This window comes from Acidovorax sp. YS12, from assembly GCA_021496925.1.
In the GTDB taxonomy this organism is placed as follows: Bacteria; Pseudomonadota; Gammaproteobacteria; order Burkholderiales; family Burkholderiaceae_C; genus Paenacidovorax.
Genome location: CP053915.1, coordinates 397427 through 507780 on the forward strand (window position 1 = coordinate 397427; position 110354 = coordinate 507780).

The 110354-nt window shown below is 67.5% G+C and carries 116 protein-coding genes and 1 pseudogene (2 of these 117 running past the window's edge); 76 read left to right on the forward strand and 41 right to left on the reverse strand.

The genetic code is table 11. The features are described 5' to 3' along the window. The 12 genes in view from YS110_01855 to YS110_01910 are tightly spaced (at most 22 nt apart) and all read right to left on the reverse strand, a layout consistent with a single transcriptional unit that may run on beyond the window. Positions 1-193, reverse strand: the 5' portion of a protein-coding gene (locus YS110_01855) for a hypothetical protein (protein ID UJB63586.1). The gene continues 86 nt to the left of window position 1, outside the view; 193 of the gene's 279 nt are visible here — the first part of the coding sequence; the start codon lies at positions 191-193; its stop codon lies off the left edge, out of view. Further along, positions 190-576 carry a hypothetical protein gene (locus tag YS110_01860; protein UJB63587.1) on the reverse strand — a complete coding sequence of 129 codons (387 nt, stop codon included), beginning with the start codon at positions 574-576 and terminating at the stop codon, positions 190-192. The genes YS110_01855 and YS110_01860 overlap by 4 nt, the downstream gene beginning before the upstream one ends. After that, the gene (locus tag YS110_01865) at positions 573-1001 is read right to left on the reverse strand and encodes a hypothetical protein (protein UJB63588.1); all 429 of its coding nucleotides are present in this window, start codon (positions 999-1001) and stop codon (positions 573-575) included. Before YS110_01865 ends, YS110_01860 begins: the two co-directional genes overlap by 4 nt. After that, on the reverse strand, positions 998-1219 hold the full coding sequence (locus tag YS110_01870) for a hypothetical protein (GenBank protein UJB63589.1): 222 nt from the start codon (positions 1217-1219) through the stop codon (positions 998-1000). Before YS110_01870 ends, YS110_01865 begins: the two co-directional genes overlap by 4 nt. Positions 1220-1221: 2 nt before the next feature. Beyond that, entirely contained in the window at positions 1222-1770 is a 549-nt protein-coding gene (locus YS110_01875; protein UJB63590.1) for a hypothetical protein, read from the reverse strand. Positions 1771-1784: 14 nt separating this feature from the next. Next, complete coding sequence (locus YS110_01880) at positions 1785-2015, reverse strand: hypothetical protein (GenBank protein ID UJB63591.1); 231 nt, start codon at positions 2013-2015, stop codon at positions 1785-1787. Continuing rightward, positions 2012-2620, reverse strand: a complete 609-nt coding sequence (locus YS110_01885; protein UJB63592.1) for a hypothetical protein — start codon at positions 2618-2620, stop codon at positions 2012-2014. Before YS110_01885 ends, YS110_01880 begins: the two co-directional genes overlap by 4 nt. Further along, positions 2617-2769 carry a hypothetical protein gene (locus YS110_01890; GenBank protein ID UJB63593.1) on the reverse strand — a complete coding sequence of 51 codons (153 nt, stop codon included), beginning with the start codon at positions 2767-2769 and terminating at the stop codon, positions 2617-2619. The genes YS110_01885 and YS110_01890 overlap by 4 nt, the downstream gene beginning before the upstream one ends. Next, a complete protein-coding gene (locus tag YS110_01895) occupies positions 2766-2921 on the reverse strand; it encodes a hypothetical protein (protein ID UJB63594.1) in 156 nt (51 codons plus the stop codon). Before YS110_01895 ends, YS110_01890 begins: the two co-directional genes overlap by 4 nt. Positions 2922-2924: 3 nt before the next feature. Beyond that, positions 2925-4160 carry an AAA family ATPase gene (locus tag YS110_01900; GenBank protein ID UJB63595.1) on the reverse strand — a complete coding sequence of 412 codons (1236 nt, stop codon included), beginning with the start codon at positions 4158-4160 and terminating at the stop codon, positions 2925-2927. After that, positions 4160-5962: a DDE-type integrase/transposase/recombinase gene (locus YS110_01905; GenBank protein UJB63596.1), complete on the reverse strand. Its 1803-nt coding sequence runs from the start codon at positions 5960-5962 to the stop codon at positions 4160-4162. Before YS110_01905 ends, YS110_01900 begins: the two co-directional genes overlap by 1 nt. A 22-nt stretch (positions 5963-5984) precedes the next feature. Then, positions 5985-6596, reverse strand: a complete 612-nt coding sequence (locus YS110_01910; protein ID UJB63597.1) for a hypothetical protein — start codon at positions 6594-6596, stop codon at positions 5985-5987. Positions 6597-6656: 60 nt separating this feature from the next. Between YS110_01910 and YS110_01915 the strand changes: the two genes are divergently transcribed. Beyond that, positions 6657-7055, forward strand: coding sequence for a hypothetical protein (locus tag YS110_01915; GenBank protein UJB63598.1), 399 nt, complete (start codon positions 6657-6659; stop codon positions 7053-7055). A 32-nt stretch (positions 7056-7087) separates the two neighbouring features. Here the strand turns inward: YS110_01915 and YS110_01920 are convergent, their stop codons facing one another. Continuing rightward, on the reverse strand, positions 7088-7423 hold the full coding sequence (locus tag YS110_01920; protein ID UJB63599.1) for an IclR family transcriptional regulator: 336 nt from the start codon (positions 7421-7423) through the stop codon (positions 7088-7090). A 59-nt stretch (positions 7424-7482) separates the two neighbouring features. Here YS110_01920 and YS110_01925 point away from each other — a divergent pair, with 59 nt between their 5' ends. Further along, the gene (locus YS110_01925) at positions 7483-7797 is read left to right on the forward strand and encodes a hypothetical protein (GenBank protein UJB63600.1); all 315 of its coding nucleotides are present in this window, start codon (positions 7483-7485) and stop codon (positions 7795-7797) included. 125 nt (positions 7798-7922) lie between these two features. On the opposite strand, the gene YS110_01930 is transcribed toward YS110_01925, so the two are convergent. Together YS110_01930 and YS110_01935 are read right to left on the reverse strand one after the other, a co-directional pair. Further along, positions 7923-8159 carry a hypothetical protein gene (locus tag YS110_01930; GenBank protein ID UJB63601.1) on the reverse strand — a complete coding sequence of 79 codons (237 nt, stop codon included), beginning with the start codon at positions 8157-8159 and terminating at the stop codon, positions 7923-7925. Beyond that, complete coding sequence (locus YS110_01935; GenBank protein UJB63602.1) at positions 8156-8383, reverse strand: helix-turn-helix domain-containing protein; 228 nt, start codon at positions 8381-8383, stop codon at positions 8156-8158. Before YS110_01935 ends, YS110_01930 begins: the two co-directional genes overlap by 4 nt. Positions 8384-8490: 107 nt before the next feature. On the opposite strand from YS110_01935, the gene YS110_01940 reads away from it, so the two are divergent. The 18 genes from YS110_01940 to YS110_02025 all read left to right on the forward strand — a co-directional run bounded on the left by YS110_01940 (position 8491) and on the right by YS110_02025 (position 19389). Further along, on the forward strand, positions 8491-8844 hold the full coding sequence (locus YS110_01940; protein ID UJB63603.1) for a helix-turn-helix domain-containing protein: 354 nt from the start codon (positions 8491-8493) through the stop codon (positions 8842-8844). A gap of 34 nt (positions 8845-8878) precedes the next feature. Further along, positions 8879-9457: a hypothetical protein gene (locus YS110_01945; GenBank protein UJB63604.1), complete on the forward strand. Its 579-nt coding sequence runs from the start codon at positions 8879-8881 to the stop codon at positions 9455-9457. A 10-nt stretch (positions 9458-9467) separates the two neighbouring features. Continuing rightward, positions 9468-10064, forward strand: a complete 597-nt coding sequence (locus tag YS110_01950; protein ID UJB63605.1) for a hypothetical protein — start codon at positions 9468-9470, stop codon at positions 10062-10064. Between the two features lie 18 nt (positions 10065-10082). Continuing rightward, positions 10083-10610 (forward strand): hypothetical protein, encoded by a 528-nt coding sequence (locus YS110_01955; protein UJB63606.1) that lies wholly within the window; start codon positions 10083-10085, stop codon positions 10608-10610. Between the two features lie 121 nt (positions 10611-10731). Next, on the forward strand, positions 10732-11079 hold the full coding sequence (locus YS110_01960) for a hypothetical protein (protein UJB67319.1): 348 nt from the start codon (positions 10732-10734) through the stop codon (positions 11077-11079). Beyond that, a complete protein-coding gene (locus YS110_01965; protein UJB63607.1) occupies positions 11079-11699 on the forward strand; it encodes a transglycosylase SLT domain-containing protein in 621 nt (206 codons plus the stop codon). The genes YS110_01960 and YS110_01965 overlap by 1 nt, the downstream gene beginning before the upstream one ends. Next, positions 11696-12205 (forward strand): hypothetical protein, encoded by a 510-nt coding sequence (locus tag YS110_01970; protein UJB63608.1) that lies wholly within the window; start codon positions 11696-11698, stop codon positions 12203-12205. The genes YS110_01965 and YS110_01970 overlap by 4 nt, the downstream gene beginning before the upstream one ends. Beyond that, positions 12195-12434, forward strand: a complete 240-nt coding sequence (locus YS110_01975) for a TraR/DksA C4-type zinc finger protein (protein ID UJB63609.1) — start codon at positions 12195-12197, stop codon at positions 12432-12434. The genes YS110_01970 and YS110_01975 overlap by 11 nt, the downstream gene beginning before the upstream one ends. Then, positions 12431-12733, forward strand: a complete 303-nt coding sequence (locus YS110_01980) for a DUF2730 family protein (protein UJB63610.1) — start codon at positions 12431-12433, stop codon at positions 12731-12733. The genes YS110_01975 and YS110_01980 overlap by 4 nt, the downstream gene beginning before the upstream one ends. Beyond that, positions 12730-13023 carry an ArsR family transcriptional regulator gene (locus YS110_01985; protein ID UJB63611.1) on the forward strand — a complete coding sequence of 98 codons (294 nt, stop codon included), beginning with the start codon at positions 12730-12732 and terminating at the stop codon, positions 13021-13023. The genes YS110_01980 and YS110_01985 overlap by 4 nt, the downstream gene beginning before the upstream one ends. A gap of 2 nt (positions 13024-13025) precedes the next feature. Then, positions 13026-13571 (forward strand): DUF3486 family protein, encoded by a 546-nt coding sequence (locus tag YS110_01990; GenBank protein ID UJB63612.1) that lies wholly within the window; start codon positions 13026-13028, stop codon positions 13569-13571. Next, positions 13571-15265, forward strand: coding sequence for a hypothetical protein (locus YS110_01995; GenBank protein ID UJB63613.1), 1695 nt, complete (start codon positions 13571-13573; stop codon positions 15263-15265). The genes YS110_01990 and YS110_01995 overlap by 1 nt, the downstream gene beginning before the upstream one ends. 6 nt (positions 15266-15271) lie before the next feature. Next, positions 15272-16879 carry a DUF935 domain-containing protein gene (locus YS110_02000; protein UJB63614.1) on the forward strand — a complete coding sequence of 536 codons (1608 nt, stop codon included), beginning with the start codon at positions 15272-15274 and terminating at the stop codon, positions 16877-16879. Then, positions 16872-17570: a hypothetical protein gene (locus YS110_02005; GenBank protein UJB63615.1), complete on the forward strand. Its 699-nt coding sequence runs from the start codon at positions 16872-16874 to the stop codon at positions 17568-17570. The genes YS110_02000 and YS110_02005 overlap by 8 nt, the downstream gene beginning before the upstream one ends. Then, the gene (locus tag YS110_02010; protein ID UJB63616.1) at positions 17570-18058 is read left to right on the forward strand and encodes a phage virion morphogenesis protein; all 489 of its coding nucleotides are present in this window, start codon (positions 17570-17572) and stop codon (positions 18056-18058) included. Before YS110_02005 ends, YS110_02010 begins: the two co-directional genes overlap by 1 nt. Before the next feature lie 112 nt (positions 18059-18170). Then, a complete protein-coding gene (locus tag YS110_02015; protein ID UJB63617.1) occupies positions 18171-18332 on the forward strand; it encodes a hypothetical protein in 162 nt (53 codons plus the stop codon). Beyond that, positions 18329-18769 (forward strand): hypothetical protein, encoded by a 441-nt coding sequence (locus YS110_02020; GenBank protein UJB63618.1) that lies wholly within the window; start codon positions 18329-18331, stop codon positions 18767-18769. Before YS110_02015 ends, YS110_02020 begins: the two co-directional genes overlap by 4 nt. Further along, positions 18769-19389, forward strand: coding sequence for a hypothetical protein (locus YS110_02025; GenBank protein ID UJB63619.1), 621 nt, complete (start codon positions 18769-18771; stop codon positions 19387-19389). Before YS110_02020 ends, YS110_02025 begins: the two co-directional genes overlap by 1 nt. Positions 19390-19726: 337 nt before the next feature. Here YS110_02025 and YS110_02030 read toward each other — a convergent pair. The 5 genes and pseudogenes from YS110_02030 to YS110_02050 form a co-directional block, all read right to left on the reverse strand. Further along, positions 19727-19984, reverse strand: a pseudogene (locus YS110_02030) (TonB-dependent siderophore receptor). A gap of 184 nt (positions 19985-20168) precedes the next feature. Beyond that, on the reverse strand, positions 20169-21167 hold the full coding sequence (locus YS110_02035) for a FecR domain-containing protein (protein UJB63620.1): 999 nt from the start codon (positions 21165-21167) through the stop codon (positions 20169-20171). Then, positions 21164-21730 carry an RNA polymerase sigma factor gene (locus tag YS110_02040; protein UJB63621.1) on the reverse strand — a complete coding sequence of 189 codons (567 nt, stop codon included), beginning with the start codon at positions 21728-21730 and terminating at the stop codon, positions 21164-21166. Before YS110_02040 ends, YS110_02035 begins: the two co-directional genes overlap by 4 nt. A gap of 171 nt (positions 21731-21901) precedes the next feature. After that, a complete protein-coding gene (locus tag YS110_02045) occupies positions 21902-24196 on the reverse strand; it encodes a DUF1631 family protein (protein UJB67320.1) in 2295 nt (764 codons plus the stop codon). Positions 24197-24329: 133 nt separating this feature from the next. Then, positions 24330-26405: a sodium-translocating pyrophosphatase gene (locus YS110_02050; GenBank protein UJB63622.1), complete on the reverse strand. Its 2076-nt coding sequence runs from the start codon at positions 26403-26405 to the stop codon at positions 24330-24332. A gap of 260 nt (positions 26406-26665) precedes the next feature. On the opposite strand from YS110_02050, the gene ppa reads away from it, so the two are divergent. Next, entirely contained in the window at positions 26666-27202 is a 537-nt protein-coding gene (gene ppa, locus YS110_02055; protein UJB63623.1) for an inorganic diphosphatase, read from the forward strand. A 46-nt stretch (positions 27203-27248) separates the two neighbouring features. On the opposite strand, the gene YS110_02060 is transcribed toward ppa, so the two are convergent. After that, positions 27249-27443, reverse strand: a complete 195-nt coding sequence (locus YS110_02060; GenBank protein UJB63624.1) for a hypothetical protein — start codon at positions 27441-27443, stop codon at positions 27249-27251. Between YS110_02060 and YS110_02065 the strand changes: the two genes are divergently transcribed. Continuing rightward, on the forward strand, positions 27442-27948 hold the full coding sequence (locus YS110_02065) for a chemotaxis protein CheW (GenBank protein UJB63625.1): 507 nt from the start codon (positions 27442-27444) through the stop codon (positions 27946-27948). The two genes, YS110_02060 and YS110_02065, sit on opposite strands and share 2 nt — an antisense overlap. 69 nt (positions 27949-28017) lie before the next feature. Further along, complete coding sequence (locus tag YS110_02070; protein UJB63626.1) at positions 28018-29790, forward strand: MCP four helix bundle domain-containing protein; 1773 nt, start codon at positions 28018-28020, stop codon at positions 29788-29790. A gap of 206 nt (positions 29791-29996) precedes the next feature. On the opposite strand, the gene YS110_02075 is transcribed toward YS110_02070, so the two are convergent. Then, the gene (locus tag YS110_02075) at positions 29997-31031 is read right to left on the reverse strand and encodes a porin (GenBank protein ID UJB63627.1); all 1035 of its coding nucleotides are present in this window, start codon (positions 31029-31031) and stop codon (positions 29997-29999) included. 313 nt (positions 31032-31344) lie between these two features. Further along, positions 31345-32163 carry a hypothetical protein gene (locus YS110_02080; protein ID UJB63628.1) on the reverse strand — a complete coding sequence of 273 codons (819 nt, stop codon included), beginning with the start codon at positions 32161-32163 and terminating at the stop codon, positions 31345-31347. 219 nt (positions 32164-32382) lie between these two features. Between YS110_02080 and YS110_02085 the strand changes: the two genes are divergently transcribed. From YS110_02085 to YS110_02095, 3 genes are all read left to right on the forward strand, one after another. Then, positions 32383-33165, forward strand: coding sequence for a hypothetical protein (locus tag YS110_02085; protein ID UJB63629.1), 783 nt, complete (start codon positions 32383-32385; stop codon positions 33163-33165). Positions 33166-33205: 40 nt separating this feature from the next. Next, the gene (locus YS110_02090; protein UJB63630.1) at positions 33206-34585 is read left to right on the forward strand and encodes a hypothetical protein; all 1380 of its coding nucleotides are present in this window, start codon (positions 33206-33208) and stop codon (positions 34583-34585) included. Positions 34586-34677: 92 nt separating this feature from the next. After that, positions 34678-35823, forward strand: a complete 1146-nt coding sequence (locus YS110_02095) for a hypothetical protein (GenBank protein UJB63631.1) — start codon at positions 34678-34680, stop codon at positions 35821-35823. 109 nt (positions 35824-35932) lie between these two features. Here YS110_02095 and YS110_02100 read toward each other — a convergent pair whose 3' ends face one another. Beyond that, the gene (locus YS110_02100) at positions 35933-38140 is read right to left on the reverse strand and encodes an EAL domain-containing protein (GenBank protein ID UJB63632.1); all 2208 of its coding nucleotides are present in this window, start codon (positions 38138-38140) and stop codon (positions 35933-35935) included. Positions 38141-38274: 134 nt separating this feature from the next. On the opposite strand from YS110_02100, the gene YS110_02105 reads away from it, so the two are divergent. From YS110_02105 to phaR, 4 genes are all read left to right on the forward strand, one after another. Beyond that, positions 38275-39096, forward strand: a complete 822-nt coding sequence (locus tag YS110_02105) for a GNAT family N-acetyltransferase (protein UJB63633.1) — start codon at positions 38275-38277, stop codon at positions 39094-39096. A gap of 119 nt (positions 39097-39215) precedes the next feature. Continuing rightward, positions 39216-41378: a polyphosphate kinase 1 gene (gene ppk1, locus YS110_02110; protein ID UJB63634.1), complete on the forward strand. Its 2163-nt coding sequence runs from the start codon at positions 39216-39218 to the stop codon at positions 41376-41378. Next, positions 41375-41839: a histidine phosphatase family protein gene (locus YS110_02115; GenBank protein UJB63635.1), complete on the forward strand. Its 465-nt coding sequence runs from the start codon at positions 41375-41377 to the stop codon at positions 41837-41839. Before ppk1 ends, YS110_02115 begins: the two co-directional genes overlap by 4 nt. 150 nt (positions 41840-41989) lie before the next feature. Further along, positions 41990-42505, forward strand: a complete 516-nt coding sequence (gene phaR, locus YS110_02120; GenBank protein UJB63636.1) for a polyhydroxyalkanoate synthesis repressor PhaR — start codon at positions 41990-41992, stop codon at positions 42503-42505. 19 nt (positions 42506-42524) lie between these two features. Here the strand turns inward: phaR and YS110_02125 are convergent, their stop codons facing one another. Further along, positions 42525-43427: a LysR family transcriptional regulator gene (locus YS110_02125; protein ID UJB63637.1), complete on the reverse strand. Its 903-nt coding sequence runs from the start codon at positions 43425-43427 to the stop codon at positions 42525-42527. Positions 43428-43543: 116 nt separating this feature from the next. Here YS110_02125 and YS110_02130 point away from each other — a divergent pair, with 116 nt between their 5' ends. Further along, positions 43544-44491, forward strand: coding sequence for an NAD-dependent epimerase/dehydratase family protein (locus YS110_02130; protein UJB63638.1), 948 nt, complete (start codon positions 43544-43546; stop codon positions 44489-44491). Between the two features lie 9 nt (positions 44492-44500). Here the strand turns inward: YS110_02130 and YS110_02135 are convergent, their stop codons facing one another. Both YS110_02135 and YS110_02140 read right to left on the reverse strand, forming a co-directional pair. Continuing rightward, positions 44501-46018: an NAD(P)H-hydrate dehydratase gene (locus YS110_02135; protein UJB63639.1), complete on the reverse strand. Its 1518-nt coding sequence runs from the start codon at positions 46016-46018 to the stop codon at positions 44501-44503. Positions 46019-46041: 23 nt separating this feature from the next. After that, positions 46042-47292: an FAD-dependent oxidoreductase gene (locus tag YS110_02140; GenBank protein ID UJB63640.1), complete on the reverse strand. Its 1251-nt coding sequence runs from the start codon at positions 47290-47292 to the stop codon at positions 46042-46044. Positions 47293-47670: 378 nt separating this feature from the next. Here YS110_02140 and rpsB point away from each other — a divergent pair, with 378 nt between their 5' ends. From rpsB to YS110_02245, 21 genes are all read left to right on the forward strand, one after another. Continuing rightward, positions 47671-48423 (forward strand): 30S ribosomal protein S2, encoded by a 753-nt coding sequence (gene rpsB / locus YS110_02145; GenBank protein ID UJB63641.1) that lies wholly within the window; start codon positions 47671-47673, stop codon positions 48421-48423. 101 nt (positions 48424-48524) lie between these two features. Continuing rightward, positions 48525-49454 (forward strand): elongation factor Ts, encoded by a 930-nt coding sequence (locus YS110_02150; protein ID UJB63642.1) that lies wholly within the window; start codon positions 48525-48527, stop codon positions 49452-49454. A gap of 60 nt (positions 49455-49514) precedes the next feature. Beyond that, positions 49515-50237 (forward strand): UMP kinase, encoded by a 723-nt coding sequence (locus tag YS110_02155; GenBank protein UJB63643.1) that lies wholly within the window; start codon positions 49515-49517, stop codon positions 50235-50237. Between the two features lie 34 nt (positions 50238-50271). Next, positions 50272-50832 (forward strand): ribosome recycling factor, encoded by a 561-nt coding sequence (gene frr, locus YS110_02160; protein UJB63644.1) that lies wholly within the window; start codon positions 50272-50274, stop codon positions 50830-50832. Between the two features lie 33 nt (positions 50833-50865). Further along, positions 50866-51585: a di-trans,poly-cis-decaprenylcistransferase gene (gene uppS, locus YS110_02165; GenBank protein ID UJB63645.1), complete on the forward strand. Its 720-nt coding sequence runs from the start codon at positions 50866-50868 to the stop codon at positions 51583-51585. Between the two features lie 10 nt (positions 51586-51595). Next, entirely contained in the window at positions 51596-52450 is an 855-nt protein-coding gene (locus YS110_02170) for a phosphatidate cytidylyltransferase (GenBank protein ID UJB63646.1), read from the forward strand. Beyond that, positions 52447-53625 carry a 1-deoxy-D-xylulose-5-phosphate reductoisomerase gene (locus YS110_02175; GenBank protein ID UJB63647.1) on the forward strand — a complete coding sequence of 393 codons (1179 nt, stop codon included), beginning with the start codon at positions 52447-52449 and terminating at the stop codon, positions 53623-53625. Before YS110_02170 ends, YS110_02175 begins: the two co-directional genes overlap by 4 nt. Positions 53626-53638: 13 nt before the next feature. After that, positions 53639-55006: an RIP metalloprotease RseP gene (rseP, locus tag YS110_02180; protein ID UJB63648.1), complete on the forward strand. Its 1368-nt coding sequence runs from the start codon at positions 53639-53641 to the stop codon at positions 55004-55006. Between the two features lie 43 nt (positions 55007-55049). Beyond that, a complete protein-coding gene (gene bamA / locus YS110_02185) occupies positions 55050-57347 on the forward strand; it encodes an outer membrane protein assembly factor BamA (GenBank protein ID UJB63649.1) in 2298 nt (765 codons plus the stop codon). Continuing rightward, entirely contained in the window at positions 57347-57868 is a 522-nt protein-coding gene (locus YS110_02190) for an OmpH family outer membrane protein (protein ID UJB63650.1), read from the forward strand. Before bamA ends, YS110_02190 begins: the two co-directional genes overlap by 1 nt. A 22-nt stretch (positions 57869-57890) precedes the next feature. Next, entirely contained in the window at positions 57891-58871 is a 981-nt protein-coding gene (gene lpxD, locus YS110_02195) for a UDP-3-O-(3-hydroxymyristoyl)glucosamine N-acyltransferase (GenBank protein UJB63651.1), read from the forward strand. Between the two features lie 16 nt (positions 58872-58887). Further along, positions 58888-59328, forward strand: a complete 441-nt coding sequence (gene fabZ, locus YS110_02200) for a 3-hydroxyacyl-ACP dehydratase FabZ (protein ID UJB63652.1) — start codon at positions 58888-58890, stop codon at positions 59326-59328. A gap of 26 nt (positions 59329-59354) precedes the next feature. Beyond that, the gene (gene lpxA / locus YS110_02205; protein ID UJB63653.1) at positions 59355-60143 is read left to right on the forward strand and encodes an acyl-ACP--UDP-N-acetylglucosamine O-acyltransferase; all 789 of its coding nucleotides are present in this window, start codon (positions 59355-59357) and stop codon (positions 60141-60143) included. Between the two features lie 5 nt (positions 60144-60148). Continuing rightward, positions 60149-61312, forward strand: a complete 1164-nt coding sequence (gene lpxB, locus YS110_02210; protein ID UJB63654.1) for a lipid-A-disaccharide synthase — start codon at positions 60149-60151, stop codon at positions 61310-61312. Then, positions 61284-61904, forward strand: a complete 621-nt coding sequence (gene rnhB / locus YS110_02215) for a ribonuclease HII (GenBank protein ID UJB63655.1) — start codon at positions 61284-61286, stop codon at positions 61902-61904. Before lpxB ends, rnhB begins: the two co-directional genes overlap by 29 nt. An 8-nt stretch (positions 61905-61912) precedes the next feature. Next, the gene (locus YS110_02220; protein ID UJB63656.1) at positions 61913-62689 is read left to right on the forward strand and encodes an RNA methyltransferase; all 777 of its coding nucleotides are present in this window, start codon (positions 61913-61915) and stop codon (positions 62687-62689) included. Between the two features lie 237 nt (positions 62690-62926). Then, the gene (gene carA / locus YS110_02225) at positions 62927-64090 is read left to right on the forward strand and encodes a glutamine-hydrolyzing carbamoyl-phosphate synthase small subunit (GenBank protein UJB63657.1); all 1164 of its coding nucleotides are present in this window, start codon (positions 62927-62929) and stop codon (positions 64088-64090) included. Further along, on the forward strand, positions 64090-67335 hold the full coding sequence (gene carB, locus YS110_02230; GenBank protein UJB63658.1) for a carbamoyl-phosphate synthase large subunit: 3246 nt from the start codon (positions 64090-64092) through the stop codon (positions 67333-67335). Before carA ends, carB begins: the two co-directional genes overlap by 1 nt. A gap of 129 nt (positions 67336-67464) precedes the next feature. Continuing rightward, on the forward strand, positions 67465-67941 hold the full coding sequence (gene greA, locus YS110_02235) for a transcription elongation factor GreA (protein UJB63659.1): 477 nt from the start codon (positions 67465-67467) through the stop codon (positions 67939-67941). Between the two features lie 3 nt (positions 67942-67944). Continuing rightward, positions 67945-68361: a DUF4149 domain-containing protein gene (locus YS110_02240; GenBank protein ID UJB63660.1), complete on the forward strand. Its 417-nt coding sequence runs from the start codon at positions 67945-67947 to the stop codon at positions 68359-68361. A 193-nt stretch (positions 68362-68554) separates the two neighbouring features. Next, positions 68555-69427: a Kdo hydroxylase family protein gene (locus YS110_02245; protein ID UJB63661.1), complete on the forward strand. Its 873-nt coding sequence runs from the start codon at positions 68555-68557 to the stop codon at positions 69425-69427. 7 nt (positions 69428-69434) lie between these two features. Here the strand turns inward: YS110_02245 and YS110_02250 are convergent, their stop codons facing one another. Together YS110_02250 and YS110_02255 are read right to left on the reverse strand one after the other, a co-directional pair. Continuing rightward, positions 69435-70196 (reverse strand): glycosyltransferase, encoded by a 762-nt coding sequence (locus tag YS110_02250; GenBank protein UJB63662.1) that lies wholly within the window; start codon positions 70194-70196, stop codon positions 69435-69437. Then, positions 70196-70669 (reverse strand): YhbY family RNA-binding protein, encoded by a 474-nt coding sequence (locus YS110_02255; GenBank protein ID UJB63663.1) that lies wholly within the window; start codon positions 70667-70669, stop codon positions 70196-70198. The genes YS110_02250 and YS110_02255 overlap by 1 nt, the downstream gene beginning before the upstream one ends. A 31-nt stretch (positions 70670-70700) precedes the next feature. On the opposite strand from YS110_02255, the gene YS110_02260 reads away from it, so the two are divergent. The 5 genes from YS110_02260 to YS110_02280 all read left to right on the forward strand — a co-directional run bounded on the left by YS110_02260 (position 70701) and on the right by YS110_02280 (position 76160). Beyond that, entirely contained in the window at positions 70701-71354 is a 654-nt protein-coding gene (locus tag YS110_02260) for an RlmE family RNA methyltransferase (GenBank protein UJB63664.1), read from the forward strand. Between the two features lie 122 nt (positions 71355-71476). Continuing rightward, positions 71477-73399, forward strand: a complete 1923-nt coding sequence (locus tag YS110_02265) for an ATP-dependent metallopeptidase FtsH/Yme1/Tma family protein (protein UJB63665.1) — start codon at positions 71477-71479, stop codon at positions 73397-73399. A 72-nt stretch (positions 73400-73471) separates the two neighbouring features. Beyond that, entirely contained in the window at positions 73472-74323 is an 852-nt protein-coding gene (gene folP / locus YS110_02270) for a dihydropteroate synthase (protein UJB63666.1), read from the forward strand. Beyond that, the gene (gene glmM, locus YS110_02275) at positions 74320-75654 is read left to right on the forward strand and encodes a phosphoglucosamine mutase (protein ID UJB63667.1); all 1335 of its coding nucleotides are present in this window, start codon (positions 74320-74322) and stop codon (positions 75652-75654) included. The genes folP and glmM overlap by 4 nt, the downstream gene beginning before the upstream one ends. A 5-nt stretch (positions 75655-75659) precedes the next feature. After that, complete coding sequence (locus YS110_02280; protein UJB63668.1) at positions 75660-76160, forward strand: GNAT family N-acetyltransferase; 501 nt, start codon at positions 75660-75662, stop codon at positions 76158-76160. A 22-nt stretch (positions 76161-76182) separates the two neighbouring features. Here the strand turns inward: YS110_02280 and YS110_02285 are convergent, their stop codons facing one another. Then, positions 76183-77244: an AI-2E family transporter gene (locus YS110_02285; GenBank protein ID UJB63669.1), complete on the reverse strand. Its 1062-nt coding sequence runs from the start codon at positions 77242-77244 to the stop codon at positions 76183-76185. Between the two features lie 207 nt (positions 77245-77451). On the opposite strand from YS110_02285, the gene YS110_02290 reads away from it, so the two are divergent. The 5 genes from YS110_02290 (at position 77452) to YS110_02310 (ending at position 85243) form a co-directional block, all read left to right on the forward strand. Continuing rightward, positions 77452-80328 carry a 2-oxoglutarate dehydrogenase E1 component gene (locus YS110_02290; protein UJB63670.1) on the forward strand — a complete coding sequence of 959 codons (2877 nt, stop codon included), beginning with the start codon at positions 77452-77454 and terminating at the stop codon, positions 80326-80328. Positions 80329-80380: 52 nt separating this feature from the next. Next, complete coding sequence (odhB, locus tag YS110_02295; GenBank protein ID UJB63671.1) at positions 80381-81643, forward strand: 2-oxoglutarate dehydrogenase complex dihydrolipoyllysine-residue succinyltransferase; 1263 nt, start codon at positions 80381-80383, stop codon at positions 81641-81643. Between the two features lie 85 nt (positions 81644-81728). Beyond that, positions 81729-83156 carry a dihydrolipoyl dehydrogenase gene (lpdA, locus tag YS110_02300; protein ID UJB63672.1) on the forward strand — a complete coding sequence of 476 codons (1428 nt, stop codon included), beginning with the start codon at positions 81729-81731 and terminating at the stop codon, positions 83154-83156. A 258-nt stretch (positions 83157-83414) separates the two neighbouring features. Continuing rightward, complete coding sequence (locus YS110_02305) at positions 83415-84512, forward strand: cell division protein ZapE (protein UJB63673.1); 1098 nt, start codon at positions 83415-83417, stop codon at positions 84510-84512. Positions 84513-84556: 44 nt separating this feature from the next. Further along, positions 84557-85243, forward strand: coding sequence for a hypothetical protein (locus YS110_02310; protein ID UJB63674.1), 687 nt, complete (start codon positions 84557-84559; stop codon positions 85241-85243). Positions 85244-85252: 9 nt separating this feature from the next. Here YS110_02310 and YS110_02315 read toward each other — a convergent pair whose 3' ends face one another. Beyond that, complete coding sequence (locus tag YS110_02315; GenBank protein UJB63675.1) at positions 85253-86050, reverse strand: serine/threonine-protein phosphatase; 798 nt, start codon at positions 86048-86050, stop codon at positions 85253-85255. A 111-nt stretch (positions 86051-86161) separates the two neighbouring features. Between YS110_02315 and YS110_02320 the strand changes: the two genes are divergently transcribed. From YS110_02320 to YS110_02340, 5 genes are all read left to right on the forward strand, one after another. Then, positions 86162-88141 carry an ATP-dependent DNA helicase gene (locus tag YS110_02320; protein UJB63676.1) on the forward strand — a complete coding sequence of 660 codons (1980 nt, stop codon included), beginning with the start codon at positions 86162-86164 and terminating at the stop codon, positions 88139-88141. Between the two features lie 188 nt (positions 88142-88329). Further along, the gene (locus YS110_02325) at positions 88330-88836 is read left to right on the forward strand and encodes a sigma-70 family RNA polymerase sigma factor (protein ID UJB63677.1); all 507 of its coding nucleotides are present in this window, start codon (positions 88330-88332) and stop codon (positions 88834-88836) included. 3 nt (positions 88837-88839) lie between these two features. Next, complete coding sequence (locus YS110_02330; GenBank protein ID UJB63678.1) at positions 88840-89796, forward strand: FecR domain-containing protein; 957 nt, start codon at positions 88840-88842, stop codon at positions 89794-89796. A gap of 212 nt (positions 89797-90008) precedes the next feature. Further along, positions 90009-92471: a TonB-dependent siderophore receptor gene (locus YS110_02335; GenBank protein ID UJB63679.1), complete on the forward strand. Its 2463-nt coding sequence runs from the start codon at positions 90009-90011 to the stop codon at positions 92469-92471. 115 nt (positions 92472-92586) lie between these two features. Beyond that, the gene (locus YS110_02340; protein ID UJB63680.1) at positions 92587-94134 is read left to right on the forward strand and encodes a PepSY domain-containing protein; all 1548 of its coding nucleotides are present in this window, start codon (positions 92587-92589) and stop codon (positions 94132-94134) included. A gap of 2 nt (positions 94135-94136) precedes the next feature. Here the strand turns inward: YS110_02340 and YS110_02345 are convergent, their stop codons facing one another. Together YS110_02345 and YS110_02350 are read right to left on the reverse strand one after the other, a co-directional pair. Next, positions 94137-94538: a type II toxin-antitoxin system VapC family toxin gene (locus YS110_02345; protein ID UJB63681.1), complete on the reverse strand. Its 402-nt coding sequence runs from the start codon at positions 94536-94538 to the stop codon at positions 94137-94139. A gap of 9 nt (positions 94539-94547) precedes the next feature. Then, positions 94548-94781, reverse strand: coding sequence for a type II toxin-antitoxin system prevent-host-death family antitoxin (locus tag YS110_02350; GenBank protein ID UJB63682.1), 234 nt, complete (start codon positions 94779-94781; stop codon positions 94548-94550). Between the two features lie 62 nt (positions 94782-94843). Here YS110_02350 and YS110_02355 point away from each other — a divergent pair, with 62 nt between their 5' ends. From YS110_02355 to YS110_02365, 3 genes are read left to right on the forward strand one after another with little or no spacing between them, the layout of a single operon-like run. Beyond that, the gene (locus YS110_02355) at positions 94844-95164 is read left to right on the forward strand and encodes an iron transporter (protein UJB63683.1); all 321 of its coding nucleotides are present in this window, start codon (positions 94844-94846) and stop codon (positions 95162-95164) included. Next, entirely contained in the window at positions 95161-95994 is an 834-nt protein-coding gene (locus YS110_02360; protein ID UJB63684.1) for a DUF3325 domain-containing protein, read from the forward strand. Before YS110_02355 ends, YS110_02360 begins: the two co-directional genes overlap by 4 nt. Further along, positions 95991-96323: a hypothetical protein gene (locus YS110_02365; protein UJB63685.1), complete on the forward strand. Its 333-nt coding sequence runs from the start codon at positions 95991-95993 to the stop codon at positions 96321-96323. The genes YS110_02360 and YS110_02365 overlap by 4 nt, the downstream gene beginning before the upstream one ends. Positions 96324-96375: 52 nt before the next feature. Here the strand turns inward: YS110_02365 and YS110_02370 are convergent, their stop codons facing one another. From YS110_02370 to YS110_02390, 5 genes are all read right to left on the reverse strand, one after another. Continuing rightward, entirely contained in the window at positions 96376-96786 is a 411-nt protein-coding gene (locus tag YS110_02370; GenBank protein UJB63686.1) for a type II toxin-antitoxin system VapC family toxin, read from the reverse strand. 22 nt (positions 96787-96808) lie between these two features. After that, entirely contained in the window at positions 96809-97063 is a 255-nt protein-coding gene (locus YS110_02375; GenBank protein ID UJB63687.1) for a hypothetical protein, read from the reverse strand. Between the two features lie 181 nt (positions 97064-97244). Then, the gene (locus YS110_02380; GenBank protein UJB63688.1) at positions 97245-98981 is read right to left on the reverse strand and encodes a Na/Pi cotransporter family protein; all 1737 of its coding nucleotides are present in this window, start codon (positions 98979-98981) and stop codon (positions 97245-97247) included. A 24-nt stretch (positions 98982-99005) separates the two neighbouring features. Further along, on the reverse strand, positions 99006-99635 hold the full coding sequence (upp, locus tag YS110_02385; GenBank protein UJB63689.1) for a uracil phosphoribosyltransferase: 630 nt from the start codon (positions 99633-99635) through the stop codon (positions 99006-99008). A 35-nt stretch (positions 99636-99670) separates the two neighbouring features. Then, positions 99671-100645 carry a threo-3-hydroxy-L-aspartate ammonia-lyase gene (locus YS110_02390; GenBank protein UJB63690.1) on the reverse strand — a complete coding sequence of 325 codons (975 nt, stop codon included), beginning with the start codon at positions 100643-100645 and terminating at the stop codon, positions 99671-99673. Between the two features lie 274 nt (positions 100646-100919). Between YS110_02390 and YS110_02395 the strand changes: the two genes are divergently transcribed. Then, complete coding sequence (locus YS110_02395; protein ID UJB63691.1) at positions 100920-102296, forward strand: metallophosphoesterase; 1377 nt, start codon at positions 100920-100922, stop codon at positions 102294-102296. A gap of 150 nt (positions 102297-102446) precedes the next feature. Here YS110_02395 and YS110_02400 read toward each other — a convergent pair whose 3' ends face one another. The 3 genes from YS110_02400 to YS110_02410 form a co-directional block, all read right to left on the reverse strand. Continuing rightward, positions 102447-103733 carry a sensor histidine kinase gene (locus tag YS110_02400; protein UJB63692.1) on the reverse strand — a complete coding sequence of 429 codons (1287 nt, stop codon included), beginning with the start codon at positions 103731-103733 and terminating at the stop codon, positions 102447-102449. After that, a complete protein-coding gene (locus YS110_02405; GenBank protein UJB63693.1) occupies positions 103730-104479 on the reverse strand; it encodes a response regulator transcription factor in 750 nt (249 codons plus the stop codon). The genes YS110_02400 and YS110_02405 overlap by 4 nt, the downstream gene beginning before the upstream one ends. Positions 104480-104548: 69 nt before the next feature. After that, complete coding sequence (locus YS110_02410; GenBank protein UJB63694.1) at positions 104549-106066, reverse strand: DUF853 family protein; 1518 nt, start codon at positions 106064-106066, stop codon at positions 104549-104551. A 242-nt stretch (positions 106067-106308) separates the two neighbouring features. Here YS110_02410 and YS110_02415 point away from each other — a divergent pair, with 242 nt between their 5' ends. The 5 genes from YS110_02415 to rlmH all read left to right on the forward strand — a co-directional run. After that, positions 106309-107028, forward strand: a complete 720-nt coding sequence (locus YS110_02415) for a YebC/PmpR family DNA-binding transcriptional regulator (protein UJB63695.1) — start codon at positions 106309-106311, stop codon at positions 107026-107028. Between the two features lie 19 nt (positions 107029-107047). Further along, positions 107048-108328, forward strand: coding sequence for a phosphoribosylamine--glycine ligase (purD, locus tag YS110_02420; protein UJB63696.1), 1281 nt, complete (start codon positions 107048-107050; stop codon positions 108326-108328). Next, positions 108328-109272, forward strand: a complete 945-nt coding sequence (hemF, locus tag YS110_02425) for an oxygen-dependent coproporphyrinogen oxidase (protein UJB63697.1) — start codon at positions 108328-108330, stop codon at positions 109270-109272. Before purD ends, hemF begins: the two co-directional genes overlap by 1 nt. A 180-nt stretch (positions 109273-109452) precedes the next feature. Continuing rightward, positions 109453-110199 carry a ribosome silencing factor gene (gene rsfS / locus YS110_02430; protein ID UJB63698.1) on the forward strand — a complete coding sequence of 249 codons (747 nt, stop codon included), beginning with the start codon at positions 109453-109455 and terminating at the stop codon, positions 110197-110199. Between the two features lie 17 nt (positions 110200-110216). Then, a protein-coding gene (rlmH, locus tag YS110_02435; protein ID UJB63699.1) for a 23S rRNA (pseudouridine(1915)-N(3))-methyltransferase RlmH crosses the window boundary here: on the forward strand, positions 110217-110354 show its 5' portion. The gene runs 330 nt beyond the window's last position; the window shows 138 of its 468 coding nt (coding positions 1-138); the start codon lies at positions 110217-110219; its stop codon lies off the right edge, out of view.

Sequence of the window (110354 nt, forward strand, 5' to 3'; positions counted from 1 at the left end):
GCGGCTGCAGCGGCACGATGCGCTTGCCGGTGCGGTCCATGACCAGCGGGCCGGTAGGAGACAGGGACGGGGTGCCGGGCAGCTTGGGCGGCGCTTTGCCGCGATCACGCCACGACTGCGGTTGCGGCGCGGCACCGATGGCGGCCGTGCCCTTGGGGCGCACGGATTCAAATGCGGAGAGGACGCGGGTCATGCAACCACCTTTCGCTGCTGCCCCAGCGGCATGCCGCAACGGCGCGTGCTGGCGATGCCCACTCGGATGACGGTCTTGCAGCTCTTGGGCTGGGTCTTCTGGATGATTTCGACCTGGCCGCAATTGGGGCAATGGGCACGCCATTTCACTGGGCTCGTGTCACACCGCCTTTCATGCGCCCCCTTGGGGGCGTGAATCGTGATGTCGCGCTGCTCTCCGCCGTCGATCTTGATTTCCTTGTTGGTGTCTTCGCCCTTGTGGGCGATGTACCCGACAACCAGGGAAACAAAGATAGTTGTGGCGATCGACATGGCGTCGGCAATGCCGACTTGGTCGAGGAGGCGGTCAAACGCTGCCGCGAAGTCGTCGTGTGCTTTGCTCATGCTGCACCGCCCTTCATCCGCACCACATCCTGCAGGGGATAGCGAATGCCGCCGCCCGAGGTGGACTCGCCACTGGAGTGGTAGTGCACGATGTCACCAGGGCGCAGGCCCTCATGACCAATCACGCGCTTACCCTTCCAGACGAACCCCTGAAACGGCTCGCAGCCAATCACAAGGCCCTTGGCGTCCAGCTCCCAGCGCAGGAAGTCCTGGCCGTGATCCTCGAAGTGCAGGACGGTGGCGACCTTGTCGAAGTAGCGCAGGCGCCGCCGCGCCGCCTGCTCGACGGTCTTCTGCAGGCCGGGCAGCTTGAGCGCAGCCTCGCACTGCGCGCGGTCGAAACGCTCAATGGATCGAACGCGATCATCGGCCGTGCCGTAATAGGTCTGCACGCCGTTATGCACGGCGGCCTTGAACGGGTTCATGCTGCACCGCCTTTCTTCGGCACCTTGGGCTGGTGCTGGTCGCAGATGGCCTGCACCGTGGTGGCGAAGCCGTAGCGGCGGCACTCCCAGCCCAGCTTGTCGTAGGGCGGCGCGCGGTCGGCGAAGACCTCGGTGACGTGCTTGCAGTTGCCGCAGGTGGGCCGCTGGCCCGCCGTCTTGTAGCCGATGGCGGCCTTTGTGGATTGAATGCTGCCCATGGTCATGCCCCCTCGGCCTGGGCCTCTTTGATGGCCGCGTTGATGACGGACGTGACGGCCTTCTCGATCTGGCTGTCCACGCTCTTGATAAGCGGTTGGTCGCCGTCACCCTCCAGGCGCACGCCAAGGCGGCGGCGCAGCTCGGGCGAGAGCTGGCGCAGGGCGGAGGCCACGGGCTTCTTGGTGATCGCCACGAGCAAATCCACCTGCTCGCCCGGGATCTCGCCCGCACTGGCGAGAGCGAAGATGCGCTCGCACACCTTGTCGTCGTCGGCCCACGTCAGCGAGCCTTGCGACACCTGCATGCCGAACTTGATGCCCTCGACAACCTGGGTGCGGGGCTTCTGGAACAGCTCAGGGTTGGCCTTGATGAGTGCCAAGAGCTCGTTGTGTTCCTTGGCGACCTTGCGCGCCACGCGCTTGATCTCGGGCATGGCGCCGTTCTTGACGGTATCCAGGCCGCTTTGCAGCGTGAGGAACAGGGTGGACAGGATGTCGCGGCACTCGCTCAGTGCGGTGGCGCGTTGCTGGATTTCTTGAAGTGTTGCCATGGTGGTGGCTCCTTTCAGTGAACGTGTGCCGCGCCCTGGGCGGCGGTGTGGGGGGCGATGGTTTCGGCGGCATCGCGCAGGGCGTGCGCGGCTTTGGCCGTGCAGCACGGGTGTGCGATGGCGATGGCCGCGTAGGCGAGCAGCAGCCCGTCCAGCGCGATGCCGTGCGACGGCTGGGCGGCGGCGATTTCGGTCAACCGCTCGGCCAAGGTCATGGCGGCGGCACTCTTTTCTTTCGGGGTCATGGCTGGCCTTTCTTGATTTGCTGCATGCGCTCGCGCAGGTGCGCGGGGATGGGTGCGGCGTTGAGTTCGCTCTGTTCGATGGCGGCCAGGGCCGGGTCTTTGCCGCCGTACACAACGTCCAGCGCGGCGCCGATCTCAAGCGCCTGGCCACGCACCTGCACGGTGTCGCGGCGCGGGCGCAGGCGGGCGTCTTCCTCGCGCTTTGCTTCCTGGGCGGCTTCGTGCTTGTCGGCCATGCCTGCCAGGACGGCGTAGAGGTAGCCGTGGCCTTTCATGGGCAGCTCCAGGCGCTGCGCGTCGCGCGCGGCGAGCATCTGGTCGATGGCCTGTGCCCAGGCGTCCAGCGGCGCGGGCCAGTCCCGGCCCTTGTGCGTGATGGCCTTGCGCTCCATGTCGGGCAGGAGCTGCTGCAGCAGCTTGAGCTTCTTGGCGCTGGTCAGGCGCTGCTTGGGCGGCTGGAACAAGGTCACGTAGTGCAGCACGCGCGCGCCCAGCGGGATGCTCACGGCAGCCAGGCGCGCGAACGCCTGGCGTTCTTCCTCGCAGGCCAGGGCGACGCCAAGATCGAACTCGGCGCCGCAGGAGGGGCAGGAGATGGTTTTCAAAGCGCGCCCCCCCACACGATGGCCGCGACAACGCCCAGGGCGATGGCGGCGAACCAGAGGGCGACGGCCAGCGTCACGCGCAGGCGCTGGGCGCGCGTGGGCATCTGCTGCAGCGTGCCGGGTGCGAAATGGTGGCGAGGGGTTTTCATGCGCCACCCCGCTGGCAGATGGCGGACACGCTGGCCGCGTCGGGGAAGTGGGACAAGACCGTGCGCACCGCCGCGCAGGCCGTGGCGAAAAGGCCGGTGCAGCGGCCCCAACTTCCGTCCTGCATGGTGATACGGATGCGGAAGATGAACATGGCCTACACCCCCTGCGGCATGACATCCGGCTGCGCCACGCGCACCACGTCGCGGTCGATGCGCGGGGCACCGAGGGAGGCGGCGGTGTTCAGGCACAGCGTCATCCAGTTGTTGACGTTGAGCGGGTACAGCATGGACAGCGGGGCGGTGTTCTGCCCGCGCTGCACCGTCAGGCGCGTGCGCAGCTCGTCGATGCCCTCGGGCGTGATGAACTCCTCCAGCGCCCGGCCTGCCGCCTTGGCGCGGTGCTGCAGGTAAGCGCCCAGGTGCGCGCCCAGGGGATTGAGCCGCACGATGCTGGTGCGCTGCATGCTCTCGCGCACGTCATGGCGGGTCAGCTTCTTCTCAAGCTCGGGGTGGCCCATGAGCAGCACGCCCAGCATGTAGCGGCGGCCCAGGCGCATTTCTTCGTTCAGGCGCTTGAGCTGGTTCAGCGTGGTGGTGGGGGTGGCGTGCGCTTCTTCGATGATGAGCAGGTGGCGGCGCTCCTGCTTCGTGCTTTCCTCCAGCAGCTCGCGCACGAACTGGCTGCGGCGCTGCGCGTTCTGCGGCACGCGGGCCTTCTTGTCCAGGGCGTAGGCGATGGCGATGTACAGATCGGCCGTGCGCAGGGGCGTACCCCGGCTCTCGCTGTCTTCCATGGCGGCCACGCTGGGGCGGATGCACACCACGGGAAGGTGCTCGCGCACGATCTTCTCGCGCATGGCGTCAAGCATGGTGGTCTTGCCCGCGCCGCTTTGGCCGACCACGGCCACAACGCCGCCGCCGATGGCGGCCTGCCAGGCGGCCTGATGGATGTAGCCAATCTCGCCGCTGGTGAACATATCGGCGTCCTGCAGGACTTCGCCATGGAAAGGGTTTCGCAGGTGCAGCTTGAACTGCTCCACTGCGGGCGGGATCAGGATGGGCTCAGGGATTAACATCGGTTCCTCCTTTGGGGTTTCGGTTGGTTGCTGGGCTTCAAGGGCGACCTCGCCGGGGTGCAACTCGGCGGGGTCAACTTGTTTCAGGGCCTGGGCAGGCACGCCGCGTGCCTTGAGCCAGTCCAGGGCGCGGCGGCGCACGTCGCCGGGGCGGCGCGCGGGCAGCAGGCCGTGCTTGACCAGGCGGCAGGCTGCGGCGGTGGACAGGCCCATGCCGCGCGCGAACTCGGCTTGGGTGATCTCGTGCTGCTGCAGCACCGGGGCCAGGGGCGGCATGCAGGGGATGGCGGCCGAGGCCGAGGCGGCGGCGGGCATCACAGGTCACTCCCGACGACCCGCAGGCCCACGGGCTGGCCGCTGGGTGCGGCGCTGGCCTGCAGCGCCTGGCGGCGGGCATCAATCAGGCGCTGCACAACGTCCCGGGGCACGCCCTCGCTGTAGCGCTCCGACAGCCATGCATAGGTGCCGGTGTCGTAGTCGCCACCCAGCTCCTGGCGCATGAGCTGGCAGGCGGCGGCAATGGACATGCGCTCGGGCTCCACGCTGGTGGCGGCCACCTCATGCGGCGTGCCGGGGCGCTGCAGGAAGTGCGGCAGGCTGGCGGCCTTGGCCTTGAGGTCGGCGAAGGGGTCGAACTGGCCCTGGTAGGGCGTGGCGCCTGCCTTTTCTGCAGCCTGGGCCTGGGTGGCGGTGGCGGGCGTGCCGCCCTGGGCATACGCCTGGGCACGGATGCGCGCGCGGCGCTCGTCGGCGGGCGTGGCGGGCATGGCCTTGTATTCGTCCTTGCCCAGCACGGGTGCGCTGGTGTCGTAGCCCGCAAAGCCCTCTTGCACGGGGCGCACGTCGTGCCAAATGATTTCGCCGGTGTCGCGGTCGGTGACGCCCACGCGCACGGCGGGCGCGGCCAGCGGGTTGACGCACACAAGTACCTTGTCGCGCGGGCTCACACCGGGCACGTAGCGCACGCTGTAGGGCGTGCCTTGGTAGCTGACCTGCATGTCGGCGCTGACGGTGCGGGCTTCGCTCAGGCTGCTGGGCAGCTCGCGCATGATTTCCATGGGCGGGGCCAGGCGCAGGTGTTCGCTGGCGATGGTGCTCCAGAGGGCGTAGCGCGTCATGCCGTGGCGGCCGTGCTTGCGGGTGCCGTTGTAGGCATGCATCCAGGTCTCGGCCAGGGCGTTGAGGATGGGCACGCTCAGGCTGGCGCGGTCGATGTAGCGCAGGCGGCTCTCCAGCCCGCGCTCGACGATGTTCTGCGCGACCTCGACGCTGCCCGTGGCGCGGCTGTTACCGGGGGCATGCCACTGCTGGCGAATGCCCATGGCGCTGCAAAAGCTGCGCACGGGGCCGCTCTTGAACATGCCGCCCTGGTCGCTGTAGAGCATGTACGGCACGCCGTGGAAGGGCGCGGGCACGCCCTTTGCATCGTGGCGCTGGGTCATAACCCACATCAGGAAGTCCAGCAAGTTGGCGGTGGTTTCGCCGCCCACGTAGAAGCGCACGGCGATGCAGCCGCTGGCGTGCTCCACCGCCACGAAGCGGGTGAGCAGCTTGTCGAGCACGGGCACCAGGTTGTGCGGCTTGTTTTTGTAGTGAACGCCGCCTTCGACAATCAAGCGCAGTTCACCGCTGGGAGCGCGGTAGAGCACGCACACCGATGCATCGGCCGCCAGCACGGCATTGACGTGTTCGGTGCGCATGCGCACGTGGGCCGAGGGCGTTGTGAGGCTGTCCAGGTCCAGCCCATGTTGGCGCAGCAGCCGGGCGACGTGGCTGGCGGACAGGCGGGCGCTGATGGTGCCCGCCTGGTAGAGCATGTTGATGGTTTCCTCCAGCGGAATCATGCGCTTGCCGTTGCGCATGTCCTTCCAGCGCGCGCCAGCGATGGCGTCCAAGTCGGCACTCGGGATGGCGCTTTCGCCCGCGTCGGCGCGCTTCTTGCGCGGCGCGGCCAGGCCCAGGTCGCGCGCCGCCTTGGCCACCAGGGCGTGGGTGCGCCCGGGCGACAGGTTGAGTACGCGGGCGGCGCGGTTGATGATGGCGCCGCTCTCGCCATGCGCGGCGGCAGCGCATTCATGCGCGGCGGCGATCAGGGTTTCCATGCGTAGCGTCTCCATGGTGTTCCAGGGGCGGCGGGCATTAGTGGGTGGGCCGGTGCGCGGCCTCGTCCTCAGCAGCGTTCTTGGCGGCAAGCGCTACCAGCGCGGCTTCGTCCTCGGCGGTCCAGGGCGGCTCGATGCGCTCGTCCAGGTCGATGGCGATGTCGAATTCGCGCGCGATGTCGGCGAACTGCTGCGCCAGGTACTGCACGGCGGCGCGCGCAGCCTGCTGGATGGCCTCGGGCGCATTGCCGCCGCTGTCGCTCAGGGCGCCATTCACCGCAGCGAACAGGGCGCGCATGCGGCCATTAACGCGCAGGCTTTGCGTGAACACCTCTTTGAGCAGCACCGCCTCGGCCTTGGTGCGCGCCACGCTGCCAGGCGCGGGGGTGAATTTCTCGCTGCGCGCTAGCTCCAGGGCCTGGGCCTGTTCGTTGATCTTGGCGGCGTTGTCGGCCAGCACGCGGTCTTTTGCGCTGAGCTGCTCACGCGAGGCTTTGAGCGCGGCGCGCAGTTCGTTGCGCGTCATACCCGCGATGTCGTCGGTATCCAGGCCGCGCACTTCGCCACCTGCGGCCAGCTCTTGCACCTCATCGGCGTCAAGCACCAGCAGCTCGAACAGTTTGGATTGGGTGCCTATGGCTTTGGTCAAATGTGCCGCTGGCGGCACATTTGAGAACTTTGCAGCAGCAAGCGCGAATCGCGCTGCGACGTGCCGATCCATACCCAAGACACCCAAGCGAGCAATGAACTCCCCGTGCTCGCAGGCTTCTTTGAGTACGGCCAGCCCGCGCCCCACTTCCAGGCAAGCCTCGACGCTGCGGCGCATGTTGGCGGCAATGTCGCGCTGGATGAGGTCGGCATCTACGCCATCGCCGGGCAGTTGGTAGCCCATTTGCAGGGCGACGGCGCGCACGCGGCTGGCGCGTTCATCGAGCAGGGCCACGGCCTGGTTGGCGCTGGTGAGGGCGGCTTCAATAGCTTGCGTTTCGCGGGGGGTGGCGGCAGCCAGGGGTTTGCGCCCGCGTTTTTCTGTGGCATCCAGAATGTCTTGGGTGGCGTGGTCGGTGTGGTCTTTCATGGCGTTCTTTGCAGTGTTTTGGGGCTGTAGGGCACGCGCAGCAAGCGCGGGCAGCTATGGGTTTAGTAGTGGTCGGGGGCCATGCCTGGCGGGGTGCCGTAGCGGCGCTGGGTGCCTTGCAGGTGCTGGGCGCCCATTTGCAGTCCGGCGGCGTAGCGCAGGCTGATTTGGATGGCGTGGGGCGCGAGGCGCCAGGTTTTGCCCGCTGGGTGCAGCTCGGCCCAGCCTGCGGTGCGCAGGTTGTCGAGGTCGCGCGTCACCTGCGGCGCGGCACTGCCCAATGCACGGCCGATTTCGGTCGGGGTCAGGCCCTGCAGCTCGTGCCCGGCCAGCAGGTCGATGAGCTGCAAGATGCGCTGCTGGGCGGCGTTGGTGTAGCTGGTGGTGCGGGTGCTCATGCTGCGGCCCCTTGGCCAGAGCGGCTGCTACAGTGCCGCGCCAAGGAGGCGTGGCAGCAATGGATGGCATAGAGCGGTTTGGCCGTGACTTCATGAAGGCCCAGCAGTGGGGAGACTTTGCGCGGCTCGATGCCGATGCACTGCGGCGCTACAGCGATGCCGAGCTGGCTGCATGGCAAAGCGAGCACCCCAGCGACAGCCCCCAGTGGCTGCTGGCCGAGCAGCAGTGGAAGCTGCGCCTGCTGGAGCGCCAGGCCCAGGCCGCTGCCCGCCAAGCGAACAAGGCGGCCATCATCAGCGGCGCGGTAGGCGGCATCATGGGTATTGCCGGCGCATTGCTGGGTGCTTGGCTGTCGTGGCTTTTGGCCAAGTGAGTGCAGTGCCAGCCCGTTGATTGCCCCGGCGCACAGCCCGCCAGCAAAGATGGCGACGAATAGACGCCATGAGGGCAGCAGCGAGCGCAGTGTGGGGGCGGCGCTGGTGGTGTTGGTCGCGCGGGTCATACACGCACCCCTGCCGCCAGATCGTGCCGGGCCTGTTCGTAGCCGTAGACGGCCCCGGCGCGGCGCGCATCGTCCTGGCACGTGCCGCTGGGGTAGGGATTGGGGCTAGGCACCAGGCCATGGGCCTTCCAGCAACCGGCGCGGGCACCCGCCTTCCATTCAGGGCTGCGCGGGCAATCCGCGATGTTGGCCTCGTACCAGGCCAGGGCGGCGGCGATGGTGGCGGCGCTCATGCTGCCGCTCCTTGCGCTACGCGACGCAGGCGCTTGGGCGCAGCCCACAGGGCCGTCGCGGGCTTGCCGATGGCCTGGGCCACACGCTGCTCCACGCGCTCCGAACGGGCGTGACCGTGGATGACGTGCGTGACCATCGACCGCGACAGTCCCAGCTCTTGCGCCAGCGCCGTGAGCGTGATGCCCTTGATGCGCAGCGCCGCTTTGATTTCCTCTGGATGCATCTGCTACCCTTTCACTCAACTTGTTTAGGTGTCGGCAGTTCTTGCCGTGTTGAGTGGATTATGGGTAAAAAATTACCCAATTACAACGAGTGTTTGGGAAATTTTTTATGCACATGGGCGAGCGCATCAAAGAAGAACGCGAACGGCTTGGCTTCAATCAGTCGGATTTCGCCGCCCTGGCTACAGCTACGCGCAAGACGCTTTTCAACTGGGAAAGTGGGGCAGCAGCGCCAAACGCAACCGTCCTTGCCACTTGGGCGGCTCATGGTCTGGATGTGTTGTATGTGGTGACAGGCCAGCGCACTCAGCCCGCCGCACCCCAGGTCACCTTGTCACCGCGCAAGGCGGCGCTGCTGGATCACTACGACCACTCGGACGAATCCGGCAAGAAGATCATCGAAGCTGCAGCCTTTGCGGCAGCGAAACCGACCACTGCTGCGCGCAAATCGAAGGCCGCCTGAGGCGGCCAATGACGACTGATTCAGAGAGGGGACTATGCTCAAGCATTGCCTGAAATGCGGCCACGCCAACCCGGATGCAGCAGGCGCCGAGTTCGATGCCTGCCCGGATTGCGGGGCGATTTATAGCCGCGTGGAGGCGGCGATGGCAGCCAAAGCGGCTGCAGCCAGAGCGCAGAAGGCGGGGCCGACAATCGAAGCGGCATCAACACCAGACCCGGTATCCAGCACCACTCCTGAAAAAGTCACCAAAGGCCCCACGACCATCAAGACCGTACCGGGACTCATCATCATTGTGCTGGTGTCCAGCCTGGGGATGTGGGTCATGAGCGAAGAGACGACCCCGAAGAAAAAAATCAATGACGCATCTGCATATGTGCAGTGCAAGAACTTTGTGAGGGAGCGCTTGCGGTCGCCCGCTACAGCGGACTTTCCATTTATGGAGTACACGTCCTGGGATATGGGAAATGACACCTGGGTTGTCAAATCGCATGTGGATTCGCAAAACGGCCTTGGAGCAATGCTCCGCTCCAATTGGCACTGCAAGGTGCAGTACGTTGGCGGCAATACGTCCGATCAACGCTCGTGGCGCCCACTCTCCATCGACATTCAGTGAGGCGGTGACCATGGGCCACGACGAATCCCACCTGTGCGAACAATTAGGAGCGATGATGGGAAATCAGTTTTATGAGCCAGACCTCAACAGCACATCAGGCCCAGCATTTGATTGGGTAGCGCGGGAATTGGAGCTACCTGATGATGCAACCCGGCAGGCACTGCGCGCTGCGTTCGTGCTGCATCGGCATGATGGTTTCGATAAGCTGCATCGCGCGCTTGTCAAAGCGTGGACTCCAGGGGCACGCTGGCCTAGTGGAGAAGACTATCTGCGTTCGCAAGGCTGGCGGCCCGATGACGAGGGCGGCAGTGACGATGCCTATGAAGGCGAAGATCCTGTCGAACTGCTCGCACACCGGCTTTCGCGGGTGGCCCACCGCATATTCCGCGATGCTCAAGTGCGCTCGCTTATCCACCCGGATTCGCCGAAGAAATTGGAACGCTACACGCAGGTGTGCATCAATGGGCATCATTTTGACGATGAACCCAGCGCGTGTGGCATACAGCCGGGTTCGCTGCTCTCGATTGCGGCTGGACTGGTTTTTTTGCGGCAGCCTGCGCACAAGCACCCTGCGTGTGATTGCACGGCAGACCCTCATCCAAGTTGATCCCGAGGCCTGATAGATATGAGCGAAGACGGCAATCTCCCTGCCAATGTACTGGCGTACATCCTGCGCGAGCTTATCGAGATCAAGGCGAACATGGCAGCGCTGGAGGCCACGGTGGAAGCGCAGGGGCAAGCCATCGACACGCTGTTCGTCGCGTTGCCGGTCAGCAAGAGACCGGATGCATTGGCGTTGCTGCGGTCTCAACAGCAAGGGCTACAGGCCGAAGGTGAGGCTGGTGCGGCTTCGATCCTGGGGGCGCTTGTAGACCACATGGAATCCATGATCGGCGAGGGCATGGACGGCACGCTGCAACAGGCAACGGCTACGGTAAGCCTGAATGCCGCGCTGCTGCAGAACGCGCCTCCAGGCAAGGAAGAAGCGATGCGATCTTGGCTAGGTTTTGCGACCGAAGGCGAGATTGCTCAAGAGATGCTTGCATTGCCTCCTGAGAAGCTAGACGCACTTTTGCGTCTAAATACGCCTGCAAAGCCTGCGCGGCGCGGCGGCGCTTCCAAGGGAAAGAAGAAGCCGAAGAAAGGCGATTGATGGGCATGGGTTTCATGCGGCCATGGTGGCGTTTGGCTGCGCCCATCAATAACTAAAACGCTTTACTCACGCCATCTTGCACCTGCGCGGCATCCTGCCGTGCATGCAGATCAAACCTCACATCCCCCTGTGGCTGCGCGCCCCGCGCAGCAGCCTGTTCCTCGTCCTCGCGGTGCTGCTGCTGGCATGCATCGCCGTGGTGTCTCCGGTGCAGTTGCCGGTGGCGCTGTACAAGCTGACGCTGATTGCGCTGGCGGCCGTGATCGGCTACTGGCTCGACCGCGCGCTGTTCCCCTACGCCCGCCCCGACAGCTACCTTGAGCGGGACTGGCGGCGCGGCACGACCGAGCCCGAGGGGGAGGCCGACTATCGCGTCGTCAGCGGCTACGAGCCGGTGTTCATGGCGGCGATGCTGCGCCGTGCTGTCGTTGTCGGCTGCGTCGTCATCGGCGTGGCCATGGGGCTGTGATGCGGCAGGCGCTCAAGGATTTGGCCGCCGCCGTGGGCCTGGTGCTGGCGTGCGCGCTGCTGTCTTTCGTACTGCCCGCGCGTGCCCAGGTGCCTCAGGCAGCGCAGCAGCACCGCGCGCTGCTGGTGCGCACGGCCCATGCCGCCTGGGGGCTTGATGCGCCCGTGGCCGTGTTCGCGGCCCAGGTGCATCAAGAGAGCGCCTGGCGCCCTGATGCGGTCTCGCGCGTGGGCGCCCAGGGTCTGGCGCAGTTCATGCCCGCCACCTCGCGTTGGATCGCGGGCATTGATCCGGCACTGGCCGCGCAGCAGCCCTTTAGCCCGGCCTGGGCGCTGCGCGCACTGGTCACCTACGACCGCTGGCTCTACGACCGCACCCCCGCGCGCTACACGCCGCGCGAGCGCATGCACGTTGCGCTGCGGGCCTACAACGGCGGGCTGGGCCACTGGCAGGCGGAGGCGGCGGCTACCGGGGCCGTGCGGCCCACGCTGGGCCAAGTGGATGCGGCATGCGGCAAGGCCCGGCGCGCGGCCGTGCACTGCGCGGAAAACCTGGGCTACCCCCACCGCATCCTCGTTTTGATCCAGCCGCGCTATGCGGCCTGGGGGCCCGGGTTATGAACGGCCGCGCCCTTGCCATCGCGGCCGCCATGCTTGGCGCCATCGCGGGCGTGAAGCTGTGGGAGTCCCACCTCATCGCCAAGGGCGATGCCCAGGGCGCAGCGCGCGTGCAAGCCGCCTGGGATGCGCAAGAGGACGCCCGCAGCCAGGCCACCGCCCGCGACAACGCCATCAAATTTCGTAACGCCGAAAGGACCGCCCATGAAGACGCCAAGCGCGAGGCTGCGCGGGCTACTCGTGACGCTGCTGCTGCCGCTACTGTGCGCGGCCTGCGCGCCGAGATTGCCCGCCTCAACGCCCGCCCCGATCCCTACCCGGCAGGAGATGCCGGACTTGCCGCCTGCGCTGGCGAAGCCGCCACCGCCCGAGAGCTACACGGAGAGAGCAGCGGCGCATATCAGCAACTGGCAGCAGAGGCTGACGGGCTCCGCGACCAGGTGATCGGCCTGCAGCAGTTCGCCCGCGACGTATGCCGTGCGGGCACGGGAGGCGCCATTGACCGATGACATCGACCGCGCCCAGGCGCGCGAAGCCGAGCTACTCGCCGATGCCCTGCGCGACCACGCGCGCCGCGCTGGCCTGGCGGGCAAGACGGTGGCCGACTCGGCCGAGTTTTGCCAGGCCTGTGCAGAGGACATCCCCGATGCGCGGCGCCGTGCCGTGCCGGGCGTTCAGTTCTGTGTGGCGTGCCAAGCCCGTATCGAGAAAACCCAAAAGGGAGCGAAAGCCCGATGAGCTTCACCGACATGACATTCAGTTTCGAGGCCGTGCGCTGGCTGCTGCTATCCGCCATTGGCGTGTATGCGTGGTTCATCGGCCGTCAATCCGCCAGTGCTGCCGAGCTGCTGGAGCTGCGCACGCGCCTGACCACGCTGGAGGCGCAAATGGCCCAGGTGCCCAGCCAGGCGCAGTTGCATGAGCTGGTTGCCACGGTGGCGAGCCTGCGCGGCTCCATCGAAACGGTGGCCGCCCGCATTGAGCCGGTCGCGCGCAGCGTTGACCGCGTCGAAAACTATTTACTGAACCAGAAATGACCAACTTCGCTGCATTCGTGGCGGAAGACCGCCGCCTTGTCATCCTGCGCGTGCTGGCCGAAATGCCCGCGTACCGTTCCAACTCGTTCTTGCTCCACACGCTGCTGGCGAAATGGGGCCATGAGCCCAGCACCGAGCAGGTGAAAGACGACCTGGCCCGGCTGCAGGAGCTGGAACTCGTCAAGGTGGAGGTTGTGGAAAGCGTCCACATCGCCACACTCACCACGCGCGGCGCCGACGTGGCCGCAGGCCGGGCCACCGCGCCCGGCGTCAAGCGCCCGGGGGCCTGACGATGGGCCGCAAGTCCTCTGTCTCGCGCATGGAGCCCGCAGCGCGCAAGCTGCTGGAGAAGCTGCTGCGCGAGGACCGCCATACCGGCGATGAAATCCGCGAGCTGGTCCTCGCGCAGTTCCCCGACACGAAGGTCAGCCGCAGCGGCATCTATCGCTACAAGGCCGGATTCGATGAAATGGTCGGCCGCATGCGCGAGATCGAGACGGCGGCGGGCGCGCTGGTGGACGAGCTGGGCGACGGCGTGGGCGACAGGGCCGGTGCGCTGCTGGCCCAGGCGGTGACCACGCTGGCAACCAACGCCGCGCTCAACGCCCACGAGTCGGAGAAGGTCAGCATCAAGGAAGTCTCCGAGCTGGCCCGCGCTGCCCGCGCGGCCATGCAGGCCCGCACCATGAGCATGAAGGAACGCGAGGCCATCGAAGAACACGCGCGCCGCAAGCTGCTCGCCGAGCAGCAGGCCAACCTGCAGAAGATCGCCAAGAGCCAGGGCATGAGCCAGGATCAGCTCGATTTCTGGATCAAGGACTTCCTCGGGGTGCGTTGATGGCAGCGATCATCCAGCCCTTGGGGAGCACGCTGCGCATCGTCGAGTGGGACGAACTGCCGCCGCGCGCCCGCGCCATCCCGGCCAACTTCAACCCCGTGGCCGAGGGCGTGCTGATGCTGCATCAGCGCCAGGTGGTGAAGTTGCACCACTCCATCGTGTCTATCCCGAAAGGCCGCCGCACCGGCATCACGTTTGCGGTCATGCTGCGCAAGACGCTGGTGGCCGCCGCCAGCAGGGAGGCGGGCGGTGACAACGTCTACTACGTGGGCGACACCAAGGAAAAGGGCCTGGAGGCCATCGGCTACTGCGCCAAGTTCGCGCGCACCATCGCCAAGGCCCAGGGCGAGGTGTCGGGCATCGAAGAATTCCTGTTTGAGGACCAGGACCCGGAAACCGGCAAGACGCGCCATATCACGGCCTACCGCATTCGCTTCGCCAGCGGGTTCCAGGTCTGCGCCTTGTCCAGCCGCCCGGCCAACATCCGGGGTCTGCAGGGCCATGTGGTGATTGATGAAGCCGCGTTCCATGGCGACGTGCAGGGCGTGCTGGATGCCGCTACCGCGCTGTTGATCTGGGGCGGCCAGATCACGGTCATCAGCTCGCACAACGGCAAGAGCAATCCGTTCGCGCAGTTCTGCCGCGACATTGAGGCGGGCCGCTATGGCGAAGACGCCGCCGTGTTCACGGTCACCTTTGACGACGCGGTGGCAAACGGCCTGTACGAGCGGGTGTGCTGGATGAAGGGCGAGACGCCCACCGTTGAGGGCAAGGCGAAGTGGTACGCCAAGATTCGCAACGCCTACGGCGTGCGCAAGGCGGCGATGCGCGAGGAGCTGGATGCCATCCCGCGCGATGGCAATGGCGTATGCCTGCCCGGCGTATGGATTGAGCAGGCCATGACGCTGCCGCCCGAGCGTGTATTGCGTCTGGCGCTGGATGATGACTTCGCGTGCAAGTCTCCAGCAGAGCGCGAAGCATGGGTGGCGGATTGGATTGAGCGCAACCTTGCACCTGCACTTGCGCAGCTTGATCCGCATGAGCGCCATGTGTTCACGCACGACTACGCGCGGCACCGGGACTTTTCGAGCTGGGGGGCTATCTCGATAGGCGATGGCATGCGCCGCCGCCTGCCCCTTGTTATCGACATGCACAAGGTGCCCTATGCCCAGCAGCGGCAGATCACCTGGTACGCCATCGAGCGCCTGCCGCGCCGCTGCGGCGGCGCGATAGATGCCACCGGATCGGGCGAGACGATGGCCGAAGAAACGGCGGACAAGTTCGGGCACAGCCACGTTCACCAGGTCAAGCTGACCCGCGCCTGGTATGGCACTTGGATGCCCAAGCTTGTGCAGGCCTTCGCGGACGGGATGATCGAAATCCCGGCCGATCCCAATCTAGCGCAGGACTTGCGCGCCATCGAAGAGGTGGACGGCATCGCCATGGTGGTCAAAGCCCGCCGCAAGGATGTCAAAGACCCCGACCTGTTCCGGCACGGCGACGGCGCCGTGATGCTATGCCTGGGCTGGTTCGCCACGCTCAACCTGAGCGCCCCTATCGACTTCATTCCCGCTCCCGCGCTCCCGCGCGGCTTCGACAACCTCGGCGCGGCCGATGACCACGACGCGGAAGACGCCCTCAGCCCGTTCGCAGAGGACTACATCCGCCTGGTCGAATCGCACGCCACCTGGTAGCACGCCATGGCAACTTCACGCATCCTCGGCCCGGACGGCCAGCCCATCAAAATGCCCGACCTGCAGGAGCCTCAGACCGCCAGACTGGCACACCTGCAGCGCGAGTTGCAGACACACCCGACGCGCGGCCTCACGCCCTCGCGCTTGGCGAAGATTCTGGACGCCGCCGAGACCGGCGAACTGACCGCGCAATTCGAGCTGTTTGAGGATATGGAGGAAAAGGACGGCCACATTGCCGCCGAGATGGGCAAGCGCCGCCGCGCCTGCGTGCTCGAATGGGACGTGGTGCCGCCCGAGGGAGCCGACGCTGCCGAGAAGAAGCTCGCCGCCCAGCTCGGCGAGTTGCTCATGGAGATTCCCGATTTCGAGGACATGGTCTTCGATCTGACGGATGCCATCGGCAAGGGCTATGCCTGCCTTGAGATTGAGTGGCACCAGGTGGAGGGCTACTGGGTGCCCAAGACCATCACGCACCGTCCGCAGTCGTGGTTCACACTGCACCGAGGCTACCGGCAGGAGCTGCGCTTGCGCAGCAACAACACGGTGGATGGCGTCATGGGCGACCCGCTACGGCCCTTCAACTGGATCACTCACATCCATAAGGCCAAGAGCGGCTACCTTGAGCGCGCGGCGCTGTTTCGCCAACTCGTATGGACGTACCTGTTCAAGAACTACTCGGTCGGCGACCTGGCTGAGTTTCTGGAGATTTACGGCATCCCTGTACGCCTAGGCAAGTACCCGGCGAACGCCTCCGAAAAGGAGAAAGCCACGCTGCTGCGTGCCCTGGCATCCATCGGGCACAACGCGGCGGGCATCATCCCGGACGGCATGCTGCTGGAGTTCAAGGACGCCGCCTCGGGTGACCCGAAGGCTTTTGAGCTGATGATTTCGTGGTGCGAGCGCAACCAGTCCAAGGTGATCCTGGGCGGCACCCTCACAAGTGGGGCCGATGGCAAGGCGAGCACGAACGCCCTTGGCAACGTGCACAACGAAGTGAGAAAGGATCTGCGCGACGGCGACATTCGCCAGGCAAACACCACGCTCACGCGCGATCTTGTGTTCGCCGTGGCTTCGGTCAACGGCCTGGCGCTGGGCGGCCTGCGCCGCTTGCCCCAGTTCCGGCTCAAGACCCAGGAACGCGAAGACCTGACGGCTTTTAGCCAAGGCCTGCCGCCGCTGGTCAACATGGGGCTGCGCCCCCCACTGTGGTGGGTGAACGAGCGCTTGGGTGTCCCGACAGCAAAGGATGGCGAGCCCGTGCTCATGCCAGTGCAGCATGTGCCTGTCATCCCGCCGATGGCGGCGGCTACCGCATGGCATCAAGGCTTTGCAGCCGCCACAGCACAGCCCTCGCAGGCGGCAGCGGTGCCACCGCAGGCGGCCATGGCGCCCCAGCTCGCCTCTGCTGCGCGCGCGCCTGCTGCGGCATGGGTGGAGCAGATTCGCGCGCTGGTGGGGCGGGCGGCCAGCCTGGAGGACATCCGCGACGGCCTGGCGGCGTTGTCCCCTGACATGACGCTTGACCAGTACGCGGCGGCGATGGCCGAGGCCCTGTCCGCCGCGCAGCTCGCGGGCCGCTACGAGGTGCTGCAGGAGGCGGCGGGCAATGGCTGATGTGGCTTACGGCAGCTTGCCGTTTCGGGAAATGATCGAGTTCTTCCGGCGCAAGCTCAACATGCCCACGCAGGCCTGGACGGATGTCTACGCAGCGGAGCACGAATGGGCGTTTATGGTGGCCGGAGCGAACCGCGACGCCATCGTGCGTGACTTCCGGGAGGCCGTCGATAAGGCCATTTCCGAGGGCACGACGCTGGAGGAATTCCGCCGCGACTTCGACGCCATCGTGGCGCGCTACGGCTGGGACTACAACGGCGGCCGGGACTGGCGCACGCGCGTAATTTACGAGACCAACCTCAACACCAGCTATGCGGCGGGACGCTGGGAGCAGTTGCAGGCTGCGCCTTTCTGGATGTACGAGCATAGCGACTGGGTGGAAAACCCACGGCACCAGCACAAGGCCTGGGACGGCATGGTGCTGGCGCGTGATGATCCCTGGTGGCAGACGCATTACCCGCCGAACGGCTGGGGATGCCAGTGCAAGGTGATTGGCCTGTGGCCGCGCGACCTGGCACGCATGGGCAAGAGCGGGCCGGATCGTGCGCCCGAGGTGACCTGGGTGGAGCGCGTGATCGGCAAGTACAGCCCAGGCGGGCCCCGCGTGGTCAGCGTGCCTTCGGGCATCGATCCCGGGTTTGAGTACGCGCCCGGCCGGGATCGGTGGCGCAAGTACCGCGAGGAGGCGTGATGGCTGGCGCACGATTTGACGGCACGGCCGCGATAGAGCATTTGTCCGGCCTGGTGGACGCCATCAACGATCCATCGCCATTGCTCGCCGAGCTGGGGGAGTACGGTCTGCGCTCGACACGGGCACGATTCAAGACCCAAACGGCCCCCGATGGCACCGCCTGGGCCGCGTTGCAGCCCTGGTATCAGCGGGAGAAGCGCCGCAACAAGAACCGCATCCTGACTCTGAACGGATACCTGCGCGGTCAGATGACATGGCAGCTTGTCGGTGACCGAACGGTCGAGATCGGTAGCAACCTGCCCTATGCGGCCGTCCACCAGTTCGGGGCTACTATCAAGCCCCGGGCGGCCAAGGTGCTGATGTTCCGGGGGCACGTTGCGAAATCCGTGACGATCCCGGCCCGGCCTTATCTCGGCCTATCCGATGATGATCGGAGCGAGATCGTGGAGCGCGCGCTGGAGTGGCTGTCACATGCGGGCCGCAAATAATTTACAGCGGCGGTTGCAATGCACTCATTTTGAGGTCACAATACGAACCATGGTGATCGAGACTGATTGCCACCGCCCCGGCGGAACCGGGCATCCTGATAGGAGCAACATCATGAACGTCATCAAGACCATCCGCGAAGCAGACAAGATCGCTGCCAATCTCGGCCTGGTGCGCGGCGCGGGCACGTACAACGGCGAGGCCTTCTGGGTTAGCCCTGGCAACCCCGCAATCATCACCCGCGCACGTCTGGCCGAACTCGCCGGTCTCGTGTGACCGAATCCATCATTCACCTGCGCGTCCAGGCCGCCGTCAAGGCGCGCTGGGTGCGCGAAAGCCGCGCCGCCGGTATGAAGCTGACGGACTGGATCATCTCGCGCGTGGAGCATCGAATGAACATCACCGAAATCGTTGCAGAGGTCGCCGTCCTGGCCGAGCAAGCGACAGACCTCCCGATCTACTTTAAAAGCCCCCAGGCCGCCGATGGCGTGGAAGCAATGCTGCAAGCCGCCCAGGCGTTCCAAGCTGCGTCCGACAGCCCCGCCCGTCTGGATGCCGCGCTGTGGCTGGGCGAGGCTTACATGCTGTTCTCGCGCGCATTGCCGGACACGGGCCGTACTGAGCAATCGACCGGCTGGGTTACCGCCCGGCAGATAGCGCAGTTGCTGGGCGGCCCAGATGTGTGGGAAAACCGCGTGCGGGCGGAGTTGTAATGGCGGGCAGGCCGCAATTCGACTGGACGTCCGAAAGCATCGCATTGCTAGGCACGATGCCAGACAGGCAGATAGCGCGGAAGCTAGGGATCACGCCGGTAATGGTTGCCTATCAGCGCAAACTCTTGGGGATTGAAAAGTTCACCCCTCAGAGCGCTTGGGCGCCGGAAAACGATCACTTGCTTGGAACCGTAACAGACGCCGCACTGGCGGAGAAGCTGGGCGTGGCGAAGCACACCGTGCTAAATCGTCGTCGCGAGTTGGGAGTGCCCGCTTTTGGGCCTAGGGGTTGGCCAGCCTGGCCGGAGGATCAGCTCGACATACTCGGCACGATCCCTGATACGGAAATTGCGCAGCAAGTCGGCCGCTCTGTGTCTGCCGTCCGCCAGCAGCGTATGGCCTTGGGAATCAAGGCCTTCCACGAGCATCGGGGAGTAATCAAGATCACTCCTGATCTGCGCGCAAAGCTGGAAGAGCTTGAGCCCGTGCTGCTGCAGAGATACCGTGATGCAGGCCTGCCAATTGATCGGCTGGAGCCATGGCAGATTGTGGAGATCGCGCTGAGCGAATTGTTGGCGAGCGCTCGCAAGGCGCCGTCGATAGCGAGGAGTCAGTTATGACTCCCGGAGCCCTCCGCGCCTGGCAGGCGCACATGGGCATAAGCGCTCGCGAGGCGGCGCGTCTCCTCGGAGTTGCGTCAGCGACTTATCAAGACTGGGTAACCGGCAAGAGTCGCACGAGCGGCAAGTCCGTGGCGCCGTCTCATACAGTAGCTCTAGCTTGCGCTGCACTGGCTGCGGGTCTAGAGCCATGGGGTAGCGCCACCGAATAGAGGACGGTTTTATTTTTGTGGTGTGCAAGACACTTGCAAAACCGCCATCCCACTATTCCCCGGTACGGCCCCCAAAATCCCATTTATCGCGCCGCCCACTCTTTCTTTATCTCACCTCCGGTCACGCTGCCGGCCAGCAGGCGGTGCAGCGCCTCGGCTGTCTCCAGCCGCCCGCGCAGGGCAGGGGCGGTTTTGCCAGCGAGCAGTGCGCTGTCGGCGGCGATGCTGGCGCCGGTAGCCCGCGCCAGCGCCTTGATGGCTTCGGGCAGGGGCTGGGCGGGCAGGTCGATATCCACGGGCGCGGCCTGGGCCAGCGCGGCCGCCAGGGTGGCGGCGCAGGCGAGGGCGATCAGGCGCGGGGTGGCGGGAATGGGACGATGCATGGCGGGGGGCCTCCGAGGGTTGGAACAGTGGATTGCTGTTCCCCTTGACGGAGAAGGGCACCGGATCCCTGATGTCCCTCATATGGATTTGCCTTCAACCGTCTAACGTCGTTGGTTCGCCTTGCCGTGCTACAGCACTGTCTGCGCCTTCCCGCCTAGTTATACGGTTGAATGCAAACCCGTATCAGTGATTTTTTTCGCTGGAGGAGCGCTGCGCCAGCCACAGGGCCCCGCCGCGTTCGTACACCCGCACGGCGGCGATGCGCGGCAGCGACTGGATGAAGCCCTCCACGTCGCGCGCCTGCACGGCGGCGGTGATGCGCGGGCCGCCGCCGGCCGGGCCTTCGGCCTGCACGGGCTGGCGGCGCCAGCGCGAGAGGGTGGCGGCGATTTCGGGCAGGCTGGCCTGGTCGAAGACGATGAAGCCATGCTCGGCGGCGGCGAAGGCGTCCTGCGCGTCGCGTTGCACGCGGCGCGGCAGGTGGGCGGCGCTGGCGATCTCGTCCACCTCGCCCACCTCGCCCGCGTTCAGCCGCAGGGGGCTGGCGGCGCCTCCTTGCGCGGCCAGTTCCACGGTGCCGTGCGCCACGCTCACGCGCACCAGGCCCGGCAGTAGGCTGACGGCGAAGCGCGTGCCGAGCACGGTGATGCGGGCGCTGCCCGCGTCGATGACGAAGGGGCGGGCGGCGTCGCGCGCCACGTCGAACACGGCTTCGCCGCGCTCCAGCACCACGGCGCGCTGGCGGCGGCTGTAGCGCAGCGCGGCGCCGCTGGCCGGGCCCAGGGTGAGGCGGCTGCCGTCGGGCAGGTGCAGCGCGACGCGCTCGCCGGTGCTGGTGGCGCGGCTTTGCGCGTAGAGGGTGCTGTCCTGCCAGGCATTCCAGCCGTGGCGGCCCAGCAGGCCGGCCAGGCCGAGACTGGCCAGCCCCAGCGTGCCGCGCACCAGTGTGCGGCGGCGGGTGCGGCTGCGCTGGCCGCTCAGCCGCTGCGCCGCGTCGGCCAGCGCCTGGGTGCCCGCGGTGGAGTCGAAGTCGCGCCACAGCGCTTCGAAGGCGGTGTATTCGCGGGCGTGTTCGGGGCTGGCGTGCATCCAGGCGCGCCAGGCGGCCGCATCGGGGGCGCTGGCGCCGCCGTGCAGGCGGACGAACCAGCGCGCGGCTTCCTCGCGCACGCGGGCGCTCATGCGAGCAGTTCGCGCGCGGCGCGCAGGTCGAGCAGGGCGCGGATCATGTGGCGCTCGACCATGTTCAGGCTGATGTTCAGGCGCTGGGCGATCTCGGGCTGGGTATGGCCTTCGACGCGGCACAGCCAGAACACTTCGCGGCAGCGCGGCGGCAACCCTTCGATGGCGCGCTGCACGGCGGCCAGGCGCTGCTGCAGTTCGGCCAGGGCTTCGGCGGAGGGGGTGTGGTAGGTGGCGTACTCCAGTCCGGCCAGGGGGGCCGGGCCGCCGCCGCGCCGGTCGCCGTGGCTTTCGCCGTCCAGGTCGGGCAGGGGGACGAAGCGGCGCTCCTGCGCCAGATGGTCCGCCAGCACGGAGCGCGCCACCACGCGCAGGTAGGCGTGCGGCTGGGCGATGGCTTCGTGCTTGCCGCTGAGCGCGTAGCGCACGAAGGCGTCGTGCAGCACGTCCTGGGCGCGCTGGATGCAGCGCGTGCTGCGCCAGATCGCGGGCAGCAGGCTTTCATAGGCCCAGCGCAGGTCCAGGCCCAGCCAGACGGCGGGAGGGGCGGGGCGGCTTGGCATGGCGGGGTATGGGCTGGGGCGGCGCTGGTATGGAGGATGGTATTTTAAATGAGATTGATTTTCAGTATTGCATTGCCTGAGCACCTTGCATGAATCGGCATGAAATACGGCTCCAGCGCTTATCCATCAAGCGCTGGAAGCTATCAAAAAAGGAGTTCGGTGCGGGCGCGCCTACAGCGTGCTGTCCACGCTGTTGCGCATGGCGGTTTGCGCCACGGCGTCGAGGGCGCCGTCCACCACCTTCTGCTGCGTCAGCACGTGCATGGTGCCTTGTTCGATGAGGCGGTTGAGCAGCCGCAGGGTCATCGACTGCGTGCGGCCGGAGGCGCTGGTGAAGAGGAAGAGCGTGTCGTGCGGGCCGATCCAGGACAGCTGCGTGCGCTCCCACTGGCCGTTGACCCGCAGGTTCACCCAGGTGCCGATCACCAGGGGCGGGGCCTTCGGCGGGGCGCTGGCGTCGCTGGCGGCGGGCGGTTCCTGGGCGTCCGGCAACACGTCCATGAAGCCGGACTCCTTGGCTTCGGACGGCGCGATCCAGGGTTCGTCGTCGGGCGGCAGCACCGGCCGGGGGGGCACCACGGCTTCGGCCGGCGGCTGGGGCGGGCGGGGCGCCGCTGCGGGCGCGGGCCGGAACGCTTCCTGGTGCAGCTGCATGAGCAGGTCGAAGAAGGCGTGCGTCTGGGCGGGCGGGTAGTCGATGGACGCCAGGCCTTCGCGCAGCTTGGACAGCAGCTTGGGTACCAGGCGGGCGAGCTGGCCGGCGTTCGCGCGGGTCAGCTCGGGCTGGGCGCTCCAGAGCAGGGCGTCCACGGTCTCGCGGTAGCGGCCGGGGTCGGTGCTGCCCGTCTGGTCGGTCAGGCGCGCCTGGGCCATGACCTTGACCCAGGGGCCGAGCAGGAAGCGCGAGATTTCGCCGGGAACCTTGTCCATCTGCGGCAGCAGCCAGATTTCGCGCGACATCTGCGCGGCCAGCAGGTGGCGCTGCTCGGCATGCTGCAGGGCTTCGATGGCGCGCTGGCGCTCGCGTTCGCGTGCCTGCTCGCCTTCGGCCCAGGCGGCCTGCAACTGCTCCAGGATCTGCGCGAAGGGCTCCTGGCCTTCAATGTCGGCGGTGGCCAGGCCACCGGCGATCTGGAGCAGCGACTGCATGAAACCGTCGAACCCCGGGGCCTTGGTGTGGGGAAAGGCCAGGCTGCGGTCGGTGATTTCCTGCAGCAGGCGGCGGGCGGGGTGTTCCTTGTGGCTGAAGAACCGGGGGTCGGCCAGGGCCAGCTGCAGCAAGGCGGGTTCGAGCGTCCTGACGAATTGCTGCACGGGCCAGAGCAGCCGCTCGTCGCGCGCGATGTTGTCCACCATCAGCGCCACCACCTCCATGCTCAGGGCCTGCCCGAGCCCGCCCGGGTGCTGGCGCAGGGCGGCGTATTCGGCGCCGCCGCCGGGCTGGGCGCGCTGCTGGCCCAGGCGTTCCATCATGTGGTCGACCTGGTTCATCTCCTGCAGCGCCTCGAAGGCGGCGGGTACGGTGGCGGCGAAGTCGGTGCTGGGCGGCTCCAGCGCGGGGAAGGCGCCGGGGCCCTCGAACTCGCGCGAGAAGCGTTCGGCGAAGTCTTCCTGCGAGGCCGGGGCTGGTGCTGGCGCTTGGGTGAGTTCGCCCAGCAGCAGGCGGCGCAGGCGGTCGAGCGTGAGCCGCGAGTCGGCCTGGCTGGCCTGCGCCGGCTCTTCCTCTTTTTCGGGGCCGAAGCCTGGCGCATGGTGGCCTTCGGTGGGGGCGAGGTAGACGTACTGTCCGTTGGACTGGCGCATGGCGAAGCCCACGGGCCGGACGTCGCCCTGCCGCAGCCTGTCGATGAGCGTGAGGTAGAGCTTGCGCAGTTCGCCGCCCAGGGCCTGGGCCAGGTGGCCGATCCAGTCGTGCCGCACCTGGTTGGTGGTCTGCATCTGCGCCACCACGCTTTGCAGCGCCTGCAGGAAGATTTCCGGGCGCAGCGGGTTGTGTTCGGGCCGGACGGTGGACAGGCCCTGGGCTGCGCTCATGAGGGCGTCGAAATCGGCCAGCGGCCCTTCCACCGCCGAGGCCAGCATCTGCTGCGCGCGGGCGCGCTCGACGCTCTCGCTGATCTGCGTTTCGTCCATCAGTTCGAGGTCGTCGAAGTGGATGCTGGACAGCGCGCGCGTGGATTTCTGCTTTTGCGCGATTTCCTGGTTGAGCGCGCTGCGCAGCGCGTCGGGGTAGCGCTCGCACATCACGGGGGCCAGTTGCGACAGGCGCTGGCGCGCTTCGAGCATGGCCTGGTGTTCGCCCGCCGTGCGCGCCTGGTCTTCGCGCGCGCGCAGGGACAGGCGCGCAGCCTCGGCGATGTGCTCCATGAAATGCCTGGAGTCGGCCAGCACGTCATGGATGAGGCGCTGGTGCAGTGCGGTGCCTTGGTCTGCGGAGGTGGAGGGGGTGACGTGTTTCGCGTCCATCATCTTCTGGAGAAATGCCGGCGTGCGCCATCGTATGCCGCCTGCTGCCATCGGATGCGCAAGCGCGGCTGCGAAGGGCGCAGGGTAACACTCCTGCCGCCTGGTTCTTCGCCGCCGCTGCGTTCAGACCGCTTCAGCCTGCATGGAATTTGACCACCAGCGGCACGATGAGCAGCGCCACGATGTTGATGATCTTGATGAGCGGATTTACCGCCGGGCCGGCCGTGTCCTTGTACGGGTCGCCCACGGTGTCGCCGGTGACGGCAGCCTTGTGCGCCTCGCTGCCCTTGCCGCCGTGGTGGCCGTCCTCGATGTACTTCTTGGCGTTGTCCCAGGCGCCGCCGCCAGTGCACATGGAAATCGCCACGAACAGGCCGGTGACGATGGTGCCCATGAGCAGGCCCCCGAGCGCCTTCGGCCCCAGCAGCAGGCCCACCACGATGGGCACGGCCACGGGCAGCAGGCTGGGTACGATCATTTCCTTGATGGCGGCGCTGGTCAGCATGTCCACGGCCCTGCCGTACTCGGGCTTGGCCGTGCCTTCCATGATGCCCTTGATCTCGGCGAACTGGCGGCGCACCTCCACCACCACGCTGCCCGCGGCGCGGCCCACGGCCTCCATGGCCATGGCGCCGAACAGGTAGGGAATCAGCCCGCCGATGAACAGCCCGACGATGACCATGGGGTCGGACAGGTCGAAGCGCACCGCCATGCCATAGCTTTCCAGCTTGTGCGTGTAGTCGGCGAACAGCACCAGCGCCGCCAGGCCCGCCGAGCCGATGGCGTAGCCCTTGGTCACGGCCTTGGTGGTGTTGCCCACGGCGTCCAGCGGGTCGGTGATGTCGCGCACGCTGCTGGGCAGCTCGGCCATTTCGGCGATGCCGCCGGCGTTGTCGGTGATCGGGCCGTAGGCGTCCAGCGCCACCACGATGCCCGCCATGGACAGCATGGACATGGCTGCCACCGCCACGCCGTAGAGCCCGGCCAGCGCGTACGACACCACGATGGCGATGCACACGAACAGCACCGGCCATGCCGTGGAACGCATCGACACGCCCAGCCCTGCGATGATGTTGGTGCCGTGGCCCGTGGTCGATGCCTGGGCGATGTGGCGCACGGGCGAATACTGCGTGCCGGTGTAGAACTCGGTGATCCACACCAGCGCGGCCGTCAGCACCAGGCCCGTGGCGCAGGCGCCGAACAGCCGTGCCTGCGCGCCCGTGGCGCCCAGCGCGTTGTCCGGCACCACCCAGGCGGTGACGAACCAGAACGCGACCAGCGAGAGCACGCCCGCGATGGCCAGGCCCTTGTACAGCGCGGGCATCACGTTCTTCATGCCCGGGCTGGCCTTGACGAAGAAGCAGCCGATGATGGAGGCCACGATGGACACCGCGCCCAGCGCCAGCGGGTAGGCCACGGCCGCCGTGGGGGCCGCGCCCACCAGCAGCGCGCCCAGCACCATGGTGGCGATGAGCGTGACGGCATAGGTCTCGAACAGGTCGGCGGCCATGCCGGCGCAGTCGCCCACGTTGTCGCCCACGTTGTCGGCGATGACGGCGGGGTTGCGCGGGTCGTCCTCGGGAATGCCGGCCTCCACCTTGCCCACCAGGTCGGCGCCCACGTCGGCGCCCTTGGTGAAGATACCGCCGCCCAGGCGCGCGAAGATGGAGATGAGCGAGGAGCCGAAGGCGAAGCCGATCAGCGGGTTGAGCGTGCTGGCCAGCGAGGCATCTGCCCCGGCGCGGCCCAGCAGGAACCAGGCGAAGCCAGTGACGCCCAGCAGCCCCAGCCCCACCACCAGCATGCCGGTGATGGCGCCGCCGCGGAATGCCACGTCGAGCGCCGGCCCCATGCCCTGGGTGGCGGCCTGGGCCGTGCGCACGTTGGCGCGCACGGAGACGTTCATGCCGATGAAGCCGCAGGCCCCGGAGAGCACGGCGCCCACCACGAAGCCGATGGCCGTGGTGGCGTCGAGGAAGATGCCGATCAAAAGCGCCAGCACCACGCCGACGATGGCGATGGTCTTGTACTGGCGCGCCAGGTAGGCCGCAGCGCCCGCCTGGATGGCGGCGGCGATTTCCTGCATGCGCGGGTTGCCCGGGTCCTTGGCCAGGATCCAGCCCCGGGCCCACAGCCCGTAGGCTACCGCGAGCAATCCGCAAACCAGGGCCAGTATCAGAGGGGAAGTCAATGCCGTCGATGCCGCCATACTCGGTCTCCAAAAAAGGGTACACGGGTGGAAGCAACGCCGGTGGAAATTGCTTCCGCTGCGTTGCTTCCTCGCGTCCCGCCGAAGGGGAGACATGGGGGGAGACGATTGGCCAACGCAGCCATTTAACGCCAAAGCAGCCGCTGCAAGCAAGGTGCAAGGCGCGAGCGCCTAAAATCCGTGGCCGTTTCGCACCATGGCCGCAGCGTGGCAGCCCTGGCGCGATGCGCTTCACATCCTTACTCAGACCCCCCAAACCCATGTCGCTGAACAACGTCAAGCCCGGCAAGAACCTTCCTGAAACCTTCAACGTGGTGATCGAGATCCCGGCGGAGTCCGATCCCGTCAAGTACGAGGTGGACAAGGAGTCGGGCGCCGTCTTCGTGGACCGTTTCCTGACCACGGCCATGTACTACCCCTGCAACTACGGCTACGTGCCCCAGACCCTCTCGGGCGACGGCGACCCGGTGGACGTGCTGGTCATCACCCCGTACCCGCTGCACCCCGGCGTGGTCGTGCCCTGCCGCGCGCTGGGCATCCTGAAGATGGAAGACGAAGCCGGCATCGACGGCAAGGTGCTGGCCGTGCCCACCACCAAGATCCTGAAGATGTACGAGCCCTGGAAGACCGTGGACGACGTGAACCCCATGCGTCTGAAGGCCATCAGCCACTTCTTCGAGCACTACAAGGACCTGGAAGAAGGCAAGTGGGTCAAGGTGCTGGGCTGGGAAGGCATCGAGGCCGCACACAAGGAAGTGCTCGACGGCGTGGAAAACTACCTGAAGGCCCAGGCCTGATGGCATGAAAAATGGCCTCTAGCGCTTATCTGCAAAGCGCTGGAAGCTATGAAAAGAAGAGCATGCGCGCCGCGTTGCACGCATGCTCTTTCTTTTTGGGGCCCGTTGGCAGCAGGTGTTCTACGGGTTCGCAACAGGGCGGCAGGCGCTGGAAAATCGGCCAGAATGTTGCAAATCGTGCCGTGCCGCCCTTGCGGCGCGGCCCATCGCAGTTTTTGTGCATCCTGAAGGACATCGACATGGCTACATCCTCCCCGTCTTCCACGCAACGCACGGGGGCTGCCGCCGGCAGCGCCTCGGAGTACCTCACGTTCCGGCTCGGCACGGAAGAGTACGGCATCGACATCCTGCGCGTGCAGGAGATCCGCTCGTACGAGCAGCCCACGCGCATGGCCCATGCGCCGGATTTCATCAAGGGCGTGATCGACCTGCGCGGCGTGATCGTGCCCATCGTCGACTTGCGCCTCAAGCTCCACTGCGCTACGGCCGACTACACCGACTTCACCGTGGTCATCATCCTGAACGTGGCGGGCACGGTGCTGGGCGCGGTGGTCGATGCCGTGGCCGACGTGGTTGCGCTCACGGCCGACTCGATCAAGCCCGCCCCCCAGTTCCAGAGCCAGGTGGACTCGGCCTTCGTGCGCGGCATCGCCTCGGTGGGCGAGCGCATGCTGATCGTGGTGGACATCGAGTCGCTGCTGAGCAGCAGCGAAATGGGCCTGGTCAAGGCAGTGGCCACGGCGTGAGTCTCTGAGCCGGAGCCAGGCCGCGTTTTTTGTCTTCCGTAGGCCCTGTAGGAAATGTGAGGCGCCAAAATGGGATTCTCCAATCTGCGCATCGGTATGAAACTGGGCCTGGCTTTCATCGCCATGGTTCTGCTCAGCCTGCTGGTGGGTGTGCTGTCGCTGGTACAGCTCAGCGATGTCCATGACGACACGCGCGACATCGCCACCAACTGGCTGCCCAGCGTGCATGTGCTCGGGGAGATGCGGGCCACCGCCAACCGTCTGCGCGCCAGCGAAGTCGGCATGGCCCTGTCGGAGTCGGCCGATGAGAAGGCGCGGCTGGCGCAGGATGTGCAGGCGGTTGACAAGATCCTTGCGGACCAGGAGAAGGTGTATGCCCCCCTGGTCACTCCGCAGGAGGCCAAGGCCTACGAGGAGTTCAAGCAGTTCCGCGAGGCCTACCTGAAGGTGCAGGCGCAGCTCCTGGCGCTGGCCAAGGAGGGTGGGGCCGGCCAGGCCGAGACGGTGAAGCTGCTGTACGGCGACTCGCAGAAAGCCTTCATCGCCATGGCCGAAACCATCGGCCGGCTCGCCAAGATCAATACCGACGGCGCGGAGCAGGCCTACAAGGCGTCGCAAGGGTCCTACGATGCGGCGCGCGCCATGGTCGGCGCTGGGCTGGCGCTGGCCGTGGCCGTGGCCGTGGTGCTGGGATGGTGGATCACCCGCCTGATCACCGTGCCGGTCGATGAGGCCGTGCGGGCCACGCGCGAAATCGCCGATGGCAACCTGGCCGTGTCGCTCAGCGTGCGCTCGCGCGATGAGATCGGCCAACTGCTGCAGGGGCTGATCGACATGCGCGACAAGCTGGCGGCGGTGGTCTCGGAGGTGCGCGGCAGTGCCGAGGGCGTGGCCACGGCCAGCGCCGAGATCGCCCAGGGCAACCGCGACCTGTCCGGGCGCACCGAGAGCCAGGCCAGCGCGCTGGAAGAGACGGCCGCGTCCATGGAGCAACTGGGCTCCACCGTGCGCCAGAATGCCGACAACGCGCGCCAGGCCAACCAGCTGGCCTTGAATGCCTCCACCGTCGCAGCCCATGGTGGCGAGGTGGTGGCGCAGGTGGTGGACACCATGCGCGGCATCAACGACAGCTCGCGCCGCATCGCCGACATCATCGGCGTGATCGACGGCATCGCCTTCCAGACCAATATCCTGGCGCTGAATGCCGCCGTCGAGGCCGCCCGTGCGGGCGAGCAGGGCCGGGGCTTCGCCGTGGTGGCGGGCGAGGTGCGGTCCCTGGCGCAGCGCAGCGCCGATGCGGCCAAGGAGATCAAATCCTTGATCACCGCCAGCGTGGAGCGCGTGGAGCAGGGTTCACAGCTCGTGGACCAGGCAGGCACGACCATGGAAGAGGTGGTGACGGCCATCCGCCGCGTGACCGACATCATGGGCGAGATCAGCGCTGCCAGCAACGAGCAGGCCAGCGGCGTGGCCCAGGTGGGCGAGGCCGTGACCCAGATGGACCATGCCACGCAGCAGAACGCCGCCCTGGTGGAACAGAGCGCGGCGGCCGCGGCCAGCCTGAACCAGCAGGCGCAGGATCTGGTGGGCGCCGTGGCGGTGTTCCGCCTGTCGCAGCAGCATGCGGGGGCATCGCATGCGCCCACGCCTGCGCCGCGGCGCATGGCCGCGCCCGTGGCGCATGCGGCCGCCTCCGCGAAAAAGGTGGCCATGCCCGCCAGGAAGGCTGCCGCGCCCAAGCCCCCCATGCCCGCGCCCAAGGCGGCCGCGCCGCTGGCGGCACCGGCGCCCAAACCCAAGCCCGCCAGCACGGCGAACGATGGCGACTGGGAGAGTTTCTAGCCAAAAACCGCTCCAGCGCTTTTCCATCAAGCGCTGGAAGCTATCGAAAAGAGAGCGGCCAAAGCAAAAAAGCGCGAGACCACGAAGGGCCTCGCGCTTTTTTTATTGCCGCCGGGCCGCCCCAAGCCAACAGCGCCCCCTCTGGGGGACTGCGGCCACACGCAGTGGGCAAGCGTGGGGGGCGTTTTTTACCGCTGTGCAGGGAATCAGAAGCGATGGCGGATGCCCACCACCAGGCTCGTGCCGGACGACAGGTCGGTGACCTTGTCGTGCATGCCCACGGCGTACACGTCGGTGCGCTTGGACAGGAAGTGGTCATAGCCCAGGCTGGCGGTGGTGCGCGTGGCTTCGCCAGGGCCCGTGGTGGCCTTGGTACGGGCCACGGCGGCCTTGATGGCGCCGGCCTTGTTCAGCACGGGCACTTCGGCGCCGAGCGAGAAGGTCTTGCCGGTGAAGTCGGTGGCGTCCACCTTGGCCTGGCCGTAGGTCAGGTAGGCCTTGGCCATGCCGAAGTCGTACGTGCCGCCGAGCATCCAGTCGCTCTTGCGGTTCATCAGGCTGTTGGGGGGCACGGGGTTGCTGATGTCGGCGCGTTCGTAGAAGCCCATCAGGGTCAGCGGGCCGCCGAAATACATGACGTTCAGGCCGATGTTGCTCTTGCCCGAGTTGCCGGCCTGCTCGCCGAACTGGTAGTGCAGGTTGGCCTTGAGGCCGCCGAAGCTGGGCGTGGTGTAGGTGATCTGGTTGCTCCAGCCGGTATCGGCCGGGGTGGTCAGGTTGCCCGCGGGCCAGCCGGCGGTGGACATGTTGGCGTGCAGCACCAGGGGCGACACGGTGAACGAATCGCCAAACGGGTTCAGCAGGATGGTGGGCAGGAAGTTGGGGGCCATGCCGCGGCCCAGGGCCACGGAGCCGAAGCCGCCGGACAGGCTCACGCTGGCGTCGCGCGAGAAGAAGGGGTCGGGGTTGAAGCGGCCGGGGCTGCCGGTATCGACGCGCAGGAACGAGGTCAGCAGGAAGCCGGCCTTCAGGCCGCCGCCCAGGTCCTCGGTGCCCTTGAAGCCGAACCACGAGGTGGTCAGGCCGCCCGAGCCAACCACGCTGGTGCGGTCGGCATCGCCCGCCATGCGCACGGAGCCGGCGTAGGCATCCATCAGGCCCATGAGCTGCACCGAGCTTTCGGCGTGGGCGGTGCCGAAACAGGCCAGGGCGGCGCCCATGGCAATCAACGACTTCTTCATGAAAAAACTCCCGTTCAAGAAAAAAAATTACGACGAAATTATTGCAGTAGATCGGCGTATGGAAAGCAAATGTTGCTTTCTTGCCATCAAAAGTACACATTGGTGCGCTATGCCCCAAGGTGGGGCGGGTGCACGATGGTGGTGTTGCCTGCGGAGCGTGGATGAAACAAAGTTACGGATTGGGGCGCCTGCGGAGATCGGGGTCGCCGTTGTCCTGGCGCATCGTGTGCTCTTGAAACAGGAGCTGCCAGCGCTTGTCACGCAAGCGTTGGAGGCATTTTCTCACTCAAGATTCAGGCGACGGCACGGGGCATCAGTCCGCCGGCGCGCAGGCGGGCAAGGCGTGCCCTGTCTCCAGCATGGCGATGATGCGGTCGATCTGCCCGCGCAGGTTCTTGGCCTTGTTGTATTCGCGCTGGTGGTGCGCCAGCTCCACCAGGGACTTGCCGTCCCACGCCTGCGCCATCGCATCCGCGCCGCGCGCCAGCAGGGCCGCCACCGCCAGGTCGCTGCCGGACACCACCGCCATCCACAGGGGCGTGCGCAGGGGGGACCCGGCCTCGGGCGCATGCACGTCGCGCGACAGGCCGATCAGCGCGGGCACATAGCGGTTGTTGCCCTGGCAGATCCTGTGCAGCACGCGCGAGGTGTCGTCCCAAGGCGCGTCCACGTCCACGCCGGCATCGAGGATGCGGGCGAACAGGGCGTCCGAGCGCGCGTCCAGCTCGCGCTCGTGCAGCTCCGTCAGGCGCAGCACCGGCATGTGGTCATAAACGGTCGAATGGATCGCGGCGCCCAGGTCCAGCGCCGCCATCACCGCCTCGTGGCACCCGGGGCGCCACAGGGCCGCCACCGTCAGCGGCTCGACGGCGCCATAGGTCTTCTGCGCCGCCAGGGTGTTGTGGTACAGCGGCATGCCGCCCTCGGCCAGCAGGCGCACCATGTCCACGTCGTTGGCTTCCACGGCCAGGACCATGGGGTAGCAGTCGTCAAAGCGCTCGCCCTGCCATAGGGCCTTGGCGTCGCCTCCGTCGGCCAGCCAGCGGCGCACGGCGGCGTGGTCGCGCGCCGCCACGGCGGCCTGCAGCGCGCGCTGGGAGGTGAGCAGTGCCAGACGTTCGTTTCTTTTCATGGTGCCCTTGTGTTTGCGTGGTGGATGCGGCCGCCACGCATCGTAAGGCCCGGCGGGCCGCCTTTTCCCCGCCATGTCGTCAGCTGCCAAGGAGGTCGGTGGTGGACAACTTGTCCATCGGCAGGCCCTGTGCGCACCGTATATTCCAGGCCGCATGGCGCGGCTTGGCCAGAGGCTGCGCCCGTCCAACTGCCGAATCCAGGTTGAAGGGAGCTTTTCTTGACACAAACCTTGACCCGAGAGCAACTGTGGCGCCGCCTGGAGGCGGTCGATTACTTTGACTGGTGCGAAGAAGCGGAGCGCGCCGCGCTGCGCGCGCTGCTCTTCGACGGGGTGCTGTGGCCGGCAGGGCCGGTGCCCACCTGGATGGCACGCCGCGAGCTGTTCTGGCACCCCGAGCAGACGCCCGCGCAATGGGCGTGCACCGTGGACCTGCGGTCGCGCTATGTCGACGATGAAGACGTCATGCACACCTCGCCCCGGCTGGGCGATGAATACCGCGCCGAGGCCCTGTGCATGCTGCTGGCTTTCGACCACCAGTACAGCGGCATGGGCATCCCCGAGCAACTTGCCTTGCTGGACTGGTTGGGCTGGATGGACGCGCGCCCGTCGGCCGCTGCGCTGGATGCGTGGATGTACGGCATCAACGGCTGGCTCGATGCCAAGCCGCGCGAGCCCAAACTGCTGGCCGAGACCGACGACAGCCGCCATGCGCACACCTTGCCGTGGCTGTACCACACGCTTGGCGCGGCGCCGCTGGTGATGCAGGGCCGCTGGATGGCCACCACACAGGAGGGCTGGTGTTATGAGCGCTTTCCGCGCAGCTTCCTCGGCTCCCTGCAGGCGCTGATGCGCATGGCCGAGAAAGGCAAAGTACCGCACCGGCCGGGCACGAACCCCGCGCTGCGGCAGGATTTTTTGCGCCAGCTGCGCGACGACCTAGTGGCTGGCGCGGTGCCTGAGCTGCTGCAGCAGATCTGGGCGTTGACCCGCAAGCCTTGACGGCCATGGAACGAATGACTCCACCGCAAGGACAACCATCATGCTGATCAACATCGTTGGCAACTTCACTTTCGAGCAGCGGGGGGATGCATTGTTCATCGGCACCGAAGAGTCAGCGGCGCTGGTTTGCAGCGGCCAAGCCCGGCTGGCTCCTGCGGAGCCGACCTTCCCGCGCTTCAGCGCGCCGGGCGTCACCGCCCGCGTGCACTATGCCGATGGCCCGCCGACCATCGTCCGGCATGGCGACAAGGAATGGCACATCCACGACGTGCTGCTGGGCGGCTCGGACGCTTATGGCGTGACGCGCGAAAGGAAGCACGAGCGCGTCGCCATCGTCCACGACTGGGACGGCAATCGCCTGGCGTCGCTGCCTGACCGGCTCGGCCCTGCGCACTTCGGCCGTGCCGCCATTGCGCTGACCGACACCTACACCTATCCCAAAAGCGAATACACGGAGATCTATCGCCCGGATGGCGAGTTCCTCGCCCGCTTTACCTTGCGGAGGCACGGGGCGGGGCGCCAGGAACTGGCCCACTTCACGGACGCACTGGCTTTCCTGCGCACGGGCGCCAACCCCTCCGCATACCAACTCTTCGACCTGCACAGCCTGCAAGCCTGCGGCGTCCTGCCCGTGGCAGGCGCGGTCCTGGGGGTCTGCGCATTGCCGGATGGCGGCAACCTGTGGGTGGATGCCGAGGGCATGCACCGGCTGGCGCCGCAAGGCCAGGACCAGCCGCCGCAGACGCTGCACCGCTTTGCAGAGCCCCTGGACGTGGAGCAGGCCAAGCTGCTGCTGTGGCACGACGCGCAGCGCGTCTACGCCGCGATCGACCACGACCGGGACCGCCAGACCCTGCTGGCCGTGCCGCTGGAAGGCGCAGACCCTGCGGTGCAGGAACTGCATTGGTCCGACACCTGGGCGATCGCGTTCCACGGCGGATTCCTGGCCGGGCAGAACTACCTGCAACTCAAGCGCAAGACGCTGCTGGCGGACAACGCGGTGCTGCTGTGGCGCCCCGGCGATGTGCTCACGCCCGCTTTGCTCCAAACGGATGCGAGCCCCGTTGTCGAAGTCAGCCAGGTTCGTTCCGCCACCAAAGGGAAGCACGGCTACCGCCTGCGCATCGAGGACCATTGCCCCAACCGCGCGATCCGCTGCGCCGCGCTGGAACTGGGGCGGTTGCTGGGCGATACCTGCCAGGGTGCTTACCAGCAGGGCGATGAAGTGCTGGACCGCAAGTTCGATGGGCGGTTCCAGATCGAAATCACCACGGCCGCTGAGCCCACCGCGTTCGAGCAGGCCTTCTTGCCCGCCTACCTGGCCTACTACCGCGACACGGGCGACCTTTCGCCGGCAGGCAGCAGGGCGCGGCTGGCGCCATTGGCAATCACCTGGGTCACAGACGAAACGCTATCTTGAGTCGCGTGCGAGGATGCGGCACGGCCCCCTCCGGTGAGGGCAATGGGTTGCCAGCCTCAATGGCATGTCAAATTAGGTTCAACAGGATTCCGATGACCACCACGTCCCAAACGATTGCCGCCATCCTCAAAAAAGCAGGGATTGACTTCCGGCCCTTGCCCAAAGACTGGGACAGCTCCCACCTGGGCCAGATCTTCCATTACATGGTGCCCGAGCGGATCTGCGAGTTTGACCCGAAGTGCATCGCCGAGGCGGGCGACTACGTGGGGGTGCTCCAGGAGTTCGCACAGGCCACCCAGGGAGAGTTCGCACCCGGGAGCCCGCGAGCCGAAGGGAGCGTCGGCGGCAAGATGGCGCTGGAGTTCCTGCATGGAGGGCAGGCCGTCCGCTTCAAGTTCGAGCAGGAAGGCCGGTGGGTGGCCGAAGACTTTTACGTGCAACTGCGCAAGTTCTGCAAGAAGCACCTCAGCGGGAGCTACCTGAGCGTGGGTACCGACCTGGCCACCGAGGTCTACCTGCCCCACAAGGTGATCGCGCAGATCCAGAAGAAGACGCGCAGCTTCGACAGCGTGGAGGCGCTGGTGCAGTTCGTGGTGGAGGGCGCATCCCAGAGTGATCTGATCAAGGCAGGGGAAGGCCTGTCCTGGCAGTTGAAGGCCGGCTACACCCGCGATGGCGAAAGCCTGCTGACCGCGCTGCTCAAGTCTGGGGCGGACACGGACAGATGCCTGAGTGCCCATGGATTGCTCGCAGCTCCCGAACTGCCCAGCCGCCATGGCGAGTCGCCCCTGGAGCTGGCGCAACGCCTGCGTGGTGTGGATCTGAGAGGCGAGTACGGCGGCGCGTGCAAGGCAACCCTGGGCTATGCCGAGATCCGCGAGAAGTGGAGCCAGCGGCTCTGGCACAGCCATCTCCCCGAGTACATGCGCATCATCGATGCGCTGGAGGCGGATCTGGCCTCCATGCGCTTCTCCGAAGCAGACAACCTGTACGGCATCGCCATGTGCCACGCGCCGCTGTGGGACCGCTGGTCGGAAGCCGCGCAAGTGCACTACTACGAATACGAAGACGCGTACACCCTGAGCTTGCTCACCCTGGGGCCCGGAGGCGGCGCCTTGCACCTGCAACTGCCCCGCGCCCAGGTTGACACGGTGATCGGCCTGCTGCGCCGCTATTGCCGCCGCACATTGTGGACAACGCCCGGGCAGGACGGCGCATGGCTTGTCGCGCGAAAATAGCCTGCGGCCACTGGCGCAAAGCATGCGCGCGGCGAACACACATTGATGCCGGGCAGCCTTGACGGCAATACGACGAGCCACTCCACAGCAGGGAAAGAGCGCCAGTTTTCTAAACGCAGCGCTGCAGCAGAAAGGACTCGATCTGCCCCGCCGATTGCGGCGGGCTGAAGTGGTAGCCCTGCGCTTCGTCGCAGCCCTGCTCGCGCAGGAACTGCAGCTGCGCGGCGGTTTCCACGCCCTCGGCGGTGGTCTGCAGGCCCAGGGCCTGTGCCATGCGGATGATGGCGCTGACGATGGCGCGGTCGTTGCTGTCGTGCTCCAGGTCGCGCACGAAGGACTGGTCGATCTTCAGCTTGTAGAGCTGGAAATGCTTGAGCTGGCTCAGCGACGAATAGCCGGTGCCGAAGTCGTCCATCGACAGGTGTACGCCGCGCGCGCGCAATTGCTGCATCGTCGTCATGGCGGCGCGCGGGTCGGCCACGGCCACGCCTTCGGTCAGCTCCAGTTCCAGCGCGTCGGGCGGCAGCCCGGCCTGGGCCAGCAGGCGGCTGACCATCTCGGGCAACTGCGGCTGGTGGAACTGGATGGCCGAGAGGTTCACCGCGACCTTGATGCGGTCCAGCCCTTGCGCACGCCAAGCCTGCAACTGCGCCAGCGCGGTGCGCAGCACCCATTCGCCGATCTGCAGGATCTGGCCGCTGTTCTCGGCCACGGGAATGAATTCGGCTGGGGAGATGCGTCCCAGCTCGGGATGGGTCCAGCGCAGCAGCGCCTCGACGCAGCGCACCTGCCCGGTGGCGATGTTGATCTGCGGCTGGTAGTGCAGCTCCAGCTGCTGGCGCTCCATAGCGCGGCGCAGGGCGTTTTCCAGCTGCAGGGCGCGCAGCGACTGCGCCTGCATCTCCGGCGTGAAGAAGCGGAACGTGGCGCGGCCGTCGCGCTTGGCGCGGTACATGGCCACGTCGGCGGACTGGGTGAGGGCGTCGAAGTCCTGCCCGTCGCTGGGGTACAGGGCGATACCCATCGACGGCGCCATGGTCAGCTCGTGGTGGCCGATCTGGTAGGGCTGGCGGAAGGCTTCGAGCAGCTTGCCCGCCACGCGCGCGGCGCCTTGCGCGTTGGCGCCGGGCAGCAGCAGCACGAATTCGTCGCCGCCCAGGCGCGACACGGTGTCGTACTCGCGCACCACGGCGCGCAGGCGGTTGCCGATCTGGATCAGCAGCGCATCGCCCACGCGGTGGCCCAGCGAGTCGTTGACGTGCTTGAAGTGGTCCAGGTCGATGAACATCACCGCCAGCGGCGTCCCGGCGCTGGCCGCTTCGCGTATGGCCTGCTGGCTGCGTTCGGCCAGCAGCGTGCGGTTGGGCAGGCCGGTCAGAGCGTCGTAGTGGGCCAGCCAGTGGATGCGGTCCTGGTCTTCCTTGCGGTCCACGATCTCGCGGTGCAGGTCGACCACGGTCTCGTGCAGCTCGCGCGTGCGTTCGCGCACCTGGCGCTCCAGTTCCTCGTGGGCCTTGGCCAGCGCCTCCTGGGTGCGCTTGCGCTCGGTGATGTCCATGGCGATCCACACCGAGCCCTGCGCGCCCATGGCCTTGGCGCGGATGTCGCAGACCACTGGGGTGCCGTCCTTGCGGCACAGCGTGACTTCGCCAGCGAAGGACTGCCCGAGCGCGAAGGGCGCGTAGCAGCGCCGGCCGGCGTCCTCCCAGTCGGCGTCGCTGCGGTACCAGCGCCGCGACGGGCTGCCGATCAGCTCGCCGGGCTCGTAGCCCAGCATCTGTTCGAAGTGCCGGTTGCAGCGGGTGAGGTGGCGCTCGCGCAGGAACACGATGCCGACCATGGCCTGGTCGAAGAGCACCTGCTTTTCCAGCTGGATGGTGCGCAGCAGGGCCTGCGTCTGCTTGTGTTCGTCGATGTCATCAACGGTCCAGATCGATCCTTCGCGCGTGTCCTGCGGGTTGATCAGGCGGCCCGTGAGGCTGGCCCAGAACAGCGTGCCGTCGCGCCGGCGCATCTGGCGCTCGCAGCGGAAGGTCTGGCCTTCGCTGAGCGTTGTGTAGGCCTCGCGCCCCAGGGCTCGGAAGGCCTCGCGGTTGGGGTGCAGGGTTTCGCTGCTGTGCCCCAGCAGCTCCTGCGAGCTGGCGTAGCCGTAGATCTCGGCGTAGCGCTGGTTGCAATGCACCACCACCCGGTGGCGGATGAAGACAATGCCGACCCCGGCGCTGTCCAGCAGGGTTTGCTGTTCGCGCAAGGTGCGTTGCAGGGACGTGCCAACGACCGGCCCGGGAACTTCCGAGACCTCAACCGGGTGGAACATGAACGGGAAAGATGCGTGGTAATTGCAAGATATGTTCCAAATTGTATTCTATCGGGCTGTCTCTGTCGTCACGGTGTTGTCATGGCGCCGCACCACACTTCGGGCACGGCCACAGGGCCGAAGGAGAAGTCCCGATGAACGAACTGCCCAATCCCACGCTGCCGCTGTCGCCCCTTCCCAGGGGGTCTCTTCACCGCCCTGGCATTGCTTTGGGTGCGCGGCCTGTGGCGTGTCCCGGCCTGGAAGTCACCTGGGCGCGGCACCTCGACGAGGTACGGCAGGCGCAGCGGCTGAGGTTTTCCGTCTTCGCGCAGGAGATGGGCGCGCGCCTGAACACCGCCATTGCGGGCCACGACGTGGACCTGTTCGACGACTATTGCGAGCACCTGCTGGTGCGCGACCTGGCCAGCGGCGAGGTGATCGGCACCTACCGCGTGCTCACGCCCGCCCAGGCGCGCCGCGTGGGCAGCACCTACAGCGACCTGGAGTTCGACCTGACGCGGCTGCGCGCGCTGCGCCCGCGCATGGTGGAGCTGGGGCGCAGCTGCGTGCATGCGGAGCACCGCCACGGCGGCGTGATCCTGGCCCTGTGGGGTGCGTTGGCCGACTTCATGGTGCGCAACGGTCTCGACGCCATGATCGGCTGCGCCAGCATTCCCATGCTGCACAACGGCGTCGTCAGCGGCGACGTGGCCGCCAGCATCTGGGAGCAGTTGCGCCACACCCACCTGGCCCCTATCGAGCACCATGTGCGCCCGCGCCTGCCGCTGCCGGTGCAGCAGCTCGACGGCACCCTGCCCGTGGAGCCGCCCGCGCTCATCAAGGGCTATCTGCGCCTGGGTGCACGCGTGCTGGGGGCGCCGGCCTGGGATCCGGACTTCAACACCGCCGACCTGCCCATGTTCATGCGCATGGCCGATCTGCCCGCGCGCTACCGCCGCCATTTCCTCGGCTGAGCGCGCCAGCACGCGCTTGCGGGCTTGCGGCGTGACGGCTCCGTGACCGTCATGCGAGTGTCATTAATCTGTCACCAACGGCGGCGACACTGGTGCTGTCGCTCTCTGAAGCCGCATACATGCCGTCCATTCCCCCTCCATCGACCCCACCCGCCGACGGCGCAGCGCCTGCTGCACCCGCGCCCGCCGCAGAAGCCGCGCAGCCAGCTTTCGGCCAGGCCTTTCTCGACCGCGACCACAGCATCCTGGCCTTCAACGAGCGCGTGTTCGACTGGGCCTGCCGCAGCGACGTGCCATTGCTGGAGCGCCTGCGCTACCTGTGCATCGTCTCGTCCAACCTCGACGAATTCTTCGAGGTGCGCGCTGCGCCGCACATCACGGCGGCGCAGGGCGGCGATACCAAGGGGGCCTACACTGTGGCCTCGTTCGAGGCACTCATGGCCAAGGCGCAGGACCTGGTGGCGCGCCAGTACGCGCTGTACAACGATGCGCTCGTGCCGGCCTTCGCGGCGCAGGGCATCCGCATCGTCTCGCACGGCGAACGCACGCCCGAGCAGCGCCGCTGGGTGCAGGAGTACTTCCAGCGCGAGGTGCGGCCGCTGCTGATCCCGGTGGGGCTCGATCCGGCGCACCCGTTCCCGCTGGTGGCCAACAAGTCGCTCAATTTCATCGTGCGCCTCAAGGGCTCGGACGCCTTCGGGCGCAACAACGAGATCGCCATCGTGCGCGTGCCGCGCGTGCTGCCGCGCGTCATCCGCATGCCGGGCCGCGTGGCTTCCAAGGGCGCGCTGTTCGTCATGCTCTCCAGCGTGATCCGCGGGCATCTGGCCGATCTGTTTCCCGGGCGCGAGGTCACCGAGTTCTCGCAGTTCCGCGTCACGCGCCACTCCGACCTGGCGGTGGACGAAGAAGACGTGCGCAACCTGCGCACGGCGCTGCGCCAGGGGCTGCAGCAGCGCCATTTCGGCCAGGCGGTCCGGCTGGAGGTGTCGTCGAGCTGCTCGCGCTTCCTGGCGGATTTCCTGCAGTCCCAGTTCGCACTGCCCGAGGGCGCGCTGTTTCGCGTGCAGGGCCCGGTGAACCTGGTGCGGCTGTCGCAACTGGTGGACCTGGTGAACGACCCGGGGCTGCTGTTCCCGCCCTGGCGCGGCGCGTGGCCGGTGGGCCTGCAGGAAGGCGCCCCGATCCTGGCGCAGCTGCGCGAGCGCGACGTGCTGATCCACCAGCCTTTCGAACGCTTCGATACCGTGCTCGCTTTTCTGCACGAGGCCGTGCACGACCCCGACGTGCTGGTCATCAAGCAGACCATCTACCGCACCGGCTCCGATTCCGAGCTGATGGAGCTGCTGCGCGAGGCGGTGCGCCGCGGCAAGGAAGTCATGGCCGTGGTGGAGCTGAAGGCGCGCTTCGACGAAGAGGCCAACATCAACTGGGCCGAGGCGCTCGAATCCATCGGCGCGCAGGTCGTCTATGGCGTGGTGGGGCTGAAGACGCACGCCAAGATGCTGCTGGTCACGCGGCGCGAGGGGCGCCAGCTGCGCCGCTACGGGCACCTGTCCACCGGCAACTACAACCCGCGCACGGCGCGCCTGTACACCGACCTGAGCATGCTCACGGCCAACGCCGACATTACGGCCGACATGGACGGCGTGTTCAACCACCTGGCAAGCCAGAACCGGCCGCCGCGGCTGCGCCAGCTCATGCTGGCGCCGTTCCACCTGCACAAGCGCATGATCGAGAAGATCGAGCGCGTCGGGCTGGCGGCGCAGGCAGGGCAGGGCGGGCGCATCGTCGCCAAGATGAACGCCCTCACCGACGAGGCCCTCATGCGGGCCCTGGTGCAGGCGGGCCAGCAGGGCGCGCGCATCGACCTCATCGTGCGCGGCGCCTGCATGCTGCCCGCGCAGTTGCCCGGCGTGACCGACAACATCCGGGTGCGCTCCATCATCGGGCGCTTTCTGGAGCACACCCGGGTGTTCTATTTCGCCGCGGGCGACCAGGAGGAGCTGTACCTCTCCAGCGCCGACTGGATGAACCGCAACATGATGCGCCGGGTGGAGCTGGCCTGGCCCGTGACCGAGCCCGGCCTGCGCCAGCGCATCATCGACGAATGCCTGGTGGCCTACCTGTACGACGACCGCGACGCCTGGACGCAGCGGCCCGATGGCCGCTACGAGCGCGCCCCGCGCCCCACCGACGGCGCGGGCGCGCAAGCCGCCCTCATGGTGCGCTACGGGCAGCAGCAGGCCACGGCGGCGCGCAAGAAACGGAAAGAGCAATGATGGATCTGATCCTGTGGCGCCACGCGGAAGCCCATGAGGGCGAGGATGGCCTGGACGACCTGGAGCGCGCCCTGACCCCGCGCGGCGAGAAACAGGCCGCGCGCATGGCGGCTTGGCTCGACCGGCAACTGCCCGAGGGCCTGCGCGTGCTCTGCAGCCCCGCGCGGCGCACCGAGCAGACGGCCCAGGCGCTGGGGCGCAAGTACAAGCTGCGCGCCGAGCTGCTGCCCGAGGGCACGCCCACGGAACTGCTGGAGCTGGTGCAGTGGCCCAGGGCGCGCGGCGCCGTGCTGGTGGTGGGGCACCAGCCGCTGCTGGGGCAGACGGCGGCGCAGCTGCTGGGGATGGGCGAGGGGGAGTGCGCCATCCGCAAGGGGGCCGTGTGGTGGCTGCGCCAGCGCCAGCGCCTGGAGCAGAGCCAGACCGTGCTGATGGCGGTCATGGCGCCGGATTTTCTGTAGTTTTTGGGTGTTTTTGGCCTCTAGCCCTTGCCAGGCAAGCGCTGGCAGCTATGGTTTTTGAGAACACCGCTTCAGGGTTAATGCGGCGGGGCGCCACGCCGCCAGTGCCTAGAATCTATTGCACTGCAATAAATGCCCTAGGAGTTTGCTGTGCCAGAGAAAAAAGCGGCTGCCAAGTCCGCCCAGCGTGTCATCAAGAAGTACCCGAACCGGCGCCTGTACGATACCGACACCTCCACCTACATCACCCTGGCCGAGGTCAAGCAACTGGTGATGGCCAGCCAGCCCATCGTGGTGCGCGACGCCAAGACGGGCGAAGAGCTGACGCGCAGCATTCTGCTGCAGATCATTCTGGAAGAAGAAGCGGGCGGCGCGCCCATGTTCTCCGAGGCCGTGCTGGCCAACATCATCCGCTTCTACGGCCACGCCATGCAGGGCTTCATGGGCAGCTACCTGGAAAAGAACATCCAGACCTTCACCGACGTGCAGGCGCGCCTGGCAGAGCAGACGCAGGGCATGACGCCCGAGATGTGGAAGCAGTTCCTGGGCGGCCAGGGGCTCATGGGCGGCTACGCCGAGCAGTCGCGCGCCATGCTCACGCAGATGCAGGAGCAGTTGCAGAAGCAGACCGAGCAGATGCTCGGCGCCTTCGGCATCAAGCGCTGACGGCGCGGCTGCCCCGGCGTCAGCCGGGCGCGGGGCCGATGTAGGCCGCCAGGCCCGCCACCAGCGCATCGAACACCGCCGCGCAGCGCGGGCTGCCGCGCAGGTTCTCGTGCATCACCACCCAGGTGTCGAGTTGCAGCGACAGCTGCCGCCCGAGCACGCGCACCAGGCGCGCGTCCCGCGCCGCGAGGGGCACCTGGCAGATGCCCAGTCCATAGCCCGCGCGGATGGCGGCGAGCTGCGCCAGGTCGCTGTCCGCGCGCAGGCTGAAGTGGTTGCGGCCCAGGCCCCCCAGTTTTCCGCCCATGCGGCGGATGTACGCGGTCTCCCGGTCGTAGCCGATGAGCGCGTGGTGCGCCAGGGCCTTCAGCGATGCGGGCGTGCCGTGGCGCGCGAGGTAGTCGGCGTGCGCGTGCAGGCCGAGCTCGATGGTGCCCACCTTGCGGGCGATCAGCGCGCCCTGCGTGGGCATGAACATGCGCACGGCGATGTCCGCCTCGCGGCGCAGCAGATCGTCGGGCTGGTTCGACAGCGCCAGCTCGATGGCCAGCTGCGGGTGCGCCGTGCGCAGGCGCGCCAGGATGGGCGGCAGCACTTCCACCCCTACGATCTCGCTGGCCGTGATGCGCACCGTGCCACGCACCCCGTCGCCATGGCCGCTGGCGGCGCGGCGCAATGCCGCCGCCGTGGCCGCGATGTCGCGCGCATAGGGCTGCAGCGCCAGCGCGGCGTCGGTCGGCGCCAAGCCTTCGGGCGAGCGCGTGAACAGGCCCAGGCCCAGTGCCGCCTCCAGCCCGCCGATGTGCCGGCCCACCGTGGGCTGCGTGAGCCCCAGCGTGCGCGCGGCCGCCGAAAGCGATCCGGACTCCAGCACCTGCAGAAAGCTGCGGTACCACTCCCATGGGGGCTCGGCGTGCGGCATGGGTATTCAAAAATGTATGGTAAACAAAGAATTCTAGGCAATTTTCTTTTGGTGCCACAGGGCGCAGACTGCGCTCCGTGATGAACCACCGAACCGGGCGTGATCCGGAAACCGCCATGTCGAAGATTGCATTGTTTGGCGCCAGCGGCGCCATGGGCCGCAGCGTCGCGGCCGCCTTGCGTGCCGAGGGCCGCGCCTACCGCGTGGTGGGGCGCGGCGAAGCCGCCCTGCGCGCCGCCTTCGGGCACGACCCGCTGGCCGAGCGCGTGTGCTGGAACCCCGACGACCCCGCCTCCGTCCGCCAGGCCGCGCAGGGCGTGGAGACGCTGGTCTATATGGTGGGGGTGAACTACTGGCAGTTCGCGCTGCATCCCCGGCTCATGCGCCAGACGCTGGAGGGCGCCATCGCCGCGGGCGTGCAGAACGTGGTGCTGATCGGCACCATCTACCCCTATGGCCGCCTGCGCACCGCCAACCCGGTGCGCGAGGACCACCCGCGCGCGCCCCACACCTTCAAGGGGCGCATGCGCAAGGCGCAGGAAGACCTGCTGCTGCAGGCGCACGCGGCGGGCCGCATTCGCGCCACCGTGCTGCGCCTGCCCGACTTCTACGGCCCCGGCGTCGCGTCCAGCCTGCTGCACTCGGCCATCGAGGCCGCTGCGCACGGCGGCGTGGCCCAGATGCTCGGGCCCATCGACCGGCCGCATGAATTCGTGTACGTGCCCGACGTGGGCCCCGTGGTGCTGCGGCTGGCGCGCCATCCCCAGGCCTACGGACGCACCTGGCACCTGGCCGGCAGCGGCGCCACCACCCAGCAGGCGCTGCTGCAGGAACTGGAGCGCCTCGCGGGCCGCCCGCTGCGCCGCCGCATCGCGGGCAAGACCCTGCTGCGCATCGCGGGGCTGTTCAACCCGCTCATGCGCGAGCTGGTCGAGATGCACTACCTGGTCACCGATCCGCTCATCCTGGACGACACGGCCCTGCAGCGCTTGGTTGGCCCCCTCGCCAAGACGCCCTACGCGCAGGGGCTGCGCGAGAGCATGGTGGCGGCGCGAACGCCATGAATGACCAAGTCAGCCAGCGGACAGCGCGCGCGCCAGCCGCGATGCCGTGAGGGCGCGCGGGGCGGGCCAGATATCCGCGGCGTGCCCGTGCTGCCAGCAGGCGGCGCAGGCCGCCTCGAAGGCGTCGCCGCCCGCGGCCAGCCGGGCGCCGAGCAGCCCCGCCAGCACATCCCCGGTGCCTGCCGTGGCCAGGCGTGCGTTGCCCGTGGGGTTGATGGCCGGCGCGCGGCCCGGCGCGGCGATCACGCTGCCCGAACCCTTGAGCACGGCCACGCAGCCGAAGCGCCCGGCCAGTTGCTGGGCGGCCTGCAGGCGCCGCGCCTGCACGTCGGCGGTGGTACAGCCGAGCAGGCGCGCGGCTTCCAGCGGATGGGGCGTCAGCACGGTGGGCCGTGCCTGCGCGGCCCTGTGCGCCAGTTGCTGCTGCAAGCCGGAGTCGGCCGCGATGGCGTTGAGCGCGTCGGCGTCCAGCACCAGGCGCGGCGCTTCGGCCAGCACCTGGGGCAGCAGCGGCGCCACCGCCATGCCGCCGCCACAGCCGCACACCACGGTGAGGCGGGGCAGATCGAGGGCGTCGAAGCGGCGCAGCATCAGCTCGGGCTGCGCGGTATCGGCGGGCTGCGCGCCGCCGTCGAGCAGGGCCACGAGCACCCGGCCTGCGCCCGCGTGGAGCGCGGCGCTGCCCGCGAGCAGCGCCGCGCCGCCCATGCCCATGCCGCGCTGCGCCAGCCCCTCGCCGCCGACCACGGCGACATCGCCGTAGCTGCCCTTGTGGCTGGCGTGGGCGCGCGCGGCGGCGGCGGGCAGGCCGGGGAGCCAGGCGCAGGGCGGTTCATCGCCGGGCGCGGCGCCCAGGCCGTCGTGCCAGACGGTGCCCGCCGCATCGCGCCCCGCGCCGGTGAACAGTGCGGGCTTGAGCGTCAGCAGGCTCAGGGTGTGGCGCGGTGCGGCGGGCAGCCCGGCCGGGGCCAGCGCGGCGGCGTATTGGCCGGTGTCGGTTTGCAGGCCGGAGGGCAGATCCACGCACAGCACTGTGGCGGGGCTGGCGTGCAGGGCGTCGATGCAGGCGCGCAGGCGGGCGTCGGCCGGTCGCGGCGCGTCCTCCGGGGCCAGGCCGATGCCCAGCAGGGCGTCGATGCACAGGTCGTGCGCGCCCAGGCCGGTGGGCGGCGTGTCGGAAAAGGAGACGCCGGCATCGCGCGCGCGCTGCCATGAACGCAGGGCATCGGCGGGCGCGTGGCCGGGCTGGCCGAGCCACGTGACGGTCACGGCCACGCCATGGCGGTGCAGGTTCTGGTGCAGGTGCATGGCGGCCTCCAGGCCGTCCCCGCCGTTGTTGCCGGGGCCGCAGGCGATCCAGATGCGCTGCGCATGCGGCGCGAGCGCGCGGGCCAGGCGCGCTGTGGCCGCGCCCGCGCGCTGCATCAGCGTGTGCGCGGGCAGGGCGGCCGCGGCGGCGGCCTCGATGCGGCGCGTGGCCGCGAGGTCGAACAAGGGGAGGTGCTGGCGCGTGGTGACCGGGTGCATGGCGGCATTCTGCGCCGGCCGCGTCACCAGCGGCCGATGGCCAGCGCGCCGTGGTCGGCCTCGGGCGTGCGCTGGGCCAGCAGGTCGGCCAGCACGCGCGCGCAGCCGCTGGCCAGGGCCCAGCCGCTGTCGCCGTGGCCGATGTTGAGCCACAGGCCGGGCTGGCCGCTCAGGCCCAGCACCGGCAGACCGTCGGGCAGCATGGCACGGCTGCCGCGCCAGACCTGCACGCCCGCCGAGAGCTGCGCGCCGCCGGGGAACCAGCCGGTCAGCACCTGGTACATGCGCTCCAGCGTGGGCTGGTGGTGCGTGGCGCAGCGCCCCAGCTCCGCGCCCCCAGCGACGCGGATGCGCTGGCCCAGCCGCGTGATGCTGATGCGCTGGCTGGCATCGACCACGCTGGCCAGCGGCGCGTGCAGCTCGTCGCGCAAGGGCGTGCTCACCGTGTAGCCATGCAGCTGCGCCAGTGGCAGCCGCAGGCCCAGGGGGCGCAGGAGTTCTGCGGACGCGCTGCCCGCGCAGAGCACGATGGCGTCGAACCGGCGGGGGCTGCTGTCGCCAGCCAGTTCCACGCGGGCTGGGGCCGTGTGCAGCTGGCGCACCGTGGCGCCGAAGGCGAACTGCACGCCCAGCTCCTGTGCGGCCTGGCGCAGCATCAGGGCGAACAGGCGGCAGTTGCCCAGTTCGCCGCCGGGCAGGTGCAGGGCGCGGGCCAGGGGCGTTTGCGGGCACAGCCCGGGCTCGATGGTGCGCGCGGCTTCGGCATCGAGCTCGTGCAGCACCACGCCGGCGTCGCGCAGCAGTTGCAGCACGGGGGCCAGCGCGGCGTGCTCGGCTTCGCTGCGCAGCAGCACCAGGCCGCCGCTGCGGGTTTCCGGGTCGAGCTGCAGTGTTTCCATGGTCTGGCGCAGGCGGCCCTGGCTGTAGCGGGCCAATTGTTCGAGGGCGGCCAGGGCGGGCGGGAGCGGGCCTTTGCTGGCCTGCAGGGCGTTGCGGCGCCAGCGCCAGAGCCAGGCCAGGTCGGCGCGCGTGGCGCCGCTGGCGATGCGCACCAGGGCCTGGCGGCCGAGCAGCGGCGCGCGCGCCGGGCCCAGCGCACCTGGTGCGGCCCAGGGGCGCAGCAGCCCGGGGGCGAGCAGCGCGCCGTTGGCGAAGCTGGACTCCTCGGCGGCACTGGCGCGGCGCTCGAAGACGGTCACGGCGTGCCCGTCGCGGGCGAGTTCGTACGCAGTGGTGACTCCGACGATGCCGGCGCCCACGATGGCGATTTTCATGATTTTGGGTGTTTTTGGTCTTCAGGGCTTGCTGGGTAAGCGCTAGCAGCTATTGTTTTGTTAGTTTTCCAGGCTGCGGATCGTGCAGTGCAGCATGCCAAGGGCATTGTGCCCGCGCAAGGTGCGGCTTGGGTGGAACCGTGGGGCAAAAAGCAACCCGTGCCGCGTCTGCCGTGGGATGCATGGCCGGCCATGCTAGAATCCTTGGGTTTTGCCGAAGCCGCCTTTCCTAGGGTAATCCAGGGCCAGTGCGGCGGGCCAGGTGGCCCTGCGGCAAAACCAATCGCGAACCAGCCCTTTCAAGGTGTTGCCAGCCTCTTGCACGAGGGGCGGCAAATGGCGGGCTGGATTTAAGACCCAACCTTTGGAGCAACTCTCATGACCGTCACCATGCGTGAAATGCTGGAAGCCGGTGTCCACTTCGGCCACCAAACCCGCTTCTGGAACCCCAAGATGGCCCCGTTCATCTTCGGCCATCGCAACAAGATTCACATCATCAACCTGGAAAAGTCGCTGCCGATGTTCCAGGAGGCGCAGAAGTTCGCCAAGCAGCTCGCCGCCAACCGCGGCACCATCCTGATGGTGGGCACCAAGCGCCAGGCCCGTGAGCTGGTGGCCGAGCAGGCGCAGCGCGCCGGCGTGCCCTACGTGGACCAGCGCTGGCTGGGCGGCATGCTGACCAACTTCAAGACCGTCAAGACCTCGATCAAGCGCCTGAAGGACATGAAGGCCCAGCAGGAAGCCGGCCTGGAGTCCATGAGCAAGAAAGAGCAACTGATGTTCGTGCGCGAGCTGGAAAAGCTCGAAAAGGACATCGGCGGCATCCAGGACATGAACGCGCTGCCCGACGCCATCTTCGTGATCGACGTGGGCTACCACAAGATCGCCGTGTCCGAAGCCAAGAAGCTGGGCATTCCGCTGATCGGCGTGGTGGACTCGAACCACAACCCCGAGGGCATCGACTACGTGATCCCCGGCAACGACGACTCGGCCAAGGCTGTGGCGCTGTATGCCCGCGGCATTGCTGACGCGATCCTGGAAGGCCGCGCCAACGCCGTGGCCGACGTGGCCAAGGCCGTGGCCGGCGAAGGTTCCGACGAATTCGTGGAAGTGGAAGAATCCGCTGCCTGATTCCCCGGCTGCGCGACCGGGCGCAAGAAAAAGCGGGGCCCCTGGTGAGCCCCCTTTTTTTATTCTGTTGTGACGAAATGAACTGATACGGAGAGATTTCAATGGCTGCAATTACCGCAAGCATGGTCGCCGAGCTGCGTGCCAAGACCGACGCCCCGATGATGGAATGCAAGAAGGCCCTGACCGAGGCCGACGGCGACATGGCCAAGGCCGAGGAGCTGCTGCGCGTCAAGCTGGGCACCAAGGCCGGCAAGGCCGCCGCCCGCGTGACGGCCGAAGGCGTGGTCGCCAGCTTCATCGACGGCACCACCGGTGCCCTGGTCGAAGTGAACAGCGAGACCGACTTCGTCAGCAAGAACGACAGCTTCATCGCCATGGCCAAGGCCGCCGCCGAGCTGGTCGCCAAGCACAACCCTGCCGACGTGGACGCCCTGGGCGCGCTGCCCTACGCGCAGGACAGCTTCGGCCCCACGCTGGAAGACGTGCGCAAGGGCCTGATCGGCAAGATCGGCGAGAACATGTCGTTCCGCCGCTTCAAGCGCTTCGACGGCTCCAACCTGGCTTCCTACCTGCACGGCTCGCGCATCGGCGTGGTCGTGGAGTTCGACGGTGACGCCACCGCCGCCAAGGACGTGGCCATGCACGTGGCCGCCATGAAGCCCGTGGCCCTGACGAGCGCCGACGTGCCCGCCGACCTGATCGCCAAGGAGCGTTCGGTCGCGGAAGGCAAGGCTGACGAAGCCAACAAGGAACTCGTGGCTGCCGGCAAGCCCGCGCAAAGCGCCGAGATCACCGCCAAGCGCATCGACGGCGCCGTGCAGAAGTACCTCAAGGAAGTCTCGCTGGCCGACCAGGTGTTCGTGAAGGCCGCCGATGGCAAGCAGACCGTGGCCGCCATGCTCAAGGCCGCCAACACCACCGTGAAGGGCTTCACCCTCTACGTCGTGGGCGAAGGCATCGAGAAGAAGGCTGACGACTTCGCGGCCGAGGTGGCTGCGCAAGTGGCTGCCGCCAAGGCTGCGGCTGCCTGACAGGCAGCCATTTCCCCTTTCACCTGTTCACCACCGTTTTTGCCTTTGGAGAGTCCGCCCATGTCCAACGCCACGCCAGCCCACAAGCGCATTCTGCTCAAGTTGTCTGGCGAGGCCCTGATGGGTGACGATGCCTTCGGCATCAACCGCGCCACTATCGAACGCATGGTCGAGGAAGTGGTCGGCGTGACCCGCCTGGGCGTGCAGGTGGCGGTGGTGATCGGCGGGGGGAATATTTTCCGCGGTGTCGCGGGCGGCGCCGTGGGCATGGACCGGGCCACGGCCGACTACATGGGCATGCTGGCCACGGTGATGAACGCCCTGGCCCTGGCCGATGCCATGGACAAGCAGGGGCTGACGGCGCGCGTGATGTCGGCCATCGCCATCGACCAGGTGGTGGAGCCCTACGTGCGTCCCAAGGCCCTGCAGTACCTCGAAGAGGGCAAGGTGGTGGTGTTTGCCGCCGGCACGGGCAATCCCTTCTTCACCACGGATACGGCCGCCGCGCTGCGCGGCGCCGAGATCGGTGCCGAGGTGGTGCTCAAGGCGACCAAGGTGGATGGCGTGTATACGGCCGACCCGAACAAGGATCCATCGGCCACGCGGTATTCCAAGCTCTCGTTCGACGAGGCCATCACGCGCAACCTGGGCATCATGGATGCCACGGCGTTCGCCCTGTGCCGCGACCAGAAGCTGCCGATCCGCGTGTTCTCCATCGTCAAGCATGGCGCACTGCAGCGCGTGGTGATGGGCGAGGACGAAGGCACGCTGGTGTACGCTTGACCGCTTGGCCTTTGCGCTCACGAAGGAACAGAACATGACCATTGCCGATATCAAGAAGAACACCGAAGCCAAGATGGACCAGTCCATCCAGGCGTTCAAGAACAACCTGGCCAAGATCCGCACCGGCCGCGCCAATCCCGCGCTGCTCGACACCATCCATGTCGAGTACTACGGCTCGATGGTGCCGCTGTCCCAGGTGGCCAACGTCTCGCTGCTCGATGCGCGCACGATCAGCGTGCAGCCCTGGGAAAAGAACATGGGCGCGAAGATCGAGAAAGCCATCCGCGAGAGCGACCTGGGCCTGAATCCGGCCTCGCTGGGTGACCTGATCCGCGTGCCCATGCCGCCGATGAGCGAGGAGCGCCGCAAGGAAATGACCAAGCTCGCGCGCAACGAGGCCGAGGGTGCCAAGGTGGCCGTGCGCAACCTGCGCCGCGACGCCAACGATGCCGTGAAGAAGCTGGTCAAGGACAAGCTCGCGTCGGAAGACGACCAGAAGCGCGCCGAGGCCGACGTGCAGAAATCCACCGACAAGCGCATCGCCGAGATCGATGCGCTGGTGGCGGCCAAGGAACAAGAAATCATGGCGATTTGACGGCCTGCAGAACATCGCAGGCTGTACGCAGTCATGGCTGATTCCAACGTGGTACCGCACCACATCGCCATCGTCATGGATGGCAACGGCCGCTGGGCTTCGCGCCGCTTGCTGCCGCGCCTGGTGGGCCACAAGCAGGGGGTTGAATCGTTGCGCCGCTGCGTGCGCGCGTGCCGCGAGCGCGGCGTGCATGTGCTCACGGTGTTCGCGTTTTCCTCCGAGAACTGGAACCGTCCGCAGGACGAGGTGTCCGGCCTCATGGAACTGATGGCCATGGCGCTGGCGCGCGAGGTGCCGCAGCTGGCGAAGGAGGGCGTGCGCCTGCATTTCGTCGGTGAGCGCGCCGGGCTGTCGGACAAGGTGCGCACCGGCCTGGCGCAGTCCGAGGCCGCCACCGCACACAACACGGCGCTGGTGCTCAACGTCTGCTTCAACTACGGCGGCCGCTGGGACATCGCCCAGGCCGCTGCCGCACTGGCCCAGCGTGGCGCGCCGATCACCGAAGCCAGCCTGCACGCCGCCATGGGCATGGCGCATGTCCCGGACCCGGATCTGCTGATCCGCACCGGCGGCGAGATGCGCATCAGCAATTTCCTGCTGTGGCAGGCAGCCTATTCCGAGCTGTACTTCAGCGACCGCCTCTGGCCGGACTTCGACGAAGCCGCGCTCGATGAAGCCATTGCCGCCTACGGCGCGCGCGAGCGCCGCTTTGGCAAGACCTCCGAACAAATCCAGGCCGCGCGTTCCGCCTAGCGGCTATTCCATGCTCCAACAGCGCATCATCACCGCCCTGGTTCTGCTGGCCATCCTGCTGCCAGCCTTGCTTTACCCCGATCCGCTGCCGTTCACGCTGGTGGTGCTGGCGCTGATGGCGGCCGGCGCCTGGGAGTGGGGGCGGCTCAACGGCTTCGGCCAGGGCACGGCCCTGGGCCTGGGCGCGGTGTGCGTGGGGCTGTGCGGCCTGTCGTGGGCGGCGGGTGGCCTGCAGTCGCCCATGCCCTGGGCCTGGGCCGCGGGCGGCGGCCTGTGGGTGCTCGGTGGCGCAGGGCTGCTGCGCGCGGGCGTGGCGGGCTGGCCGCAGATTCCGAAGGCGCTGCGCGTGGCTGGTGGCCTGCTGGCCCTGTGGCTGGCGTGGCTGGCCGTGGTGCAGGCGCGCATGCTGGGCGTGAACTTCCTGCTGTCCGTGCTGTCCCTGGTATGGGTGGCCGACATCGGCGCCTACTTCGCCGGGCGGGCCTTCGGGCAGCGTTTTACGCGCAACAAGCTGGCGCCCTCCATCAGCCCGGGCAAGAGCTGGGAAGGCGTCTGGGGCGGCATGGCGGGTGTGCTGCTGCTGGCGGTGCTGTGGGTCTGGGCGGACCAGGCCATGCAGCCTGCGGTGCCGAGTTTCTACACCCGGCTGGCGCGGCAGGGCTGGTGGCTGCTGCTGCTGGGGGCCATCTTCATGGCGGCCATGAGTGTGGTGGGCGACCTGGTGGAGTCGCTGGTCAAGCGCAGCGTCGGCGCCAAGGACAGCAGCGGCTTGCTGCCAGGCCATGGCGGCGTGCTCGACCGCGTGGATGCGCTGCTGCCGACCTTGCCGCTGGCCATGATGCTTTCCTCTTGGATATACGGATGACGCAACGATTGACGGTTCTGGGCTCCACGGGCTCGATTGGCACCAGCACGCTGGACGTGGTGCGGCGCCACCCTGGCCGTTTCGAGGTGCTTGCCCTGAGCGCTGCCACGCAGGTCGATGCCCTGCTGGCCCAGTGCGCCGAATTCCAGCCCCGCTATGCCGTCATGGCGAGCGCCGAGCATGCGCGGGCCCTGGCCGAAAAAATTCAGGCAAATAGCCTTCCAACCCAGGTGCTGCAAGCGCCAGACGCTCTTGAAACCATAGCGTCACATCCCGACGTCGATGCCGTCATGGGCGCCATCGTGGGCGCGGCCGGCCTGGCGCCCTGCCTGGCGGCGGCGCGCGCGGGCAAGCGCCTGCTGCTGGCCAACAAGGAGGCGCTGGTGGTGGGCGGGGCGCTGTTCATGCACACGGTGCGCACGCACGGCTGCACGCTGCTGCCCATCGACAGCGAGCATTCCGCCATCTTCCAGTGCCTGCCGGAGGACCGCGGCACCTGGGCGCGGCGCGTGGACAGCATCCTGCTGACCGCGTCCGGTGGCCCGTTCCGCCAGCGCGACCCGGCTACCCTCGCGGCGATCACGCCCGAGCAGGCGTGCGCGCACCCGAATTTCGCCATGGGGCGGAAGATCTCCGTCGATTCCGCCACCATGATGAACAAGGCGCTGGAGGTGATCGAGGCGCGCTGGCTGTTCGACATGGCACCCGAGCAGATCAAGGTGGTGATCCACCCGCAGCAGATCATCCACTCCATGGTGCAGTTCAAGGATGCCTCCATCCTGGCGCAACTGGGCACGCCCGACATGCGCGTGCCCATCGCCTGCGGGCTGGCCTGGCCCGAACGCATCGAGAGCGGCGCGGCCCTGCTCGACTTCGCCACGCTGTCCGCGCTGGCTTTCGAGGAGGCCGATGCACGGCGCTTTCCGGGGCTGCACCTGTCGTGGCAGGCTCTGCGCGCGGCGGAGGGCACGACGGCCATCCTCAACGCGGCGAACGAGGTGGCGGTGGACGCCTTCCTGTCGCGGCGCCTGCGCTTCGACCATATCCACCGCGTGAACCTCGCGACGCTCGAACGCATCACGCCGGCGCGCACCGCCAGCCTGCACGACCTGCTGGCACTCGATGCTGAGGCGCGCAGCGTCGCGCAAGGCGCCGTGGCGCGCATGGCGGCGTGAGGGGGCACCGGCGATGCTGCTGACCGTGCTTGCTTTCTTTGTGGCGCTGGCCATCCTGATCGCCGTGCATGAGTACGGCCACTACCGCGTAGCCGTGGCCTGCGGGGTCAAGGTGCTGCGCTTTTCCGTGGGCTTCGGTACGCCCTTGCTGCGCTGGCGGCGGCAGGGCTCGCCGACGGAGTTCGTCATCGGCGCGTTTCCCCTGGGCGGCTATGTGCGCATGCTCGACGAGCGCGAGGCGCCCGTGGAGGAGAGCGAGCGCCACCTAGCCTTCAACAACCAGCCGCTGCGCTCCCGCGCTGCGATCGTCGCGGCCGGGCCGCTGGCCAACCTGCTGCTGGCGGTGCTGCTGTACGCCGTGGTCAACTGGAGCGGCGTGGAGGAACCGAAGGCGTACCTCGCCAGTCCGGCCGCAGGCTCCATCGCCGAACGGGCGGGCCTGCATGGGGGCGAACTGGTGCTGGGCGTTGGCGTAGGGGGGCAGGACATCGAGCCCGTGCGCTCCTTCGAGGACCTGCGCTGGACGCTGGCACGCGCGGCGCTGGAAGGCGACAACGTGCGCCTCGCCGTGCAGGCGCGCCCTGGCGCCGCGCAGCGCGAGATCGTGCTGGAGACATCGCGGCTGGAGGCCGGCGACGCCGATGCCCAGTTGCTGCGCAAGATCGGCATCCAGGGGCCGTGGCGGCGCCCGGTGCTGGGCGAGGTGATGGCGGGCGGCGCGGCCGAGGGCGCCGGATTGCGTGCCGGCGACCTGGTGCTGAAGATAGGCGCGGTGGAAGTGACGGACGGCGCGCAACTGCACGAGCTGATCCGCGCCTCCGTGCGCGACGGCAAGGCGCTCACGCAGGCCTGGCGCATCGAGCGCGGCGGGCAGGTTTTGACGCTGGACGTGACGCCCGGGCTGTACTGGGAGTCCGCCGATGCGCCGATTGGCCGCATCGGCGCCTACGTGGGCGCCGCGCCCGAGATGGTCACCGTGCGCTACGGCGTGCTGGAAGGGCTGTGGAGCGGCGCGGTGCGCACCTGGGAAGTCTCCAGCCTCACGCTGCGCACCATGGGCCGCATGGTGATCGGCGAGGCCTCGCTCAAGAACCTCAGCGGACCGCTGACCATCGCCGACTACGCGGGCAAATCGGCGGCCATGGGGCTGGCCTATTACCTGGGCTTTCTGGCGCTGATCAGCGTCAGCCTGGGGGTGCTCAACCTGTTGCCGCTGCCCGTTCTGGATGGGGGCCACCTGATGTATTATCTTTGGGAGGCCGTGACCGGCAGGGGCGTGTCCGATGCCTGGATGGAGCGACTGCAGCGCGCGGGCGTTGCGGTGCTGATTCTGATGATGTCCATCGCCCTGTTCAACGATATCACCCGGCTCTTTGGCTAATCTTTTTGCTGCCTGGCCCGCGCGGGCAACACCTGCTTCACTCATGACAAAACACATCAATCGCTGGGGTGTGCGCACCGCTTCGGCCATCGCCGCCATGGTTTTTGCATCCCAGGCCGCCTGGGCCCTCGCGCCCTTCAAGGTGCAGGACATCCGGGTCGAGGGGTTGCAGCGGGTCGAGCCGGGCACGATCTTTGCCTCGCTGCCGCTGCGCGTGGGCGACGAATACAACGACGAAAAAGGCTCCGCCGCGATTCGTGCGCTGTTCGCCCTCGGCCTGTTCAAGGATGTGCGCCTGGAGGCCAACGGCAACGTGCTCGTGGTGGTGGTCGAGGAGCGGCCCACGATCGCCAACGTGGAGTTCGCGGGCACCAAGGAGTTCGACAAGGACGCGCTGCAAAAGGCCATGCGCGACGTGGGCCTGGCCGAAGGCCGCCCGTTCGACAAGGCGCTGGCCGACCGTGCCGAGCAGGAGCTCAAGCGCCAGTACATCAACAAGAGCCTGTACGGCGCCGAGGTGGTGACCACCGTCACCCCGGTGGAGCGCAACCGCGTCAACCTGACCTTCACGGTGTCCGAGGGCGAGCCCGCGCGCATCAAGGAAATCCACATCACCGGCAACAAGGCCTTCAGCGAATCCACGCTCAAGGGCCTGTTCGACCTGGACACTGGCGGCTGGCTCAGCTGGTACACCAAGAGCGACCGCTATGCGCGCGCGAAGCTCAATGCCGATCTGGAAACGCTGCGTTCGTACTACCTGCAGCGCGGCTACCTCGAGTTCCGCGTCGATTCCACGCAGGTGGCCATTTCGCCAGACAAGCAGGACATCGCCATCACCGTCAACGTGACCGAGGGCGAGCGCTTCGTGGTTTCCGGCGTCAAGCTCGAAGGCAACTTCCTCGACCGTGACGACGAATTCAAATCGCTGGTCAGCATCCAGCCGGGCGAACCGTACAACGCCGACAAGGTGACCGAGACCACCAAGGCCTTCACCGAGCACTTCGGCAACTTCGGCTTCGCGTTCGCGCGCGTCGAGGCCGTGCCCGAGATCGACCGCGAGACCAACCGCGTGGCCATCGTGCTGCGCGCCGAGCCTTCGCGCCGCGCCTACGTGCGCCGCATCCAGGTCAGCGGCAACAACCGCACGCGCGACGAAGTGATCCGCCGCGAGTTCCGGCAGTACGAGGCCTCCTGGTACGACGGCGACAAGATCAAGCTGTCGCGCGACCGCGTGGACCGCCTGGGGTATTTCACCGAGGTCAACGTCGAGACGCAGGACGTGCCCGGCTCGCCCGACCAGGTGGACCTGGTGATCAACGTGGCGGAAAAGCCCACGGGCTCGCTGCAGCTCGGCGCGGGCTTCTCGAGCGCCGAGAAGATCGCGCTCTCGTTCAGCATCAAGCAGGACAACGTGTTCGGCTCGGGCAACTACCTGGGCGTGGACGTGAACACCAGCAAGTACCGCCGCACCCTGGTGTTCTCCACCACCGATCCGTACTTCACCCAGAGCGGCATCTCGCGCACCTTCGATCTCTACTATCGCACCGACAAGCCCTACCAGGACCAGGGCGGCAACTACGAGATCGTCACCACCGGGACCAGCGTGCGCTTCGGCGTGCCGTTCAGCGAGGTGGACACGGTTTTCTTCGGCGGCGGGCTGGAGCACACGCGCATCAAGGCCGGCACCAACATCCCGGCGGCCTACCTCGCCTATGCCGATGCCTATGGTTACAGCAGCACCGGTGTGCCGCTGACGATCGGCTGGTCGCGCGATGACCGCGACAGCGCGCTGGCGCCCAACTCCGGCCGCTACCAGCGCCTGAATTCGGAGTGGTCCGTGGCGGGCGACGCGCGCTACGTGCGTGCCAACTACCAGTACCAGCAGTACGTGCCGCTGAACAAGAAGTTCACCCTGGCGTTCAACGGCGAGCTGGGCCTGGGCAAGGGCATCGGCGGCCGTCCGTTCCCGGTGTTCAAGAACTTCTACTCGGGCGGCCTCGGTTCGGTGCGCGGCTTCGATCAGGGCACGCTGGGTCCGCGCGACATCACGGGCGCGTCGCTCGGCGGCCCGAAGAAGGTCACGCTCAACGCCGAGCTGGTCGCGCCGTTCCCCGGCGCCGGCAACGACCGCACGCTGCGTGTCTTCGGCTTCGTCGATGCGGGCAACGTGTTCGGCGACAACGAAAAAATCAGCTTCGGCGAAATGCGCGCTTCCGCGGGCCTGGGCCTGAGCTGGATTTCGCCGCTGGGGCCGCTGCGCATCGCCTATGCACAGCCCGTGCGCAAGCAAGCAGGCGATAAAATCCAGAAACTGCAATTCCAAATCGGAACGTCCTTCTAATGAAAACCTTCTCTCGTCATTTCTCCCTGGCCGTGTTGCTGGGCTCCATGGCTCTGGCGGCTCCGTTGGCCGCGCATGCCGAAGAATTCAAGGCGGGTTTCGTCAACACCGACCGCCTGTTCCGCGAAGCCAACGCCGCCAAGGCCGCGCAGTCCAAGCTCGAGCAGGAATTCGCCAAGCGCGAGAAGGAACTCATGGACATGGGCAACACCCTCAAGTCCGCGTCGGAAAAGTTCGAGCGCGACGCGCCCACCATGGCCGAAAGCCAGCGCCAGACGCGCCAGCGCCAGCTCGTCGATCAGGACCGCGAGTTCCAGCGCAAGCGCCGCGAGTTCCAGGAAGACCTGAGCGCGCGCAAGAACGAGGAGCTGGCCCAGGTGCTGGAGCGTGCCAACAAGGTCGTCAAGCAGGTGGCCGAGCAGGAGAAGTACGACGTGATCCTGCAGGAAGCCGTCTACATCAACCCCAAGCACGACATCACCGACAAGGTGCTCAAGGCGCTCAACGCCGCCGCCAAGTGATGCGCCGTTCGCAGGATCGCGTGTGAGCTTGCTGCTAGGGCAGATCGTCGATGCGCTCGGCGGCGAACTGGAGGGGGCGGCACGCGAGACCCGCATTGCACGCATAGCCCCCCTGGAATCCGCCGGCCCGGGCGATCTGAGCTTTCTCAGCAATCCCCGCTACCAACAGCAGCTGGCCGCCTCCCAGGCGGCCTGCGTCATTGTGGCGCCTGCGCTGCGGGAGCAAGCCCGCCAGCGCGGTGCCTGCATCGTCGCCGCCAACCCCTATGCCTACTTCGCGCGCGCCACCCAGCTGTGGCGCCAGGTGCAGGGCAGGGGGCAGGCGCCGGGCGTGCACCCCAGTGCCGTGGTGCACCCGGACGCGCAGGTCGATGCCAGCGCCACCATTGGCCCGCTGTGCGTGGTCGAGCGCGGCGCGCGCATCGGGGCCCACACCTGGCTCAAGTCGCGCGTTACCGTGGGCGAGGATTGCCAAGTGGGCGCGCGCTGCATCCTGCATGCGGGCGTCGTGATCGGCGCCGACGGTTTCGGCTTCGCGCCCGAGGACGGCGCCTGGGTCAAGATCGAGCAACTGGGCGCGGTGCGCATCGGCGACGACGTGGAGCTTGGTGCCAACACCTGCGTGGACCGCGGCGCGCTCGACGACACGGTCATCGAGGATGGCGTGAAGCTCGACAACCTGGTGCAGATCGGCCACAACGTGCACGTCGGGCGGCATGCGGCCATGGCGGGCTGCGCGGGCGTGGCGGGCAGTGCACGCATCGGTGCGCATTGCACGGTGGGCGGCGGCGGCATTGTGCTGGGCCACCTGGCGCTGGCCGACCACGTGCATGTATCCGCCGCCACCACCGTGACGCGTTCGATCAGCCAGCCCGGCCTGTACACCGGCATGTTTCCCGCCGACGAAAACGCCAAGTGGGAAAAGAACGCCGCCACACTCAAGCAATTGCACGCCTTGCGCGAACGCATCAAGGCGCTGGAACAGGCACTGAAAGCCACATAGAAAAACGGAAAACCAGATGATGGATATTCACGCAATCCTCAAGCAGCTGCCCCACCGCTACCCCTTCCTGCTGGTGGACAAGGTGGTCGAGCTTGAACGCAACCAGCGCATCCGGGCCATCAAGAACGTCACGTTCAACGAGCCGTATTTCATGGGCCATTTCCCTGGCCGTCCCGTCATGCCGGGGGTATTGATCCTGGAAGCGCTGGCCCAGGCCGCCGGGCTGCTGGCCTTCGATGCCATGGGCCAGGTGCCGGACGAAAACAACATCTACTACTTCGTCGGCATCGACGGCGCGCGCTTCAAGCGTCCCGTGGAGCCCGGCGACCAGCTCATCCTGGACATCACCATCGACCGCGTGCGCGGCGGCATCTGGAAGTTCAACGGCGTGGGCCGCGTGGGCGACGAAGTCGCGTGCGAGGCACAACTGATGTGCACCATGCGCCAAGTGGGCTGACACGGGCCAGAGTGCCGTCACGCGCCGTGAGCAACATCCACCAGACCGCCATTGTCGATGCCGGGGCCGAGATCGACCCGGGCGTGACCATTGGCCCCTACGCCGTCATCGGCCCGCACGTGCGCATTGGCGCGGGCACCCGTGTGGGCGCGCATTGCGTGATCGAGGGGCGCACCACCATCGGCCGGGACAACCGCATCTTCCAGTTCGCCTCGCTCGGCGCGGTGCCGCAGGACAAGAAGTACGCGGGTGAGGACACGCGGCTCGTCATCGGCGACCGCAACACCATCCGCGAGTTCTGCACCGTCAACACCGGCACGGCCCAGGACAAGGGCGTGACCACCATCGGCGACGACAACTGGATCATGGCCTACGTGCACATCGCGCACGACTGCGTGGTGGGGCACCAGACCACCATGGCCAACAACACCACGCTGGCCGGCCACGTGGAGGTGGGCGACTGGGCCACCGTGGGCGGGCTCACGGGCGTGCTGCAGCGCATGCGCATCGGCGCGCACGCCATGGTGGGCTTCGCCAGCCACATCGGCAAGGACGTTCCCCCGTTCATGGTGGTGGACGGCAACCCGCTGGCCGTGCGCGGCGTGAACCTCGTGGGGCTGCGCCGCCGCGATTTCTCCGCCGAACGCATCGCGTCTATCCGCGAGATGCACAAGCTGCTGTACCGCCAGGGGCTGACGCTGGAGCAGGCCCGCCAGGCCATCCAGGCGCTGGCCGCGCAGGCGCCCGAGGCGGCGCAGGACGTGGCGGTGATGGACACCTTCCTGGCCGCATCCGCCCAGGGCATCGCCCGTTAGAGCCCATGAGCGAACGGCATGCGCCCCGCATCGCGATGGTGGCGGGCGAAACTTCGGGCGATCTGCTGGCGGGCCTGTTGCTCGACGGCATGCAGGCCCACTGGCCCGCGTTGACGGCCCATGGCATCGGCGGGCCGCAGATGGCGCGCCGGGGCTTCGATGCGCGCTGGCCCAGCGACCGGCTGGCCGTGCATGGCTACAGCCTGGAGGTGCTGCGCCGCTTGCGCGAGCTGCTGCGCATGCGCAAGACGCTGCGCGCGGATTTGCTGCAGAACCGGCCCGACGTGTTCATCGGCGTCGATGCCCCGGACTTCAACCTGGGCCTGGAGGCCGACCTGCGCGCTGCCGGCATCAAGACCGTGCATTTCGTCTGCCCCTCGATCTGGGCCTGGCGCGCCGGCCGGGTGGAGAAAATCCGCCGCGCGGCCGACCACGTGCTGTGCATCTTCCCGTTCGAGCCCGAGCTGCTGGCGCGCCATGGCATTTCCGCCAGCTACGTCGGCCATCCGCTGGCCAGCGTGATTCCCCTGGTGCCGGACCGCGCCGCGGCGCGTGCCCAACTGGGTTTGGCGCCCGGAGACACCGTGCTGGCGATTCTCCCGGGCAGCCGCTCGGCCGAGGTGCAGTACATCGCTCCGGCATTCTTTCAGGCCGCAGCCCTTATCCAGCAAGCGCTACCAGCTATCAAAATGGTAGTCCCCGCGGTGCCCGCGCTGCAGGAGCGCATCGCCGAGGTGGCGCGCGACTGCGGCGTGGCCGACCGGCTGCGGATCGTCACGGGCCAGTCGCACACCGTGCTGGCGGCCTGCGATGCCACGCTGATCGCCAGCGGCACCGCCACGCTGGAGGCCGCGCTGTTCAAGCGCCCCATGGTGATCGGCTACCGCATGCAGGGCTGGAGCTGGCGCCTGATGCGGCGCAAGCAGCTCCAGCCGTGGGTGGGGCTGCCCAATATCCTGTGCGGCGACTTCGTGGTGCCGGAGCTGATCCAGGATGCTGCCACGCCCGAGGCGCTGGCCGCCGCCACGCTGCGCTGGCTGCGGGCCCGTGCCGAAGCGCCCGGCACCCTGGCAGCCCTGGAGCAGCGCTTCACGGCGCTGCACCATGAATTGCTGCGCGATACCCCCCGATTGGCTGCCGATGCGATCCAGAAAGTCCTTGGCGCCTGAGCCGCTGCAAGTGCCCCTGCCGTGGCATCCCCCCGGCCTCATTGCGGGCGTGGACGAAGCCGGGCGCGGTCCGCTGGCCGGGCCCGTGGTCGCGGCCGCGGTGATCCTGGACGACCAGCGGCCCATCGCCGGGCTGGCCGACTCCAAGAAGCTGAGCCCGGCGCGGCGCGAGGCGCTGTTCGACGAGATCCGCGCCCATGCGCTGTGCTGCAGCATCGCCGAGGCCAGCGTCGAGGAAATCGACCGCCTGAACATCCTGCAGGCCACGCTGCTGGCCATGCGCCGGGCAGTGCAGGGGCTGCGCCTCAAGCCGGTGATGGTGCTGGTCGATGGCAACCGCCTGCCCGTGCTCGACGTGCCCGCCGAGGCCATCGTCAAGGGCGACGCGCGCGTGCAGGCCATCTCGGCGGCGTCCATCCTGGCCAAGGTGCACCGCGACCGCTGGTGCGCGCAACTGCACGAGCGCTACCCGCAGTACGGCTTTGCCGGGCACAAGGGCTATGGCACGGCGGCGCACATGGCGGCACTGCGCGCGCATGGCGCGTGTCCCGAACACCGGCGCACGTTCGCGCCCGTCGCACAGCTTCTCTGAGGGATCGCATGCCATCCTCCGTCACCTTCGTTCATTCCCGCGACAACGCTTTCGTCAAGGACCTGCGCCGCCTGGCGCAGGACAGCACGGCCTACCGCAAGCAGGGGCGCGTCTGGCTGGAAGGCGACCACCTGTGCCGGGCGCTGCTGGCGCGCGGCCAGCGTCCGGCGGTGGCCGTGTTTTCGGAGTCTTTTTGGCCTCTGGCCCAATCCCAGTACGCGCAAGCAGCTATGAAAAACATAGTTCTTGCGGACGCGCTCTGGACCGATATCAGCGGGCTGGAGTCGCCCGCGCCGCAGGGCATGGGGTTCGTGCTCGACCTGGCCGCCGCGCCTGCGCTGCAGCCGGGCGCGGCCACCGTGGTGCTCGACCGCCTGCAGGACGCGGGCAACGTCGGTTCGATCCTGCGCAGCGCCTCGGCGTTCGGGTTCGCCCAGGTGCTCGCCCTCAAGGGGTGTGCGGCGCTGTGGTCACCGAAGGTGCTGCGCGCCGGCATGGGCGCGCATTTTGCCTTGCGCCTGGTCGAGGGCGCAGGGCTGGCGCAGGTGCAGGCGCTGGGGCTGCCCTTGCTGGTCACCAGCTCGCACCAGGGCGACTACCTGCACCGGGCCGCGCTGCCGTGGCCGTGCGCCTGGGTGCTGGGCCACGAGGGCCAGGGGGTGGCGCCCGCGCTGGAGGCGCTGGCTGCGCAGCGCATCCGCATCGCCCAGCCCGGGGGCGAGGAGTCGCTCAACGTGGCGGCCGCGGCGGCCATCTGCCTGCACGCGAGCGGCGCCGCGCGCTGATGGTTTTTGCCGTTCCTCGCCGCTTCCGGCGCGGGCCTGCGGTTATCCTGGCGGCAGGGCTCGGGAAAGAGGGGCTTGGTATAATCAGAGGCTTTTCTCGCAATAGCGTCGCCCGATCGCACCCCAAAGCAACAACCTATCTGAGAGCAGCCACGGGCACTTGTGTACTGCGCGCGCACCACCGCGTGCACGAGTGGCCTTCAGGCGCCGGGCGACCGCAACCATCCGGAGAACCCAGTGCTTTTGTCTCTACAGGGAGCTTTCCCACCCGCCATCCTGGCGCTCGCAGACGGCACGGTCTTTATCGGTAACTCGATCGGTGCCACCGGCACCACCGTCGGTGAGGTGGTGTTCAACACCTCCATCACCGGCTACCAGGAAATCCTCACCGACCCCAGCTACTGCCAGCAGATCGTGACGCTCACGTATCCGCACATCGGCAACTACGGCGTCAACCCCGAGGATGTCGAGGCCGACAAGATCCATGCCGCGGGCCTGATCATCAAGAACCTGCCCCTGCTGGCGAGCAACTTCCGCCAGACCGAAACCCTCTCGCAATACCTGGCGCGCGAGAACACCGTGGCCATTGCCAACATCGACACGCGCCGCCTCACGCGCCTGCTGCGCGACAAGGGCGCGCAGAACGGCGCCATCGTCGGCCTGGCCGCGGGCGAGGCCGCCACGCCCGAGCGCATCGCCGCCGCCGTGGCCGCCGCCAAGGCCGCGCCCGACATGAACGGGCTGGACCTGGCCAAGGTCGTCTCCACCACGCAGCCCTACACCTGGGACCAGACCGAGTGGGAACTGGGCCAGGGCTATGGCCAGCAGACCGCGCCGCGCTTCAAGGTGGTGGCGTATGACTTCGGCGTCAAGCACAACATCCTGCGCATGCTGGCCAGCCGCGGCTGCGCGCTCACGGTGGTGCCGGCGCAAACGCCAGCCGCCGAGGTGCTGGCGATGAACCCGGACGGCATCTTCCTGTCCAACGGCCCCGGCGACCCGGCGGCCTGCGGCTACGCCATCACGGCGGTGCAGCAGATCCTGGACAGCGGCGTGCCCACCTTCGGCATCTGCCTGGGCCACCAGATCATGGCCCTGGCCAGCGGTGCCAAGACCTTCAAGATGGACAACAGCCACCACGGCGCCAACCATCCGGTGAAGGACCTCGACACCGGCCGCGTGAGCATCACCAGCCAGAACCATGGCTTCGCCGTGGATATGCAGTCCCTGCCCGCCACGCTGCGTCCCACGCACATCAGCCTGTTCGACGGCACGTTGCAGGGCCTGGAGCGCACCGACAAGCCTGCGTTCTGCTTCCAGGGCCACCCTGAGGCCTCGCCCGGCCCGCATGACATCGCCTACCTGTTCGACCGCTTCACCGCGCTGATGGAGAAGAAATAATGCCAAAGCGCACCGACCTCAAATCGATCCTCATCATTGGCGCCGGCCCGATCATCATCGGCCAGGCCTGCGAGTTCGACTACTCCGGCGTGCAGGCCTGCAAGGCCCTGCGCGAAGAGGGCTACCGCGTCATCCTGATCAACAGCAACCCCGCGACGATCATGACCGACCCGGCAACGGCCGACGTGACCTACATCGAGCCCATCACCTGGCAGACGGTCGAGAAGATCATCGCCAAGGAGCGCCCCGACGCCATCCTGCCCACCATGGGCGGCCAGACCGCGCTGAACTGCGCGCTCGACCTGTGGCGCAACGGGGTTTTGCACAAGCACAAGGTGGAGCTGATCGGTGCCACGCCCGAGGCCATCGACAAGGCCGAGGACCGCCTGAAGTTCAAGGACGCGATGACGCGCATCGGCCTCGGCTCGGCACGCTCGGGCATCGCGCATTCGATGGAAGAAGCCTGGGCCGTGCAGAAGAACGTGGGCTTCCCCACCGTCATCCGCCCCAGCTTCACGCTGGGCGGCACGGGCGGCGGCATCGCCTACAACCCCGAGGAATTCGAGATCATCTGCAAGCGCGGCCTCGAAGCCTCGCCGACCAACGAGTTGCTGATCGAGGAATCGCTGCTCGGCTGGAAGGAGTACGAGATGGAGGTCGTCCGCGACAAGAAGGACAACTGCATCATCGTCTGCTCCATAGAGAACCTCGACCCCATGGGCGTGCACACGGGCGACTCGATCACCGTGGCTCCGGCGCAGACGCTGACCGACAAGGAATACCAGATCATGCGCAACGCCAGCCTGGCGGTGCTGCGCGAGATCGGCGTGGACACGGGCGGCTCCAACGTGCAGTTCTCGGTGAACCCGAAGGACGGCCGCATGATCGTGATCGAGATGAACCCGCGCGTGTCGCGCTCCTCGGCGCTCGCATCCAAGGCCACGGGCTTCCCCATCGCCAAGGTGGCGGCCAAGCTGGCTGTGGGCTACACGCTCGACGAACTGAAGAACGACATTACCGGCGGCGCCACGCCCGCGTCGTTCGAGCCCTCGATCGACTACGTGGTGACCAAGATCCCGCGCTTCGCGTTCGAGAAGTTCCCCGCCGCCGACGACCGCCTGACCACGCAGATGAAGAGCGTGGGCGAGGTCATGGCCATGGGCCGCACCTTCCAGGAATCGTTCCAGAAGGCGCTGCGCGGCCTCGAAGTGGGCGTGGACGGCCTGAACGAGAAGACCCAGGACCGCGAGGTGCTCGAAAAGGAACTGGGCGAGCCCGGCCCCGAGCGCATCTGGTACGTGGGCGACGCCTTCGCCATGGGCCTGTCGGTGGACGAGGTGTTCGAGCTGACCAAGATCGACCGCTGGTTCCTGGTGCAGATCGAGGAGATCGTGAAGATCGAACTCGACCTCGACAAGCTGGTGGCCGAGAAGGGCGCGCAGGCGCTGGCCGCGCTCGACGCTGCCACACTGCGCGCGCTCAAGCAGAAGGGCTTCTCCGACCGCCGCCTGGCCAAGCTGCTCAAGACCAGCGACAAGGCCGTGCGCGAGGCGCGCCGCGCCCTGAACGTGCGCCCGGTCTACAAGCGCGTGGACACCTGCGCCGCCGAGTTCCCGACCAACACCGCCTACATGTACTCCACGTACGACGAGGAATGCGAAGCGGCGCCGACCAGCAAGAAGAAGATCATGGTGCTCGGCGGCGGCCCGAACCGCATCGGCCAGGGCATCGAGTTCGACTATTGCTGCGTGCACGCTGCGCTGGCGATGCGCGAGGACGGCTACGAGACCATCATGGTCAACTGCAACCCCGAGACCGTCTCGACCGACTACGACACCTCCGACCGCCTGTACTTCGAGCCGCTCACGCTTGAGGACGTGCTGGAAATCGTGGACAAGGAAAAGCCCGAGGGCGTGATCGTGCAGTACGGCGGCCAGACGCCCTTGAAGCTGGCGCTGGGCCTGGAGGCCGAGGGCGTGCCCATCATCGGCACCACGCCCGACATGATCGACGCCGCCGAGGACCGCGAGCGCTTCCAGCAGCTGCTGCACTCGCTGGGCCTGCGCCAGCCGCCCAACGCCACGGCCCGCACCGAGGCCGAGGCGCTGGAAAAGGCCGCCGCGCTGGGCTATCCGCTGGTGGTGCGCCCCAGCTACGTGCTGGGCGGACGCGCCATGGAAATCGTGCACGAGCAGCGCGACCTGGAGCGCTACATGCGCGAGGCCGTCAAGGTCAGCAACGACTCGCCCGTGCTGCTCGACCACTTCCTGTCGAACGCCATCGAGTGCGATGTGGACTGCGTGCGCGATGCCACCGGCGCCGTCTTCATCGGCGGCGTGATGGAGCACATCGAGCAGGCCGGCGTGCACTCGGGCGACTCGGCCTGCTCGCTGCCGCCGTACTACCTCAAGCCCGAGACCGTGGCCGAGATCAAGCGCCAGACCGCCGCCATGGCCGAGGGCCTGAACGTCGTCGGCCTGATGAACGTGCAGTTCGCCATCCAGGAAACCGAAGGCGGCGACGTGATCTACGTGCTCGAAGTGAACCCGCGTGCCAGCCGCACCGTGCCCTTCGTCAGTAAGGCCACGGGCATCCAGCTTGCCAAGGTGGCCGCGCGCTGCATGGCGGGCCAGACGCTGGCCGCGCAGGGCATCACCAAGGAAGTCACGCCGCCGTACTTCAGCGTGAAGGAGGCCGTGTTCCCGTTCGTCAAGTTCCCCGGCGTGGACACCATCCTCGGCCCCGAGATGAAGTCCACCGGCGAAGTCATGGGCGTGGGCAAGACCTTCGGCGAAGCCTTCGTCAAGAGCCAGCTCGGCGCCGGCACGCGGCTGCCCACCTCGGGCAAGGTGTTCCTCACGGTGAAGAACGCCGACAAGCCGCGCGCCGTGGCCATCGCGCGCGAACTCGCGGCCATGGGCTTCGAGCTGCTGGCCACGCGCGGCACGGCGGCGGCCATCGCCGCCGCAGGCGTGCCCGTCACGGTGGTCAACAAGGTGACCGAAGGCCGCCCGAACATCGTGGACATGATGAAGAGCAACGAGATCGCCATGGTCATCAACACCGTGGAAGAGCGCCGCAACGCCATCGCCGACTCGCGCGCCATCCGCACCAATGCGCTGCTGGCGCGCGTGACCACCTTCACCACCATCTTCGGCGCCGAGGCCGCCGTCGATGGCATGAAGGCCATGGGCCAGCTGAACGTGATTTCCGTGCAGGAAATGCACGCCCAGCTGCAGGCCTGAGCCCCAGGGCTGATCGGGCATAATTGCCGCTGAACTGAAACCGCCGCGCGGCAACGCGCGGCGGTTTCCCTTTTTCCCGGGCCGCCCCATCAAGGACGCGGCCCGTTCGTTGAGCATGGAGACTTTGCAATGGCCACCATTCCCATCACCAAGCGCGGCGCCGAGAAGCTCAAGGAAGAGCTGCACCGCCTCAAGACCGTGGACCGCCCCGCCGTCATCGCCGCCATCGCCGAGGCGCGCGCCCAGGGCGACCTGAGCGAGAACGCCGAGTACGAAGCAGCCAAGGACCGCCAGGGCTTCATCGAGGGCCGCATCCAGGAAGTCGAGGGCAAGCTCTCGGCCGCGCAGATCATCGACCCCTCGCAGCTCGACGCTGGCGGCCGCGTGGTCTTCGGCGCCACCGTGGAGCTGGAAGACGAAGACAGCGGCGATACCGTGAAGTACCAGATCGTCGGCGAAGACGAAGCCGACCTGAAGCTCGGCCTCATCAACGTCTCCAGCCCCATCGCGCGCGCGCTCATCGGCAAGGAAGAGGGCGACACCGCCGAGGTGCAGGCACCCGGCGGCCTGCGCCGCTACGAAGTGGTGTCGGTCAGCTATCTCTGAGCCATGGTCCAGCGCCTGCCCCTGTTCGCGGCGGCCCTGTGGTGGGGCAGCCTCTCGGTCATCGGCTTCATGGCCGTGCCGCTGCTATTTGCCCACCTGCCCACGCCCGCCATGGCGGGCAACATGGCCGCCAAACTGTTCGCTGCGCAAACCTGGGTGTCCGTGGCGTGCTGCGTCGTGCTGCTTGTGCTTTCACGGCAAAAAGGGGCTGAAACGCTGGAGGAGTGGGCGCGAGCCGCTATCGGTTTCGTAGTGGCCGGGCTGCTGTTCGCGCTGCTCGTGCAGTACGGCGTGGCCCCGCGTATCGTGGCGCGCGAGAACCTCAAGCTGTGGCACGGCCTGGGCTCGGTGCTGTACGCGCTGCAGTGGGTTTGCGCCGCCGTGGTGCTGTGGCGGCTGGCGCTGCGCCGTCAGGAGTAGTTTTCGTAGCCAAGAACCGCTCAGGCGCCTATCAGGCAAGCGCTGGAAGCTATTATTTTCGAACTGGTCTGGCTTGCTCGGGTGGATTGGAGGCTCCGGAGGCGGCCTGTGGTGCGCAGGCGAGGTTCGCGGTCGGTTGCGAGACCAGCCCAAATGGCGGTGCCCGTAGCCGCGCGGGTAAACTGCTCGGATCATGGAATCCCAAATCATCACCATCGACGCCACCGACTGGGGTCAGGTGCAGGGCCGTCCCGAGTGGACGGCCGCCGTCGAGGCCGGCAAGGTGCTGTTCTTCCCCTCGCTGGCCTTTGCGCTGACCGCGCAGGAAAAAGGCTTTCTGCGTCCCGACATCCGCGACCCCGGCTCGCGCAACATCAGCCTTAACGTCGACGGCAGCCTCAAGGGCGCGGCGGGCGACGCCGCCACGCAGGCCGCGCTCGCGGCCATGGTGCTGCGCTACCGCCGGCAGGCGCTGCAGCTCGTTGGTGCGTTGTTGCCGCACTACGTGCCCGCGCTGCGGTTGGCGCCCACGAGCTTCCGGCCCATGCAGGTGGAGAGCCGCCAGCAGTCCTGGCGCGCCGACGACAAGCGGCTGCATGTCGATGCCTTTCCCACGCGCCCGAACTACGGCGAGCGCATCCTGCGCGTGTTCACCAACGTCAACCCCGAGGGTGCGCCGCGCGTGTGGCGCGTGGGTGAGCCGTTCGAGGACATGGCGCGCCGCTTTCTGCCCAAGGTCAAGCCCTACGTGGCTTGGCAGGCCAGGGCGCTGCGCGTGACCAAGTCGCTGCGCAGCGAGTACGACCACCTGATGCTGCAGTTGCACGATGCGATGAAGGCCGACATGGCGTACCAGCGCAGCTCCCCGCAGGTGCGCATGCCGTTCCCGCCAGGGTCGGTATGGGTGTGCTTCGCGGACCAGGCCACGCATGCGGTCATGTCGGGCCAGTACATGATGGAGCAGACGCTGCATCTGCCCGCCAGCCACGCCTACGACAAGGCGGCAAGCCCGCTGGCCATTCTCACGCGGCTCATGGGGCGCCCCTTGCAGGGCGTGCCCGCGTAGCCCGGCGTTATTCGCACCAGTGTTGCGCCACCCAGCGCGCGGGCCGGATAAAGCCCAGGCGCTTGTTGCGCCGCCCGGCCAGCGCGTCGGGCGGGTTGCATTCGCCATGGAAGATCATGATGCGCGCGCCCTCGGGCACGAAGGGCTCGCGCCAGTAGTTCAGTGGCCATGCGGGTATGCCGTGGTATTTGAAGCTCGGGCACCAGCCCGCGGGCCAGTAGGCCAGCTTGCCCTGCTTGTGCAGGTAGCGCGAGAGGAAGGTCTGCTCGTTGCGGTTGTGCGCCTGCACTTCTTCCATGTGGGCGCGGAAGTACTCCAGCACGTCGGCATGCGCACCCAGCTGGAAGCGGTAGACCGAAGAGTTGCCCGTGATGCGCTGTCCGAAGCGCCAGAAGCGCGGGTAGTCGTGGATGATGAGGAATTCGCCCGGGTGCTCGAAAAAGGCGTCGAGCGAGCCGACGATGACCACGTCCACGTCGAGGAACAGCGCGGTGCCGCGCAGGCCGTGCAGGTCGGCCTCGAAGGTGGTGAGCTTCTTCCAGGCGCCATCGCGCTGGCCGGGCTTGAGGTGCAGGTTCAGCGGCGGGATGGGCAGGCACTGCACCTCGGGCCGGATGCCGGTGGCGTCGTCGGTCAGGCAGACGAAGTTGAAGTCGCCGCTCAGGTGGCGGCGCACCATGGCGTAGAGGCGGTTGACGTATTCAGGGCCATACTTGGTGCCCCACTTCATGCACAGCACATGGCGCTGCGCGGCGGCGGGCGTGCCCATCAGTCGGCCTGGCCCTTCTTGATGGATTTCTGCTTGGGCTTCTTGGCGCGCTTGATCTGGCCGCCGGCCGTCAGGCGCTGGTTGCCCAGCACGCGCAACTGCTTGACCTCGGGGCGCTGGCCGGGGCGGCCGAACTTGAGCACCTTGATGTCGCGCGGGCCGGGCCTGCGGTCTTCATCAAGCGCCTTTTCCTTGTCCGGCTGCGGACGCCAGAACACCAGCAGCTTGCCGATATGCTGGATGGGGGCGGCATTCAGGTCGTCGGCGAGCTGCTGGTACATGGCTTCGCGCGCGGCGCGGTCGTCGCCGAACACGCGCACCTTGATGAGGCCGTGGGCGTTCAGTGCGGCGTCGATTTCCTTCTGGACGGCGGGCGTGAGGCCGTCGTTGCCGACCATGACCACGGGGTCGAGGTGGTGGGCGTTGGCGCGGTGTTCCCGGCGCTCGGCCGGGGTCAATTGAATTTGGGGCATGGGCGTATTATCCCGTGAGGACGCAATTGCAATGAAAGTAAAGACCAAGAGCAAGAAGGTCAACAAGGCGTGGCTGAACCAGCACGTCAACGACCCCTATGTGAAAGCCGCGCAGAAGGACGGCTACCGCGCGCGCGCGGCCTACAAGTTGAAGGAGATCGACGAGCAGCTCGGGCTGATCCGGCCGGGTGACACGGTGGTCGATCTGGGCTGTGCGCCTGGCGCCTGGAGCCAGTATCTGCGCCGGCGCCTGTCGCCGGGGGGGGCCGCGGCCGGGCAGCTCAACGGCACCATCATCGGGCTGGACCTGCTGCCCATGGAGCCGATCGAAGGGGTGGCCTACATCCAGGGCGATTTTCGCGAGGACAGCGTGCTGGCCCAGCTCCAGCAGGCGCTGCAAGGCCGGCTGGCCGATGCCGTGGTGTCCGACATGGCACCCAATCTCTCGGGCGTGGATTCGGTCGACGCGGCGCGCATCGCCCACCTGATCGAGCTGGCCGTCGATTTCGCGCAGCACCACATGAAGCCCGAGGGCGCGCTGGTGGTCAAACTGTTCCATGGCAGCGGCTATGCGCAGCTGGTGCAACTGTTCAAGGACCGTTTCAAGGTGGTCAAGCCGATCAAGCCCAAGGCCTCGCGCGACAGATCTTCGGAAACTTTTCTGGTCGGTATCGGCCTCAAATAGGCATGCTGTGCCCATGGCCCTTGCTAGGGTAAAGAGGTGGGGTTGGGCTTGAAACCCTAGAATAGAACCCCAGTTGAGTCAGGGCCTGTCTGCCCATCTTCTTTGAATTCTGGAGCTCCCGCTTGAACAATCAGTGGTTTTCAAAAGTTGCCGTATGGCTGGTTATCGCCATGGTGCTGTTCACGGTGTTCAAACAGTTTGACACCCGTGTCGGCGCCAACGCGGGGCACATGGCCTATTCGGAGTTCCTCGACGAGGTGCGCAACAACCGCATCAGGAGCGCCATCATCCAGGAAGGGCCTGGCGGCAGCACCGAGATCGTGGCCACCACCAACGACGACCGCAAGGTGCGCACCACGGCCACCTACCTCGACCGCGGCCTGGTGGGCGACCTGATCAACAGCAACGTCAAGTTCGACGTCAAGCCGCGCGAGGAAGGCTCGCTGCTGATGACGCTGCTCGTCAGCTGGGGCCCCATGCTGCTGCTGATCGGCGTGTGGATCTATTTCATGCGCCAGATGCAGGGCGGCGGCAAGGGCGGCGCCTTCAGCTTCGGCAAGAGCAAGGCGCGCATGCTCGACGAAAACAACAACACCATCACCTTCGCCGACGTGGCGGGCTGCGACGAGGCCAAGGAAGAGGTCAAGGAAGTCGTCGATTTCCTGAAGGACCCGCAGAAATTCCAGAAGCTCGGCGGCCGCATCCCGCGCGGCCTGCTGCTGGTCGGCCCGCCGGGTACCGGCAAGACGCTGCTGGCCAAGTCCATCGCGGGCGAGGCCAAGGTGCCGTTCTTTAGCATCTCCGGTTCCGACTTCGTGGAAATGTTCGTCGGCGTGGGCGCGGCCCGCGTGCGCGACATGTTCGAGAACGCCAAGAAGAACGCCCCCTGCATCATCTTCATCGACGAAATCGACGCCGTGGGCCGCCAGCGTGGCGCGGGCCTGGGCGGCGGCAACGACGAACGCGAGCAGACGCTGAACCAGATGCTGGTGGAGATGGATGGCTTCGAGACCAACCTCGGTGTGATCGTGGTGGCCGCGACCAACCGTCCCGACATCCTGGACGCCGCATTGCTGCGCCCTGGCCGCTTCGACCGCCAGGTCTATGTGACGCTGCCCGACATCCGTGGCCGTGAGCAGATCCTGGGCGTGCACATGCGCAAGATCCCGGCCGGGCAGGACGTGAACCCGGCCATCATCGCCCGGGGCACGCCCGGCATGAGCGGCGCCGACCTGGCCAATTTGTGCAACGAGGCCGCCCTGATGGCCGCGCGCCGCAATGCGCGCGTGGTCGAGATGCAGGACTTCGAGAAGGCCAAGGACAAGATCATCATGGGCCCCGAGCGCAAGAGCATGGTCATGCCCGAGGAGGAGCGCCGCAACACGGCCTACCACGAGGCGGGCCACGCGCTCATCGGCAAGCTGCTGCCCAAGTGCGACCCGGTGCACAAGGTCACCATCATCCCGCGCGGCCGTGCGCTGGGCGTGACCATGAGCCTGCCCGAGAAGGACCGCTACTCCTACGACAAGGAGTACATGCTGAACCAGATCGCCATGCTGTTCGGTGGCCGCATCGCGGAAGAAGTGTTCATGCACCAGATGACCACGGGCGCCAGCAATGACTTCGAGCGCGCCACGCATATCGCGCGCGACATGGTCATGCGCTACGGCATGAGCGAGGCCCTGGGGCCCATGGTTTATGCCGAAAACGAAGGCGAGGTGTTCCTCGGCCGCTCGGTCACCAAGACCACCAACATCTCGGAAGAGACCATGCAGAAGGTCGATGCCGAAGTGCGCCGCATCATCGACGAGCAGTACGCCCTGGCGCGCCGCCTGATCGAGGAGCATTCCGACAAGATGCACGCCATGGCCAAGGCCATGCTCGACTGGGAAACCATCGATGCAGAGCAGCTGGAAGACATCATGGCCGGCCGCGAACCCCGTCCGCCCAAGGACTGGACGCCGCGCACGCCGTCTTCGGGTGGTGATGATCCCAGCGGCGGCACCCCTGCCGTGAAGACCGATCCGGCGCCTACGGCGGCCTGAAACACGTTCCAAGGCAGCCAACCTCCCACCCAACGGGGCTTCAAAGGCCCCGTTTTTCGTTTCCCTGTGTCCATGCTCTGGCAAACCTCCCGCTTTCGCGTCGATCTGGCGCGGCCCCAGGTCATGGGCATCGTCAATGCCACGCCGGATTCGTTTTCCGATGGCGGGCGCCATGCGGGCGTGCAGGCTGCGCTGCACCACTGCGAACGTTTGCTGCGGGAGGGGGCGGACATACTGGACATCGGTGGTGAATCGACGCGCCCCGGCAGCCCGCCTGTGCCACTGGAAGAAGAGCTGGCGCGTGTGCTCCCGGTCGTGCGCGAGGCTGTGCGCCTGGGGGTTCCGGTCTCGGTCGATACCTACAAGAGCACCGTGATGCAGCAGGTGCTCGACCTGGGCGCCGACATCGTCAACGACATCTGGGCCCTGCGCCAGCCCGGTGCGGCGCAGGCCGTCGCGGCGCACCCCACCTGCGGCGTGTGCCTGATGCACATGCACCGCGATCCACAGACCATGCAGGCTGCGCCCATGGAGGGCGACGTGCTGCCCCAGATGCTCTCATTTTTGGAGCTGCAGGCGCAGGCCCTGCAAGGGCTGGGGGTCAAAAAGACCCGTATCGTGCTGGACCCGGGCATTGGCTTCGGCAAGACCGTAGCGCAGAACTTCACGCTGCTGGCGCGCCAGCAGGAACTGCTGGCGCCGGGCTACCCGTTGCTGGCGGGGTGGTCGCGCAAGTCGTCGCTGGGCACCGTCACGGGCCTGGCGGTCGATGAGCGCCTGGCTCCGAGCGTGGCCGCAGCCCTGCTGGCGGTGCAGCAAGGCGCGCGCATCGTGCGGGTGCACGACGTGCGCGATACGGTGGCGGCGCTGGCTGTGTGGCAGGCCATGCAGGAACAAGAACCAAAGAGAGGAAATCCACGATGACACGCAAATACTTCGGCACCGACGGCATCCGGGGCACTGTCGGCCAGCCCCCCATCACGCCGGATTTCGTACTGCGCCTGGCCCACGCCGTGGGCCGCGTACTGCGCCGCAGCGAGGAGCGCCCCACGGTGCTGATCGGCAAGGACACGCGCATCTCAGGCTACATGCTGGAGGCCGCGCTGGAGTCCGGTTTCAACTCAGCCGGGGTCGATGTGGTGCTGCTGGGCCCGCTGCCCACGCCTGGCGTGGCCTACCTGACGCGCGCGCAGCGCGCCAGCCTGGGTGTGGTCATCAGCGCCAGCCACAATCCATATGCGGACAACGGCATCAAGTTCTTCAGTGCCTCGGGTGCCAAGCTGCCTGACGAATGGGAGCTCGCGGTCGAGGCGGCCATGGATGAGCCGCCGGTGTGGGTCGATTCGGCGAGCCTGGGCAAGGCGCGCCGGCTGGACGACGCGGCGGGCCGCTACATCGAGTTCTGCAAGAGCACGTTTGCCAACGACCTCACGCTCAAGGGCCTGCGCATCGTGGTGGATGCGGCGCATGGTGCGGCCTACCAGATCGCCCCCAAGGTGTTCCATGAGCTGGGTGCCGACGTGGTGCCCATTGGCTGTGCCCCTGACGGCTTGAACATCAACCACGAAGTGGGCGCGACCCACCCGGACGCACTGGTGCGTGCGGTGCGTGCCAACCATGCGGACTTCGGCATCGCCCTGGATGGCGATGCCGACCGTCTGCAAATGGTCGATGGCAGCGGCCGCCTGTTCAACGGCGATGAACTGCTGTATCTGCTGGCGCGCGAGCGCATGGCGCGCGATGAACTGGTGCCCGGCGTGGTAGGCACCCAGATGACCAACATGGCCGTGGAGCTGGCCTTGCGCGCCCAGGGCGTCAAGCTGGTGCGTGCCAAGGTGGGCGACCGCTACGTGCTGGAGGAACTGGCGCGCCACGGCTGGCTGCTGGGCGGCGAGGGTTCGGGCCACCTGCTGGCGCTGGACAAGCACACCACCGGCGATGGCCTGGTCAGCGCCCTGCAGGTGCTGCAGGCCTGCGTGCGCAGCGGCCAGGGCATGGCCGAACTGCTGGCGGGAGTGGAGTTGTTCCCGCAGGTGCTGCTCAACGTGCGTCTGCAGCCCGGCCAGGACTGGCGCGTCAACACGCTGCTGGCACGGGAAACCGCCGCAGTGGAAGCCGAGCTGAACGGCAGCGGGCGCGTGCTGATCCGGGCCAGCGGAACCGAGCCTCTGCTGCGCGTGATGGTCGAAGCGCGCGACCAGACCCAGGCCAGCGCCTGTGCCCAGCGTCTGGCCGATGCCGCCCGCGCAGGATGACGGCCATGATCGATGTGCGTGTCGTGGACTATGCCGACCCGCGTGAGGCGCAGGCGCTGGTGGCGCTGCTCGACGCCTATGCCCGCGATCCAGCGGGCGGCGGCGAGCCCCTGGCCCCTGAGGTCAAGGCGCGGTTGCCGCAGGCCCTGCGGCAACGCCAGGGGGCTTTCAGCGTGATCGCCTGGGCGCGGGACGGCGCCGATGCCGAAGAGGTGCCGGTGGGCCTGATCAACTGCCTGGAGGGCTTCTCCACCTTTGCCTGCCGTCCGCTGGTCAATGTGCACGATGTCGCGGTGCTGCCGGCCTGGCGCGGGCACCGTGTGACGCAGCGGATGCTGGCCGCCGTGGAGCGTGTCGCGCGCGAGCGCGGCGCGTGCAAGCTCACGCTCGAAGTGCTGCAGGGCAACCTGCCCGCGCTGCGCGCGTACGAGCGCGAGGGCTTCGCGGGCTACGCGCTCGATCCCGCCATGGGGCAGGCGCAGTTCATGCAGAAGTGGCTGGACTGACGGGCTGCAGCATGGCCGGGCGTCAGTCCTGCAAATCCTCCCCCACGTCCTGGGTGAACAGGCCCCAGGTGGCCACAAACAGCGCCGCGATCGCCGGGCCGATGACGAAGCCCGTGAGGCCGAACAGCGACATGCCGCCCAGGGTCGAGATCAGCACCATGTAGTCGGGCAGCTTGGTGTCCTTGCCGACCAGCAGCGGGCGCAGCAGGTTGTCCACCAGCCCGATGACGAAGATGCCGTAGGCAATCAGGATTGCCCCCTGCACGGCGGCGCCGGTGGCCAGGTAGTACAGCGCCACCGGCATCCATATCAGGCTGGCGCCCACCGCCGGCAGCAGGGACAGGAAGGCCATGAGCACGCCCCAGAGGACCGGCGCCTGGATGCCCAGCACCCAGAAGATCAGGCCGCCGAGCGCGCCCTGCGATGCCGCCACCACGATGTTGCCCTTGACGGTGGCGCGTACCACGGTCGTGAACTTGCTCGCCAGGTTGCGCTTGTGCGCTTCGTCCAGCGGGATCGCCTGGCGCACCCGTTTGCCCAGCGCCACGCCGTCGCGCAGCAGGAAGAACAGCAGGTACAGCATGATGCCGACGCTGACGATGAACCCCAGCGTGTCCTGGCCGATGTTCAGCGCCTTGGTGGCGAAAAACTGGCTGGCCTGCACGGCGGCGCTCGAGAACTTCTCCTGCAGCTCCGACAGCGAGGACAGGTGAAAGTGGGCCAGCAGCTGGGTGGCCCATTCTGGCAGCGCGTTGAAGATCTGCTGCGCGTAGTTGCCGAAGTTGAGCTGGCCGGAGCGCATGCGCTCGTACACCTGCGCCGCTTCCTGGACCAGCGAGAGGCTGATCAGCGCCATGGGCAGGATCACCAGGAGCAGGCACAGGCACAGCGTGCAAAGCGCGGCCAGGTTGGGGCGCTGCGGCATGCGCTGCAGCAGGCGCCTGTGCAGCGGCATGAAAAGGATGGCCAGCACCATGGCCCAGAACACCGCGCCATGGAATGGCCAGAGGATCGCGAGGAACGCGGCGGTGACTGCGATCAGCAGCGCCAGAAAGGTGCGGTTTTGCAGCTTGGAGAAGGGCATGGGCCGACGGAAAGTTGCGAGAACCCGACTGTACGCGACCCGGCCCATGATCGCCCGTGACCCGCCGTTGCGTTCGGTGGCACAATAGCCGCCGCAACCCAAGGCCCTTCCCCAGCCACAGTCGCATCCGCCAACCGGTTCAGCCGTGTCGCGGAAGGTTTACCAACCAGCTCATGTCTCCCTCAGGGAGACGGAGGTCAGCGAAATATGAGCGAGACAACGTCCGTTTACCAAGCCTACCAGGGCAACACCTACCTCTTCGGCGGCAACGCGCCCTATGTCGAAGAGATGTACGAGAACTACCTTGCCAACCCGGGCAGCGTGCCCGACTCCTGGCGCGAGTACTTCGATGCATTGCAGCACGTGCCCGCTTCGGATGGGACCGATGCACGGGATGTGCCGCACCAGCCGGTCATCAACGCCTTTGCCGAGCGTGCCAAGCAAGGCGGCACCAAGGTGGTGGTGGCCAGCGCCGATGCCGAGATGGGCCGCAAGCGCACAGCCGTGCAGCAGTTGATCGCCGCCTACCGCAACGTCGGTGCCCGCTGGGCCGACCTCGACCCCCTCAAGCGCGCCGAGCGCCCCCAGATTCCCGAGCTGGAGCCCGCCTTCTACGGCTTCAGCGATGCCGACCAGGAAACGGTGTTCGACACGAGCAACACCTTCTTCGGCAAGGACAAGATGCCGCTGCGCGAGCTGATCAACGCGCTGCGCGAGACCTACTGCGGCACCATTGGTGCCGAGTACATGTACGCCACCGACCAGAACCAGAAGCGCTGGTGGCAGCAGAAGCTGGAGAGCATCCGCAGCAAGCCGGCTTTCAATGCCGACAAGAAAAAGCGCATCCTCGACCGTCTGACGGCCGCCGAAGGCCTGGAGCGCTACCTGCACACCAAGTACGTCGGCCAGAAGCGCTTCTCGCTTGAAGGCGGCGAGAGCTTCATCGCCGCGATGGATGAGCTGATCCAGGACGCCGGCTCCAAGGGCGTGCAGGAAGTGGTGATCGGCATGGCCCACCGCGGCCGCCTGAACGTGCTGGTGAACACCCTGGGCAAGATGCCCAAGGACCTGTTCGCCGAGTTCGACCACACTGCGCCCGAGGATCTGCCCGCGGGCGACGTGAAGTACCACCAGGGCTTCAGTTCCGACGTCTCCACCCCCGGCGGCCCGGTGCACCTGAGCCTGGCGTTCAACCCCTCGCACCTCGAAATCGTCAACCCCGTGGTCGAAGGCTCGGTGCGTTCGCGCATGGACCGCCGCGGCGACCCCAAGGGCAAGCAGGTGCTGCCCGTGCTGGTGCACGGCGACGCCGCCTTCGCCGGCCAGGGTGTGAACCAGGAAACCCTGGCCCTGTCCGAAACCCGTGGCTATACCACGGGCGGCACGGTGCACATCATCATCAACAACCAGATCGGCTTCACCACGTCCGACCCGCGCGACCTGCGCTCCACGCTGTACTGCACCGACATCGTGAAGATGATCGAGTCGCCCGTGCTGCACGTGAACGGCGACGATCCCGAGTCCGTGTGCCTGGCCATGCAACTGGCGCTGGAATACCGCATGGAGTTCTCCAGGGACGTGGTGGTGGACATCGTCTGCTACCGCAAGCTGGGCCACAACGAGCAGGACACCCCCATGCTCACCCAGCCGCTGATGTACAAGAAGATCGCCCAGCACCCCGGCACGCGCAAGCTGTATGCCGACAAGCTGGCCGCCCAGGGCCTGGGCGAGAGCATCGGCGACGACATGGCCAAGGCCTACCGCGCCGCCATGGACGCGGGCAAGCACACGGTCGATCCGGTGCTGACCAACTTCAAGAGCAAGTACGCCGTGGACTGGAGCCCGTTCCTGGGCCACGCCTGGAGCGACACGGCCGACACCGCCATTCCGCTGACCGAGTGGAAACGCCTCGCCGAGAAGATCACCACCATTCCTGAAAGCGTCACGCCGCACACCCTGGTGAAGAAGGTCTATGACGACCGCGCCGCCATGGGCCGTGGCGAGGTCAACGTGGACTGGGGCATGGGCGAGCACATGGCGTTCGCCTCGCTGGTCGCGTCGGGCTACCCCGTGCGCCTGTCGGGCGAGGACTGCGGCCGTGGCACGTTCACGCACCGCCACGCCGTGGTCCACGACCAGAAGCGCGAGAAGTGGGACGTGGGCTCCTACGTACCGCTGCAGAACGTGGCCGAGAACCAGGCGCCGTTCGTCGTCATCGACTCCATCCTGTCCGAAGAAGCCGTGCTGGCCTTCGAGTACGGCTATGCCTCGAACGACCCCAACACCCTGGTGATCTGGGAAGCGCAGTTCGGCGACTTCGCCAACGGCGCGCAGGTGGTGATCGACCAGTTCATCGCCTCGGGCGAGGTGAAGTGGGGCCGCGTCAACGGCATCACCCTGATGCTGCCGCACGGCTACGAAGGCCAGGGCCCCGAGCACAGCTCGGCCCGCCTGGAGCGCTTCATGCAGCTCGCCGCCGACGCCAACATGCAGATCGTGCAGCCCACCACGGCCAGCCAGATCTTCCACGTGCTGCGCCGCCAGATGGTGCGCAACCTGCGCAAGCCCCTGGTCATCTTCACGCCCAAGAGCCTGCTGCGCAACAAGGACGCCACCTCGCCGCTGTCCGAATTCACCAAGGGCACGTTCCAGACCGTGCTGGGCGAGCAGGACGAGGCCATCGCCAAGAACGCCGCCAAGGTCAAGCGCGTGATCGCCTGCTCCGGCAAGGTGTACTACGACCTGGTGAAGAAGCGTGCCGAGAAGGGCGCGCAGGACGTGGCCATCGTCCGCGTGGAGCAGTTGTACCCGTTCCCGCACAAGGCGTTCGCCGCGGAGGTCAAGAAGTACGCCAAGGCGACCGAGATCGTGTGGTGCCAGGATGAGCCGCAGAACCAGGGCGCCTGGTTCTTCGTGCAGCACTACATCCACGAGAACATGCTGGCCGGCCAGAAGCTCGGCTACGCCGGCCGCGCCGCCTCCGCTTCGCCTGCCGTCGGCTACGCGCACCTGCACGCCGAACAGCAGAAGAACCTGGTGGAAGCCGCGTTCGCCAAGCTCAAGGGTTTTGTCCTGACCAAGTAAGGCCTCGAACCCACGCTCTCAGTACAAAACATCGCATTGGAAAGAATTCAAAATGGCAATCGTTGAAGTCAAGGTCCCCCAACTGTCCGAATCCGTGGCCGAGGCCACCCTGCTGCAGTGGAAGAAGAAGCCCGGCGAAGCCGTGGCGGTCGATGAAATCCTGATCGAGATCGAGACCGACAAGGTCGTGCTCGAAGTGCCCGCGCCCGCCGGCGGCGTGTTGGCCGAGATCGTGCAGGCCGATGGCGCCACCGTGGCCGCCGACCAGCTCATCGCCAAGATCGACACCGAGGCCGTGGCGGGCGCCGCTGCCCCGGCAGCCGCCCCCGCACCCGCGGCGGCCGCTCCTGCGGCGGCTGCACCAGCCGCAGCCGCTGCCGCCGGTGGCAACAAGGGCGGCGTGGCCATGCCCGCAGCCGCCAAGATCCTGTCCGAAGCCAACATCCCGGCCTCGGCCGTGGCGGGCACCGGCAAGGATGGCCGCGTGACCAAGGGCGACGCCCTGGCCGCCGTGGCCGGTGGCGTCAAGTCCACCGCCGCCGTGATCCCCACCGGCGTGCCTACCAAGGCGCTGCCGCAGGTGGCTGCCCCGTCGGCCGCGCCCGACCTGGGCGGGCGTCCCGAGCAGCGCGTGCCCATGAGCCGCCTGCGCGCCCGCGTGGCCGAGCGCCTGCTGCAGTCGCAGTCCACCAACGCCATCCTGACCACGTTCAACGAAGTGAACATGGCCCCGGTGATGGAGATGCGCAAGAAGTTCCAGGACGCGTTCACCAAGGAACACGGCGTGAAGATCGGCTTCATGTCCTTCTTCGTCAAGGCTGCCGTGCATGCCCTGAAGAAGTTCCCGGTGCTGAACGCCTCGGTGGACGGCACCGACATCGTCTACCACGGCTACTTCGACATCGGCATCGCCGTGGGTTCGCCGCGTGGCTTGGTGGTGCCGATCCTGCGCAACGCCGACCAGATGAGCTTCGCCGACATCGAGAAGAAGATCGCCGAGTTCGGCAAGAAGGCGGCTGAAGGCAAGCTGGGCATTGAGGAGATGACCGGCGGCACGTTCTCCATCAGCAATGGCGGCACCTTCGGCTCGATGATGTCCACCCCCATCATCAACCCGCCGCAGTCGGCCATCCTGGGCGTGCACGCCACCAAGGACCGTGCCGTGGTCGAGAACGGCCAGGTCGTGGTGCGCCCGATGAACTACCTGGCCATGTCCTACGACCACCGCATCATCGACGGCCGCGAAGCCGTGCTGGGCCTGGTGGCCATGAAGGATGCGCTGGAAGATCCTTCGCGCCTGCTGTTCGACCTGTGATCCACGGCACGGCGTAGTTCCCGACAACCCACCCTCGGCCCGGCCCGGCGGTGGGTTTTTTCTCTCCCCCATTCCTGAAGAAACCATGAGCAAGCAATTCGACGTCATCGTCATCGGCGCAGGCCCCGGCGGCTACATCGCCGCCATCCGCGCGGCCCAGCTGGGCATGCAGGTCGCCTGTATCGACGAGTGGAAGAACGACAAGGGCGGTCCCGCGCCCGGCGGCACCTGCACCAACGTAGGCTGCATTCCCTCCAAGGCGCTGCTGCAGTCGAGCGAGCATTTCGAGCACGCCACCAAGCACTTCGCCGAGCACGGCATCAGCACCGGCAAGGTGACCATGGACGTGGCTACCATGATCGGCCGCAAGGACACCGTGGTGAAGCAGAACAACGACGGCATCCTGTACCTGTTCAAGAAGAACAAGGTCAGCTTCTTCCATGGCCGTGGTTCGTTCGCCAAGGCCGTCGAAGGCGGCTACGAAATCAAGGTCGAGGGCGCGGCCAGCGAGACCCTGGTGGGCAAGCAGGTCATCGTCGCCACCGGCTCCAACGCGCGTGCGCTGCCCGGCGTGGCGTTCGACGAAGTCAACGTGCTGTCCAACGACGGCGCGCTGCGCGTGGGCGCCGTGCCCAAGAAGCTCGGCGTGATCGGCTCCGGCGTGATCGGCCTGGAAATGGGCAGCGTGTGGCGCCGCCTGGGCGCCGACGTGACCATCCTCGAAGGCCTGCCGACGTTCCTTGGCGCCGTCGATGAGCAGATCGCCAAGGAAGCCAAGAAGGCCTTCGACAAGCAGGGCCTGAAGGTCGAGCTCGGCGTGAAGATCGGCGACATCAAATCCGCCAAGAAGGGCGTGAGCATCGCCTACACCAACGCCAAGGGCGAAGCCCAGACGCTTCAAGTTGACAAGCTCATCGTGTCGATCGGCCGCGTGCCCAACACCATCGGCCTGAACGCCGAAGCCGTGGGCCTGCAGCTCGACGAGCGCGGCGCCATCGTGGTCGATGGCGACTGCAAGACCAGCCTGCCCGGCGTCTGGGCCGTGGGCGACGTGGTGCGCGGCCCCATGCTGGCGCACAAGGCTGAGGAAGAGGGCGTGGCCGTGGCCGAGCGCATCGCCGGCCAGCACGGCCATGTGAACTTCAACACCATCCCCTGGGTGATCTACACCAGCCCCGAGATCGCCTGGGTCGGCCGCACCGAGCAGCAGCTCAAGGCCGATGGCGTGAAGTACAAGGCCGGCTCGTTCCCCTTCCTCGCCAACGGCCGCGCGCGCGCGCTGGGCGACACCACCGGCATGGTCAAGTTCCTGGCCGATGCCGCCACCGATGAAATCCTTGGCGTGCACATCGTCGGCCCCATGGCCTCGGAGCTGATCTCCGAAGCTGTGGTGGCGATGGAGTTCAAGGCCAGCGCCGAGGACATCGCGCGCATCTGCCACGCCCACCCCTCGCTGTCCGAAGCCACCAAGGAGGCGGCCCTCGCCGTGGACAAGCGCACTCTGAACTTCTGAAGTGACACAACACCCGCCCTGAGCGGCTGCGCCGCTTCCCCCCGCTCTCGCAGCGCTGCGCACTGCGGGCAGGGGGACGCAGCCAGCGCGGCGGGGCGGCCCTTGCGCGGCTGCTCGCGCATGGGCCGCGCCGGTTTCATGGACTGCGGGTGGCGCGTGGCGCCATGGATCACTGATAAGTTCATAATGAAAATGGCTGCCAGCGCTTGCCAGGCAAGCGCTGGCAGCTATTCTTTTTGAGACACAAGGAGATTGCGGGTGAACGTCAGGCAGGCATACGAGGCGGAACTGGCCGCCAAGGGTTTCCACAGCGACCCGGCGCAGTTGCGCGCCATCGAGGCCCTGGAGCGCTGCGCGCGCGAGTGGGGCGGCTACAAGCAGCGCCGCTCGAACGCCCTGAAGAAACTCATCAACCACCCCGAGATTCCGCGCGGCGTCTACATGTACGGCGGGGTGGGGCGCGGCAAGAGCTTTCTCATGGACTGCTTCTTCAACGCCGTGCCGCTCAAGCGCAAGGTGCGCCTGCATTTCCACGAGTTCATGCGCGAGGTGCACCGCGAGCTGGCCGTGCTGCAGGGCACGCAGAACCCGCTTGACGTGCTGGGCGCGCGCATCGCCAAGCGCTACAAGCTCATCTGCTTCGACGAATTCCACGTGGCCGACATCACCGACGCCATGATCCTGCACCGCCTGCTGGTGGCGCTGTTCGACAACGGCGTGGGCTTCGTCACCACGTCCAACTTCGAGCCCGACGGGCTGTATCCCGGCGGGCTGCACCGCGACCGCATCCTGCCCGCCATCGCACTGCTGAACGAGCGCATGGAAGTCATCAACGTGGACAACGGCACCGACTATCGCCGCCGCACGCTGGAAAACGCCAAGCTCTACCATTGCCCGCTGGGCCCCGAAGCCGACGCCGCCATGGCGGCCATGTTCGGCCAGCTCGCCGAAGTCCGTGACGAAGACCCGGTGCTGCACATCGAGGCGCGCGAGATCCGCGCGCTGCGCCGGGCCGGGGGCGTGGTGTGGTTCGATTTCCGCGAACTCTGCGGCGGGCCGCGCTCGCAGAACGACTACCTGGAAATCGCCACCCAGTTCCACACCGTGCTGCTGTCGGGCGTGCCGCACCTGCCGGTCAACATGGCCTCGCCCGCGCGGCGCTTCACCTGGCTGGTGGACGTGCTGTACGACCGGCGCGTCAAGCTCATCGTGTCGGCCGCCGTGCCGCCCGAGGACATCTACACCGAAGGCCCGCTGGCCCATGAATTCCCGCGCACCGTGTCGCGCCTGAACGAAATGCAGTCGAAGGAATACCTGCAGCTGGAGCGGCGCGTGGTGGATACCGGCCTGACGTGAAGCCGCCGGCTGCGGGTGGTGTGCAGAGCGGGGAAAATGGCGCCATGAACCGACTTTCCCTCTCCCCACGCCGCGCGCTCCCGTTCTGCCTTGCCGCCTGCTTGCTGGCCGCCGCGCCGGTGCGGGCCCAGCAGGGTGCTGCAGCCCAGGGCGAACCGGCGCAAGCCGCCCCGTCCGCCCTCCAGGCGCAGCGCGCGCAGACGCGCGCGCGCATCGCCAGCGAGCGCGAGGCCCTGGCGCAAGAGCGCCAGGCGGCCGAGGCGGCGTGCTACCAGCGCTTTGCCGTGGAGGACTGCCTGTCCCAGGTGCGGGCACGCGACCGTGATGCGCAAACGCGCTTGCGCCGCGAGGAGCAGGCCATCAGCGATGCCGAGCGCCGCGAACGCACGGCCGAGCGCCTGCGCACGATCGAGGAAAAACAGCGCGCCGCGCAGGACGCCGCGGCCAGCACCGCCCCGCGCGCGCCGGCGTCCAGGATGTCAGTGCAGGAGCGCGCCAGCCGCGAGGCCGAAGCGCGCGAGCGCGCCGAGCGCCAGAAGGCCCACGCCCAGGCCAAGGCGGCGGAAAACGCCCAGCGCGCCGCCGCGGCCCGCACGCGCGAGGCCGAGGCGCGCGAACGCTACGAGGCCAAGCAGAAACAGGCGCAGGAGCGCCGCGAGAAGCACCGCCAGGAGGCGGCCGAGGACGCGGCCCAGGGGCGCAAGCCGGCCGCGAGCCTGCCCCAGCCCTGAGGCACGGCCTCAACCGCCGGGAAAGACGATGCGCGGCGGTTTTTTCTCATCCTCCAGCGGCTCGATCTTGACGATCACCAGCGACAGGTTGTCGCCGCCGCCGCGCGCGCGCGAGCGCGCCTTGTCGATCAGGAACTCCGTGGCCTCGCGCGGCGTCAGGCCCTGGATGACGGAGGCCAGCTCGTTGGGCGAGAAGTAGTGCCACACGCCGTCGCTGCAGGCCAGGATCACGTCGCCGGGCTGCAGCTGGGGAATGAGGTGCGTGGTGGCGGGCGGATCGCTCTCGGCGCCCAGGCAGCCCACCAGGATGTTGGAGTGCGGATGCACGTTGGCCTCGGCCTCGGTGATCTCGCCCCGGTCCACCAGCGCCTGCACGTAGGAATGGTCCAGCGTGCGGTGCAGCAGGCGGCCATGCTGGAAGTGGTACACGCGCGAGTCGCCCGCGTGCACCCAGTGGCAGTCGCCGCGCGGGTTGATGAGGAAGGCCGCGATGGTGCTGTGCGGCTCCTGCTCGGCCGAAATCGCCGTGAGCCGGATCACGATGTGCGCCTCGTTCACCAGGTTCTTCAGCATGCTGGTGGCGTCGTCCGTCTCGGGCGAATAGCGCTCGAAAAGCTGGCGCGCCGTCATCATCACCTGGTCCGACGCCTTGCGGCCGCCGCTGCGCCCGCCCATGCCGTCGGCCACCACGCCCAGCACGCAGCCGTTGAAGCGCGGGTGCGCGAGCACCGCCACCTGGTCTTGCTGGTAATCGCGGTCTCCCTTGTGGATGCCGGTCGATGCGATGAGGCGAAATGGTTTGCTCATGCTGTGGTCGTGTCGCGTAGGCGCATGGGGCACTCATTATGATGGCTCGCCATCCTTCTCCTGCCTGCCCGTGCGTCCTGTGTTGTGTCTGATGTTGTTGCCGCTCCCGCCATGACCAGCGCGCTTGCGCAGGCGGTGGCGCAGGCCTTTGCCGGGCAAGGGCCGCTGGCGCAGGCCGGCACGCATTTTCGCCCACGCGCGGGGCAGGTGGCCATGGCCCAGGCCGTGGCGCAGGCCATTCAGGAGGGCGGCGCGCTTGTCGCCGAGGCCGGCACGGGCGTGGGCAAGACCTTCGCCTACCTGGTGCCGGCGCTGCTCAGCGGCCAGCGGCTGCTGGTGTCCACCGCCACCAAGGCGCTGCAGGACCAGCTTTTCCTGCGCGACCTGCCGCGCGTGCAGGCCGCCCTGGGCGTGCCCGCCCGCGCGGCGCTGCTCAAGGGGCGCTCCAGCTACCTGTGCCTGGAGCGCCTGGAGCGGGCCTGCCAGGGCGTGCCCGGGCAACTGCTCGATCCGCAGTGGCTGCGCGCGCTGGCCCGCGTGCAGCAGTGGGCGCGCGGCACCCGCAGCGGCGACCTGGACGAACTGCCCGGCCTGGACGCGGCCTCGCCCGTGCTCCCGCTCATCACCTCCACGCGCGACAACTGCCTGGGCGCTGCCTGCCCGCGCGCCAGCGCCTGCCATGTGAACCGCGCCCGCGCCGAGGCTCTGGCGGCCGACGTGGTGGTCGTCAACCACCACCTGTTCTTCGCCGACCTGGCCCTGCGCACTGCGGGCGTAGCCGAGCTGCTGCCGCAGGCGCGCGTGGTGGTGTTCGATGAGGCGCACCAGCTGTGCGACATCGGCCTGCAGTTCACCGGCCTGCAGGTGGGCACGGGCGCGCTGCGCGCCTTCGCGCGCGATGCCCTGGCCGAAGGGCTGGCCCAGGCGCGCGGCCTGGCCCCCTGGCTGCCTCTGGCCACGGCGCTGGAGGACGCGGCGCGCGGCCTGCGCCAGGCCGCCGGCACGCACCCCGAAGGCACCCGCCTGCCCTGGCAGGAGGCCCGGCCCCAGGGCGTGCCCGCCAGCGCCTGGCACCAGGCCATGCACCGCCTGGGGCAGGCCTGCGGCGGCCTTGTCGCCGCCCTGGGCGTGGTGCAGGACAAGGCCCCCGCACTGGCGCGGCTGCATGCGCGCGGCACCGGCCTGATGCAGCGCATGGCGCACTTCACGGCGCCGGGCGTGCCCGGCGCCGTGCGCTGGCTCGACGTGGGCGCGCAACTGCGCTTCGTCGAATCGCCCCCGGACATCGCGGACACCATGCGCGCGCTGATGCAGCCGACCGCCACCGCCACCGCGCCCGCCACCGCCTGGATCTTCACCTCCGCCACCCTGGGCGGCGACGCCACGCTGCGCTGGTTCACCGGGCCGTGCGGCCTGGAGGATGCGCGCATTCTGCGCGTGGAAAGCCCTTTCGACTACGCGCGCCAGGCGGCGCTGTACGTGCCGCCGGACATGCCGCCGCCCTCCAGCCCCACGCACAGCCAGGCCGTGGCCGCGCTCGCGGGCCATGGCGCGCTGCGCCTGGGCGGGCGCACCATGGTGCTGACCACCACGCGCCGCGCGCTGCACGCCATCGGCGCGGCGCTGCAGGAGCGTCTGGCGGGGCAGGGCATCGCCGTGCTGGTGCAGGGCCAGCAGCCGCGCCACCTGCTGCTGCAGCGCCTGCGCCAGGGCGGCGCCGTGCTGGTGGGCGCGGGCAGCTTCTGGGAGGGCGTGGACCTGCCCGGCGACGCGCTGCAGCTGCTGGTGATCGACAAGCTGCCCTTCGCCCCGCCCGACGACCCGCTGGCCCGCGCGCGCGCCCAGCGCCTGGAGGCCGAGGGCCGCAACGCCTTCCGCGACCACGCCTTGCCCGAGGCCGCCGTGGCCCTGCAGCAAGGCGCCGGGCGGCTGATACGGCACGAAGCCGACCGGGGCGTGCTGGTGGTGTGCGATTCGCGCCTGCGCACCATGGGCTACGGCAAGCGCCTGCGCGCGGCGCTGCCGCCCATGCAGTGGCTGGCGTCCGAGGCGGCGTACGCCGAGGCCTTGCAGGCCCTGGTGGCGCATTGACGGTGCGGTTTCTACTCTTTTTTTCATAGCTGCCAGCGCTTGCTGGATAAGCGCCAGAGGCCGATCTGGCTTGTATTTTCCAAGCCGCCGCGCACGGCACGCGCGGCGCCTGGGCCGAAAGCACCGCCGCGCGTCCAATAGAATGAAAACGATTCTCATAACAACCAGGCGGCCGTCGGAGGGGTTTCATGCCGGACAACGAACACGCGCTGCGCCAGCAAGGCATCGAAGGCCTGTACATCGACCACCACGGCTGGCTGCAGGCGTGGCTGCGCCGCAGGCTCGGCAATGCGTTCGACGCGGCCGACCTGGCGCACGACACTTTCGTGCGCGTCATGGCCTCGCAGCGCACACAGTGGGGCCGCGAGCCGCGCGCGCTGCTCACGCACATCGCCAAGGGCCTGGTCATCGACCACTGGCGGCGCCAGGAGGTCGAGGCCGCCTACCTCGACGCCATCGCCCGCCTGCCCGCGCCCCATACGCCCTCGCCGCAGGCGCGCCTGCTGGCCATCGAGGCCCTGGTGCGCATCGACGCCATGCTCGCCAGCCTGCCGCCGTTCACCCGCGAGGTCTTCCTGCTGGCGCAGCTCGACGGCCTCACGCTCCAGCAGATCGCCGAACGCACGCAAAAGCCCGCCATCACCGTGCGCCGCCACATCCACAAGGCGCTGGTGGCCTGCATGGCCCTCGATTAGCCCATGCCGCCCAGCGACGCCATCGACATCGCCCTGCTCAAGGAGGCCGCCGACTGGGCCATCGCCTTCCAGTACGAGGCCCCCACGCCGGCCCAGCGCCAGGCCTTCGCGCAATGGCGCGACCGCAGCCCTGCGCACGCCGCCGCCTGGGCGCGCGCGCAAGGCGTCTTCAACACCTTCGGCCAGGTGCCGGCCGACATCGGCAAGACCGCGCTGCAGCAGCTGGAGCGCAGCCACGGCCGCCGCCGCGGCCTGCATGTGCTGGGCCTGCTGCTCGTGGCCGCGCCCGTGGGCTGGCTGGCCTGGCGCCACGCCCGGCCCTGGGCCGCCGACGTGCACACCGCCACCGGCGAGCGCCGCACGCTGATCCTGCCGGATGGCTCGCAGCTCGTGCTGGGCACCGCCAGCGCCGTCGACATCGCCTTTGGCGCCGCCGCGCGCCGCATCCGCCTCGTGGCGGGCGAAATCCTCGTGACCACCCATGCCGACCCCGCGCCCGCCGCGCGGCCCTTTCTCGTGGACACCGCCAGCGGCGTGGTGCGCGCGCTGGGCACGCGCTTCGGCGTGCGCCAGCAGGAGGAGGGCGGCTTTCGCGTCGCGGTGTACGAAAGCGCCGTCGAAATCCAGCCCCTGGCCGGCCCCGCCCGCACCCTGCGCGCGGGCCAGCAGGCGCGCTTCGGCGCCGCCGGAGTGGACGCGCCCGCGCCCGTGGACAACACCGCAGCCCTGTGGACGCAAGGCATGCTGCTGGCCAAGGATATGCGCCTGGGCGACGTGGTGGCCGAACTCGCGCGCCACCGCCCCGGCGTGCTGCGCTGCGACGGCGCCGTGGCCGGGCTGCGCGTGTCGGGCGCCATCTCGCTCGACGACACCGACGCGGGCCTGGCCGCGCTGGCCCAGTCGCTGCCGCTGCGCGTCGTGTACCAGACGCGCTACTGGGTCACCGTCGAGGCCCGCTGAATGCCGGGAATGCTTCACTTTTCGTAGCTGCTTGCGCTTTCTGGGTAAGGGTTTCCTGCCAATTCGATACTGAATAGGGCCTGCCCCCGGGAAGAATTTTTGCGCGCGGGTGATCACTTTTTCCGTCCCGTCCGGTGTACCGGGTGATGCAGCGCCTGGGGCCCCCAGGGCAGGCGCTGCGGCCATTCACTCCCATCGACGAAAGAAACAGCATGGTCTCCAGGCACTGGCACGCGCCGCACGCGCTGCCCTCCATTCCCCGCTTTCCCGCCAGCGCGCTGGCACTCGCCATCGGCTGCGCGCTCGCGGGCCCGCCGGCGCAGGCGGCCGAGCCTGCCGCCCGCGCGGCCAGCCGTGGCTACGCCATCGCGGGCGGAAAGCTGGGCGACGTGCTGGCCGAGTTCGCCGCGCTCTCCGGCGTGCAACTGGTGTTCGACCCGCAAACCCTGGCCGGGCGCGGCAGCCATGGGCTGCAAGGCGCCTACGGCGTGCACGAAGGCTTCGCGCGGCTGCTCGATGGCAGCGGCTACGAGGCCGTGGAATCCGGCCCGGGCCGCTACAGCCTGCGCGCCGTGCCACCGCTGCTCGCCGCGCCCGCGCCGGCGGCAGGCGACGGCGCGGCCCGCGAAGCCACGCTGCCCGCCGTGCGCGTGGCGGCCATGGCCGATGCGCGCGATGGCACGACCGAGCACACGGGCTCCTACACCACAAGCAGCAGCCGCACGGCCACCAAGCTGGACCTGAGCCTGCGCGAGACGCCGCAGACGGTGACGGTGGTGACCCGGCAGAAGATGGATGATTTTGGCTTGACCAACGTGGCCGAGGTGCTGGAAAACAGCGGCACGATTTCCATCACGCGCGCGGGCAACAACGGCAATGTCTATTACAGCCGCGGTTTCATGCTGCAAAGCCAGTACGACGGCCTGCCCAACCCGGTGGGCATTGGCGAGAGCAACCGAGGCCCGGTGCCCGATACCGCTTTTCTGGACAAGGTGGAGATCCTGCAAGGCGCATCTGGCCTGATGGCCGGCGCGGGCGAGCCTGGCGGCACCATCAATGTGGTGCGCAAGCGGCCGACCCGCGATTTTCAGGCGCACGTGGAAACGCAACTGGGTTCGTGGAACAAGCGGCGGCTGGCCGGCGATGTATCCGGTTCCCTGGCGGAATCGGGCAGGGTGCGTGGCCGCGCCGTGGCCTTTGCCGACAACAGCGATTCGTTTACCGACTACGTGTACTACAACAACCGGGGCTTGTACGGCGTCGTCGAAGCCGACCTGACGGACACCACCATGCTGGGCGCGAGCGTGATGTACCAGCAGACCGATTTCAATGACCACTATGGCGTGCCATTTGCCGCCAATGGCACCGACCTGGGTTTGCCGCGCTCCCGTTTTTATGGCGCATCCCGCAGCGACGGCCGCCGGGATGGCACCAGCTACACCCTGCGCCTGGAGCAGAAACTGCCTGCGGACTGGTCATTCAAGACAGCGTTCACGCACGAGGATGCCAATGGCGACAAGGTACTGAGTTTCCTCAGCGGAACGCTGGATGCGGTGACCGGGGACGGATTGAGCGTGGCTGCACAGCGTGGGCAACGGAAGATATCGTCGAACGTTCTGGATTTTTATGCCAGCGGCCCGTTTCAATGGCTGGGGCGTGCGCACGAACTGGTGCTGGGTGGCACGGTCGCCAAACTGAAGGTCAACAACATCAATTGGGCGCATGCACGCACGCCCATCAATATCTACGACTTCGACGCCAGCGCCATTCCCCGGCCATCGGGCACGGCGCCCGCATGGAGCCCCGACAACACAACCGACCAAAGCGGCCTGTATGGCGCCGTGCGCCTGAACCTGGCCGACCCGCTCAAGCTGATCCTGGGCACGCGCGTGAGCTGGTACGAATACAAGGCCGCCGGCACGCGCACGCAAAAGGAAACGGCCGTCGTGTCGCCCTACGCGGGGCTGCTCTATGACCTGAACGCGCACTACACCGCCTATGCCAGCTATTCGGACATCTTCAAGCCGCAGAGCAACCTGACGGCAGGCGGCGGCACGGTGGAGCCGGTCGTCGGCAAGAACTACGAGGCCGGCATCAAGGGCGAATTCCTGAATGGGCGCCTGAACGCCTCTGCCGCCGTCTTCCGGCTGGAGCAGACCCACCTGGCGCAAACCGACTACAGCGCAGGGCCTGCGGCCTGCGGTGGCGGCTATTGCTATACGGCGGCGGGCCTGGTGGTCAGCCAAGGCATGGACCTGGGCCTGAACGGCGAGCTTGCGCCCGGCTGGCAGGTGGGCGCGGGCTACACCTATGTGAACAGCGAATATGGCAATGGCGCGCAAAAGGGTTCGCCCTATAGCGCCTATCTGCCCCAGCATGTGCTGCAGGCGCACACCACCTACCGCCTTCCCGCCACGGCGTGGGCGGTGGGCGGCAGCCTGCGCGGTCAAAACAAGACGTATGCGGACGGAGCGACTTCCCACACCCAGCAAGGCGGCTTTGCCGTGGTGGGACTGCTGGCGAAATACCAGATCAACAGGCAGGCCGAACTCGGCCTGGTCGTGAATAACCTTTTTGACCGCCGCTACTACAGTGCCGTTGCCAACAGCACCAGCCTGGGGAATTTCTACGGCGCACCGCGCAGTTTCGCGGCCAATTTGAGGTACCGGTTTTGATCGTCGATGCAGGCCGCACCCCGATGAAGACGGCATCCATGGGCCCGCTGCGCAGAGGGCGGCTGGCCTGCCGGGCCATTTCGACAGCAGGGTGGCCTGCCCATGCGGGGCGCGCATGAAAGCCCATTTCCGCCAAAGCATGGTATGGCTGCACACCTGGGCCAGTGTGGTGAGCGGCTGGCTGCTGTTCTTCGTGTTCGTGACGGGCACGGCATCGTGCTTTCTGTATGACACGACGCGCTGGATGGAGCCGGAGCGGCCGCTGGAGCTTGTCTCGCGCCACGCTCCGGCGGCCTTGCAGGCTGAATGGGCACTGGACTTTCTGGCCCTGCACGCGCCGGCCGCGGAGAAATGGGAAATCAAGCTGCCCCATGCGCGCAACCATCCAGACAACGGCGCCAGCCGCACCCGCCTGGTCGCAAGAGCGTTTCCCGGCGGATTGCGATGGGAACTCGACCCGTTGACCGCTCGCGAACTTCTGCCACTGGACGTGCGCGCCACCGAAGGGGCAGGGGCGTTTCGCAGCCTGCATCACCAGTTGCACTACATGGACAAAGTGGTGGGTATCTACATCGTCGGCGTGGTGGCCATGCTGGCGCTGGTGTCCCTGGCCACGGGCGTGATCGCGCACAAGAAGATCTTCAAGGACTTCTTCACCTTCCGCCCCGGCAAGGGCCAGCGCAGTTGGCTGGATGCGCACAACGTCACCGGCGTGATGGCGCTGCCGTTCTTCGTGATGATTCTGTGGACCGGGCTGGTGTATTTCAACTACCACTACCTGCCCGTTCCGTCGAAGACCATGAACGCCGCCGTCAACGGCCGCCCCCTGCCGCAGTTCGATGCGGCGGCAGTGCCCGTGGTACGCCCCCGGGCGCGGCTGGCCCCGATGATCGAGCAGGCCGAGGCGGTTCTGGGCGCGGGCCAGATCGGGCAGATCTGGGTGGAGCGCCGTGCGGGCGAGCCGCCCGTGGTCGATATTTCCCGCCCCTGGGGCACGGAGCTGCCACGCACCAAGAACCCGCAGACGTTCATCCGCTTCAACGCGCTGACGGGCGAGCGGCTGCCGTCACCGTATTCCGAAGGGCCGGGGCGCACCATGCTGCTGGCGCTGGTGGCGCTGCACGAGGCCTGGTATGCCAACGATCCACTGCGGTGGCTCTACTTCCTCTCCGGCCTGCTGGGCTGCTTCATGATCGCCACCGGCATGGTGCTGTGGGTGGTCAAGCGCCGCGAGCGCCATGCGCGCGAGGGCTCTGCCGCCAGTGGGGGCCTGCGCTTCGTCGCGCGGCTCAACGTGGGCGTGCTGGCCGGTCTGCCCACGGGCGTGGTGGCCTATTTCTGGGCCAACCGCCTGCTGCCCGTGACGATGCCGGGGCGGGCCGATTGGGAGCTGCATTGCCTGTTCGCCGCCTGGGGCTGGCTGGCGCTGTACGCCATCGCCCGCCCCGAGCGCCGCGCCTGGGTGGAACTGCTGGCCCTGGCCGCGCTGGCCTTCGGGCTGTTGCCGCTGCTCAATGCATTGACCACTGACAAACACCTGGGCGTGACGCTGCCCGCGGGCGATGGGGGGCTGGCGGGGGTCGATCTGACGATGCTGGCGCTGGGGGCGCTGTTCGCGGCGATGGCGCTCGGGCTGCAGCGGCGCTGGAAGGGGGCGGCATGAGTTCAGCCGCGCAGCCAGTTTTCCACGGCCAGGCCAGGTACGCGACGGAATTCGCGTTCGTTGTCGGTCACGAGCGTGGCGCCGAGCGCCAGTGCCTGGGCGGCGATCATCATGTCGTAAGGGCCGATGACCTGGCCTTGCGTTTCGAGATGGGCACGCAGGGCGCCGAATTCGCGGGCAGCGGCTTCATCGAACCGATGGACCGTAAAGGTTTCGATGATGGCGTCGAACACCAGCCGGTTGGTTTGCTTGCGTGCGCTTTTGGCGATGCCATATTCGATTTCCGCCAGCACAACGGAAGACAGCATGACGGCGCTGCTGTCGATACGCTCCAGCCGGGACAACAGCGCGGGGTGGCGCTTGCTGATGGCGATGAGGATGTTGGTGTCGAACAGCCAGGGCATGGTGGCGTATCAGTCCAGGTTCACGTCGTCCGGGGGAATGTCCGGCTCGTTGATCTCATCCATCTCCAGGCCGCCAAGCGCCCAGATTTTCCGGAAGGCATCGGCTGCCGTGACCGGACGCGCAGGCACCAGCCGCGCCACAACCTTGCCGTGGCGGGTGATCTCGATTTCGGCGCCGCCATCCACTTCGGCAAGCAGGGCGGAAAAGTGGCTCTTGGCTTCCACGACGGTGACGTGTCTCATGGCGCTCTCCTTGAATCTGACCATATGGTCATAGTAGGTGGCATGCAACAGGAGGTCAAGCCATGCTGAAACGCCTGCGTTGGGGCGATCTGATTCGCTACCGCCTGGGCGTGGCCTCGCGCGTGCTGGCCGCTGCCATCGGCGGCTACGCGCTGATGTCCGCCCTGGCCGTGCTGCTGGCGCTGCCGCTGTCGTGGTGCTGGCCCATGCCGCGCGGGCAGGCGGTGCTGGTGACCACCTATGTCAGCTTTCTGGCCTATGTGCCGGTGGTTCTGTGGGTGTTCCATACGCGCAGCGCGGCACGCGCCTGGGGCTGGCTGCTGCTGTGGACGGCGCTGGCTGCGCTGGCGTGCTGGGTGCTGCTGCAAGGGGGCGCGGCATGATGCCTGACCTGTCCTGGGGCTGGCACCTGGCGGTGCTGCTTTTGAGCCTGGGCGGCCTGGCCCTGCTGGCGCTGGCGAGCGAGCGCGAGGGGGAGTTGCTGCTGCGCCGGCCCGTGCCTCTCGCGCACAGGCGCCTGCTGCGCTGCCTGGGCTGGCCGCTGCTGGCGTTGGCGCTGGCCGTGTGCGTGGGGGGCTGGTTCGGGCATTTCGGCACGGTGCTGTGGCTGGGCTGGTTGAGCGTGGCGGCGGTGGCGCTGGTGTTCGGCATCGCCTACGGGCCCTGGCGGGACGAACCTGCCGGGCGCAGGGTGCGCAATGCTCGTGAAACGATAGCTGCCAGCGCTTGCTGCACAAGCGCTGGAGGCCGATTGGGCTTGTATTTCCTGTGGGTGTTGCTGGCGCTGTCGCCCCTGGCCTTCGCCTGGGCGCTGTGGCAGGCGCCGGTGCATCCGCTGCGGCGCGCCGATGCGGTGCAGGGGCCGGTCGGCCCGTGGACCTACCGGCTGGCCGAGGAGGTGCAGGCCGCGCCCGAGGTGCTGGCCAGCGGCGCGGCGGTCAAGCACTTCGTGCTGCAGTTGCAAGGCGACGAATTGGCCGTGGCCCGCGCCTGGCTGCGCGTGCAGCCGCCGCGCTCGCCGCGCACGGCGGGTATGGCGTTTGAGGGGCACCACGCCGACCGCGAGGCGATGATCGCCATTCCGCCCTCGGCCACCGCGCAGGATGCCTTCTGGCTCACGGTGCAGGGCAAGGACGGGCAGTTGCACCACGCGGAAATCGGCATGCGCCGCCTGTCGCCCGCGACGGCGGATTTCGTGGAGGGACGGCGATGAGGAAAAACGCCCTGTGGCCGGCGGCGCTGCTCGCCTGCACGCCTGCGCTGGCGCACGAGCCGATGACTCCGCTGCTGCTCTGCCGGGCCGAGGCCGCCGAGGTGGCCTGTGTGGCACGCTGGTCGAATGGCGTGGCCATGCCCGGCGCGCGCTACGAGGTGACGGATGCGCGGGACAAGCCCCTGCTGGCGGGCGTGACCGACCGGCAGGGGCGCCTGCGCTTCGCGCCGCCGCAGGCGGCATTCCATGTGCTGGTGTGGGATGCGCGCGGGGCCATGGCCGAGGCGGGGTGGCGGGATGTGGCGGGGGGCGGCTCCGGCCGTGAATGATGCGATAACGGCGCGGTTGGCGCGTAGCATTTCCTGGGCGTTCAGGGGGCCGTTATGGAAGGCTGCTTACCCAGTCTTCCAGCCGTAGGCCGGGAATATCCGTGAAATGGCGGGTGTTGTGCGTGACCAGCACGAGGTTCTCTGCGATGGCATGGGCGGCGATCAAGGTGTCCATGTCGCCGCGCAAACGGCCCTGCTGGCGATTGCGGGCCTTGATGCGGCCGAATTGCTCGGCGGCGGCTACTGTCCAGGGGAGTGCTGGTATCTGCTTGAGGAACAGGTTGATGCGCGGGTGCCGCCTGTCGTCACCGGCCATCAGGGCTTGTCCGTAACGAATCTCCGCGTAACTGAGTACAGAGATGGAGGCTTGGCTACCGCGCAAAGCCTGTGCCATGCGCTGGTGCAAGCCCATGTCATGCCCTTTGAGGAAATAACTGACGATGTTGGTGTCCAGCAGGTACATCGGCGGGGGCTCGTGGGCAAGCTCAGGTATCGCTGAAGGGGTCGGCACGTGCCTCGCTGCTGCGTGGCGGAAGGAATGCTTCTTCCAACGGCTCGGCCAGGATCATGTCGAGCAGTTGGTCGAGTTCCGGCTTGCCGCTGGCAGCGGCCTGGCTTGCCTGGGCCATGGGAGCGAGCTTTTCGGTCAGCAGGCGTGCCAAGGCGCTGCTTTCCAGCAGCCCTGCCTGCTGGGCGCGAGCGGCGAGGTCGCCGGGAAGTTGGATGGTCAGGGTGGTCACGGGTGGCTCCAAATCGGGTATTGGAAGGTGTACCAGAAAAACGCTTTTTTGGCGAAAGATGGGCGATGAAAGCGCATTCCTGCCCAGAAAATCAACGACCTCAACGTCTGCCAGGTTTTTGGTGCTCGTACGAAGCACACACGCCACTGGCCTCTGGCCGATGCTGCCGCACGGCAGGCGCTTAAGCGCCGCCCGCCTGCCCCATGGGCGGCGCGCCGGCCTTCTCGGCGTTGCCGTTCGGCAGCGGTATCAACGGCGGCAGCATGGCCAGGCGCGTGGCGGCCTTGTGGCCTTGTTCCACGGCGCGGCGCACATCGCCGAGCAGGCCGGCCCACTCGTGCACGGTGGCCACCTCCAGCTGCCCCAGGGCGCCGGCGCGCAGCAGGGCCGCCTTGGCGTCCTCGTAGGCGGCGTCGAAGATGGCGTGGGCGGCATCCACGGCGGCCAGGGCATCGTGGGCGCCCGGGCTGCTCTCGGGCACGGCGGCTTGCGGGTCGGCCGCCTCGAAGAAGGCCAGGGCCGCGGCGCAGGCCGGGGCCAGGGCGTCCAGCGGGCTGGCCCCCGCAGCCTGCGCGCGCGGCGTGCGCAGGGCCTGCTGGCCGGCCTGGGCCATGACGCGCGCCAGGGTGTCGTAGTAGCCGGCCACGCGCAGCAGCTCGGTCATCTGCTCGGCCACGTCGCGCGACAGGGCCTGGCGGCTCACGTCGCTGACGAAGGCGCCGAGCTGCTGCTGCAGCTGCTCCAGCGTTTGCAACTGGCGTGCCAGCTGCGCGCCCGCCTGGGGCGTGGGCGCGGGCCACGGCGGGGCGAGCCGCGTAGCGTCGGCGGCGAGCTGCATGGCCAGGTGGCCGACGCGCGTCATCTCGCGGCGCAGGGCCTGCAGCGCCAGCGCGGGCACGGCGGTGACGTTGCGGTCCAGGAAGCGGGCGCGCGCCTCGTCCTCTTCGGCCGAGCGGAAGCGCGCGAGCAGAAAGCGCGCCAGCGGCTTGGCCAGCGGCCACATCAGCAGCACGCCCAGCAAGTTGAAGGCGGTGTGGAAGATAACGAGCTGCGTCACCGCGTCGCTGCGGCCCGTGAGCCACTGGCCCACGGCGTCGATGAGCGCCAGCAGCGGCCCCAGCAGCGCCAGCGCCACCACGGCGGTGACGACGTTGAACAGCACGTGCGCGGCGGCCAGGCGCCGCGCGTTGGCCGTGGCCTGGATGGCGGCCAGGATGCCGGTGAGCGTGGTGCCCACGTTGGCGCCGATCACCATGCCCGCGCCCACCTCCACGGCCAGCGAGCCCCCGGCCACGGCGGTGAGCACCACGGCCAGCGTGGCAGACGAGGCCTGCAGCACCACCGTCATGCCCAGGCCGATCAGCACCGCCAGCACCAGGCCCTGCAGGTCGCTGGCCAGCGGCGGCAGGGCCTGAGGCCCCAGGCCGGTGAAGCCCTGGCGCAGCAGCTCGATGCCCAGGAACAGCACGCCGAAGCCTGCGATGGCCTGCCCCAGCGCGCCGCGGCGCGTGCCGTTGCCGGTGATGTACAGCCCCATGCCGAGCCCGATGAAGGGCAGGGCGAAGGCGTCGGCCTTGACGGAAAAGCCCAGCCAGGCCACGAGCCAGCCGGTGACGGAGGAGCCGAGGTTGGAGCCGAACACCACCCACAGCGCCGAGCTGAAGCTGAGCAGCCCGGCGTTGACGAAGCCGATGGCGGCCACCGTCATGGCGGTGGACGACTGCACCAGCGCCGTGAGCGCCACCCCGGTCACCAGGCCGTGCAGCGGCGTGCGCGTCCAGGCGGCGAGGATGCGCTCCAGCGCGCGCCCGGCGGCGAGCTTGAGGCCGTTGGTCAGCATGGTCATGCCGAGCAGGAACAGGCCGATGCCGCCGAGCAGCGTGCCGGCGGCGAGCAGGGGCGTGGCGGTGGTGCCCAACGGGGGAGCGGCGCCGGCGCGGCCTTACTTGGTGCCGAAGATGCGGTCGCCCGCGTCGCCCAGGCCCGGCAGGATGTAGCCGTGGTCGTTGAGCTCGCGGTCGATGGCGGCGGTGTAGATGGGCACGTCGGGGTGCGCCTTCTGCAGCGTGGCCACGCCCTCGGGGGCGGCCAGCAGGCAGACGAACTTGATGGAGCGCGGCTGCAGCTGCTTGAGCCGCTGCACGGCGGCGGCGGCCGAGTTGCCGGTGGCCAGCATCGGATCGACGACGATGATGTCGCGCTCGGCCATTTCCGAGGGCATCTTGAAGTAGTACTCGACCGGCTGCAGCGTGGCCGGGTCGCGGTACAGGCCGATGTGGCCGATGCGCGCGCCGGGCACCACGTTGAGCATGCCGTCAAGGAAGCCGTTGCCCGCGCGCAGGATGGACACGAGCACCAGCTTCTTGCCGTCGATCATCTTCGCGGTCATGGTCTCCAGCGGGGTCTCGATGGTCACGTCCTGCAGCGGCATGTCGCGCGTGACTTCGTAGGCCATCAGGGTGGACAGCTCGCCGAGCAGGCGGCGGAAGCTGTTGGTGCTGGCGTCCTTCTTGCGCATCAGGGTCAGTTTGTGCTGTACCAGGGGGTGGTCTATGACGTGGACGTTGCTCATGGGTTGTTCTTGGGAGCAGAGAAAAAGAAGGGCGCTTAGTCTGCCAGAAAGCGCGCATAGCGCGCCAGATCGACGTTGCCGCCGCTGATGACGATGCCCATGCGCTTGCCGCGCAGGTCCACCCCGCCGTGGTGCGCGCCCGCGAAGGCCAGCGCGCCCGTGGGCTCGACCACGATCTTCATGCGCTCGGCGAAGAAGCGCAGCGCGTGCACCAGCTGCACGTCGCTGGCGGTGACGATGCCGTCGGCATGGCGCCGGATGACCTCGAACGCCAGCGGGCTCAGGGCCGTGGTCAGCGCGCCGTCGGCGATGGTGCGCGGCTGGGCGATGGTGACGATCTGCCCGCTGCGCAGCGACTGCTGCGCGTCGTTGGCGGTTTCGGGCTCCACGCCGTACACCTCGCAGGCGCTGCCCGGCGACTGCGCTGCCAGCAGGCTGCCGGCCAGCAGGCCGCCGCCGCCCACGGCCACGAACAGGTAGTGCAGGCGCGGCACCTCCTGCAGCAGCTCCAGCGCCGCCGTGCCCTGGCCGGCGATGACGTGCGGGTGCTCGGACGGCGGCACCAGCGCCATGCCGCGCTCCTGCGCGATGCGGCGGCTGATGGCCTCGCGGTCCTCGGTGAAGCGGTTGTAGGTGACGACCTGGGCGCCATAGTGGCGCGTGGCCGCCATCTTGGACGCGGCCGCGTCCTCGGGCATGACGATGAGCGCCGGAATGTCCAGCAGCCGCGCCGCCAGCGCGATGGCCTGGGCGTGGTTGCCGGCCGAGAAGGTGAGCACGCCGCGCTCGCGCTGCGCGGCGTCGAGCTGGGCGAGTGCGTTGTACGCGCCGCGGAACTTGAACGAGCCGGTGCGCTGCAGGTTCTCGCACTTGAAGAACACCTGGGCGCCCAGCAGCTCGTCGGCCATGCCCGAGCGCAGCACCGGCGTGCGGTGCGCCACGTTCTGCAGGCGGTGCGCCGCGGCGGCCACGTCGGCGGCGGTGGGAGGGGGCAGGGCGATGGGGTTCATGGCGGCGTCCTCGGATGCGCGAGTGCGGTGCGGCGGTGGGCCTGCATCTTACCGGGAATCGGAACAAAAAAGGCACCTAGCGCTTGTCCATCAAGCGCTACCAGCTATCAATTGGAGAGCATTGCAGCCGGGGGGGGCGGTGCCGGTTGTAACGCTTCGTGTCAGATAAGTGCAAAAACGGCGCCCCTGAGTGCGGCAGGGTGTTTTTTATTCTTTCCCGTATACGCTGTGAATCCCACATTCACGAACCGCCATGGGTTCAATGGAGTAAAAAATGCAATTTTCCCGGAGAGGTTTTGTCAAGAGTTTTGGCGCGGGCACGGGTGCGCTCGCAGCCTTGGGTGTTTCGGGATGTGGGGGAGGCAGCGATCCGTATTCAGATGCTGCGCCTTTATGGAATGCCGACAAGGTCAGGAACAAGATCGTCGTCATCAGCGATATCCATCTCGGCATCGAAGACCGCTACACGGAAACACTGGAGAACCGGCCGCTGCTCATCAAGTTTCTGCAATGCCTGCAAAATACCAGGGATGTGCGTGAACTGGTGATTGCCGGTGATTTCCTGGATGAATGGTTCTTGCCTGTCTACTACTACCCGCTGTATACGGACCAGGATCAGTTTTACCGGGGCGTCATTGCGAACAATCAAGGCGTCATCGACGAGCTGAACAAGGTGATCGCCAGCGGAATCAAACTGGTCTACGTCCCTGGCAACCATGACCTGACACTCAAGGCCAGCGTTTTGCAGGAAGCCATTCCCCAACTGGTTCAGGCCAGCGGCGATGAGCCCCAAGGGCTTGGCACCTACTATACCGGCGACCGGAACGAGATCGTCATCGAGCATGGCCATCGCTACGATGTGTTTTCCGCGCCCGATACGGTGACCAACGAGGAATTATGCGGAAACCAGGACAAGACCATTTTGCCTGCTGGCTATTTCTATGCCCGGTACGCCGCCACCTGGGTGCTCGAGGGCAAACCCACGGTAGCCCAGAACCTGCCCGTCATCAGCGCCAGCGATTATGCAGGCTTGACGGATGCTGCTTACGCAGACCAGGCTGGTGCTTATAAGTACCACAATATTCTGAGCAGCATCTCCAACCAGATGACGCCCTACGAGAGCGGGGAGGACCACTTCGCGACGGACAAGATATTCAAGATGCGCATCTCCGGATTCAGCGATGATTACACCTACAAGGATTTCTTTCCTGCCATGCTGACGGACGAGCAGACGGGCAGGAAATATATCTCCGCTCCCAGGCTGTTCAGGAATATCCAGCTCTCATGGCAGGCCCGCCAGGTGCTCAACAAAGTCAAGGTTCCCGAAGCCCCGTTCGCGTTGTCGGTTGCTGGCGCCCTTGAGCCCGAGTCATTCTTCTCCTGGGCCAAGGCGAATTATCTGGAAAATCCGGATGAGAAGAAGGTGGAAGTGGTCATTTTCGGGCACACGCATGTGCCGATGTGTCGTTATGTGGATGGCGGCAAGTGCTATTTGAATTCTGGAACGTGGATAGACCACAATACCAGCCATCCGGATACCCGTACTTTCGTGGTCGTCACGACGGGAACCAGCGGGAAGGATGCGGCGGCGGTTTATCGCTTCATCAAGGAGGGGGAGATTGCGGACATCACGGCCAGCGTCAGTGCCTGATTGATACGGGTTTGCATTCAACCGTATAACTAGGCGGGAAGCCGCAGACAGTGCTATAGCACGGCAAGGCGAACCAACGACGTTAGACGGTTGAAGGCAAATCCGTATGAAAGCGGAAAGCGCCAGGGAACTCGCCCCATCCCTGCGCTGCTACACCAGGAGGCGTACGCGGAAGACGCCATTGTTGATTGCATACAGCAGTTCGCCATCGTATTTCCTGGCGAAGGCGGCTACGCTCTTGCTGCCGATGCCATGCCCCTCGCTGCGAACGAGCGGATGGCCGTTTTCATCCAGGGTGGCATCTGCGGCGCAGGGGTTTTCCACTTCCAATAACAGCCGCCCTGCATGGCGGCAGATGAGCCGGATATAGCGGGGCCGGTCTTCTGGCAGGCCCTGGCAGGAATGGATGGCATTTTCCATGAGGTTTGAAACCACCATGGAAAGACCGAACGGATCGACGCCAGGGTGGCTGGGGATGTCCAGGGAAATTTCCGTGCGTATTCCCGCCTGTTCCGCAATGCCGGCGTAGTGGCAGACGGCGGCATTGATGGCCGGGTTCGCGCAATAGACCTTGCTGATCTCCGGTGCCGCCTGGTTGTGGGCCTGCAGCAATGCCGTGGCCTCTGTGGTTTGGCCGCGTTCCAGAAGCCCCAGCAGCACGTTGTGGAAATGGCGGCGATCATGTTCCGTGCGGGTGTTCTGCTCCGACACGTCTTCCATCAGCTTGAGCCTTTCGGTCATGCCGTTCGTCGCCAGCTGGAGATATTCTCTTTCTGCGCGCATGAGCTGATTCTCTTCGCGCATTGCATTCTGCTTGGTTATGATATTGAGCGAATAGATGATGGAGGTATATACCGCGAATCCCAGGGAAATGAGAAGAAACAAGGACAACTGGTTTCTGGTCAGCGTGTCGCGGATGTCGCCGCCGAAGAAGTACCCCAACAGGCAGACCAGCAACGCAACGATGGGCAGCAGGTGGATATGCCAGTAATCCAGCACCTTGCGATATGGCACGGAGACCCATTTCTTAAATACCACGATCAATACCGAGAGAAGGACGAGGCGTGCAATGGAGTTGCCGTAGAGCGGATCGGGGAACAGATTCCGGAAGAAATAGCTCAGGAACACCACCGCTGCATCGATGTTGATGATGGTGACATAGCTGAAGCACCATTGCATGATGCTGTCCTTGAACAGGGGTTTCAGGGCAATCCCGATCACCAGCAGCATCGCCAGATCGACATGAAATACAGCCGTGTAGTTCTGGGTGCGGTAGAAGTAGTAATTTGCGCTGAGGTTCGCGATCAATACGAGCGCGATGGCCATCGCGTAGACCGCCTTGCTCTTGTACCTTGGCGTGGCCATGGTGCAGAGCAGGAGGATCAGCATCACATCCGTGACCACGGCCCTCAGCAGATCGGGGAGATGCGCGATCATCCGGTTTTTCCCCGGTCGCCCATTCTTGCCATCAGGTAGTCCATATAGGCATCCCGCACGGCGGCGTACCGTTTGGGCGCAATGGGAACGGTTTTTCCGCCGCAAAGTGTGAAACTGTCCTTGGCAAAGCGTTCAACCCGGCGCATGTTGATCACGAATGCGGCGTGGCACTGCAGAAAATGCCTTTCCCGCAAGATGGGCGCACAGTAGTCCGAGAAGTTTTCCCTGAAGGTGCGGCTGTACAGCCTCTCGCCATGCGTGAGGCTGAAGATCACGGCATGGTTGCTGTATTCACAGCAAACGATGTGCGACAGGCTGAGTACGCGCAGGCTGTCGATGGTTTTGACGGCAAAGCATGGCTCCTCGGCGGTGTCGGCCTTGGCGAGGGCCAGCGCAAAGGCATCGAACAACTGCGGCCTGCTGACCGGCTTGACGAGATAAGACAGGGGATGGGCCGCATAGGCCTGCAAGGCGAATTGCGGCTCGGTGGTGGCGTAGATGATCTGCGCTTCGCGGTCGAGACGGCGGATTTCCCTGCCTAGTTCCAGCCCGTTGACCATCGGCATGACGATGTCCAGCACGTAGACATGAAAGCGCTCTGCTTCCATGGCCGTCAATAGCGCATCCGGGTGGCTGAACCCGGTCACTTCGGCATCGATGCCATGGATGGATACGTACTGCTCGGCGAGTGCGACGAGGCTCCGCAGTTCATGCGGCACATCGTCGCAGATTGCAATGCGCACCATGAATCGTTCTTCAGCAGGACAACCGGATCTTGTCGCTGAGCGCATGCGCCCCGGGCGGGGCGCATGCGCTCAGCGGCGCTTGCCGCCGCCCCCGAACAGGCTGCCCATGACGCCGCGCAGGATTTCCTTGCCCAGGCTGGAGCCCACGGTGCGCGCCGCCGTTTTGGCCATGGTCTGCACCAGGCCGTCGTGCTTGGCGCCGCGCGGGCCGGTGGTGCCGAAGAGCACGTCGCCCAGCCCGCCCAGCAGGCCGCCGTCCGCGCCCTGCGCGGGTGTGCCGCTGGCCGCCGCAGGCGTCCCCGGGGCGGGTGCGCCGGTGCGCGCCTGCAGCTTTTCGTAGGCCGATTCGCGGTCCACCATCTTCTCGTACACGCCCGCCACCAGCGAGCCCGCGACCAGCGCCTGGCGCTGCTGCGGCGTGATCGGGCCGATCTGGCTGCCCGGCGCCAGCACGTAGACGCGCTCGGTCACGCCGGGGCGGCCTTTCTCGTCCAGGCAGCTCACCAGCGCCTCGCCCACGGCCAGCTCGGTGATGGCGGCCTCGATGTCCAGGCCGGGGTTCTGGCGCATGGTGGTGGCGGTGGCCTTCACGGCCTTCTGGTCGCGCGGGGTGAAGGCGCGCAGCGCGTGCTGCACGCGGTTGCCGAGCTGGGCCAGCACGGTGTCGGGAATGTCCAGCGGGTTCTGCGTGACGAAGTACACGCCTACGCCCTTGGAGCGGATCAGGCGCACCACGAGTTCGATGCGCTCGACCAGCACCTTCGGCGCCTCGTTGAACAGCAGGTGGGCTTCGTCGAAGAAGAACACCAGCTTGGGTTTTTCAGGGTCGCCGATCTCGGGCAGGCGCTCGAACAGGTCCGACAGCATCCACAGCAGGAAGGTGGCGTACAGGCGCGGCGCGTTCATCAGCTTGTCGGCCGCGAGGATGTTGACCATGCCCTGGCCGTCCACGGTCTGCATGAAGTCGTTCAGGTCGAGCATGGGCTCGCCGAAGAACTTGTCGCCGCCCTGCTGTTCGATCTGCAGCAGGCCGCGCTGGATGGCGCCCACGCTGGCGGCGCTGATGTTGCCGTAGGCCGTGGTGAACTCCTTGGCGTTGTCGCCCACGTAGGCGAGCATGGTGCGCAGATCCTTCAGGTCGAGCAACAGCAAACCATTATCATCGGCGATCTTGAACACTAGGTTCAGCACGCCCATCTGCGTATCGTTGAGGTTCAGCATGCGCCCGAGCAGCAGTGGCCCCATGTCGGAGATGGTGGCGCGCACCGGGTGGCCCTGCTCGCCGAACACGTCCCACAGCTGCGTCGGGCAGGCCGTGGGCGCGGGCAGCGGCAGGCCGCGCTCCTGCAGCGTGGCGGCGAGCTTGGGTGCTACGCTGCCCGGCTGGCTGATGCCGGTGAGGTCGCCCTTCACGTCGGCCATGAACACCGGCACGCCGATGCGCGAGAAGCGCTCCGCCAGGGTTTGCAGCGTCACGGTCTTGCCCGTGCCCGTGGCGCCGGTGATGAGGCCGTGGCGATTGGCCAGGCCCGGGAGCAGGTGGCAGGTGGTGGCAGCGTGCTGGGCAATCAGGATCGGGTCGGCCATTTCGGGTTTCCTCGGGGGGCTTTGGCGGGCAAAAGTAAAATCGGGGGCAATAGGCAACGCCGAACAAGTCCCCGCGTGTTGCGCATCCCTGGATTTGGGCGGTCTGCTGCGTTGCAAATCCTCGCCATAGCTACGGCTATGGCTGCGGTTTGCGCCTAGCATCCCATCCCAAACCAGGGCGCGCGCCATCGCAGGGACTTGTTCAGCGTCGCCATAGAGTAATTCAATACAAAGGACGCTTCGTGGCAGGACACAGCAAATGGGCCAATATCCAGCATCGCAAAGGCCGCCAGGACGAAAAGCGCGGCAAGGTCTGGACCCGCATCATCCGTGAAATCATGGTCGCCGCCCGCCAGGGCGGGGGCGACCCGACGGCCAACCCGCGCCTGCGCCTGGCCATCGACAAGGCCAAGGCGGCCAACATGCCGGCCGACAACATCAAGCGCAACGTGGACAAGGCCACGGGCAACCTCGAAGGCGTGGTGTACGAGGAAATCCGCTATGAGGGCTACGGCATCGGCGGCGCGGCCATCATCGTCGACACCATGACCGACAACCGCGTGCGCACCGTGGCCGAGGTGCGCCACGCCTTCAGCAAGTACGGCGGCAACATGGGCACCGAGGGCTCGGTGGCGTTCCAGTTCAAGCATTGCGGCCAGCTCATCTTCGCTCCCGGCACGAGCGAGGACAAGGTGATGGAAGTGGCGCTGGAGGCCGGCGCCGAGGACGTGATCGCCGATGAGGACGGCGCCATCGAAGTGCTCACCGCGCCGGGCGACTTCGAGGCCGTGCGCGACGCGCTGGAGGCCGCGGGCCTGAAGCCCGAGGTGGCCGAGGTGACCATGCGCGCCGAGAACACCATCGAACTCGCCGGCGACGACGCCGCGCGCATGCAGAAGCTGCTCGACATGATCGAAGAACTGGACGACGTGCAGGACGTCTACCACAACGCCGTCTTCTAGAAGAACCAGCAAGGACCCCATGAAAGTACTCGTCATAGGCGGCGGTGGCCGCGAACACGCGCTGGCCTGGAAACTGGCCCAGTCGCCCCGGGCCACCAAGGTCTATCTCGCGCCCGGCAACGGCGGCACGGCGCACCACCCCAAGTTCGAGAACCTGCCCATCACCGGCGTGGTGCAGCTGCGCGAATGGGCGCAGGAGCAGAAGGTCGGCCTCACGGTGGTCGGCCCCGAGGCGCCGCTGGCCGCCGGCGTGGTGGATGAATTCCGCGCCCATGGCCTGCGCGTCTTCGGCCCGACCAAGGTCGCCGCGCAGCTCGAAAGCTCCAAGGCCTTCTCCAAGGCGTTCATGCGCCGCCACGGCATTCCCACGGCGGACTACGACACCTTCACCGACCCGGCCGCGGCCCACGCCTTCGTGGACCGCCTGGGCGCGCCCATCGTCGTCAAGGCCGATGGCCTGGCGGCGGGCAAGGGCGTGGTGGTGGCGATGACGCTCCAGGAAGCGCACGACGCAGTGGACTTCATGCTGGTGGACAACAAGTACGGCGTGGCGCACAACGAAGGCGGCGCGCGCGTGGTCATCGAGGCATTTCTGGAAGGTGAAGAAGCCAGCTTCATCGTGCTGTGCGACGGCAAGAACGTGGCCGCGCTGGCCACCAGCCAGGACCACAAGCGCCTCAAGGACGGCGACGAAGGCCCGAACACCGGCGGCATGGGCGCGTATTCGCCCGCCCCGGTGGTCACGGCTGACGTGCACGCCCGCGCCATGCGCGAAATCATCCTGCCCACCATCCGCGGCATGGAAAAGGACGGCGTTCCCTACACCGGCTTCCTCTACGCGGGCCTGATGATCGACGCCAAGGGCCACCCCAAGACGCTCGAATTCAACTGCCGCATGGGCGACCCCGAGACGCAGCCCATCATGATGCGCCTCAAGAGCGACCTGATGGACGTGATGCTGGCTGCCACCGACGGCAAGCTCGACCAGGTCGAGCTGCAGTGGGACCGCCGCACCGCGCTCGGCGTGGTGATGGCCGCGCACGGCTACCCCGAGGACCCGCGCAAGGGCGACGCCATCACCGGCCTGCCGCCCGAGGCCGACGACGCCATGGTGTTCCACGCCGGCACGCAGTTGCAGGACGGCGTGCTGCGTACCAGCGGCGGCCGCGTGCTGTGCGTGACGGCGCTGGGCGACAACGTGCGCCAGGCGCAGCAGCGCGCCTACGACGTGGCGCGCGGCATCCACTTCGACGGCGCGCAGTACCGCCGCGACATCGGCCACCGGGCGGTAAAGAACTGATGGCGCTGTCTGCATTCAATCCGCCCAGCACGGCCGAGCGCGTGCGCGGCTACCTGCTCGACCTGCAGTCGCGCATCACCGGCGCGGTGGAGGCCATCGAAGGGCCGCGCGGCGCACGCTTCCTGGTCGATCCCTGGCACAAGAGCCCCGAGGAGCCCCTGCAGGGCGACGGCGTGACGCAGATCCTCGAAGGCGGGCGCGTGTTCGAGCGCGCCGGGGTCGGCTTCTCGCACGTGCGCGGCGCGCAGCTGCCGCCCTCGGCCACCCAGCACCGGCCGGAGCTGGCCGGGGCGCCGTTCGAGGCCATGGGCGTCTCGCTGGTGTTCCACCCGCTCAACCCCTACGTGCCCACGGTGCACATGAACGTGCGCATGATCGCGGCTGGCCAGCCGGGGCAGGGGCCGGTGTGCTGGTTCGGCGGCGGCATGGACCTGACGCCGTACTACGGCTTCGAGGAAGACGCGGTGCATTTTCACCGCATCTGCCACGACACGCTCAAGCCCTTCGGCGAGGGCCTGTACCTGCGCTTCAAGCGCTGGTGCGATGAATACTTCTACCTCAAGCACCGCGACGAGCAGCGCGGCGTGGGCGGCATCTTCTTCGACGACTTCTCGGCCCTGGGCTTCGAGCGCAGCCTGGCGATGACGCAGGCCGTGGGCGACGCCTTCCTGCAGGCCTACCTGCCCATCGTCGAGCGCCGCATGGCGCTGCCGTTCGGCGAGCGCGAGCGCGGCTTCCAGCTCTACCGGCGCGGCCGCTACGTCGAGTTCAACCTGGTCTGGGACCGGGGCACGCATTTCGGCCTGCAGTCGGGCGGGCGCACCGAGTCCATCCTGCTGTCCATGCCGCCGCTGGTGTCGTGGCAGTACCGGCGCGAGGACCCGCCGGGCTCGCACGAGGCCGAGCTGACGCGGCGCTTCCTGGTGCGGCGCAACTGGATTTGACGCTGCGCACTCTCTTTTCGATAGCTGCTAGCGCTTGCCAGGCAAGCGATGGAGCCTCGAAACACCCTTGAAAAACAGCCTTCGCCACCGTTGCACCCGCTCAGCATGCGGGAACATGCGGGGCCCAGCCCCGGCGCAATGCGCGCTATATTGCCTCCACTTTTGACCACCCTATACCCGATGACCACCTCCACCAAAACGGAAACCGCAGCCAAGAAGGACGTCGCCAAGCTCCAGCGCGCCATCGTCGATGGACTGGAGGACGTGAAGGCCCAAGACATCCAGGTCTTCAACACCGAGCATCTTTCGCCGCTGTTCGAGCGCGTGATCGTGGCCACCGGCAGCTCCAACCGCCAGACCAAGGCCCTGGCCGCCAGCGTGCGCGACGCCGTGCGCGAGGCCGGTTTCTCCAAGCCGCGCTCCGAGGGCGAGGAAAACGGCGAATGGATCATCGTGGACTGCGGCCAGGCCGTGGCGCACATCATGCAGCCGGCCATCCGCCAGTACTACCGCCTGGAGGAAATCTGGGGCGACAAGCCCGTGCGCCTCAAGCTCGGCGCCGCCAAGCCGCGCAAGGTGACGGCGTCGGAGGACGAAGCGCCGGCCAAGAAGCCCGCCGCCAAGAAGTCCGCTGCCGTGAAAAAGGCCCCGGCCAGGAAGGCGGCGCAAGCGGCGCCGAAGAAGGCCGCCGCCAAGAAGGCCCCGGCCAAGCAAGCCCCCAAGGCCACTGCCGCCGCCGCGAAGAAACCCGTGGCCAAGCCTGCGGCCAAGGCCGCCGCCAAGAAGGCGCCGGTGAAGACCGTGGTGGTGAACAAGCCCGTGGCCAAGAAGGCGGCGCCGAAGGCCGCAGCCACCGCCAAGAAGCCCGCCGCCAAGAAGGCCCCGGCCAGGAAAGCGGCCGCCAGGAAGCCCGCGCCGAAGGGCTGAGCGCCTGGGGCTGAGCGATGAAGCTGCTCATCGTGGCCGTGGGCCAGCGCGTGCCCGACTGGGCGCAGACGGCCTATGACGACTATGCCAAGCGCTTTCCGCCGGAACTCAAGGTGGAGCTCAAGGCCGTCAAGACCGAGCCGCGCGGCTCCAAG

What these genes read in the sequence shown, in the direction of transcription:
- YS110_01970 (UJB63608.1), top strand. Translation starts at nt 11,696, where the DNA reads ATGAACGGCCGCGCCCTTGCCATCGCGGCCGCCATGCTTGGCGCCATC.
- fabZ (UJB63652.1), top strand. Translation starts at nt 58,888, where the DNA reads ATGATGGATATTCACGCAATCCTCAAGCAGCTGCCCCACCGCTACCCC.
- ppk1 (UJB63634.1), top strand. Translation starts at nt 39,216, where the DNA reads ATGCCGTCCATTCCCCCTCCATCGACCCCACCCGCCGACGGCGCAGCG.
- YS110_02155 (UJB63643.1), top strand. Translation starts at nt 49,515, where the DNA reads ATGTCCAACGCCACGCCAGCCCACAAGCGCATTCTGCTCAAGTTGTCT.
- ppa (UJB63623.1), top strand. Translation starts at nt 26,666, where the DNA reads ATGTCGCTGAACAACGTCAAGCCCGGCAAGAACCTTCCTGAAACCTTC.
- YS110_02255 (UJB63663.1), bottom strand. Translation starts at nt 70,669, where the DNA reads ATGCCCCAAATTCAATTGACCCCGGCCGAGCGCCGGGAACACCGCGCC.
- purD (UJB63696.1), top strand. Translation starts at nt 107,048, where the DNA reads ATGAAAGTACTCGTCATAGGCGGCGGTGGCCGCGAACACGCGCTGGCC.
- YS110_02410 (UJB63694.1), bottom strand. Translation starts at nt 106,066, where the DNA reads ATGGCCGACCCGATCCTGATTGCCCAGCACGCTGCCACCACCTGCCAC.
- rpsB (UJB63641.1), top strand. Translation starts at nt 47,671, where the DNA reads ATGACCGTCACCATGCGTGAAATGCTGGAAGCCGGTGTCCACTTCGGC.
- YS110_02005 (UJB63615.1), top strand. Translation starts at nt 16,872, where the DNA reads ATGGCTGATGTGGCTTACGGCAGCTTGCCGTTTCGGGAAATGATCGAG.
- YS110_01920 (UJB63599.1), bottom strand. Translation starts at nt 7,423, where the DNA reads ATGAGCACCCGCACCACCAGCTACACCAACGCCGCCCAGCAGCGCATC.
- YS110_02400 (UJB63692.1), bottom strand. Translation starts at nt 103,733, where the DNA reads ATGATCGCGCATCTCCCCGATCTGCTGAGGGCCGTGGTCACGGATGTG.
- YS110_02220 (UJB63656.1), top strand. Translation starts at nt 61,913, where the DNA reads ATGCCATCCTCCGTCACCTTCGTTCATTCCCGCGACAACGCTTTCGTC.
- YS110_01875 (UJB63590.1), bottom strand. Translation starts at nt 1,770, where the DNA reads ATGGCAACACTTCAAGAAATCCAGCAACGCGCCACCGCACTGAGCGAG.
- YS110_02335 (UJB63679.1), top strand. Translation starts at nt 90,009, where the DNA reads ATGGTCTCCAGGCACTGGCACGCGCCGCACGCGCTGCCCTCCATTCCC.
- YS110_02320 (UJB63676.1), top strand. Translation starts at nt 86,162, where the DNA reads ATGACCAGCGCGCTTGCGCAGGCGGTGGCGCAGGCCTTTGCCGGGCAA.
- YS110_02340 (UJB63680.1), top strand. Translation starts at nt 92,587, where the DNA reads ATGAAAGCCCATTTCCGCCAAAGCATGGTATGGCTGCACACCTGGGCC.
- YS110_01955 (UJB63606.1), top strand. Translation starts at nt 10,083, where the DNA reads ATGAGCGAAGACGGCAATCTCCCTGCCAATGTACTGGCGTACATCCTG.
- YS110_02310 (UJB63674.1), top strand. Translation starts at nt 84,557, where the DNA reads ATGAACCGACTTTCCCTCTCCCCACGCCGCGCGCTCCCGTTCTGCCTT.
- YS110_02245 (UJB63661.1), top strand. Translation starts at nt 68,555, where the DNA reads ATGGAATCCCAAATCATCACCATCGACGCCACCGACTGGGGTCAGGTG.
- YS110_02405 (UJB63693.1), bottom strand. Translation starts at nt 104,479, where the DNA reads ATGGTGCGCATTGCAATCTGCGACGATGTGCCGCATGAACTGCGGAGC.
- YS110_01950 (UJB63605.1), top strand. Translation starts at nt 9,468, where the DNA reads ATGGGCCACGACGAATCCCACCTGTGCGAACAATTAGGAGCGATGATG.
- YS110_02370 (UJB63686.1), bottom strand. Translation starts at nt 96,786, where the DNA reads ATGTACCTGCTGGACACCAACATCGTCAGTTATTTCCTCAAAGGGCAT.
- YS110_01945 (UJB63604.1), top strand. Translation starts at nt 8,879, where the DNA reads ATGCTCAAGCATTGCCTGAAATGCGGCCACGCCAACCCGGATGCAGCA.
- YS110_02250 (UJB63662.1), bottom strand. Translation starts at nt 70,196, where the DNA reads ATGGGCACGCCCGCCGCCGCGCAGCGCCATGTGCTGTGCATGAAGTGG.
- YS110_02315 (UJB63675.1), bottom strand. Translation starts at nt 86,050, where the DNA reads ATGAGCAAACCATTTCGCCTCATCGCATCGACCGGCATCCACAAGGGA.
- YS110_02290 (UJB63670.1), top strand. Translation starts at nt 77,452, where the DNA reads ATGAGCGAGACAACGTCCGTTTACCAAGCCTACCAGGGCAACACCTAC.
- YS110_02395 (UJB63691.1), top strand. Translation starts at nt 100,920, where the DNA reads ATGCAATTTTCCCGGAGAGGTTTTGTCAAGAGTTTTGGCGCGGGCACG.
- YS110_01870 (UJB63589.1), bottom strand. Translation starts at nt 1,219, where the DNA reads ATGGGCAGCATTCAATCCACAAAGGCCGCCATCGGCTACAAGACGGCG.
- YS110_01930 (UJB63601.1), bottom strand. Translation starts at nt 8,159, where the DNA reads ATGAGCGCCGCCACCATCGCCGCCGCCCTGGCCTGGTACGAGGCCAAC.
- lpdA (UJB63672.1), top strand. Translation starts at nt 81,729, where the DNA reads ATGAGCAAGCAATTCGACGTCATCGTCATCGGCGCAGGCCCCGGCGGC.
- YS110_02345 (UJB63681.1), bottom strand. Translation starts at nt 94,538, where the DNA reads ATGCCCTGGCTGTTCGACACCAACATCCTCATCGCCATCAGCAAGCGC.
- YS110_02350 (UJB63682.1), bottom strand. Translation starts at nt 94,781, where the DNA reads ATGAGACACGTCACCGTCGTGGAAGCCAAGAGCCACTTTTCCGCCCTG.
- YS110_01965 (UJB63607.1), top strand. Translation starts at nt 11,079, where the DNA reads ATGCGGCAGGCGCTCAAGGATTTGGCCGCCGCCGTGGGCCTGGTGCTG.
- greA (UJB63659.1), top strand. Translation starts at nt 67,465, where the DNA reads ATGGCCACCATTCCCATCACCAAGCGCGGCGCCGAGAAGCTCAAGGAA.
- YS110_01925 (UJB63600.1), top strand. Translation starts at nt 7,483, where the DNA reads ATGGATGGCATAGAGCGGTTTGGCCGTGACTTCATGAAGGCCCAGCAG.
- YS110_02285 (UJB63669.1), bottom strand. Translation starts at nt 77,244, where the DNA reads ATGCCCTTCTCCAAGCTGCAAAACCGCACCTTTCTGGCGCTGCTGATC.
- YS110_02365 (UJB63685.1), top strand. Translation starts at nt 95,991, where the DNA reads ATGAGGAAAAACGCCCTGTGGCCGGCGGCGCTGCTCGCCTGCACGCCT.
- rnhB (UJB63655.1), top strand. Translation starts at nt 61,284, where the DNA reads ATGCGATCCAGAAAGTCCTTGGCGCCTGAGCCGCTGCAAGTGCCCCTG.
- YS110_02170 (UJB63646.1), top strand. Translation starts at nt 51,596, where the DNA reads ATGCTCCAACAGCGCATCATCACCGCCCTGGTTCTGCTGGCCATCCTG.
- bamA (UJB63649.1), top strand. Translation starts at nt 55,050, where the DNA reads ATGACAAAACACATCAATCGCTGGGGTGTGCGCACCGCTTCGGCCATC.
- YS110_01935 (UJB63602.1), bottom strand. Translation starts at nt 8,383, where the DNA reads ATGCATCCAGAGGAAATCAAAGCGGCGCTGCGCATCAAGGGCATCACG.
- YS110_01895 (UJB63594.1), bottom strand. Translation starts at nt 2,921, where the DNA reads ATGTTCATCTTCCGCATCCGTATCACCATGCAGGACGGAAGTTGGGGC.
- YS110_01940 (UJB63603.1), top strand. Translation starts at nt 8,491, where the DNA reads ATGCACATGGGCGAGCGCATCAAAGAAGAACGCGAACGGCTTGGCTTC.
- YS110_01880 (UJB63591.1), bottom strand. Translation starts at nt 2,015, where the DNA reads ATGACCCCGAAAGAAAAGAGTGCCGCCGCCATGACCTTGGCCGAGCGG.
- upp (UJB63689.1), bottom strand. Translation starts at nt 99,635, where the DNA reads ATGAGCAACGTCCACGTCATAGACCACCCCCTGGTACAGCACAAACTG.
- YS110_01860 (UJB63587.1), bottom strand. Translation starts at nt 576, where the DNA reads ATGAGCAAAGCACACGACGACTTCGCGGCAGCGTTTGACCGCCTCCTC.
- frr (UJB63644.1), top strand. Translation starts at nt 50,272, where the DNA reads ATGACCATTGCCGATATCAAGAAGAACACCGAAGCCAAGATGGACCAG.
- YS110_02140 (UJB63640.1), bottom strand. Translation starts at nt 47,292, where the DNA reads ATGAAAATCGCCATCGTGGGCGCCGGCATCGTCGGAGTCACCACTGCG.
- YS110_02045 (UJB67320.1), bottom strand. Translation starts at nt 24,196, where the DNA reads ATGGACGCGAAACACGTCACCCCCTCCACCTCCGCAGACCAAGGCACC.
- YS110_01900 (UJB63595.1), bottom strand. Translation starts at nt 4,160, where the DNA reads ATGCCCGCCGCCGCCTCGGCCTCGGCCGCCATCCCCTGCATGCCGCCC.
- folP (UJB63666.1), top strand. Translation starts at nt 73,472, where the DNA reads ATGCTCTGGCAAACCTCCCGCTTTCGCGTCGATCTGGCGCGGCCCCAG.
- YS110_02035 (UJB63620.1), bottom strand. Translation starts at nt 21,167, where the DNA reads ATGAGCGCCCGCGTGCGCGAGGAAGCCGCGCGCTGGTTCGTCCGCCTG.
- carB (UJB63658.1), top strand. Translation starts at nt 64,090, where the DNA reads ATGCCAAAGCGCACCGACCTCAAATCGATCCTCATCATTGGCGCCGGC.
- YS110_02135 (UJB63639.1), bottom strand. Translation starts at nt 46,018, where the DNA reads ATGCACCCGGTCACCACGCGCCAGCACCTCCCCTTGTTCGACCTCGCG.
- YS110_02360 (UJB63684.1), top strand. Translation starts at nt 95,161, where the DNA reads ATGATGCCTGACCTGTCCTGGGGCTGGCACCTGGCGGTGCTGCTTTTG.
- YS110_02390 (UJB63690.1), bottom strand. Translation starts at nt 100,645, where the DNA reads ATGAACCCCATCGCCCTGCCCCCTCCCACCGCCGCCGACGTGGCCGCC.
- YS110_02095 (UJB63631.1), top strand. Translation starts at nt 34,678, where the DNA reads ATGACCACCACGTCCCAAACGATTGCCGCCATCCTCAAAAAAGCAGGG.
- YS110_02070 (UJB63626.1), top strand. Translation starts at nt 28,018, where the DNA reads ATGGGATTCTCCAATCTGCGCATCGGTATGAAACTGGGCCTGGCTTTC.
- YS110_02010 (UJB63616.1), top strand. Translation starts at nt 17,570, where the DNA reads ATGGCTGGCGCACGATTTGACGGCACGGCCGCGATAGAGCATTTGTCC.
- YS110_01985 (UJB63611.1), top strand. Translation starts at nt 12,730, where the DNA reads ATGACCAACTTCGCTGCATTCGTGGCGGAAGACCGCCGCCTTGTCATC.
- YS110_01890 (UJB63593.1), bottom strand. Translation starts at nt 2,769, where the DNA reads ATGAAAACCCCTCGCCACCATTTCGCACCCGGCACGCTGCAGCAGATG.
- YS110_01990 (UJB63612.1), top strand. Translation starts at nt 13,026, where the DNA reads ATGGGCCGCAAGTCCTCTGTCTCGCGCATGGAGCCCGCAGCGCGCAAG.
- YS110_02100 (UJB63632.1), bottom strand. Translation starts at nt 38,140, where the DNA reads ATGTTCCACCCGGTTGAGGTCTCGGAAGTTCCCGGGCCGGTCGTTGGC.
- YS110_01905 (UJB63596.1), bottom strand. Translation starts at nt 5,962, where the DNA reads ATGGAGACGCTACGCATGGAAACCCTGATCGCCGCCGCGCATGAATGC.
- YS110_02260 (UJB63664.1), top strand. Translation starts at nt 70,701, where the DNA reads ATGAAAGTAAAGACCAAGAGCAAGAAGGTCAACAAGGCGTGGCTGAAC.
- YS110_02125 (UJB63637.1), bottom strand. Translation starts at nt 43,427, where the DNA reads ATGCCGCACGCCGAGCCCCCATGGGAGTGGTACCGCAGCTTTCTGCAG.
- YS110_02175 (UJB63647.1), top strand. Translation starts at nt 52,447, where the DNA reads ATGACGCAACGATTGACGGTTCTGGGCTCCACGGGCTCGATTGGCACC.
- YS110_02355 (UJB63683.1), top strand. Translation starts at nt 94,844, where the DNA reads ATGCTGAAACGCCTGCGTTGGGGCGATCTGATTCGCTACCGCCTGGGC.
- YS110_02150 (UJB63642.1), top strand. Translation starts at nt 48,525, where the DNA reads ATGGCTGCAATTACCGCAAGCATGGTCGCCGAGCTGCGTGCCAAGACC.
- YS110_02090 (UJB63630.1), top strand. Translation starts at nt 33,206, where the DNA reads ATGCTGATCAACATCGTTGGCAACTTCACTTTCGAGCAGCGGGGGGAT.
- YS110_01995 (UJB63613.1), top strand. Translation starts at nt 13,571, where the DNA reads ATGGCAGCGATCATCCAGCCCTTGGGGAGCACGCTGCGCATCGTCGAG.
- YS110_02325 (UJB63677.1), top strand. Translation starts at nt 88,330, where the DNA reads ATGCCGGACAACGAACACGCGCTGCGCCAGCAAGGCATCGAAGGCCTG.
- rseP (UJB63648.1), top strand. Translation starts at nt 53,639, where the DNA reads ATGCTGCTGACCGTGCTTGCTTTCTTTGTGGCGCTGGCCATCCTGATC.
- odhB (UJB63671.1), top strand. Translation starts at nt 80,381, where the DNA reads ATGGCAATCGTTGAAGTCAAGGTCCCCCAACTGTCCGAATCCGTGGCC.
- YS110_02190 (UJB63650.1), top strand. Translation starts at nt 57,347, where the DNA reads ATGAAAACCTTCTCTCGTCATTTCTCCCTGGCCGTGTTGCTGGGCTCC.
- uppS (UJB63645.1), top strand. Translation starts at nt 50,866, where the DNA reads ATGGCTGATTCCAACGTGGTACCGCACCACATCGCCATCGTCATGGAT.
- hemF (UJB63697.1), top strand. Translation starts at nt 108,328, where the DNA reads ATGGCGCTGTCTGCATTCAATCCGCCCAGCACGGCCGAGCGCGTGCGC.
- YS110_02075 (UJB63627.1), bottom strand. Translation starts at nt 31,031, where the DNA reads ATGAAGAAGTCGTTGATTGCCATGGGCGCCGCCCTGGCCTGTTTCGGC.
- rsfS (UJB63698.1), top strand. Translation starts at nt 109,453, where the DNA reads ATGACCACCTCCACCAAAACGGAAACCGCAGCCAAGAAGGACGTCGCC.
- YS110_02060 (UJB63624.1), bottom strand. Translation starts at nt 27,443, where the DNA reads ATGTCGATGTCCTTCAGGATGCACAAAAACTGCGATGGGCCGCGCCGC.
- YS110_02050 (UJB63622.1), bottom strand. Translation starts at nt 26,405, where the DNA reads ATGGCGGCATCGACGGCATTGACTTCCCCTCTGATACTGGCCCTGGTT.
- YS110_01865 (UJB63588.1), bottom strand. Translation starts at nt 1,001, where the DNA reads ATGAACCCGTTCAAGGCCGCCGTGCATAACGGCGTGCAGACCTATTAC.
- YS110_02015 (UJB63617.1), top strand. Translation starts at nt 18,171, where the DNA reads ATGAACGTCATCAAGACCATCCGCGAAGCAGACAAGATCGCTGCCAAT.
- YS110_02105 (UJB63633.1), top strand. Translation starts at nt 38,275, where the DNA reads ATGAACGAACTGCCCAATCCCACGCTGCCGCTGTCGCCCCTTCCCAGG.
- lpxB (UJB63654.1), top strand. Translation starts at nt 60,149, where the DNA reads ATGAGCGAACGGCATGCGCCCCGCATCGCGATGGTGGCGGGCGAAACT.
- glmM (UJB63667.1), top strand. Translation starts at nt 74,320, where the DNA reads ATGACACGCAAATACTTCGGCACCGACGGCATCCGGGGCACTGTCGGC.
- YS110_02065 (UJB63625.1), top strand. Translation starts at nt 27,442, where the DNA reads ATGGCTACATCCTCCCCGTCTTCCACGCAACGCACGGGGGCTGCCGCC.
- YS110_02130 (UJB63638.1), top strand. Translation starts at nt 43,544, where the DNA reads ATGTCGAAGATTGCATTGTTTGGCGCCAGCGGCGCCATGGGCCGCAGC.
- YS110_02000 (UJB63614.1), top strand. Translation starts at nt 15,272, where the DNA reads ATGGCAACTTCACGCATCCTCGGCCCGGACGGCCAGCCCATCAAAATG.
- YS110_02080 (UJB63628.1), bottom strand. Translation starts at nt 32,163, where the DNA reads ATGAAAAGAAACGAACGTCTGGCACTGCTCACCTCCCAGCGCGCGCTG.
- YS110_02115 (UJB63635.1), top strand. Translation starts at nt 41,375, where the DNA reads ATGATGGATCTGATCCTGTGGCGCCACGCGGAAGCCCATGAGGGCGAG.
- YS110_02025 (UJB63619.1), top strand. Translation starts at nt 18,769, where the DNA reads ATGGCGGGCAGGCCGCAATTCGACTGGACGTCCGAAAGCATCGCATTG.
- YS110_02280 (UJB63668.1), top strand. Translation starts at nt 75,660, where the DNA reads ATGATCGATGTGCGTGTCGTGGACTATGCCGACCCGCGTGAGGCGCAG.
- YS110_02330 (UJB63678.1), top strand. Translation starts at nt 88,840, where the DNA reads ATGCCGCCCAGCGACGCCATCGACATCGCCCTGCTCAAGGAGGCCGCC.
- YS110_02240 (UJB63660.1), top strand. Translation starts at nt 67,945, where the DNA reads ATGGTCCAGCGCCTGCCCCTGTTCGCGGCGGCCCTGTGGTGGGGCAGC.
- YS110_01980 (UJB63610.1), top strand. Translation starts at nt 12,431, where the DNA reads ATGAGCTTCACCGACATGACATTCAGTTTCGAGGCCGTGCGCTGGCTG.
- YS110_02040 (UJB63621.1), bottom strand. Translation starts at nt 21,730, where the DNA reads ATGCCAAGCCGCCCCGCCCCTCCCGCCGTCTGGCTGGGCCTGGACCTG.